This is a genomic window from Mycobacterium shinjukuense (assembly GCF_010730055.1).
Taxonomy (GTDB): Bacteria; Actinomycetota; Actinomycetes; order Mycobacteriales; family Mycobacteriaceae; genus Mycobacterium; species Mycobacterium shinjukuense.
Genome location: NZ_AP022575.1, coordinates 1,497,255 through 1,612,597, shown reverse-complemented (window position 1 = coordinate 1,612,597; position 115,343 = coordinate 1,497,255). Strand labels below are relative to the sequence as shown.

The following is a 115,343-nucleotide window of genomic DNA, read 5'->3' as shown; positions in this document are numbered from 1 at the left end:
GCCGCGACCGCATTCCAACTGCTGACCGGGTCCCCACCATTCCAGCACTCGAACCCGGCCGTGGTAATCAGCCAGCACCTGAGCGCGTTGCCGCCGGCCATCGGCGATCGCCGTCCCGGACTGGCCCAACTCGATCCGGTCTTCGCCAAGGCGCTGGCCAAGGACCCCAAGGATCGCTACCTGCGGTGCATCGACTTCGCACGGGCGCTCGGCCATCATCTGGGCGGTGCTGGCGATCCCGACGACACCAGCCTCTCCCTGCCGGTGGCGGGGGCCCCCGCATCCAGACGGTCCGTGACGCGGCCCGCGGTCGTCGTCCCCGCGGTGCTGGCGATCCTGCTGGTCATTGCGATCGCTGTGGCGCTGCGGGAGTTCCGGCGCGCCGACGACGAGCAGGCCGCGCTGTCCTCGCCAACGCCGACCACCACGGCCGGCACCACCTCGCCGGCCCCTCCCGCCACGTCGCCGGCAACAACAACGCAGACAACCGCGACCACTTCCGCGGCCGCGGCCACCTCGCCAACGACGTCGGCGGCACCGGCCCCCGTCGTCATCGGCGCGGTGTGTACCCCGATCGGCAGCACCGGCGTCACCAAGACCGGCGCGACCGCCTACTGCGCGACGTTGCAGGGCACCAGCACCACCATCTGGTCGCTCACCGCGGGCACCGTTGCCACACCGACCATCACCGTCACCGCCGAGCCGACCGAGACGCCGCTGCCCACCGAACAAGAATCGCCGATACGGATCTGCATGCAGCAGACCGGCCAGACCCGACGGGAATGCCGCGAGGAAATCCGCAGGAGCAACGGTTGGCCGTAGTTTGAGTGCGGGGGCGCCCCGTTCCCACCGCAGACAGGGCGGCGCTTGCCGGTCCCGATACAGTTGGTGCTGATGACCCAAACAGCCGCCCCGCCTGCGCTGACCGTGCGGTACGACGGAGCCGAGCGTACCTTCGCAGCCGGCCACGATGTCGTGATCGGGCGTGACCTGCGGGCGGACGTCCGCGTCGCGCACCCGTTGATCTCCCGGGTACACCTGCTGCTGCGCTTCGACCAGGGCCGATGGATCGCGATCGACAACGGCAGTCTCAACGGGCTGTACGTCAACAACCGCCGGGTGTCGTCCGTGGACATCCAGGACGGCCAGCGGGTCAACATCGGCAACCCCGACGGTCCGGCGCTGGAATTCGCGCTGGGCCGCCACCAGGGCTCGGTCGGGCGTCCGCCACCGACCACGGCGATGGTGCTGCCGCCCCAGCTCAGCGGGCCACGCCCGGCCCAGGGCCCGCCGCCGACCGGCGCGCCGTGGGCCGGCCCGCCCGCACAGCAGCCGCCGCCCACGACGCGGCTGCCGGGGCAACCGCCCAGCGGGCCACAGCCGCGATACCCGGCCGGCGGGCAGCCAGGTCGACCGCCCAGCGGACCGCAGATCTATCGGCCGCCAACCGGGGAACCCCTGCCGTCGGGTCCCGCGGTATCCCCGGCTCCCGCGGTGGCTCCGCGCGGCGGCACCGAGGCGAGCAACATCGGCACGTCGATGCTGAAGATCCTGCGCCCGGGCAGAGGCGTGGGGGAGTTGCCGCCGGGTGCGATCAAGGTCGGTCGGGCCGACGACAACGACATCGTCATTCCCGAGGTACTGGCGTCACGTCACCACGCGACCCTGGTCCCGACCCCGGCCGGCACCGAGATCCGGGACAACCGCAGCATCAACGGCACCTTCGTCAACGGCATCCGGGTCGACTCGGCGCTACTGCACGAGGGCGACGTCGTCACGATCGGCAACATCGACCTGGTCTTCGCCGACGGGACGCTGGTGCGCCGCGAGGAAAGCTTGCTGGAAACCCGCACCGGCGGGCTAGATGTGCGCGGGGTGACGTGGACGATCGAGGGCAACAAGACGCTGCTGGACAACATTTCGATGGCCGCGCGCCCCGGGATGCTGACGGCCGTCATCGGTCCGTCGGGCGCGGGCAAGTCGACTTTCGCCAGGTTGGTGGCCGGTTACACGCAGCCGAGCAGTGGCACGGTGGCGTTCGAGGGACACAACGTGCACGCCGAATATGCCTCGCTGCGCAGCAGGATCGGCATGGTGCCGCAGGACGACGTGGTGCACGGCCAGCTGACGGTGAAACAGGCGCTGATGTATGCCGCCGAGCTGCGGCTGCCGCCGGACACCACCAAGGAAGACCGCGAACAGGTGGTCGCCCGGGTGCTCGAGGAACTCGAGATGTCCAAGCACCTCGACACCCGCGTCGACAAGCTGTCGGGCGGTCAGCGCAAACGTGCGTCGGTGGCGCTGGAGTTGCTGACCGGGCCGTCGCTGCTGATCCTCGACGAGCCGACGTCCGGTCTGGATCCCGCGCTGGACCGGCAGGTCATGACCATGTTGCGGCAGCTGGCCGACGCCGGCCGGGTGGTGCTGGTGGTCACCCACTCGCTGACCTACCTCGACGTTTGTGACCAGGTTCTGCTGCTCGCCCCCGGCGGCAAGACCGCGTTCTGCGGGCCGCCCAGCCAGATCGGCCCGGCCATGGGCACCACGAACTGGGCCGACATCTTCAGCACGGTCGCCGACGACCCGGACGCGGCCCAGGCGCGGTACCTGGCGCACACGGGTCCGCCCCCGCCGGCACCACCGGTTCAGCAACCCACCGAGCTGGGCGATCCGGCGCACACCAGCCTGGCCCGGCAGTTCTCCACGATCGCCCGCCGGCAGCTGCGGTTGATCGTCTCCGACCGGGGCTACTTCGTCTTTCTTGCGCTGTTGCCGTTCATCATGGGGTCGTTGTCGATGTCGGTACCCGGCCACGTCGGCTTCGGTACCCCAAACCCCTTGGGCGATGCGCCCAACGAGCCGGGGCAGATCCTGGTGCTGCTCAATGTGGGCGCGGTGTTCATGGGGACCGCGCTGACCATTCGCGACCTGATCGGTGAGCGGGCGATCTTCCGGCGAGAGCAGGCGGTGGGGCTGTCCACCAGCGCCTACCTATTGGCGAAGGTCTTCGTCTACACCGTGTTCGCCGTCGTTCAGTCCGCGATCGTGACCATCATCGTGCTGATCGGCAAGGGCGGCCCGACACAGGGCGCGGTGGTGTTGGGCAAGCCTGGTCTGGAGCTGTTCACCGACGTCGCTCTCACCTGCGTCGCTTCGGCGATGCTCGGGTTGGCGTTGTCGGCCGTTGCCAAGTCCAACGAGCAGATCATGCCCCTGCTGGTGGTGGCTGTCATGTCGCAGCTGGTGTTCTCCGGCGGCATGATCCCCGTCACCGGGCGCATCGCGCTCGACCAGATGTCCTGGGCCACTCCGGCGCGATGGGGCTTTGCGGCCTCGGCATCCACCATCGACCTGACCAAACTGGTGCCCGGTCCGTTGACCCCCAAGGATTCACACTGGCGTCACGAGCCCGGCGCCTGGTGGTTCGACATGGCGATGCTGGCCGTCATCAGCGTCGTCTACCTGGGCTTCGTGCGCTGGAAGATTCGGCTGAAGGGCGGCTGATCCCTCGGGTTTGTCGACGGCAGGTGAGCCGGTCCCGTCATGATCAACGCTCGTGGCCGGCAGAGTCTCATCCGAGCTGGAGTCGCCGGCCAACCTGGCGGCGGGCATCATCGAAGCGCCGCGGCCGCGGGAATGGATCAAAAGCGTAACAGTGGTTGGTGCCCCTCTGGCCACCATCGGCGCCGGTCACGACTCCCGAGATGTCTGCTACTACAAGGCGATCAGGGGCGCCGGGGTGTTTGCCGATTCAGGAGCCACCGCGCCGCCGCTGATCGGTGCCGGCATCGAGCACAACCGCGGCGAGATCCCCGTGGCTCCGCCGCGCCAGCGGTTGCTGGCGCAGTTCGCGGTGAACGCTCCCGAGGTCGCCTCGCGCCTTGCCGGAGACATCCCGGGCAGGGCCGCCGACGCGGTCGCGGCCGGCCCGGCCGACAACCGCTGAACCGAATGGCCGGGCGCGCTGACACCGGGCTCCACTCGGGGCGCACTGATGGCATCCTGGCCTGGTGGGGCTGCTGTTTCGGGTGATCGAGCTGCTGGTGCTGATCGTGCCGCTCATCGGCGTGCTGTATGCCGGCATCAGGGCGTTCTCCGCATTCACCAAGCGGCTCGCCGAGGCGCCCGGCCGTCCCACACCGGACGGTCTCGCCGAGCCAAGCGGCGCGACCATCGCAAACGACGCGGCACAGTGGCGGGCGATCAAACGCGCGGTCGAGGCGCACGAGCGCACCGATGCGCGCTGGTTGGAGTACGAGCTCGACCCCGCCAAGCTGCTGGACTTCCCGGTGATGACCGATATGCGGGAACCGCTGACGACGGGCTTTCACAGGGCCAAACTGAGGGCCGATTTCCACAAGCCACTTCGTGCCGAGGATCTGCTCGACGACCCGCGGGCCGCTCGCCAGTACCTCGACGCGGTCGAAAGCTATGTGACCGCGTTCAACGCCGCCGAAGCAGAGGCGATGCGCAGGCGCCGAAGCGACTTCTCGCGAGAGGACCGGCAGCGGATTGCGCGAGCCCAGAACCTGCTGCGGGTCGCGTCAGACACCGCCGCGACACCCCAGGAACGCGAGCGCGCGTATGGTCTGGCGCGCAGCGAACTCGACGGCCTCATCGTGCTGCCGGGCACCACCCGAGCGAGCATCGAGCGCGGAATCGCCGGCGAGATCGAGGCCTCCTGACTGGGCCGCTTCTGTGCCGGCGTGTGCCCACCGCGCGCTCTGTCCGCCGACTGGGAATCCTGCTTCGCGACACGCCGATGCGACGTCGTCAGATTCACAGTGGCCGCTCCGCCGAGTCATCTCGCCCGTCATGAGAGCCCCATCGTGCGATGAGCATCAGTTGGACCTCACGCCGTCGCGCGCCACGATCCGGTACATTGTCCCGCGTTCCTCGCGTTCCCACAGGGTTTCGTCCTCGCCGATGTCGGTTGCTTGGGCAATCAGCTGGCGTTTGAGCACCTTGTGGGTGGCGGTGCAGGGCAGGTCGGCCGTGATGCGAACGTATCGTGGCCAGGCCTTGGGGGACAGGTCGGGCTGCGCGTCGAGGAAGGCTTGGAACGAGTCGGGGTCCAACGCCTGACCCTCTTGCGGGACGATCGCCGCCATCACCTGATCACCGACCCGCGCATCGGCCACGGCGTACACCGCCACCCGGTTGATAGCGTCGTGGCGCAACAGGATTCGCTCGATCGGTGCCGCCGCCAGGTTCTCGCCGTCCACCCTCATCCAGTCGGCGGTGCGGCCGGCGAGGTAGATCCAGCCCTCGCAGTCTCGGTAGGCGAGATCGCCCGACCAGTACATGCCGTGGCGCATGCGTGCGGCGTTGGCCTCGGGGTCGTTGTAATAGCCGGTGAAAAAACCCGAGCCCGCCGTGTTGACCAGCTCACCCACGGCTTCGTCGGCATTGGCGAGTGCGCCGTGCTCGTCAAAGCGGGCGACGGCGCACTCGGCGACGGTGTCGCTGTGGTAGACCGCCACCCCCGGCATCCCCCTACCGATCGAGCCGGGCGGGGTGCCCGGTTCGCGTATCACGATCACCGCGTTCTCGGTCGAGCCGAAGCCGTCTTCGACGTGCACGCCGAAGCGACGCGAGAAGGCCTCGATGTCCTTGTCGTTGGCCTCGTTTCCGAAGGCCACCCGCAGCGGGTTGTCGGCGTCGTCGTGGCGTTCCGGGGTGGCCAGGATGTAGGCGAGCGGCTTGCCGACGTAGTTCATATAGGTGGCGTGGTAACGGCGGACGTCCTCGAGGAATTTGGTCGCCGAGAACTTCGCCGGCACGATGGCCGCGCCGGAGACCACCGCCGGCGCCCAGCCCGCGACGACGGCGTTGGAGTGAAACAGCGGCATGGACACATAGCAGGTGTCGTGCGGGGTGAGGGCGAAGCGCTCGGTCAGGCTGCGACCGGCGAAGGCCGGCATGAGGTGTGACACCAGCACCGCCTTGGGATCGCCGCTGGTTCCGGACGTGAAGATCATCATGAACGGGTCCATCATGTCGACCTGCCGGTAGGGGACCAAGGCGCCGGCACCGGCGACCATGTCGGCCCACCGCGGGGTGGAGGTGTCCAGCACCTGCGTATCCGTTAAGTCCAAATCGTCCAGCAGCGGTCGATGTTCGGCGTCGGTCACGAGGATCTGGACGTCCGCGCGCCGGATATCGGCGGCCAGCGACTGACCCCGCCGCGTGGTGTTCAGACCGCACAGCACGTAGCCGCCCAGCCCGGCGGCGGCCAGCTGGGTCAGCATCTCAGGGGTGTTACCCAGCAGGCTGGCGACGTGCATCGGCCGGCCCGGATCGGCCGCCGCGATGAGAACCGCGGCCCGGGCCGCCGACTCCGCCAGATACTCCCGCCAGGTCCATTGCAGGTCAAGGTATTTCACCGCGACTGCGGGATCGGACAGGCGCCGCCGCAGCAGGGCTTGAATCGTTTCGGTCATCGGATCCATCCATTGGCGTCGACACCATGCCGGTCGAGGTAGCCGCTCAGGATCTCTACCAGGACACGCCGGTCGTCGGCCGTGTCGACGGGCCGGGGCATGATCAACTGGGTGGCGATCATTCCCCGTAACGCGGTCAGCAGGTGTCCGCCGATGGCTGCGCTTTGGGTGGGATCGAGGTCGTGGCCGATCGTCTCGCCCAGCGTGGTGAACGTCTTCGCCAGCCGGCTGAGATGCCCCGCCGCGGCCGCTCCACGTGTGGCACGGGTTCCGATCAGGATCTCGTTGGCGGCCCGCGACGTCGGGCTGGACGTCGCCCGCCAGGCCGCGGTCACCACCGCCTCCACTCGGTCCCGCGTCGGCGTGTCCGGTGTCGCCGGCGGCAACGACCCCAGTGCGTCCAGCAGTTCGTCGAACCCCTGGTCGACGACCGCCATGAGCAAGCCGTCGCGGTCCCCGAAATGGTACTGAATCACCCCCCAGGTGACGCCCGCTTTGTCGGCGATGTGCCGACCGCTGGCCGCCGCGATGCCTTCGTTCAGCACGATCTCGACGGTGACGTCGATGGCCAGGGCGCGAGTGCGTTCGGCCCGCGCCTGATTGCCATGGGCGGGCCGGGTCGGAGCGACTCGTCGTGACATCACCATAAGGTCACCACATCCGAGTCATCGCCCGACGGGCAACCCGGCCACCGCGGTTTGACCATAAACATTGCACTTGTTATGTTATATCGAGCGCCGTGAGGGGAAGTCACATGCCATACGACGGACTGACACGGCCCGAGCTCGCCCGACTGGTGCCCGAACTCCTGCTGTGCGGCCACCTGATCGACCGCAGCGGAATGGGACACGTCCTGGCCGAATTCGGGCAATCCGGCATGACCCAGGTCGCCATCGAGGAATGGCTGGGCGCCAGCCCCGTCTACACCCGGCGCATGCGGGCGGCCTTCGGGCTCACCGGGGACACGGTCGCCGACATCTTCAAAATGATGCAGCTCGACATCGGCGCGCCGCCGCAGTTCATGGACTTCCGGTACTCGGTGATCGACGACCGCCACGGCGAGTTCCACCTGGACCACTGCGGAGCGCTGCTGGACGTGGAGCCCCTCGGTGAGGCGGCGGTGAAGCAGATGTGTCACGACGTGGAGGACCCCACCTTCGAGGCGACCGCGATCGCCACCAATCCGCGCGCCCGATTCCGCCCCGTTCATCGCCCGCCCCGGGTTCCGGCCGGTCGCCACCCGCACTGCGCGTGGACGGTCAGCATCGATCCGCACAACCAAGCGCTACCGTTGCCCAGGCAGGCCGAGATCATCGCCGCCACGGCGGCGGCCAACGTGGAGTTGTCCGCGATCGACCCGACGGCGGAGGGCATCGCCGACTACCGCGGACCGCTGACCAACGATGTGCAGTTCCATCAGTGGTCACGGTCGGCGCTTGTCCGGATGGCCGAAGAGGTGGCGCTGCAACATCATCTCTTGTCGTTGTCCTTTGCTTTGGCGTTGCGGGACCGATGCGGCCCCGACCGTGCCACCGATCTGTTGCGCAAGCAGTTCACCGGGATCGCCGGGGTGGCGGCGGCACGGCTGCGTCGTTGCCTGAACGCCGGCACCCGCGCCGCGGATCTGGCCCGCGTGCTGCGGCTGCATCCCGCGTTGAATCCGCCGCAGTACACCACAATTGGGGTCGCGGTGCGCGATACCGGGGCCGTCCAGGTCCGGCTGCCCGCGGATTCGCCCGCGATGCGTGATCGTGGCTGGGTGTCGACGGTCGACGCCGAGCACTGCGAACCGCTGGAGGCGCTCGCCGTCGGCGTCGACCCGCGCTGGAACCGGCTGAGCGCCCACCGCGATGGCGGCGACCTGGTCGTCGAGATCCGCCGGTCGCGGGAGCCGGTGCGGCCACGCGTCGAGGTCGCGATGACCGCGTTCTCCAAGGGCGCCACCTTCGACTTCGCCAACCGGGCAAACCCGTTACGGTTGACGCCTGTACGGCAGCAGGCCTAAGAACCGCAGCGCGACGGCGGTGGGGTGCGCGCTTCTGCGGGCGCGCGCCTCATTCGAACGACATTTGTCCAGATATTTGACACCAGAGGGCGGTGGCTTGCACGGCGTACAGAAATGTCAAATTACTTGACTTCCGTTGTCCAAATAATTGACTTCAGGGCGCGCCCAGTCGAATTCTGAATGGCCATTCCGGCGGGTGCTACGCGGCCCCGTCAGTAACTGCGCAGCCGGGTCTGAAGGCCCGGCTGCGGCTCCACCGTCCGCTCGCCTTCGGCGGACGCTGAAATTCTAATTTGCTTTATTACCAAGGTGATTGCTGGTGGACATCGACGTGGTGAAGCGAGGCTTCGCTTACCCGCCCGACGCTCCGCGGAGGTGGTACCAAAAATGTCGGCTGTTTCTCATTATTGGTCGACGAAAGGGTTGTGCCGATGCTAACATCTGGCCGCATCCATTCTTATGTTGCACCGTCAGTTGAAAGGAGCGGTCGATGAGCGCCAACAGCAGAATTGGTCGAGTGAAAGTCCGCACACTGGTGGTGCTGGGCGCCGTAGTCGCGGCAGTCGGCCTGACCGGCGCTTCATGCGTGTCGGTCCCCGGCGTGCAGCCGGGTGCGGCAGATCTGCCCGGAATGGCGATCGAGGCGCCAACGGGCACCGGCGTCTGACCGAGCGCTCTCGATCGCACGCACTCGCACCCGGCGTGGGCTGTTTCGAGCCAGCCGGCATCGGGGGTGCGTTCGGGGATGCGCGACCGTTCAGGCTTTGTCCCGCTTTCGGTAAGGGCTCGGCTGAGGAAGACGCCTTGTGATGCTTGCGAATTATGCGGTGCTGCCGCCGGAGGTCAATTCGGCGCGGGCGCTCGCCGGCGCGGGATCGGAGCCGATGCTGGCGGCGGCGGCCGGCTGGGATCGGTTGGCCGACGAGTTGCGGGCCGCGGCAACCGCATTCGGCTCGGTGACCTCGGGGTTGACGAGCGACCGGTGGCAAGGGTCGGCGGCGGTGGCGATGGCCGACGCGGCTGCGCCCTATGTCGGCTGGCTCAGCACGTCGGCGGCCCACGCGACGGGAGCGGCCGGTCTGGCTCGGGCGGCGGCATTCGAGTTCGAAGCGGCGCTGGCCGCGACGGTGCACCCGGCGGCGGTGGCGGCCAATCGCACGCAGCTGGCGTCGCTGGTGGCCGCCAACCTGTTCGGGCAGAACGCGCCGGCGATCGCGGCCATCGATGCCCTGTATGAGCAGATGTGGGCCCAAGATGTGTCGGCGATGGCGTCGTATCATGCCGCGGCCGTGATGGTGGCAGCGCGGTTGGCGCCGTGGCAGCAACGGCTGCAGAGCATCCTGGAGGCCGCCACGATGCCGTGGCGCGTCCAGGCCGAGACGGTCGTTGCGGACACGGCCACGTCGAATATCGCGGTGGCCGACGCGATCCGCGAAACCGCCACCACGAACGCCGCTGCGGCACAGACCGTTGCGCAGGTCATGGGAGGCAGCGGCACCCCGCTGCCGTCGCCGGGCTATCTGCAGCGCGCCTACGACCTGTACATCAGTCGCAGCGTCCCGGGCGCCGTCACGCAGGCGCTGTTCACGCCGCAGGCCCTGTACCCCGTGGTGGCTATCAAGAACCTGACGTTCGACGCATCGGTGGCCCAGGGCGTCACAATCCTGCAGGATGCGATCCGCCAGCAGATCGCGGCCGGTAACAACGTCACCGTGTTCGGCTATTCGCAGAGCGCCACGATCTCCTCACTGGCGATGGCCAACCTTGCGGCTTCCGCCAACCCACCGACGCCAGACCAGCTGTCCTTCACGCTGATCGGCAATCCCAACAACCCGAACGGTGGCGTCGCCACCCGGTTCCCCGGGGTGTCATTTCCGAGCCTCGGCGTGACGGCCACCGGTGCTACTCCGGACAACCTGTACCCGACCAAGATCTACACCATCGAATACGACGGCGTGGCCGACTTCCCGCGGTACCCGATCAACGTGGTGTCAACCCTGAACGCCATCTTGGGTGCCTATTATGTGCACTCCAACTACTTCCTACTCACGCCCGAACAGCTCGATTCGGCGGCGCCGTTGACCAACACGGTGGGCCCCACCATGACGGAGTACTACATCATTCCGACCAAGAACCTGCCGCTGCTGGAACCGTTGCGCTCGCTGCCCGTGCTCGGCAGCCCGCTCGCCGACCTGGTCCAACCGAATATGAGGGTGATCGTCAACCTGGGCTACGGCGACCCGGCCTACGGCTATTCGACCTCGGCGCCCAATGTTGCCACCCCGTTCGGTTTGTTCCCGGAGGTCAGCCCGGTCACCGTGGCACACGCGCTGGCCGCCGGGACCCAACAGGGATTGAGCGATTTCGCACACGGCGTGAGCAACCTTGCCTTGCCGCAGACGGACCTGCCGAACCTGCTGACTTCGCCCCTGGGTGCGACACCCAATGCCTCGCCGGGCCCGGGTGCACCGCCCCCGGCCATCTCGATTGACAGCGTCATCGATGACCTGCAAGCGGCCAACACAACCATCGCCAACACGATGACGAAGGTGGCCGCAACGAGCTACGCGACGATGCTGCCAACGGCCGACATCGCGAACGCGGCGGTAACCACCGTGCCGTCCTACAACATCAACCTCTTCCTGGACGGCATCCGGCAAGCCGGGCACGGTGATCCCATGGGGCTCGTCAACGCGGTCGGCTACCCGATCGCCGCCGACGTGGCAATAGTCACCGCGGCGGGCGCTCTGGAAATTCTCATCTTCATCAACGCGGCGAGAGCCATCGGCGGTGAAATCTCGGGGCTGGTCGGGTAACCGTCGAGACAGCCCCGGGTGACAATGCCCACCCTCTATGCTTAGGCGCTAATGGCAGAGACAACCACGTGCGCGATTGTCGGCGGCGGCCCGGCGGGAATGGTCCTTGGGTTGTTGCTGGCTCGAGCGGGCGTGCAGGTCACCCTGTTGGAGAAGCACGGTGACTTCCTGCGCGATTTCCGCGGCGACACCGTCCATCCGAGCACCATGCGGCTGCTGGACGAGCTGGGCCTGTGGGAGCGGTTCGCGGCCTTGCCCTACACCGAGGTCCGCAAGGCGACGTTTGAATCGAACGGCCGCTCGGTCACCTACGTCGACTTCGGGCGACTCAGGCAGCCCCATCCCTACGTCGCGATGGTGCCGCAGTGGGACCTGCTGAACCTGCTCGCCGAGGCCGCCGCAGCGGAGCCGAGCTTCACCCTACGGATGCGCACCGAGGTCACCGGGCTATTGCATGAGGCGGGCAGGGTCACCGGGGTGCGCTACCAAGCACCCGACGGCCCCGGTGAACTGCGGGCAGAGTTGACGGTGGCGTGCGACGGGCGGTGGTCGATCGCCCGGCACGAAGCCGGCCTGAAGACGCGCGAGTACCCGGTGAACTTCGATGTGTGGTGGTTCAAGCTGCCGCGTGAAGCCGGTGTGGAGTTCTCCTTCCTGCCCCGAGTTGGCTCGGGCAAGGCCCTTGGGGTGATCCCGCGCGAGGGCTATTTCCAGATCGCCTACCTCGGACCCAAGGGCAGCGACCCGCAGTTGCGCGCTCGGGGGATCGAGGAGTTTCGCCGCGAGGTGGGCGAACTGCTGCCGGAAGCGATCACCTCGGTGGCGGCGCTGGAGTCCATGGACGACGTCAAGCACCTCGACGTCCGGGTGAACCGGCTGCGTCGCTGGCACATTGACGGGCTGCTGTGCATTGGTGATGCGGCGCACGCGATGTCCCCGGTGGGCGGCGTCGGCATCAACCTGGCGGTCCAGGACGCGGTGGCGGCCGCGACCATCCTGGCCGAGCCGCTGCGGCAGCATCGAGTCACCGATCGCGACTTGGCGGCCATCCGTCGCCGCCGCGCATTTCCCACCGCGGTGACCCAATTGGTGCAACGGATGCTGCAGCGAAGACTGGTCGGCCCACTGCTCCAAGGCAAGGATCCCACCCCTCCGGCGTCCCTGCTCCGCGTGCTGGAACGGCTGCCGTGGTTAGCCATGGTGCCCGCCTATTTCATCGGCGTCGGGGTCCGGCCCGAGCGTGCGCCCGCATTCGCCCGCCGCGGACCCGACCACCCCGATGGCTAGGCCTGGACACGGTGCCCCGCTGCGGATCGGCATTCTGGGTGCAGCCCGGATCGCGCCATTGGCGCTGATCGGTCCCGCGAAGGGAAACGTCGAAGTGATGGTGGCCGCGGTGGCGGCGCGCGACCCGTCGCGTGCCCGGGCGTTCGCCGCCAAACATGGCATCAGCCGGGTGCACGACAGCTACCAGACGCTGATCGCCGACCCCACCCTGGACGCCGTGTACAACCCGCTGCCCAACGGGTTGCATGGCCGCTGGACCCGAGCCGCGCTGGCCGCCGGCAAACACGTGCTGTGCGAAAAGCCGTTCACCGCCAACGCCGCCGAAGCCCGCGAGATCGCCGACCTGGCCGCGACGTCGGATCGGGTGGTGATGGAAGCTTTTCACTACCGCTACCATCCGCTGGCCTTGCGAATTGAGCAGATCATCGCCTCCGGCGAACTGGGCACCCTGGTGCGGGTGGAGACGTCCATGTGCTTCCCGCTGCCGAAGTTCTCCGACATCCGCTACGACTTCTCGCTCGCCGGCGGCGCGTTGATGGATGCTGGCTGCTACGCCGTCCACATGGCCCGTACGTTCGGCGGTGCCACACCGGACGTCGTTTCCGCGCGCGCCAAATTGCGGACTGCGGAGGTCGACCGGGCCATGACGGCCGAGTTGCAGTTCACGGCTGGGCACACCGGCCGGGTCCGCTGCTCGATGTGGTCGTCGACTCTGGTGAACATGAGTGCCCGCGTGATCGGCGAGCGTGGCGAGCTGCGGGTGCTCAATCCCGTTGTGCCGCAGCTGTTTCATCGGCTCACAGTGCGGTCGGCGACAGGCAAACGGGTGGAGCGCTTTCCGCGGCGCCCCTCCTACGCCTACCAGCTGGACGCGTTCGCCGCCGCGGTGCTGCGCGGTGAAGCGGTGAAGACGCCACCGGATGACGCCGTCCAGAACATGACCGTGATCGACGCGATCTACTCGGCCGCCGGTCTCCCACTTCGCCGGCCATGCTGACCAGCATCCCAACGCAAGCCCCAAGACCGGCGGCCCCCGGTGTCAGCGGCGGGTGCGCACCCGGCAGGGGATAATGGGTTTGACATCCCATCCACGGGGTACTCGCCGGGTATCTGCGATCGTGGGGTCGGTCCAAAATCGCACGTCAACCCCGTTCCCGCCGAGGTGGGTGGCGAGGACCGGCCCGAGAGGAGGCCAGGAATGAACGTGAAAATGCTCGCGGGAGCAGTCACCCTCACCGGCGCGCTGGGCGCCGCCGCCTTCGGGTTCGGTGCCGGCGTGGCGTCGGCCGATCCCGGGCCACGCATACCTGGCCCGCCGGGGCCGAATATCGACCATTGGATCAATTGGCGCCCGGTGCCGCCCGGACAGATCAAGAAGGTGTGCCCGTGGCAATCGCCGCCCGGTCATTGGATCGGTGGTCCGCACGGGATACCGTGCACCTGAGCCAGGCGACCGCTGCTCGATAGTGCTGGCACTGAAGGGAAGCTCGGTTCGCTTGCCCGACAACATGTTTGGCCAGCCCGATCGGCCGTTTGCCAGGCGCTAGCAGAGACCGCTGGGAATCCCGCGTGTCGGCGTGGTTTCCTGGCTGGGCATGGTCTGCGGGTAGGGCACCCGGTACGGGATTCCACGATCCACTATCCACAGCGCAGCATTGGGCACACATTGCGGCACCATTGAAAGCGCGTGCAGCCCAGGGTAATCGAGGTTGGGGCGCGATGAGTTCGGCGGGACCGCGAAGTTAAAGGCCGACGTCATGTCGCCGGTCACACCACGACGCCATGCCGTCAGATTGGGAACCGGCACCCCGAATCGGGTTTCGAGCAACCGCAGTTGCGAGGTGTGGTCAAACGTGTCATGGACCATCTGCGGGCCGCGGCTGTAGGGCGAAACGACGATACAGGGGACGCGAAAACCCAAACCGATCGGCCCGCGGATGCCGCCCGAACCCGGCACCTTGTCGATGTCAGGCACCGTGACGTATTCCCCGGGTGTCCCCGGAGGCGCGGTGGGCGGCACCACGTGGTCGAAGAAACCACCGTTTTCGTCGTAGCTGATGATCAGCGCGGTCTTTTCCCAGACCGCGGGATTGGCGAGCAACATTCGCAGCACGTTCGCAATGGCGAAGGCACCTGCCGCCGCTGGGAAGCCGGGATGTTCGGACTCGACGACGTTGGGCACCACCCAAGAAACCTGCGGCAGCCGGCTGGCCAAGATGTCGGCGGCGAAGTCGGCGGGGTAGGTCGGGGTCAGGCCGAAGCGGGCGAGATCCGACCTGGGATCGGCCGATTGCTTGAAGTACTCGATGGCCCCGCCGTAGCTTGCCAGCGACGAGATGTACGGTCCCAGGCTCTTGCTGCGGTAGACCTTCCAGCTGATGCCGGCATCGCTGAGGTTCTGCGGCATGATGCGCCAACTGAACCTCTGAGTCGGTAGGGCATAGGGGCTCTCCAGTTCCGGTCCACCATGCACGCCGTCGGGGTCGAGGGTGGCGCTGAGCCAGTACAGCCGGTTGGGCAGCGTCGGTCCCAACACTGAGCAAAAGTACCGATCGCAGAGCGTGAACGCGTCGGCCAGCAGGTAGTGGATCGGAATATCTGCGCGTGTGTGATAGCCCATCGTCGTCGGCACGATGGCCCCCGAGCGGGTCCGCGCCTGCGCCGGCAGCCAGTTGTCGTTGGCGCCGCCGTTCCAGGAGTCGTGCATCGCGACCCAGCCGTGGTCAGGGGAGTTGACGCACGCACCTTGCAACAGGGGACCCCGGGTGGTGTCGAAGCGGTAGGGCAGCGTCACACCGGCGGGGTCGAGCGCCTGCGTCATCGGGTTCCAACCCTTCTGCGCAAACAGCGGCGACGCGGTGTCGAACCCATCGGTACCCGAGAGCGTGCCGAAGTAGTGGTCGAACGACCGGTTCTCTTGCATCAACAGCACGAAGTGCTCGATGTCGGTCAAATGACCGGAACACGGCCCCGCCCCGTAGGCCTTTTCTATTAACGGACCGAGCAGCGACATTGACGCCCCGGCGGTGCCGACGGCAGCAGCCTTGGCCAGGAATTGCCGCCGCGACATTCCGTCGAATCGGCCGCCGCTCACCGCCATGACTTTCTGCCGCATCTCCGATCGCACATTTCAGCTCAAGGTAAGGGACTACGAGTCACCAACCAACGCGCCAAACGGCGTGTCGCGCGGCGATTTCCAGGCGTGCGCCAACCGGCGGTCAACCCTTGCCGGTCTTCACCGGCCTCGGCGCGTGACTCGATTTGGCGCCTTGGGCGTGAAATGCGCTGCGGTGTCGGAAGATTGAGCCGCCGCCGAGGACTTGGCTGACCAGCCGCGCACCGGCAAGACGCCGGTCACGGGGTGGATAGCAGCAGCATGACGCGGCCTGCGGAAGACGCCTGGGGGAACGCGGCTTCGTCGAAGCCATAGTACTTTCGCTGATCGGCGGTGATGTCGTCGATCACTTTGCCTGTCGCCTTGAGCGCGCCGCCGCGCACACCGGCCATCATCCCCTTGAAGTCGGGCACCGACATCGCTTCGGCGAGCAGCAGCGCCTCACCACCGGACGGCAGCGCCACAAGAACCCCCGCGCCCGCGTGGTTGTTTCCGCCACGACCGGTGCCTCCCGGCGCCCAATACACCGGGTTGGACACCACCGTGCCTTCCACCCGCCGATACTGGCCGGGGTTTGCCGCGTCCGCAACGATCACCACCGGCAGGCCCGCAATGGTGCGCTGGTCGTTCAACCACATGGCAACCAACGGAATGCAGACGATCGCATACATCAACACCACCAGGACCAGCACCGGCTTCCAGGCGATCTCCCAGCCCAGACGACGTTGTGAGATCGACGATTCCCGCAGCTGGTGCTCGAGCTGGCGGCGGCCGAAACGAAAGACATACCAAGCCACTATGCGCGCCAGCGCCATGCAGGCGAGAATGATCAGCCCGACAACGCCGCACACCCGGAAATAGAACGTGCTGTCGCCCTGGTTGTTGGTCGCCGCCAACATCACGGCCGGGATCGGCGCCGTCAGCAACAGCAACAACGCGTAGGACGGGTGGCTGGTCAGGTAGGAGTAGGTTACCTTCCAGGCCCTGTTGCTGCCGTACACGGTTGCCGGTCCGATGTCGGCATGTGTCAGCGGCGTCCAGGAACCCTGCGCCACCCGCGGCTTTACCAGGGAGCGCACGAAGGAGAACCCGAAGATCAGCGCGACCACCAATGCTCCCCAGAAGACCCCGCCGAGCCGTTCGCCGGTGCCGGGCACGCCGAACGCGCCGTGGATGTCGATGACCTTGCCGATGAAGAAGGTCATCGGCATCACGAAGAACAGTTCCGTAAGCCACACTTGGATGAGCTGGGGGATACGTGAGCCGATCCGGTCGAACGCCAGCACTTGCCGCCATAGGAAGCGCAGAACGCCCATGATGGGAGACACTATCGAGTCGGGGACGCAGGTGACCAAGATTTCGACGGTTGCGACCAAGCCGGCCGCAGGGCACACGCAAACCACTGACGAGCAGGTGACCCAAGTGGTTGAATTAGCCGATTCGACCGGTGATTACACCGCGACGTCCAACCAGGCTAAGGTGGTACCCCTGTTGAACGCCACCGCCGTGACGTCCGACCCGCGGCGCGGTTGAGGTTCATGCCGTGATTGCCCGCATTGTCCAGCGCTACTCGCTGTTGATCGTCGGCGTCTGGGCGCTCGCGGCGATTCTCGGCAATAGCTTTGCCCCACCCCTCGAGCAGCTCATCAGCATCGAGGATCAACCCTTCGCGCCGTATCGCACGGCCACTTCCCTTGCCGTGCAACGGTCGGCGGAGGCGTTCGCCCAGGGGCCCGGCGACAACATCGGATATGTGGTGCTGGAACGAAACGGGGCCCTCGATGACCGCGATCGGGCCTTCTACGATCGACTCGTCGCGACTCTGCGCGCTGATTCCCACCATGTCGTCGAGGTCACGGACTGGTGGGGAGTCCCGGCCAACGCGGCCGCGGCTGTGAGCGATGATCATCACGCGGTGATCGCCAGCATGCGTCTGGCGGGCATGGTGGGAACGTCGCGAGCCAGGGAGTCGATCACCGCCGCGCGCGCCATCGTCGCGCAACTGCACCCGCCTGACGGTCTTCAGGTGTTTATCACCGGTCCCGGCGCCACCATCACCGACGAGTTCGCGGCGATCGACAGACACACCCAACTCATCACGGCAGCGACAATCGCGGCCCTGTTGATTCTGTTGTTGATCGTCTACCGTTCCCTGATCACGGCGCTGGTGCCGCTGGTGTCGGTCGTCATGGCGCTAGCCGTGGCCAAGCCGATCGTTTCGGTACTCGTCGACCGCGAGGCCATCGGTGTGTCGCTGTTCGCCCTCGAACTGAGCATCGCGGTGGTTGTCGGAGTTGGGACCGGCTTCGCGATCTTCCTGATCGGGCGTTATCACGAACGGCGAAGGCAAGGGATGGCCGCGGCGGACGCGTTGGCGGAGGCCTACCGCGGTGTGATGCCGGCGATCATCGGCTCGGTACTGATCGTGGTCGCGCCGCTGGGTGCCATGGGATGGCTGGACCTGGCCCGGATCAGCATGTTCGGGACAACCGGAATCCTTTGTTCGATCGGTGTTCTCGTCGTGGGCGTGGCCGCGCTGACGTTGACGCCGGCCCTCATCGCGCTGGCTGGGCGCCTCGACCTGGCCAAGCCGCCGCGACGCAAGCGGACCCTGCGCCGATCGCGGCGCATTGGTACCGCGGTGGCGCGTTGGCCGGCGCCGATTTTGGTGGGTAGTGGCGTATTCGTCCTGGTTCTGATGATCGCCCTGCCCGGAGTCCCCATCGGTTGGGACGAAGCAGCGGCGACCCCGGCGTGGGCCGAATCCAACCGGGGCTACCAGGCCGTCGATCGCCATTTCCCGCCGAACCAACTGCTGCCCGACGTCGTCACCATCGAGACCGACCACGACGTCCGCAATCCCGCAGGTCTGACCGCCATCGAAGGAATAACCGCCGCAGTCATGGCGATTCCCGGCGTGCGCATGGTGCAGTCAGCGAGCCATCCCAGCGGGATGGTCTCCAAGCAAGCTGCCATGACAGCCTCGGGGGGAAATATCGGCGATCGGCTCGACGAATTCTCCGACCAGCTCGCGTCCCGGGGGGCAACTTTCACCAATCTCGGAGCCGCCGCGGATGACATGGTGACAGCGGTCGATTTGCTTCAGAATGGCATCCAACAGGGCAGCTACGGGGTTGGCCAGGCGAGTTTGGCCGTCCGGCTGATGCAGGAAGCGGTAGCCAAACTGCGGGACCGCGCGGCCGACGTGTTCGATATTTTCGACCCGCTGCGAAGTTTCGTCGCGGCCATACCAGACTGCGGGACAAACCCGGTGTGTTCCGCCGCCCAAGAGGTGGTGCAGTGGGCAAACACCGTCATCGACGGCGCCACGAAGCTGGCCGATGCGGCCGGACAGCTCGCGAGGGGGATTGCCGATGCCGCCTCGGGGGCAACCGGTCCATCCGACCTGCCGAACGCCTTGAACAGCGTCGGCGGTCAGCTGGAGGAGATTCGCGCGTCGGCGGCGGGCTTGAAAGCGGCACTCACCAATGTCGGCCCAACGCCACTACGAGAGCTCCCCGGCTACTTACATGAGCTTGCCGCTGTTTCCCATGGGGGACCCGGGGTGGACCTCTACGCCTCCCGGACGATCCTGACCGACCCCAACATGCGCGTGGTCTTGAACCATTTCGTCTCACCGAACGGGCACGCGACGCGTCTGTACGTCTACGGCGACGGGCACGAATGGGGTAGCGATGGTGCCCAACGCGCCCGCGACATCCTGGCTGCCGTGGCGCAATCGACCGAGGCAGGCACGCTCAAACCGACCGCCGTTGAGCTCACGGGGGTGGGGCCGGCCACCCGGGATCTGCAGGACCTTGTGGGTGGTGACCTGACCACCTTAGGGGTCATCACGCTCGCCGTTATCTTCGCGATAGCCGCACTACTGCTGCGGAGTCCGCTTGCCGGGCTGGTCGTTGTCGGCACCGTCTCGACGTCGTACGTCTGCGCGCTGGGCGCCAGCGTCGTGATTTGGCAACGCATGCTCGGCCAGGAGTTGCACTGGTCGGTGCTGCCGATCGCGTTTGTCTTGTTGGTGGCCGTGGGTTCGGCCGGCAACCTACTGCTGGCCCTACGGATCCGCGAGGAACTTCCTGCCGGACCGCACGTCAGCATCATCCGAACATTCGCCGCGACCGGCGCGGTGGTTACTACCGCTGGAATCGTCGTTGGCACAACGATGTTCGCGCTAGCGACGAGTAGTGCGCTGGCGGTGGCGCAGATAGGCGTCACCGTCGGCATCGGGTTGCTGTTGGACGCCCTCGTGGTGCGTGCATTCGTCTTACCGGCCGTGATGGTGGTGCTGAGCCGCTGGCTCTGGTGGCCGCGACGGCCTCGCAGTTCGACCGCCGACGCATAGGGTGGGGCACGCCGGGCGACCGCCCCCACCGCTCGGGACGGCCTAGAATCGGCGAATCGCGCGCTGCAGGGACCTTCATCGAGCGCGCGAACGGCTAGTCCGCCGGGTTCAATGACCTAGCGGCAGCCGACCGGAATCGAGCGTTCCCCGTTTGGGGAAGGTACACAGAGGGCATTATTGACTGGTGAGCGTATTCAACATCATCCGACTCGGCCGTGCCGCGCTGGTCACAAGCTGGGCACTGCCGTTTGCTTTTGTCCCATCCGCATCCGCAACCCCAGCCGCACCCGACGGGTCCTGCTCGGACGTCGAGGTGGTGTTCGCCCGCGGCACCGGCGAGCCACCCGGCGTCGGTGAAATCGGACAGACGTTCATCGACTCACTGCGGTCGAAGATCGGCGGCAAGTCCGTGGGGGTGTACGCGGTCAACTACCCGGCGACCACGGATTTCCCCACCGCGATGTCCGGCATCAGCGACGCCGGCTCGCACATCGAGCAGACGGCGACAAGCTGTCCCAAGACCAAGATGGTGCTCGGCGGATACTCCCAGGGCGCGGCGGTGATGGGCTTTGTGACCTCGGCGGCCATCCCGGACGGGGCACCCGAGGACGCGCCCAGGCCGATGCCCGCCGAGGTTGCCGATCACGTGGCCGCCATCACGCTGTTCGGAACACCGTCGGCTCAATTCATGAACTCACTGGGCGTACCGCCGATCATCATCGGCCCGCTGTATGCCGAAAAGACCATACAGCTGTGCGCAAGCGGCGATCCCGTCTGTGACAGCGGAGGCGATTGGGCAGCCCATAACGGATACGCGGGCGACGGACTGGTCGAACAGGGAGCGAGTTTCGCAGCCAGCCGTCTGTAGCGGCGATCGGCAGCGATCGAAGTCCCATGCGGGCTACACGCTTTGGGCGCTACCTTCAGTGCGGCGACTTCGTGACGGCATGACCGGTCGCCGAAGCGGTGGTGTCGTCTACGGCGCGGCCACCAACAATTAACACGAAAACGCTTCTCCGAGGCTGGCTCTCTTCGTCGCACGTCCCTAGACTTTGATGGGGGTCGGACGTTTCTGCACTGACTAGTCGGGTGGGGCGGCTATGGAACGACTCAGCGGGCTCGACGCATTTTTTCTCTACCTGGAGACGCCGACGCAACCGTTAAACGTGTGTTGCATAGTGGAATTGGACACGTCGACGATGCCGGGCGGCTATACCTATGGCCGGTTCCGCGCCGCCCTGGCCAAGCACGTGAAGGCGGTTCCAGAATTTCGGATGAAGCTCGCCGATACCCAACTGAATCTCGATCATCCGGTGTGGGTGGACGACGAGAGCTTCCGACTGGGACGCCACGTGCGCCGCATCGGTCTGCCCCCACCAGCGGGACGCCGCGAGCTCGCCGAGATCTGCGGCTATCTCGCAGGGCTGCCGCTGGACCGCGACCGTCCCCTGTGGGAGATGTGGGTGATCGAGGGCTGCGCGCGTGCCGACGCGGTGGCGGTGATGCTCAAGGTGCACCACGCGGTGGTCGACGGGGTCGCTGGGGCAAACCTGCTGGCCCACCTGTGCAGCCTGCAGCCCGAAAGGCCGGAACCGTTGCCGGCTGGTGGCCCCGGTGGCGGCAGTGCGCTGCAGATCGCCGCGAGCGGATTGAAAGGATTTGCCCTGCGGCCATTGCGATTGGCGGCGCTGGTGCCGGCGACCATGCTGACGCTGGTGCAGACGGTGCTTCGCGCGCGCGAGGGCCGCACCATGGCGGCACCGTTTGCTGCACCACCGACCCCCTTCAACGGCTCGTTGAGCCGACACCGCACTATCGCGTTCACCCATCTCGACATGCGAGACGTCACCAGGGTCAAGGACCGGTTCGGGGTGACCATCAATGACGTCGTGGTGGCCTTGTGCGCCGGGGTGTTGCGACGGTTCCTGCTTGACCGCGGCGAGCTGCCCGGTACTCCGCTGGTGGCCACCGTGCCCGTGTCGGTGCGCGACAAATCTGACCGGCCCGGGCGAAATCAGACCACCTGGATGTTCTGCCGGGTGGAAAGCCAGATCAGCGACCCCGCTGAGCGAATTCGCACCATCGCCGCCAGCAACGCCGCCGCCAAGGACCACATCGCCGCCATCGGACCCACCTTGCTGCACGACTGGACCCAGTTCGGCGGCCAGACGATGTTCGGCGCGGCCATGCGCGTCCTGCCGCGGATCCTGCTGACCAGCAGCCCGGTCTACAACCTGATCCTGTCGAACGTGCCCGGCCCGCGGGAGCAGTTGTACTTCCTGGGCTGCGGAATCGACTCGATGTATCCGCTTGGCCCGCTGCTGGGCGGCGCGGGACTCAACATCACCGTCATGTCGCTCAACGGGGGACTGGGTATCGGCATCGTCTCCTGCCCCGACCTGCTGCCGGACCTGTGGGGCATCGCCGACGGGTTTGCCGATGCCCTCAAGGAGTTGCTAGAGTGCGGCGATGATCGGCCCGGACGCAGCGGTGAGCAGCCGGAAGACAGTGATCTGTCTGGTGGACAATAACTTTCAGTATCGATAACCGGTGCTGGCTGCCAGCATCTCGACGGCGGCGTCGATGTTGGGGATGACGGTCGCGCCGTATCGTGCCACGATCTGCCCCAGCGCGCGGGCGATGTGTGGGCCGACGGCGTCGGCGGCGAGGATGTCCTCGGCGATGACGACGCCGTTGACCATGTGTCCGGCGAGCAGCCGTCCATCGTGGGCGATCTCATAACGCCAGTCGCCGATCTGGATTCGCTCGGGATGCGATCGGAACAGACCGCGCCGGGCGGGCGTGTGAACCACGCCCGGAAGTCCGGCGAACACGTTCACCACCAGCGCGACTCCGCCCGGGCCTGCGAGCGCGGCCGCGACGGTGCGGCTCACTCGGTCGAGGTCGAAATCCACCATCAGTTGTCCATCGGCAGCACGAACGACGGTGTGATGGTTTCCCCGCTGCCGGTGCGGCGTACCGCGGTTCCCGCCGTGTAGAACTCCACCGTGTGCAGTCCCCACGCGTAGTTCGAGACGGAGAAGTGCACGCCCACCACGCCGGTCGCGCCGTCTCGCTCCGCCTCGCTTTGCATGCGTGACATCGCCAACTCACGGGCTTGGTAATTGCCTTGGGTCCATTGCGGCATCTCCATATTGCGGCCGATCTGGCGAAGCGTTTGCATGAACCCCTGCACGGCGATGTGGAACACGCAATTGCCCATCACGAAGGCCACCGGCGCGAACCCCGAGCGCAACAAGGTCACCATGTCCTGACCGGAGAGGTGGCTGGAGAACGCCTGTCCGTTGGGACGGCGAAATGCCCCGGGTTTGGGGGTGTACCGCACCGCCGTGCCGACCGCCATGAACTCCAGATGCTCGCCGCCCTCGCCGTGATGGCGCCAGGTGAGCCGGACGCCGACGATCCCGTCCGCCTTGAGTGCATCGGCTTCGGCCTGCATGCGTGCCATCGCATTCCAGCGCGCCCGATAGGTCGCCTCGGTCAAAACGCCCAATTCCTGTTGCTGACGCATGCCGCTGAACTGGAAGCCGACGTGATAGACGGAGACACCCATCACCAACTCCATGGGTTCGAACCCGGCCCCGTGCAGCAGCGCGAACTCGTTGATCGACAAGTCCGACGTCCATGACTTCTCCGCGTGCGATAGCCGTTCGCTGGCCACCGGATCGAGCGGGCCTGGTTGCATTGGCGAGGATCCCTTCTGCGCTTTGCGACAGCGTACCTAGCGGGTGGGTGTGATTGCCCGTTCCCGACAGTTTTGCTCACCGGTGACGGGTGCGCGCCCCAATTAGCCGTGCGCGGCGCACGATCGAGCGTGCGGGCACCATCGCGCTCCAGACTCTTCGCGAGGGCCCGGCCGTGCGCGGCGCAGTCTCCGGCGCCGGAGCAGATCGGGTCGTTGGGCGATTGGCGGCCGAGCTTGTCAACTCTCAGGTCGGGCGGTGGGGGGATGGTGCGCGCGAGCGGTCCCGCGATGCCCGCGCACCAGCGAGGTCGCGGCACGCAGGATGCCGCGAAGCGCATACCCTGCGGTCACCACCGACAGCACAATCAGCGCGATGAACGTCGGTAGCCAATTACCGCGGCTGTGGTTGACCTCCCACCAGACGATCGTGAACAACAGCACACAGATCAGCAGCACGACATCGCGCCAATTGCCCCGATAGGACATCGCCGCCTTGCGCATCGCGCGACTCCGATCGGCGGCCTCGACCAGGTCGTCGATGCGGTCATCGATCGTGCGCTGCAGCTCGGCGCGCCTCGTGGTGGCCTCCGGCGGGAGCCGGTCGAGCAGGTCCATGTCCTGCTTGATCAGCGCTCGGTAGTCGGGCCCTCTGAATTGCCCGGCCGCAAGGGCCAGCATTGCACCGCCAAACACCGGCGCACTGTTCAGCGCGATTTGTCCCAGACCCACAACGTTCACTCCTGTGTCGGTTTGTCATACATTGGCCCGTTGAGAATCTCTGAACTCGGGTAACGGATCAACCGCGATGGCGGTGTGCTGCTCGCCGATGTCGGGTGACAGACCCGGACCGGCGCCGCCGGGATGAGCGCCACGCGAGCGGCCGTGGCCGTTGGTCAGGCTCGGGATCTGTTCTGGCGCAGTGAAGTTGGCGGCCACCGCCGGTACTGTCAGGACAACCGATTCGACCGGTCGCTGACCGACCAGTTGGCGCCGGGTGGCTGCTGGCGATCGTTGCGCTCAGCGAAATCGAAGCCACCCCAGCACGGTTCCTGGTGCCACCCGGTGAGCTACCTGCCGCATTAGCCGAATTCGAGCCGCGTGGCATCGGCCAAGGGCACGGCTCTACCTGGTTGCTGGCGCGGACGTGACGGGGCAAATTTGTGACGGCACAAGCGGATATCCCGTCGCTACGGGCGCTGGGCTAGGGGTGCGCGCTTCCGCGCGTGGGCGGCAGCGCAACACCATTGGTAGTCAGGGGCGCGGTGTCCGCAAAGCGGATCCGTTTCCCCATCCCCCTTTCAATCCGTGCGTGCGGTTTTCCCGCACACGGCTTACCGATGATCTTCTGAACATGGTTACGCTGCCTTCGGGTAGCGGATGGTGCCACGCAAGCGGTGCAGGCCGTGCCCGTTGAACCACGCTTCGGTCCACTGATCGGCTTGTCCAGCACACAGATTGCGGCCCCGCTTCTTGACCATCAAGCGGAACAGCCGCCGCACCACGTACCGGTCGATCTGGCCGAATTTCTGGGCGGCGTTGCCGGTGCGAAAGTAGTTACCCCAGCCGCGCAGGATCGGATTCAATTCCGCAATCACGTCACGGATATCCAGCCCAACCCGATTGCGGCCGGTGCGATCACGCACCTTGGCCCGTAATCGGACCATCGCGCGCTGCGAGGCCAGCGCTGCAGGTAGTAGCGCACAATACGGCGCTGCTCCCACAGCCGTCCCGACATGCGAGCCCGGAAGTGACAGCCCAGAAAATCCAGACCGTCGCGACCCTCCCTCAGATCGACCACCTTCGTCTTATCCGGATGCAGCCGCAACCCCAACGACGCCAGGATTTCCCCGACCGCCGCCAAGGCGTGCTCGGCTTGCGCCGCGCTGCGGCACAACACCACCCCGTCATCGGCGTAGCGCACCAACTCACCCACCCCACGGGCGGCCAGTTCGGTGTCGAGCAGATGCAGATAGATGTTGGCCAACAGCGGCGAGATCACCCCCGCCCTGCGGTGTGCCCGCGACCGTCCGCTGGATCACCCCTTCGACCATCACTCCTGCCTGCAGCCACAAGCGCAGCAGTTTGAGCACCCGCCGATCCGAGACCCGCCTACCCACCTCAGCAAGTAGACGCTCATGGTCGATCTCGCCGAAGAAATTAGCGATATCGAACTCGACCACGAACTGGTAACCCTCGATGAACCCGGTCCGCAAGCGTTCCTTGGCCATCGTCGCCGACCTCCTCGGCCGAAACCCATACGAGCACGACAAAAAATCCGCCTCGAAAATCGGTTCCAACACAATCTTGGCCGCCGCCTGGACCACCCGGTCTCGCACCGTGGGAATCCCCAACGGCCGCAAACCACCCTGTGGTTTCGGGATCTCCACCCGACGCGCCGGCGCCGGACGGTAACGACCCGTGCGAAGGTCACAGCGCAACTCACGCAACATGCGGTCCACGCCGTAGTCCTCCACCGCAACCAGGGTGATCCGATCCACCCCGGCCGCGCCTTTGTTGTTGCGCACCCGTTCCCACGCCTCCCACAGGACGTCACCCCTGTAGATACGGTCATATAGGGCATGGAAACGCCGACCCTCAGACTGCTTGGCCGCAGCCCATAGCGCCCGTTGCAGTTGTCGCACTTTCACCGGCGAGACCACCAACGGCTCCTCGTCGGCTACGGCAAGCGATGGCTTGCCGGGGGAATTGGACCGAGCAAACCCGGTCATGCCCTTGCGCTTACCCGCTCCGCGCGCGTGATCAAAGCAGGGGCCCTTCCCTCCCGACGTGTCTCTCACGCCGATCAGCGGTACTACGACCCCCTCGGACTCCCGCTGCTCTCCAAGGGATTTCACCATCGGCTTATACCCCTGGTCTTTGCCCGACGCAGGCTGAGCAGACGGGCCTCTCCTGTTCCCGACTGAACTGTGTGCACGTGCCGCTCCCCGTACCCCGGAAGGACCCGCCGAGCTAACCCCGGACCAGGGCTCGACGAACATAGGCCTTCGCCGTGACATGAGCGGCTCGGCTCCTCCGTTGTAAATCTGACGAGGCTGCAGGACTCGCACCTAACGGCACTACGGCCCGCGCACTTGCTCCCTCCAAAGAGGCTCTTGACACCCCGCTTAGCCCGCCGCCTCTCAACGACGAACCGGGGCCTGCTACCCGGCGCTCCGGTGCCTACCGGGACGGGACTCACACCCGCTAGTTCAGTCCAACTTGCAGGACGCAACATGAGATCATTGTACTGCTATACCGTTGGCGGCCAACGGCATTCGGTCGGCGTCACATGCCCCGTCGGCCAACGCTCGGGCGCGGTGGCAGTCCAGGCTATTGGCCATATCGCAACCAATCCACCAACGTGTGTTGACCGTGCACCTGGGGTCGGTGACATGCGGCACGGCGTCGAACGGAAATGCGCGATGTAGCGCCTTGATCGGGATACTCTTTGCCGAGGGTTCGATGGTGGTCGGCGGTGGCCGGGTCAACGGGTCGCGGGAGGTCCCTCATGTCGTATCTCATTGCGTCGCCGGACTTGCTGGCGGCGGCGGCCACGGATTTGGCACGGCTTGCGTTGTCGATCAGCGCTGCCAACGCGGCGGCCGCGGCGCCGACCACGGCGCTGGTCGCGGCGGGCGCCGACGAGGTGTCGGTGGCCATCGCGGCCGTCTTCGGCGCGCATGCCCAGGCATATCAGTCGCTGAGCGCCCGGGCGGCAATGTTTCATCAACAGTTCGTGCAGGCGCTGACCGCCGGCGCGAGCTGGTACACGCTCGCCGAGGCCACCAGCGCGCAATCGGTGCAACAAGACCTGCTCGACCTGATCAACGCACCCACCCAGGCCCTGCTGGGCCGGCCACTGATCGGCAACGGCGCCGACGGGCTGCCGGGTACCGGACAAAACGGCGGCGACGGCGGGATCTTGTTCGGCAACGGCGGTAACGGCGGGTCCGGCGGTCCCAACCAAAACGGCGGCAACGGCGGCAACGCCGGGCTGTGGGGCAACGGCGGCGCCGGCGGCGCCGGCGGGAACGGCACCACCGCCGGAGTCAACGGTTTCAACGGCGGCGCCGGGGGCATGGGCGGGCTGCTGTGGGGCAACGGCGGGGCCGGCGGCAACGGCGGCAACGGCGGTCCCGCTGCACTCGTGGGCGGCGTGGGCACTACCGGCGGGGCCGGTGGGAACGGCGGCGGCGCCGGGTGGATTTACGGTTTCGGTGGCCCCGGCGGCAACGGCGGGGTCGGCGGGGCGGCGCCGACGACCGGCCCTTCACCGGGCATCTTGCCGGCCGGCGGCGTCGGCGGGCCCGGGGGTGTCGGCGGCGCCAGCGCCCTGGCGTTCGGTTCCGGCGGCGCCGGGGGAATCGGCGGGGCCGGCGGGCTGAGCGATTCCACCGTTCAGAGCATCGGCGGCTACGGCGGGCAGGGCGGCAACGGCGGGCAGGGCGGTCTGCTGTTCGGCAACGCCGGAGCCGGCGGGGCCGGCGGCGTGGGCGGGGCCGGCGCCGGCAGCAAGGCCAGCTTCGGCGGCCACGGTGGCTCCGGCGGCACCGGCGGCGCCATCGGGCTGATCGGTTCCGGCGGGGCCGGTGGCAACGGCGGAACCGGTGGTAGTGGCGGAGACGGTGGCGCCATCGAAGGCGGCGGGGGCGGCGTCGGTGGCCTCGGCGGGGACGGCGGCCCGGGCGGCCTGCTCTACGGCACCGGCGGGGCGGGCGGGAACGGCGGGCTCGGTGGCACGGGGGGCACCGGCACTCCCACCGGCTTTGCCGGTTCCGGCGGTTTCGCCGGCTCCGGCGGCAACGCCCAGCTGATCGGCACCGGCGGCATCGGCGGCAACGGTGGTGGCATCGGCACCGGCAGCACGGCCTTCGTTCCGGCCAGTCAGCAGCCGGTGGGCGGCAACGGCGGCAACGGCGGGCGCGCCGGGCTGCTGTTCGGCACCGGCGGCATGGGCGGCAACGGCGGAGCCACCAGCGTCGGCGGGACGCTGTACGCCAGTGGCGGCAACGGCGGTAACGGCGGTTTGCTGTGGGGCAATGGGGGCACCGGCGGCAGCGGCGGCGCCGGCGGGGCGGGCAGTGTGGCCAACGGTGGCGCCGGTGGCAACGCGGCGTTTCTGTTCGGCAACGGCGGCGCGGGCGGGTCCGGTGGCGCCAACGGCATCGGCTCCGGCGGGTCCGGCGGGCTGGGTGCGTTTCTGTTCGGCAACGGGGGCGCCGGCGGGGGCGGTGCCCCCGCCGGAATGGGCGCCGGCGGCACCGGCGGCAACGCGCAACTGATCGGCAACGGCGGCAACGGCGGGCCCGGCACCGGTGGCGCTGCCGGCGGCGCCGGTGGTTTGGGCGGATTGCTGTTCGGCCAAAACGGCGCGCCCGGCGCGCCGTAACCGACCCATCCACCGTCTGGGATCGTCGAAATTGGGCACCCTGCACAGAGCTTGCTCGATTTGCCGTCAATCCGCACAACCGCGCGCACTGACCCCGATCGGTCGGGCACACGGTCTGTAAGAAGCTGCGCATTGTCGGTTATGGTGACGGCGTGCACGAGGTGACCGGTCGCGAGCAACGTTCCGACGGGTCGGTCAGGCTTGATGTGCAGGGCCGGCTGAGCCGCTACCAAGATGCGTTCGCGGAGCTCGATGCGCCGTTCGCGTTCGTCGACCTCGACGCGATGTGGAGCAATGCCGAGCAAATGCTCGCGCGCGCGGGTGACAAGCCGATCAGGGTGGCGTCGAAGTCGTTGCGCTGCAGGCTGATACAGCGTGAAATCCTCGACGCCAATCAGCGTTTCGACGGGCTGATGACGTTCACGTTGGCGGAGACGCTGTGGCTGGCCGGCCACGGCTTCGAGAACCTGTTGCTCGCCTATCCCACGACCGATCGGGCGGGCCTGCGCCAGCTGGGCGAGCTCACCGCCGAGGATCCTGACGGGGCGCCGATCGTCATGGTCGACAGCGTCGAGCACCTCGATCTGATCGAAAACGCGACCGACAAGCCGGTGCGGCTGTGTCTGGATCTCGACGCCGGCTACTGGCGTGCCGGTGGGCGCGTGAAGATCGGCCCCAAGCGCTCGCCGCTGCACACACCCGAGCAAGCGCGCGCACTGGCCGTGGAGATCGGGCGGCGGCCCGCGCTCAAGCTGGTCGCGTTGATGTCCTACGAGGGCCACATCGCGGGCTTTGGCGACAAGGTCGCCGGTAAGCACGCCCAAAACGCCGTCGTCGGCTGGATGCAGCGCAAGTCGATCGCGGAGTTGCGCGAGCGCCGCGCCCGCGCCGTCGAACTCGTGCGTGAGGTCGCCGACCTCACGATCGTCAACGCCGGCGGCACCGGTGACTTGCAGCTGGTGGCACAGGAGCCGGCGATGACCGAGGCGACCGCCGGTTCGGGGTTCTACGCACCGACGTTGTTCGACTCGTATTCGACGTTCACCTTGCAGCCGGCGGCGATGTTCGCGCTGCCGGTGTGTCGCCGGCCCGACGCGAAAACGGTGACCGCGCTTGGTGGCGGCTACATGGCCAGCGGAGTTGGCGCGAAGGACCGCATGCCAACGCCCTATCTGCCGACCGGGCTCAAGCTGGACGCGATGGAAGGTACGGGCGAGGTGCAGACGCCGCTGCATGGTGACGCGGCCCGGCGGCTGAAGATTGGCGACAAGGTCTACTTCCGCCACACGAAGTCCGGCGAACTGTGCGAGCGGTTCGACCGCCTGCATCTGGTCCGCGGCGCTCGGATCGTGGACACCGTCCCGACCTATCGGGGTGAGGGGCGGACGTTTCTTTGACGCCGACATTGGTGCGGACCGGACGTGAACCCTCCGCTGGGTGTGGGCGTGCCGGCGTGCCGCCAGGGCCTACGATGCTCACCGGGCAGATGTGGCGCGGCTCGCAGACACGGTTTCAGGCGCGCGAAAAGGAGCTGGTATGACCGCGATGACCGCACCGCCAACCGAGCTGGGCACCCTGCGCGAGGTCGTCGAGGCGCTGGCGCCGATCGAGCGGGTCGCCGGTGAGCCGGGCGAGCAGCGGGCGGCGGCGTGGATCGTCGAGCGCCTGACCGCGGCGGGCGCGCAGCACGCGCGCATCGAGGAGGCGCAGTACCTCGACGGCTACCCACGACTGCACGTCAAGCTGGAGGCGATCGGGGTGGCTGCGGGCGTCGCCGGGTTGGTCAGCCGCCGCTTGCGCATCCCCGCCGCGATCGCGGGTTTGGGCGCGGGGCTGGCGGTCGCCGACGACTGCTCCAACGGGCCCCGGTTTGCGCGCAAGAGCACCGAAAAGCCCCGCACGACCTGGAATGTGGTGGCCGAAGCCGGTGATCTGGAGGGAGACCGCACGGTCGTGGTGTGCGCGCATCACGACGCGGCGCACAGCGGCAAGTTCTTCGAGGCTCACATCGAGGAGTTTTTTGGTGAGCGCTTCCCCGGGATCGTCGAGCGCATCGACACCCAGTTGCCGAACTGGTGGGCGCCGATCCTGGCGCCCGTGCTTGCCGGTATCGGCGCCTTGCGCGGCAGCCGCCGGATGATGCTCGCGGGAGCCTTGGGTAGCGCATTAGCGGCCGTGTTGTTCGCCGACATCGCTCGCAGCCCGGTTGTCCCGGGAGCCAACGACAATCTCTCCGCGGTGGCACTGTTGGTCGCGCTGGCCGAGCGGCTGCGCGAGCGACCGGTGCAGGGCGTGCGCGTGCTGCTGGTGTCCCTTGGCGCCGAGGAGGTGCTGCAGGGCGGGATCTACGGTTTCCTCGAGCGCCACACACCCGAACTCCACCGGAACCGCACCTATTTTCTGAACTTTGACACCGTCGGCTCGCCCGAGCTGATCATGCTCGAGGGTGAGGGCACCACCGTCATGGAGGACTACTTCTATCGACCCTTCCGCGATCTGGTGATCCGGGCCGCGGATCGCGCCGATGTGCCGGTGCGTCGGGGCATGCGGTCGCGTAACAGCACCGACGCGGTGCTCATGAGCCGCGCCGGCTACCCGACCGCGTGCTTTACCTCGATCGGCCGCCACAAGTCGCTGCCGAACTACCACCAGATGTCGGACACGCCCGAAAACCTCAACTATGAGACGGTGGCGCGGGCCGTCACCGTAGCCGAATCCGTGATCAGGGAGTTGGTGCGATGACTCAGCGCTGGAGCAACTGGGCCGGCGACCAAATCTGCGCGCCGTCGTCGATCGTGCGGCCCACCTCGGAGGCCGAGCTCGTCGACGTGGTCGCCCAGACGGCGCGGAAAGGCGAGCGGGTGCGCGCGGTTGGCACCGGACACTCGTTCACCGACTGCGCCTGCACCGACGGAGTCATGATCGACATGACGGGCCTGCAGCGGGTCGTCGACGCGGATTCCACGACGGGTTTGGTGACCATCGAAGGCGGCGCAACGCTCCGTGCGCTGGGACCTCAACTGGCTCGGCATGGTCTGGGACTGGCCAACCAGGGTGATGTCGACCCGCAATCGATCACCGGTGCGACCGCGACCGCGACGCACGGAACCGGGGCCCGCTTCCAGAACCTGTCGGCGTGCATCGACTCGCTGCGACTGGTCACCGCCAGCGGGGACATCCTGAGCCTGACGGAGGGCGACGATTATCTGGCGGCGCGCGTGTCGATCGGCGCCCTCGGGGTGATCTCACAAGTCACCCTGAGAGTCGTGCCGCTGTACACGCTGCACCGCGATGACAAGAAACGCTCGCTGGCGGAAACCCTCGCGCGCCTCGACGAGCTCGTCGACGGCAACGATCACTTCGAGTTCTTTCTGTTCCCCTACGCCGACGCGGCGTTGACGCGCACCATGCGCCGCAGCGACGAGGAGCCCATCGCCACGCCGGCGTGGAAACGCACGATCAGTGAAGACTTCGAAAACGCCGGGCTCAGCCTGATCTGCCAGACCGGCCGGCGATTCCCCGGGGCGGCGCCGCGGCTGAACCGGCTGCTGACCAGCCTGGCATCGGACTCCACGGTGTGCGACCGCGCCTACAAGGTCTATGCGACCCAGCGCAAAGTCAGGTTCACCGAGATGGAGTACGCGATCCCGCGTGAGCACGGGCCGGAGGCGGTGCGGCGCGTCGTCGACCTGGTGCGCCGTCGCAAACTGCCGATCATGTTCCCCCTCGAGGTGCGTTTCTCGGCCGCCGACGACTCCTTCCTGTCCACCGCGAACGGCCGTGACACCTGCTACATCGCCGTTCACCAGTACACCGGTATGGAGTTTGAAAGCTACTTCCGGGCCGTCGAGGAAATCATGGACGAGTATGCGGGCCGCCCGCATTGGGGGAAGCGTCACTACCAGAGCGCCGCAACGCTGCGCGATCGTTATCCCGATTGGGACCGCTTCGCCGCCGTCCGCGATCGTCTTGACCCCAACCGTGTCTTCCTCAACGACTACACGCGGCGGGTGCTCGGCGCCTGACGCGGGATGCCGCAACCGGCGGCCACCTCGTCGCACCAGCCGGGTCCAACGCAGGCGCCAACCCAGACGACGAAAGGCCCGAACTTGAGGGACCAAAGTCCTTGGCTGCCAACATCGCGCTGACATTGACCGGCCCACATCGATACCTTTGTGGCCGGCTACGGTGCCGCCGCAAACAAGGGAGCTGGTGCAATGACCGCGAGGTGGAGCAACTGGGCGGGCGATCAAATCTGCGCGCCGTCGTCGATCGTGCGGCCCACCTCGGAGGCCGAACTGGTCGAGGTGGTTACCCGGGCAGCGCACAACGGTGAGCGGGTACGCGCGGTCGGCACCGGGCACTCGTTCACCGACTGCGCCTGCACCGACGGGGTCATGGTCGACATGACCGGCCTGCAGCGGATCGTCGACGTGGACACGGCCACCGCTGTGGCGACGGTCGAGGGCGGCGCCAAGCTGCACCCACTGTTCGCGCAGCTCGCGCAACGCGGGTTCGGGCTGGAGAACCAGGGTGACATCGACAAGCAGTCGATCACCGGCGCGACCGCGACCGCGACGCACGGCACGGGGGCGCGTTTCACCAATGTGTCGGCTCAGATCGTCTCGCTGCGGCTGGTCACCGCCGGCGGTGAGGTGCTGACCCTGTCCGAGGGTGACGACTACCTGGCGGCGCGGGTGTCGATCGGCGCCCTGGGGGTGATCTCGCAGGTCACCCTCAAGGTGGTGCCGCTGTTCACGTTGCATCGCGACGATGAGCTGCGTCCGCTGGCGACGACCCTGCAGCGGCTCGACGAATACGTGGACGGCAACGACCATTTCGAGTTCTTCGTATTTCCCTACGCGGACACGGTGCTGACGCGCACCACCCGGCGCAGCGACGAGCAGCCCAGGCCGGTGCCTGCGTGGAAGCGCACGATCAGCGACGGCTTCGAAAACGCGGGGCTGAACCTGATGTGCCACACCGGCCGGCTCTTCCCCGGAATGGCGCCGAAACTGAACCGGGTCATGACCAGGCTGATGTCGGAGTCGTCCGTGCAGGACCACGGGTGGCGGGTGTACGCGAGCGCGCGCAACGTGAAGTTCACCGAGATGGAGTACGCGATCCCCCGCGAGCATGCGCGCCCGGCCGTGGAGCGCGTCATCGACCTGGTGCGCCGTCGAAACCTGCCGATCATGTTTCCCCTGGAGGTGCGCTTCGGTGCACCCGACGACGCGTTCCTGTCGTGCGCCTACGACCGGGAAACCTGCTACATCGCCGTGCACCAGTTCACCGGCATGGAGTTCGAGTGCTACTTTCGCGCCGTCGAGGAGATCATGGACGAGTACGCGGGCCGGCCGCATTGGGGTAAGCGCCATTACCAGACCGCGGCCACGCTGCGCGATCGTTATCCGGCCTGGGACCGCTTCGCCGCGGTCCGCGACCGCCTTGACCCCAACCGTGTCTTTCTCAACGACTACACGCGGCGGGTGCTCGGCACGTGATGCGGTGTGTCGCACCGGTGGCCGCCGGACACCGTTCGGTTGCGCGTTGACCAATGGCCCGATCTGCAGGGACCAAGGTCATCGGCCCGCACGATCGTGCTGACGTCGGCCGGCGCCGGTCGTACGTTTATGACCGGGAGCGCACAGATGCCCGAATTCATGCGCAACAGCGACGCCTTCACCTGGGCGATGGACAGCGATCCGCGGCTGCGGTCGACCGTCGTCACCCTGGTCCTGCTCGACCGTGCGCCGGACTGGGGCGAGGTACGCCAACGGTTCGACCTGATGAGCCGCAAGCTGCCGATGTTTCGCCAGCGCGTGCTGACCTCCCCGCCGCCGGCTCCACCCCGGTGGGAGTATGACCCAGACTTCGACCTGGACTACCACATGCGGCGAGCGGCCGTCTCCGGATCCGGCACGTTCGCCGATGTGCTCGAGGCGGCCCGACTGGCGGCCATGCAGGATTTCGATCGGGCCCGGGCGCTGTGGGAGACGACGCTGATCGAGGGTCTGCAAAACGGTGGCGCCGCGGTGATCTGCAAGTTCCACCATGCCCTGACGGACGGAATCGGGGGCGTCCAGATCGCGATGAACCTGTTCGGGCAGTCCCGAAGGCCGCACCGCCAGGGCTCGGCACCGCCGGCCGAGCCGGCGGTGCCCAGGGGGCCGCTCGGCCGGTACCGCGACGCCTGGCGCTATGACACCGCATTGCTCGGCAGTGCGGTGACCGGCACGGTCACGTCGGCACCCCGACTGATGTACCACATGGTTCGGCGGCCGATCGCAACGGTTCGCTCGGCGGCGGCCGACGCCGCGTCGGTCTATCGAACGGTTCGGCCCATAGGTCGCACCGGGTCTTCGCTGATGAAGGACCGCGGTCTGATCCGTCGCCTGGGGGTGCACGAGGTGTCGCGGCCACGTTTGCTCGACGCCGCGCATCGTTGCGGCGGCGCACTGAACGATGCGTTTGTCGCGGGGGTGGCCGGCGGGTTGCGTCGCTACCACGAGAAGCATGGTGTCGTGGTGGGCGACCTGCACCTGGCCATGCCGATCAGCCTTCGGACAACGACCGACGAAATGGGCGGCAACCGAATCACATTGATGCGCTTCGATGTTCCCGTGGGGGAGGCCGACCCGGCCCGGCGGATCAGGGCGATCCACGAACGCGTCAGGGCGGTCCGCCACGAAAGATCGCTGCCCCACACCCAATTGATCGCCGGTGTTCTCAACCGGGTGCCGCGGTGGTACGTCGGCTCGATCCTTCGCCACGTCGATTTCCTGGCCAGCGACGTGCCGGGCATCCCGGTGCCGGTCTTCCTGGGCGGGGCCGCGGTGCTCGCGCAATACGCGTTCGGCCCGACGATCGGGTCAGCGGTCAACGTCACGCTGCTGACCTATGTCGATACCTGCGCCCTGGGCATCAACGTGGACGCCGCCGCCATCCCGGACTACGAGGTTTTTCACGACGCCCTGGTGGCCGGCTTCGACGAAGTGCTGGAGCTGGCAAGCTGATTGAGGCTTACCATCGGCCGGGCCGCGCCGAGGCAGGCTGGCTCAGCGCGTCCAGGCTGGTGAGCCGGCCGCGGCGCGCAGGGCTGAGACGATGCGCTGTTCCTTTTCCAGAAAGCGTTCGGTAGGCGTGGGTACCGAGATCGCGACCACGTTGTCGCCCGTGGCTCGCCGCGCAATAGCCGCCGCGGAGACCCCTAGCGTGTGTTCGTCGCGGTCGAACGCGATTCCGGTGCGCCGGATCTCGGCGATCTCGTGGCGCAGCCTATCGGCGACCTCGGCGTCGAACCGAGCGAGGGCCGCCTCGGCGTTGGCGTCGTCGAGCGCGGCCAGTGCGGCTTTCCCGTTGGCCGTGCAGTCCAACGGGAACCGGACGCCGATTGCCGATACCGCCCGGAGCCGGTGTGACGATTCGATCTGGTCGATGAACAACATGCGCCGGCCACGCAATATCGACAGATCGACCGTCTCGCCCTCGGTTGCGCGCGCCACCCGCTCGATCGTCGGCCGAAATATCGCCGCGATGTGGGCGCCGGAGGCGGTGCCGAACCTCAGCAATCGCTCACCCAGCGAAAAGCGGCCGCGCGAGTCCACACCGACCAACCCGACCTCCACCAATCCGACCAGCAACCGCCGGGTGGTGGACTTGGCCAGCCCCAGGCGCTCGCCGAGATCGACCAGGCGTAAGCGTCCCGGCTCGGCGGCGATCTCGTCCAGCACGGCCGCGGCGCGACGCAAAACCTGGATGCCCTCGTCACGATGTGTTGGCGGAGTTCGTTCCGTTCGCGGCACTCTATCCACTATAGTGGGCCGCATATCGGATTTTAAAGAACCGATATTCGGATCAAAGGAGCTAGCGATGAGCGGTCTGCCGGCCGGGCGACATTTCTTTCGTGGTGATGACGGCTACGAGGAGGCCCGCCGCGGGTCTGTCTGGCATCAACGGGTGCCCGAGCGCTACCCCGAGGTGATTGTGCAGGCTGTCGATGCCCTCGAGGTCATCGCGGGTATCCGTTATGCCAAGTCCAACGGCCATCGGGTCAGCATCGTTTCCGGAGGGCACAGCTTCGCGGCCAGCCATCTGCGCGACGGCTCCGTGCTGCTCGACGTCAGCCGCCTCGATCACGCTGACATTGACGTGGACAAGGGCCGCGCGGTCGTCGGTCCGGGGAAGGGCGGCAGCTTGCTCATGGCCGACTTGGAAGCGCAGAACCTGTTCTTCCCCGGCGGCCACTGCAAGGGTGTCTGTCTCGGTGGTTATCTGCTGCAGGGCGGATACGGCTGGAACAGCCGGATCTACGGCCCGGCTTGCGAGAGCGTCGTCGGCCTGGACGTCATCACCGCCGATGGTGAGCAGATCCATTGCGACGCAGACAATCACACCGATCTGTACTGGGCCGCCCGTGGCGCCGGGCCGGGCTTTTTTGGCGTGGTCACCTCGTTTTATTTGAAGCTGTACCCGCGGCCCGCCGTCTGTGGCGCCAGCGTCTATGTCTACCCGGTTGAGCTTGCCGACGAGGTCTTTACCTGGGCACGCGCAGTCAGCGCCGACGTCGATCCTCGGGTCGAGCTGCAGGCCCTCGCCTCCCGCGGTGAACCGAACATGGGCATCGCCGTCCCCGTCATCTCGTTTGCCTCGCCCGTGTTCGCCGACTCCGCCGAGGAGGCCGAACAGGCGCTCGCGCTGTTTGGCACCTGCCCGGTTGCCGACCAGGCACTCGTCAAAGTTCCTTATATGCCAACCGATTTGCCCACCTGGTATGACATCGCGATGAGCCACTATCTGTCGGACCATCACTATGCCGTGGATAACATGTGGACGTCGGCGCCGGCTGAAGATCTGCTGCCGGGTGTCCGGACGATCCTGGACACGCTGCCCCCGCACCCGGCGCACTTCCTGTGGCTGAACTGGGGCCCGTGCCCTCCCCGTCACGACATGGCGTACAGCATGGAAGCCGACATCTACCTGGCGCTCTACGGCGCCTGGAAGGATCCGGCCGATGAGGCGAAGTACGGCGATTGGGCGCGCTCCAACATGGCCGCCATGTCGGATCTGGCCACCGGCATCCAGCTGGCCGACGAGAACCTCGGCGCCCGTCCAGCGCGGTTCGCCAGCGACGAAGCCATGGCCAAGCTCGACCGGGTGCGCGCCGAATACGACCCCGACGGTTTGTTCAACAGCTGGATGGGAAGAATCTGATGGCTAGCGACCTGTACCTCGGCTACCGTAACGACGACGCCAACACGCCGTTTGCCAAGTTCTTCAAACCCGCCATGGCCCGGCTGCCACAGCATGTCGTCGAGGCACTGCAGCATGGTCCGCAGGCCGGGCCGACGTTGTTGGCGTTCGATGACGTCGCGACGATTGCCAACGAGGGTTACCAGCAGACCGAGAACGGTTACGGGATCCTCGAAGACGGCAGCATGCAGGTATCCGTGCGGACCGATATGCCGGGGGTCACTCCGGCAATGTGGTCGTGGTGGTTCGGTTGGCACGGCAGCGACACCCGCCGCTACAAGCTGTGGCACCCGCGGGCCCATCTGTCGGCGTGGTGGAAGGACGGCGATGATGCCGGCCGGCGGGGCGCACAGCGTTACGTCGGCCGCTGGTCGATGATCAGCGAGTACATCGGCTCGTCGATGCTGTCCGCCGCCATCCAATTCGTCACACCGGCGACCATGGGTCTGCCCGACGACAGCGACGACGCGGTGGCGGTGTGCGCACGCCTGGGTTCCGGCGATGCCCCGGTGGACGCCGGGTGGTTCGTCCATCACATCCGCTCCACGGCGGGCGGGTCCGAGATGCGGTCCCGGTTCTGGATGGGGGGACCGCACATCGCGGTGCGCCATGCCCCTGGTGTGGCATCCGCGGCGGTGCGTCCCTTCGCGTCGAAAGTGCTCGGCGTGTCGGAGGGCACCGCGCGAAATCTGCTGGTGCATTGCGCGCAGGAGATGAATCACCTAGCGGGGTTCCTAGCCGCGCTCCATGAGGGCTTCGGCAAGGAGTAAGCGGCTCAATGACTCTGGGCGAATGCGGGCGCGACAAATTTTTCAACTAGCCGCCGTTCGGCGTCGTCGTCCTCGCCTGGCCAGTACATCAGTGATAGCAGGACGCGAACCGCCCATTTTGCGGCTTGAGGATCGCCGCTGAGCCCGGTGAGCTCGGCAGCAAAATCGGTAAGGAGCGGCATCTCTGCGAGCCAGGCCACTTCGCGGGTGCCGCCGCGGATCGAGCGGATCATGAGTCGGCACAGTGGCTCGGACCGGATTTCGTGGAGTGCCAAAAGGATTGCGGCAGTGACGCGCTCCGGCCCGCTTAACATCTCGACCCTCGAGTGCACGGAAGCGGCGATGCGGATCGCAACCCGGGCGACGACGCCGTCTCGGATCTGAGCCTTGCCGCCGACGTAGCGGTAGATGGTTGCACGCGAGCAGTGGACTCGGGCGGCCAACTCGTCGATGTCGATCGCGTTCATCCCGTTGTGTCTCATGAGCTCGATCGCGGCGTCGTAGATACGTTCTACGGCGGCTACCCGGCGATCGCCGCCGACCAGCCAATCATCACCGAGCACCGGTCACGCGTCCTCCCGCTGAAATGCATGGGAATGTCGTATCAATGTGAGACAAAAATAACACATTTTCTCACTGTCGTCGCAGGTCGGACTTCCGCAGTGAGACGCCCATGCCAGATCTGCAAGGCGCCAGATCTCAACTTGTCGACACGCCCTTGACCTGCGGACTTTCGGTGCCCAAAATATCCCATCACTCCACGTGAATGGGGTGGTTGGACTTGCGGATGTCGTTCGCAGGCAGGGCAGATCAGCTCGACGAGAACCAAACAAGATCGCTTCGATTGTGGGGCTGTCGCGACTTGTCATTGGCCTGCTGCGGCCTGAGCAAGCCTGGTGCGGCGTGAGGAAGGGTAGGTTGGCCGATGAGTTTTTTGGCATTGCCACCTGAGATCAATTCAGCGCTGATTTTCGCCGGGGCCGGATCGGAGCCTTTGTTGGCCGCCGCGGCCTCCTGGGGCGAGTTGGCCGACGAATTGGGTTCGGCCGCAGCATCTTTCGGTACGGTGACGGCGGGGCTGATCGGAGGATCGTGGCAGGGCCGGGCGTCAGCGGCGATGGCCGCGGCGGCAGCTTCCTATGCGGGTTGGCTGGCGACTACGGCGGCCCAGGCCCGGCAGACGGCGACGCAGGTCGGCACCATGGCGGCCGAGTTTGAAGCGGTCCGGTCGGCGATGGTGCAGCCGATCATGGTGGCGGCCAACCGTTCTGATCTGGTGTCGCTGGTGATGTCGAACCTGTTTGGTCAAAACGCTCCGGCGATCGCTGCGATCGAAGCGGCGTATGAGGCCATGTGGGCGCAGGACGTCTCCGTGATGGCTGCCTATCACGCGGGGGCTTCGGCCGTGGTTTCGGCGCTAAAGCCGTTTGCCCAGCCGCTGCAGAGTCTGGCGGGGGTGGCGGGTCAGCTGGCCGGTGTGCCCGTGACCCTTGCTGCCAAAACGACTGTCGATGTGGGCAGCGCAAACGTCGGCGTCGGGAACCTGGGCGGTGGAAACCGCGGCAGTTTCAACCTCGGCCTCGGAAATCTCGGCAGCAACAACTTCGGCCTCGGAAACCTGGGTAACTCCAACTTCGGCCCCGGCAATCTGGGTAGCCATAACACGGGTTTCGGGAACGCGGGCAGCTTCAATGTGGGCTTCGGGAACACCGGCAGCAATAATTTCGGGTTCGGGAATACCGGCAGCAACAACATCGGTATCGGGCTCTCGGGCACCGGCCAGGTTGGCTTTGGCTGGCTGAACTCCGGCGCGGCCAACCTCGGTTGGTTCAACTCAGGCGCCGGGAATGTCGGTTTCTTCAACTCCGGCACCGGCAACGTCGGAATCGGAAACTCCGGCAACGGAAACATGGGATTCTTCAATACCGGTCTCGGAAACTTTGGCGGCGCCAACTCCGGCAGCTACAACACGGGCTTCTTCAATCCGGGAGCCTTCAACACGGGCATCGGGAATATCGGCGAAACAAACACGGGTAATTTCAACGTCGGCAACTTCAACTCCGGGAGTTTCAATTCAGGCTCTTCCAACACGGGCAGCTACAACACGGGTGATCTAAACACCGGGTTCTTCAACTCGGGAAATGTCAACACGGGCCTTTTTAACACCGGCGATATGAACAACGGTTTCGCGTTTAGGGGAACCGGCCAGGGCGGCCTTCGTATTAACTTGGCCACGCCAGATCTAACCTTGCCGCCAGTAAACATACCTAGTATTAACATCCCGGCTCTGGATTTACCGACTATCACTACGTCGAACTTGGCTGTGCCCGCCATTGACTTGCCCAAGATCACCACACCCGAGATCACCGTGCCGGGCCTCGATCTACCGGCTGTGACGGTGCCGGGCTTCAAATTGGACAGCGCGCTGGTCGGCGGGTTTACCACCCCGAAGTTGGTCGTTCCATCCCTGACCACACCCACCATCACCGTGCCGGGCCTGGATCTGCCCGAGGTGACCGTGCCGGGCTTCACGCTCGACAGCGCACTGGTCGGCGGGTTTACCACCCCGAAGTTGGTCGTTCCATCCCTGACCACACCCACCATCACCGTGCCGGGCCTGGATTTGCCCGAGGTGACGGTGCCGGGCTTCACGCTCGACAGCGCAGGCGTCGGCGGCTTTAGCACCCCGAAGTTGGTCGTTCCATCCCTGACCACACCCGCCATCACCGTGCCGGGCCTGGATCTGCCCAAGATCACCACACCCGAGATCACCGTGCCGGGCCTGAAACTGCCCGCGGTGACCGTGCCGGGCTTCACGCTCGACAGCGCACTCGTCGGCGCCTTTAGCACCCCCAAGTTGGTCATTCCGCCCCAGACCACACCCGCCATCACCGTGCCGGGCCTGGATCTGCCCACGATCACCACACCCGAGATCACCGTGCCGGGCCTGAAACTGCCCGCGGTGACCGTGCCGGGCTTCACACTCGACAGCGCACTCGTCGGCGCCTTTAGCACCCCCAAGTTGGTCATTCCGCCCCAGACCACACCCGCCATCACCGTGCCGGAGCTGGATCTGCCCAAGATCACCACACCCGAGATCACCGTGCCGGGCCTGAAACTGCCCGCGGTGACCGTGCCGGGCTTCACACTCGACAGCGCAGGCGTCGGCGCCTTTACCACCCCTAAGTTGGTCGTTCCATCCCTGACCACACCCACCATCACCGTGCCGGAGCTGGATCTGCCCACGATCACCACACCCGAGATCACCGTGCCGGGCCTGAAACTGCCCGAGGTGACCGTGCCGGGCTTCAAATTGGACAGCGCAGGCGTCGGCGCCTTTAGCACCCCGAAGCTGACCATTCCATCCCTGACCACACCCGAGATCACCGTGCCGGAGCTGGATCTGCCCACGATCACCACACCCGAGATCACCGTGCCGGGCCTGAAACTGCCCGAGGTGACCGTGCCGGGCTTCAAATTGGACAGCGCAGGCGTCGGCGCCTTTAGCACCCCGAAGTTGGTCGTTCCATCCCTGACCACACCCACCATCACCGTGCCGGAGCTGGATCTGCCCACGATCACCACACCCGAGATCACCGTGCCGGGCCTGAAACTGCCCGAGGTGACCGTGCCGGGCTTCAAATTGGACAGCGCAGGCGTCGGCGCCTTTAGCACCCCGAAGCTGACCATTCCATCCCTGACCACACCCGAGATCACCGTGCCGGAGCTGGATCTGCCCACGATCACCACACCCGAGATCACCGTGCCGGGCCTGAAACTGCCCGAGGTGACCGTGCCGGGCTTCACGCTCAACAGCGCAGGCGTCGGCGCCTTTAGCACCCCGAAGCTGACCATTCCATCCCTGACCACACCCACCATCACCGTGCCGGGTATCACCTTGCCCGAAATCACAATTCCGGGTTTCAGGATCGACAATGTCACGGTGGGCGATTTTACAACGCCCAAGATAAGTACTCCCCAAATAATGTTGCCCTCGGTACACGTGCCCGAATTTGAAATTAAACCCAACCTGAGGATAGAGTGGAATACGAATGTAACTGCCCTCAAGGGGATTAATTTTGTAGGAAATACTGCTATCATAGATCCCTTTAACGGCGAAGCCTTCTTCGTGCTTAAGAAGATTAGCGTCTCCCCTGGCTTCTTTACCCCCAACTTGAGTATAATGGCAATCACTATCGACGGGTTTAAAATCCACGGCTTTGGTCTTCCGTCGATTACCCTGCCGCAAATCGAGATTCCGCCCGTCACTCTTGGCGCCTTCACCATTTCCGGCATCACCACCGGCGAATTCACCATCAACTCCATCGGGGTGGACGGCTTCGGCCTGCCACCGATCACCCTGCCCCAGGTCACCATCCCGGCCATCGAGTTGGGCGACTTCACCGTGCCCGAGCTCACCATCGATCCCGTCCACCTGGGCGGCTTCACCCTTCCCGGCATCACCACCGACGAATTCACCATCGACCCCATCGGGGTGGACGGCTTCGGCCTGCCACCGATCACCCTGCCCCAGGTCACCATCCCGGCCATCGAGTTGGGCGACTTCACCGTGCCCGAGCTCACCATCGATCCCGTCCACCTGGGCGGCTTCACCCTTCCCGGCATCACCACCGACGAATTCACCATCGACCCCATCGGGGTGGACCGATTCGGCCTGCCACCGATCACCCTGCCCCAGGTCACCATCCCGGCCATCGAGTTGGGCGACTTCACCGTGCCCAAGCTCACCATCAATCCCGTCCACCTGGGCGGCTTCACCCTTCCCGGCATCACCACCGACGAATTCACCATCGACCCCATCGGGGTGGACCAATTCGGCTTGCCACCGATCACCCTGCCCGACATCACCATCCCGGCCATCGAGTTGGGCGACTTCGCCGTGCCCAAGCTCACCATCAATCCCGTCCACCTGGGCGGCTTCACCATTCCCGGCATCACCACCGACGAATTCACCATCAAGCCCATCGGGGTGGACCAATTCGGCTTGCCACCGATCACCCTGCCCGACATCACCATCCCGGCCATCGAGTTGGACGACTTCGCCGTGCCCAAGCTCACCATCGATCCCGTCCACCTGGGCGGCTTCACCATTCCCGGGGCCACCACCGGCCAATTCACCATCAACCCCATCGGGGTGGACCAATTCGGCCTGCCACCGATCACCCTGCCCCAGGTCACCATCCCGGCCATCGAGTTGGACGACTTCACCGTGCCCGGGCTCACCATCAATCCCGTCCACCTGGACGGCTTCACCATTCCCGGGGCCACCACCGGCCAATTCACCATCAACCCCATCGGGGTGGACGACTTCGGCCTGCCACCGATCACCCTGCCCCAGGTCACCATCCCGGCCATCGAGTTGGACGACTTCACCGTGCCCGGGCTCACCATCAATCCCGTCCACCTGGACGGCTTCACCATTCCCGGGGCCACCACCGGCCAATTCACCATCGACCCCATCGGGGTGGACGACTTCGGCCTGCCACCGATCACCCTGCCCGACATCACCATCCCGCCCATCAAGTTGGACGGCTTCACCATTCCCGGGGCCACCACCGGCCAATTCACCATCAACCCCATCGGGGTGGACCAATTCGGCCTGCCACCGATCACCCTGCCCGACATCACCATCCCGCCCATCAAGTTGGACGGCTTCACCATTCCGGGGCCACCACCGGCCAATTCACCATCAACCCCATCGGGGTGGACCAATTCGGCCTGCCACCGATCACCCTGCCCGACATCACCATCCCGGCCATCAAGTTGGGCGCCTTCACCGTGCCCGGGCTCACTGTGAACCCCATCAAACTTGATCCCTTCACCATTCCGGGCCTCACGGTCCCGCCCGTTCACCTTTCCGGCTTCACCCTCCCGGGCCTCACGATCCCCAGCGTCACGCTGCCAGCCACCACGATCGCGAGTGTCGAGATCCCGCCGCCACCGGGCTTCGGCAATACCAGCACCGCACCGTCATCGGGATTCTTCAACACCGGGGCCGGGGGCAGCTCCGGCTTTGGCAACCGCGGGTCCGGCCTCTCAGGTCTGTTTAACGTCAACCCACCGGGCCTCTTCGGCGGCTCGGGCTTCCAGAATGTCGGTGCCAACACCTCAGGACTCTTGAATCTGGGTAGTGCCCTGTCGGGCCTCGCAAACACCGGAACCCTTCCGCTGACCGTGCCCAGCCTGCTCTCCGGCATCGCCAGCGCCGGAACCGCAGGCGCGGGCTTCCTCATCAGGTTCTGAGTTATGGCGGGCGAGGCGTAGTCTGTCCCGCGTTGGGTTTGCATGAATTCCAATACGACCAGCTTGGATGGAAACGCTTACGGCCGAACCCACGCCGTAATTCCGCAGACGGTCGCCGAGCCGCTCCATTCGCAACGTGCGGAGTCTCGTATTGGGATGGCTGCGATCGAAATCCCGCCTGGTGAAAGGAAAATGGCGTGTCATACGTGCTCGCGGGGCCGGAATTGGCAGCCGTGGCCGCGAACAACCTGGCCGGCACACGCTCGACGTTGATGGCGGCGAATGCTGCCGCGACGGCCACCACGACACGCGCCGTGGCCCCGGCCGTTGGCGGCCAGCACGGAACGCCCGTAAGGCTGAAGAAATGACACCGGCCATCGATGCCATCACGTTCTTCGGCACCGAATCCCTGCAGAATCCGTACCCGCTCTATGAGCGGATGCGCGCCGCCGGTCCCGTCCAACACATTGCTGACTCTGAGTTCTATGCGGTGTGCGGCTGGGACGCGGTCAACGAGGCCGTCGGCCGTGCCGAGGACTTCTCCTCGAACCTGACGGCCACGATGACCTATACCGCTGAGGGCAGGATCAAGCCGTTCGAGATGGACCCGCTCGGCGGACCGACCCACGTGCTGGCCACCGCCGACGATCCTGCCCACGCGGTGCACCGCAAGCTGCTGGTCCGGCACCTCGCGGCCAAGCGAATCCGCCTCATGGAGCGGTTCGCCGCCGAGACCGCGGATCGGCTATGGGCCGACGGTGCGCGGGCCGGCCGCATCGAGTGGATGGGCGCCATGGCCAACCGTCTGCCGATGATGGTCGTAGCTCGACTCATCGGCGTGCCCGACGCCCCCATCGCACAGCTGGTGAGGTGGGGATACGCGGCCACCCAGCTGCTCGAAGGGCTGGTCGATCAAGACCAGCTCGCCGCCGCGGGCGTCGCCGTGATGGAGCTGAGCGGCTACATCGCCGAGCAGTTCGACCGGGCCGCCGCCGATCCGCAGGACAATCTGCTCGGCGAGCTGGCCACCGCCCGCGCCTCGGGCGAGCTGGACACGCTCACCGCCCACGTCATGATGGTTACCCTGTTCGCCGCCGGTGGGGAATCCACGGCATCGCTATTGGGCAGCGCGGCATGGATACTCGCGACCCGTCCCGACATCCAGCAACGGGTCCGCAACCACCCCCAGCTGCTCGGGCCGTTCATCGAGGAGACGTTGCGTTACGAGGCGCCGTTCCGGGGTCACTACCGCCACGTACGTAATGAGACCACGCTAGGGGGCCTCGACCTGCCCGCCAACTCGCACCTGCTGCTGTTGTGGGGCGCCGCCAACCGGGATCCGGCCCAATTCGACACGCCCGACGAGTTCCGCCTCGATCGCGCGGGAGGCAAGGGCCACATGAGTTTTGGGAAGGGGACCCACTTCTGTGTCGGCGCCGCGCTCGCGCGCTTGGAGGCCCAGATCGTCTTGCGGCTGCTGCTCGAACGGACCTCACTGATCGAGGTCGCCGATGTCGGACGATGGTTGCCAAGCATATTGGTGCGCCGCCTTGAACATCTGGACTTAGCCGTCAGCTGACGCCCTCATAGCTGAAACAACGGCGAACCGGTGAAAAGGATTGCCGCAGCAGCCATTCCGACACTCGCCTCACGATGACATCGGCGGATGGGCGCCGCCGGCCACCACAAACGCTTCCACCGCGGTGGCCAGCTCGAACCCTTCCACCTCCACCCGCCATTCGTAGATTCCCGGTTCTAGAGGGATTCCGGCCGGGATGTTGAGCGTGAACGGCATCCTCACCGCCGTTCCATGGATCGCCCCCGGCAGACGGCCTGCCTCCGCGGCGGCTTCAAACAGAATCCGTTGCGGCCCATGCGGTCCGGGCACGATCACCGGCTGGCCATCGGTGGTGAGCAACTGGCATGTCAGCTTGTGCGGCCTGTTGGTCTCATCCCAGTCGATGTCCAGAAACAGCACCAAAGCAAAAGGGGGCGTGGGTGTTTGGCACTGCCGCCAGCCCAGTCCGAGAGCATGGACCTTGCCCGATTGGGCGTCGGCTTGCGCCGCGTCCGCCAGCAGCAGGCTGACCTTCATATGGTCGACGGCGTCACGGCCGATCCTCCCGATATCACCACGCGATTCACGTCCGGCTCCCAATCCGAATGCAATTACGGGTCAACGATTCCGTCTGTGGGCAGGATAATACGCTGCGACCGGGTCACCCACCGGCGTGGTTGCAGCGCACCGGGCGGCGTGTCATGTCGATCGGAGCCGCCGTGTGGCCCGTTACTTGGCCGGCGGCAGCTGGCGCGGACCCTGCGGTGAGCCCAGCTCACCCGGCCCATCCCGCTCCATCAGCTCCAGCCGGCCGTCCCGATCGGTCGACGGCAGGCCCGCGACGTGTGCCGCGGGCGCCTGCGCTAACGACGGGTGCCCAACGTCGGTACCCAGCCGGCCGTGGCTGCCGGGGTGGCCCTGCCCGCGTGACGATTCGATCCGGCTGGCTTCGACGGGGGAGTCAGCGGTCGCGGATTCGACCGCCCGCTGCCGGCCGCCGTCGGAACTCTCGGAATCGACCGTCACCTTGCGCGTGCGCTTGAGCGAAAACGCGATCTCCTCCACCTCTTCGAATACCTGACGCGCGGTGCGCAGCGGCGCGGTGGTGTTATCGATCACCCGCGCGACGAACGGCGGTACCAGCGGACGAATCCACCGCGCCGCAGCCTTGGTGGCGTCCGGAAGCGACGGGATCAGTGGCCCGCCGTGCTGCCGCTGAGGTTCGTGGGTTTCAACGGGGCCGCGCGGCTCGACCTGCGCGGGCAGGTTGGCCTCAGCGTCGGTGTGCCCTGCTGCACCGGGGGCGAGTGCGCGGCTGGCGGCCTCGGCTTCCGCGGCGATCGGCAAGTACATGTCTTCCTCCACTGGCTCGAAGGTACGCTCGGCCGACGCGCGCACCGGACCCTCCAGCGCTTCGACCACTCGACGGCGCTGCTGCTCGCGATCGATCTCGGCCTGGGCCTCGATGGCGAGCCGAGCCTGGGTGAGTTGATGCTCGGCCCACATGATTTCGGCGGCGCGGCGAACTTCGGCACGCTTGATCGCGATCGCGGTGTCGGCTTCCAGCTCGGCGCGTTCCCGGCGCGCGCGGGCGGCCGCGTGACGATCGTGGGTCGTCTCGCCGCGCCACAGCCGCAGAATCAGCGGCAGCAGGCACAGCAGCGCGAAGCAGGCGATCGTCACCAGCCGCAACGCCAGCGCCGCGCTGCTGGCCACGGTCACTTCGTTCATCGCCACCCAGCGGTCGCCCAGGCCGCGACCCGCGCCGGCGACCACGGCATGGCGTGCCTCGGCAAGGGCCTGCTCGTCGCCTGCGATGCGGGCGTCCAGCGCGGGCGCTTGGCGGTCTCGATTCGCCAACGCGTTGCCCAGCTCGCGCTGGGCGTCGGCGAGAAGTTCGTTTGCCGTGCGTGTTTCGGGCCCGTGCCCGGGAACGCCGGTGATCCGGGTCTGCGGGCATTCCGGTGTGGGGTGGTATTCGCAGCGGGCGACGACCAAGGCGTTGTCCAGTCGGCCGCGGGCCTGGTCGACGGTGGTGTCGAGCGAAACCCGTGCCTCCCGGTCCTGTCGCAGCGCGGCCGACGCCGCCGCGACGGCCGGCACCGAGTCCGCATCGCGCAGGGCGCGTTCGTCGAGACGGTGGTCGATCGAACCGGAAAACATGACCAGCGCGGCCAGCTCACCCACGAAGGTACCGACGGCGATGGCGACGGCGGCGCGCCCCGCGGTGCTGGGCCAACCGCGGGCCGGGCCGCTGGCGGTGCCCCGGATCACCGCGCCCACCAGCAGCCCCACCACCAGGCCTAACGCCGCGACGGCCCAGACGGGCCAGCCTGCGGACGCGCCCACGGCCAAGCCGGCGACCAGCCAGGCCAGCACGGCGCCGAGCGCGATCACCGCGCCGGCGACGGCGTGCGTGGACCGCTCATGACGTTCGCCAAGCTCACGCCAGTGTCCGCCGCCGAGCCAGGTCAACGTCCCCGCGATGCGCGACACCGCCGAGCGTCGCTCAGAAAATTCGTGGGCGTGCATCAGACTCCAACACCTCCAGTTGTCCAAGCCTGGCAGGCCGCCGCCCGACACACCGAATCGAAAAGCCCGCTTGTGGTGTTGTTCACAACGCGCCGGGAGAGGGCGCAGATCACACGTGGCGAGGCCCAGCCGGGACGGCTGGACCAGGTCAGGGGTCAATAATTCGTGCGACGCGACCGGATCAGCGACCGTTTTGGCAGGTGACGTGAGACGGTATAGACCTATGCACATCCACGACTACATCACCTACGAAGAATTCGGCCGCAGATTCTTCGAGGTTGCCGTCACGCCGGACCGGGTCGCCGCCGCGTTCGCCGATATCGCGGGCAGCGAGTTCGCCATGGAACCGATCGCGCAGGGACCCGGCGGGATCGCCAAGGTCAGCGCGAATGTCAAGATCCACGAGCCCCGGGTGACGCGCAAGCTTGGCGACCTCATCACCTTCGTCATCCACATTCCGCTGTCGATCGACCTGCTGCTGGACCTGCGCCTGGACAAACAACGGTTTGTCGTCGCCGGGGACATCGCGTTGCGCGCTACCGCCCGGGCGGCCGAACCACTGCTGCTGATCGTCGACGTCGCGAAACCGCGGCCGTCCGATATCACCGTCAATGTGTCATCCAAGTCCTTCCGCGGTGAGGTGTTGCGCATCCTTGCCGGTGTTGACGGTGAGATCCGGCGATTCATCGCCCAGTACGTCGCCGACGAAATCGACTCACCGCATTCCCAAGCCGCGCAGGTCATCGACGTGGCCCACCAATTGGACGCGACCTGGACCGGCCCCTAGGCCTGCGTCAATCCCGTTGCGCCGCAGGCGGATCCCGCCGGCCGAAGCACGGCGAGGTTCCCTGCGGTGGTCGAGCCGAAGCCAACGGGCGCGCCTCACGCGGACGGGGAGCGATCTCGGCACGCACGGCCTCGGCCAGGGTGGCCGCCCGGCGATCGGCGAACACGTCCTCGAGCATCATCTGCCGGCCGTCGGGCCCGGTCAGCGGAACCCGCCAGTTCGGGTACTCGTCGGAGGTGCCCGGTTGGTTCTGTGTTCGCCGGTCACCGACCGCGTCCGTCAGCGCCACCCCCACCAGTCGCGACGGCGTTCTGCCCAGATACCGGTAGAGGGCCAAGATCACCTGTTCGGGGTCGTCTTCTTCGCCGTCTTGCAGGAGCCCAACCCGGCGCAGCTCGGCCATCCAGGCAGCCCGCTCGGCCCGGCCGGATTCGAGTTCCGCTTCGGCGGGCCGGGTCAGCAGCCCCAGAGCCTCCCGCAGCCGCACGTGATCGCCGGCCAGGTAGCCGGCGGTCGGCGGCAGGTCGTGGGTGGTCACCGAGGACAGGCAATATTCCCGCCACCGCTCGGCGGGCAGCGGTTCGCCACCACCGTCTCGATCGAGCTCGAACCACAGGATCGAGGCGCCCAGCAGACCGCGCAGCAGCAGGTAGTCGCGCACCCATGGCTCGACGGTGCCCAGATCCTCGCCGACGACGAGCGCGCCGGCCCGGTGCGCTTCCAACGCGACGATGCCGATCATCGCCTCATGGTCGTAGCGCACGTATGTGCCCTGGGCTGGTGGCGCGCCCTCGGGGATCCACCACAGCCGGAACAGCCCGATGATGTGGTCGACGCGCACCGCGCCGGCGTGGCGCAGCGCCGCGGCGATCACCGCGCGGAACGGCCGATACTCCTGCTCGTCCAGTCGGTCGGGCCGCCACGGTGGCTGTGACCAGTCCTGGCCGAGCTGGTTGAACTCATCCGGCGGCGCGCCCGCCGTGACCCCCAGCGCCAGCGTGTCCTGCAGGGCCCAGGCATCGGCCCCGTTGGGGTGCACACCGACGGCGAGGTCGGCCATGATGCCCACCGCCATCCCGGCCCGTCGGGCCTGCGATTGCGCCCCGGCCAGCTGCTCGTCGAGTTGCCACTGCAGCCAGCGATGGAAATCGACCGCCTTTTCGTGGTTGTCGACGAACCTGGCCACGCCCGGGGCATCCGGATGCCGCAACGATGCCGGCCACCGGTGCCAGTCACCGCCGTAGCGCTCGGCCAGCGCGCACCAGGTGGCGAAGTCGTCCAGGGCCCGGCCCTCCCGAGCGCGGTAGGCGGCGTAGGCCAACTCCCGCCCCGCCGACCGCGGCACCCGGTGGACCAGCCGCAAAGCCTCGCGCTTGGCCGCCCAGGCGCTGTCGCGGTCGATGGCATCGAGCCGGTCGGCATGGTGTTGCGCGGCTCGTCGCAACCGCCGCACCCGGCCGCGCTTGGGCAGATCGGCGAACTCGGGAATGGCCTCGACCCGCAGATACAGCGGGTTGACGAAACGCCGCGACGTCGGCAAGTAGGGCGACGGCTCGATCGGGGTGAACGGTCCGGGCGGTGCCGCCGCGTGCAGTGGATTGACCAGAAGATAGTCGGCGCCGTGGCGGTAACCCGACCAGAGCGCGAGGTCGGCCAGGTCGGTGAGATCGCCGATGCCCCACGACCGTCGGGATCGCACGCTGTAAAGCTGGGTGGCCAGGCCCCAGGCGCGGCGGGTTGCCAGCCGCTCCGGCAGCCCCAGCCAATCCGGCGTCACGATGAGGGCGGCGCTGGCCTGAAAGTCGCCCGACCGCAGGTGCACGCGGTGGTAGCCGAGCGGCAGATCGGCGGGCAGTACGAAGCTGGCCTCGCCGATCCAGCGGCCGTCCAGGTCGAACGGCGGGGTGAAGTTGTCGACCTGGACAACGTCGTCGCGGACCGTGCCGTCCTCGAGGCACACCCACACCTCGGCGGGAGCGCCGTGGGTCACGTGCGCCCAGAGCCGCGTCTGCGCGCCTGCGCGCCCAACGACGGTCGGCGGCAACGGACGTGCCCAATACGACCGCCGGTGCGCGATCAGGGCCGCGTTGCGTTCCTCCTCGGTCCCGGCGGCAACGCCGAGCGCGGCCAGAACGGCCACCACGGTGGCCTCGGCGACGGGCACGGGCCGGCCGGTCCAATCCTCGTAGTCGGTGGCGACGCCGTATCCGCGGGCGAGTTCGACCAGCGCGGGTGCGAGCTCAGTCATGCCGCCCATCTTGCGTCCAGCACCGTATTCGGAGGGCGCCCGGGTGACTGATGGGCACCCACGGCACGGCAGCTCAGAAACCCGGGCACCGATCGACGAGCCGACCTTGCCATTGGCCGTTACCATGCCTGTGGAGACACGATGACATCCTTGGGGGACCCAGCCCTTCGGGGATCCAGCCCTTGGGGGATCCAGCGCGTCATGCCGCGTGGCAACTTCTGGACGGGTGCCCTACGGTTATTTGACGTGACCGGTGAAATGGTCGATATCCAGGCGTTCTGACAGACCGGATGGTGAATTAACGTGGCCGAACAGAGCCGGGGACAGCGGGGGTCGGGGTATGGCCTCGGGTTGTCGACGCGGACCCAGGTGACTGGGTATCAATTCCTTGCACGCCGAACCGCCATGGCGTTGACCCGGTGGCGTGTCCGCATGGAGATCGAACCCGGCCGGCGGCAGACGCTGTCGGTGATCGCATCGATCTCGGCGGCGCTGGTGATCTGCCTGGGTGCCCTGCTGTGGTCATTCATCAGCCCCTCCGGCCAGCTCAACGAATCGCCGATCATCGCCGACCGCGACTCCGGTGCCCTCTACGTCCGGGTGGGGGATCGGTTGTACCCGGCCCTGAACTTGGCGTCGGCCCGGCTGATCACCGGCCGGGCGATAAACCCGCACCTGGTCCGGGGTAGCCAGATCGCCGCCCTACCGCACGGACCGCTGGTGGGCATTCCGGGGGCTCCGTCGCGGTTCTCGCCAACGAATCCGCCCGCGTCGTCGTGGCTGGTGTGCGACACCGTGGCCACCTCCTCCAGTCTCGGGTCGGCGCAGGGAGTGACGGTGACGGTGATCGACGGCACCCCTGAACTCGGCAACCACCGCAAGGTGCTGAGCGGGTCGGATGCGGTGGTGCTCAGCTATGGCGGGAACACCTGGGTGATCCGGGAGGGCCGCCGGTCACGCATCGACGCCACGAACCGGTCGGTGTTGTTGCCGTTGGGGCTGACGCCCGAGCAGGTCAGCCAAGCGCGGCCAATGAGCCATCCGCTCTTCGACGCGTTGCCGGTTGGGCCCGAACTGGTGGTGCCGGAAGTGCCCAACCTGGGCGCTCCGGCAGCGTTTCCGGGCGCTCCCGGGCCCGTCGGGACGGTGATCGTCACACCGCAAATCAGTGGGCCGCAACAGTATTCGCTGGTTCTGGCCGATGGGGTGCAAACCCTGTCACCGTTGGTGGCGCAGATCATGCAGAACGCGGGCCGCCCGGGCAACTCCAAACCGGTGACCGTGGAACCCTCGGCGTTGGCGAAGATGCCGGTGGTCAACCGGCTGGATTTGTCGGCGTACCCCGACAGCCCGCTGAACGTGCTGGACATCCGCGAGAATCCGTCGACCTGCTGGTGGTGGGAGCGCACCAGCGGTGAGAACCGGGCCCGCGTCCAGGTGGTGTCCGGGCCTACCCTTCCGATCAAGACAAGCGACACGAACAAGGTGGTGACCTTGGTGAAGGCCGACACCACCGGCCGCTCGGCCGACCAGGTGTATTTCGGTCCCAACTATGCCAACTTCGTGGCCGTCACCGGCAACAACCCGGCCGCCCAGACAACGGAATCGCTGTGGTGGATCACCGAGGCCGGCGCGCGATTCGGGGTGGACGACACCAAGGAAGCGCGCGAGGCGTTGGGATTGACGTTGACGCCCAGCCCGGCGCCGTGGGTGGCGTTGCGGCTGCTGCCACAGGGCCCGACGTTGTCGCGAGCGGATGCGTTGGTAGAGCACGACACGCTACCCATGGACATGACCCCTGCAGAGTTGGTGGTACCCAAGTGAAACGTGGTTTTGCACGGCCGACACCGGAAAAGCCGCCGGTAATCAAGCCCGAGAACATCGTCTTACCGACGCCGCTGAGCATCCCCCCGCCGGAGGGGAAGCCCTGGTGGTTGATCGTGGTCGGCGTCGTGGTGGTCGGCCTGCTGGGCGGCATGGTGGCCATGGTCTTCGCCAGCGGTTCACACGTGTTCGGCGGCATCGGCTCCATCTTCCCGCTGTTCATGATGGTCGGGATCATGATGATGATGTTCCGCGGAATGGGCGGCGGAACGCAGCAGATGAGCCGGCCGAAATTGGACGCGATGCGCGCTCAGTTCATGCTGATGCTGGACATGCTGCGCGAGACCGCCCAGGAGTCGGCCGACAGCATGGACGCCAACTACCGGTGGTTCCACCCAGCACCCAACACGCTGGCCGCCGCCGTCGGGTCGTCCCGGATGTGGGAGCGCAAGCCCGATGGCAAGGACCTCAACTTCGGCGTGGTCCGCGTCGGCGTCGGCATGACGCGCCCCGAGGTGACCTGGGGTGAGCCGCAGAACATGCCGACCGACATCGAGCTGGAACCGGTGACCGGCAAAGCGTTGCAGGAATTCGGACGCTACCAAAGCGTCGTCTACAACCTGCCGAAGATGGTTTCGCTACTGGTTGAACCGTGGTATGCGCTGGTCGGAGAGCGTGAGCAGGTGCTGGGGCTGATGCGCTCGATCATCTGCCAGCTGACGTTCTCGCACGGGCCTGACCACATGCAGCTGATCGTGGTCAGTTCCGATTTGGACGAATGGGACTGGGTGAAATGGCTGCCGCACTTCGGTGACTCCCGGCGCCACGACGCGGCCGGCAACGCGCGGATGGTTTACAGCTCGGTGCGCGAGTTCGCCGCCGAGCAAGCCGAACTTTTCGCCGGGCGCGGCTCGTTTACCCCCCGGCACGCCAGTTCTTCGGCGCAGACCCCAACACCCCACCATGTGATCATCGCCGACGTCGACGACCCGCAGTGGGAGTACGTGATCAGCGCCGAGGGTGTCGACGGGGTGACCTTCTTCGACCTGACCGGCTCGTCGCTGTGGACGGCGGTTCCGGAGCGGAAGCTGGAGTTCGACGAGACCGGCATCATCGAGGCGCTGCCCCGCGACCGCGACACCTGGATGGTGATCGACGACAAGGCGTGGTTCTTCGCTCTCACCGACTACCTGAGCAGTGCCGAGGCCGAAGAGTTCGCCCAGAAGCTCGCGCAGTGGCGGCTGGCCGAGGCTTACGAAGAGATCGGTCAACGGGTGGCCCACATTGGTGCCCGAGACATTTTGTCCTACTACGGAATTGACGACCCGGGAAGCATCGACTTCGACGAGTTGTGGGGCAACCGCACCGACACGGTGGGCCGGTCGCGACTGCGGGCCCCGTTCGGTAACCGCTCCGACAACGGCGAGCTGCTGTTCTTGGACATGAAGTCGCTCGACGAAGGTGGCGATGGCCCGCACGGGGTCATGTCCGGGACCACCGGGTCGGGTAAATCGACCCTGGTGCGAACCGTGATCGCATCGTTGATGCTGGGCCACCCGCCGGAGGAATTGCAGTTCGTTCTCGCCGACCTCAAGGGTGGCTCGGCGGTCAAGCCGTTCGCCGGGGTGCCGCACGTGTCGCGGATCATCACCGACCTGGAAGAAGACCAGGCGTTGATGGAACGGTTCCTCGACGCGCTGTGGGGCGAGATCGCGCGCCGCAAGGCGGTGTGCGACAGCGCCGGAGTCGACGACGCCAAGGAGTACAACGCGGTGCGTGCCCGGATGCGGGCGCGCGGCCAGGACATGCCGCCGCTGCCGATGCTCGTGGTGGTCATCGACGAGTTCTACGAGTGGTTCCGCATCATGCCGACGGCGGTCGACGTTCTCGACTCGATCGGCCGCCAGGGCCGCGCCTATTGGATCCACCTGATGATGGCATCCCAGACCATCGAGAGCCGGGCCGAAAAACTCATGGAAAACATGGGTTATCGGCTGGTGCTGAAAGCGCGTACCGCCGGGGCGGCGCAGGCGGCCGGTGTGCCCAACGCGGTGAACCTGCCGGCCCAGGCCGGTCTGGGCTACTTCCGCAAGAGTCTTGAAGACATCATCCGCTTCCAGGCCGAGTTCCTGTGGCGGGACTACTACCAACCGGGCGTCACCGTCGACGGCGAGGAGGCGCCGGCGTTGGTGCACAGCATCGATTACATTCGCCCGCAGCTGTTTACCAACTCATTCACCCCGCTTGAGGTGAGTGTGGGGGGACCGGAAATCGACAAGGTGGTCGCACACGCCAACGGCGAAGTGGTCGACGTGGAGGATGTCGAGGCCGAGGAGGAGGGAGAAGGCCTGCGGACACCGAAGGTCGGCACGGTGATCATCGATCAACTGCGCAAGATCAATTTCGAGCCCTACCGGCTGTGGCAACCTCCGCTGAACGTGCCCGTCGCCATCGACGACCTGGTCAACCGATTCCTTGGTCACCCGTGGCAGCAGGACTATGGTTCCGCGAGGAATTTGGTGTTCCCGATCGGGATCATCGACCGCCCGTTCAAGCATGACCAGCCGCCGTGGACGGTCGACACCTCGGGGCCTGGCGCCAACGTTCTGATCTTGGGCGCCGGGGGCTCGGGCAAGACCACCGCGCTGCAGACCCTGATCTGTGCGGCGGCGTTGACGCACACCCCGGAGCAGGTCCAGTTCTACTGCCTGGCCTATAGCAGCACCGCGTTGACCACGGTGGCCCGATTCCCGCATGTGGGTGAGGTGGTCGGTCCCACCGACCCCTACGGTGTGCGCCGAACGGTAGCCGAGCTGCTGGCGCTGGTGCGCGAGCGCAAGCGTAGCTTCCTGGAATACGGAATCGCGTCCATGGAGATGTTCCGGCGCCGCAAGTTCGGCGGCGAGGACGGCGCCGTGCCCAACGACGGGTTCGGCGACGTTTACCTCGTGATCGACAACTACCGGGCGCTGGCCGAGGAAAACGAGGTGCTCATCGAGCAGGTGAACCAGATCATCAACCAGGGCCCCTCGTTCGGGGTGCACGTGGTGGTCACCGCCGACCGCGAGTCGGAGCTGCGACCGCCGGTGCGCAGCGGTTTCGGATCCCGGGTCGAATTGCGATTGGCCGCGGTGGAGGACGCGAAGCTGGTGCGCTCCCGGTTCGCCAAGGACGTCCCGATCAAGCCGGGGCGCGGCATGGTGGCCGTCAACTACATCCGATTGGACGCCGATCCGCAGGCAGGTCTCCACACATTGGTCGCCCGACCGGCATTGAGCAGCACCCCCGACACCGTCTTCGAATGCGACAGCGTGGTCGCGGCGGTCAGCCAACTCGCGAGGGGTCAGGCCCCGCCGGTGCGGCGCCTGCCGGCCCGGTTTGACCTGGCACAACTGCGAGAGCTGGCCGCCCGGGACACCCGCCAAGGTGTCGGGGCAGGCGGAATCGCTTGGGCGATATCGGAGTTGGATTTGCAGCCGGTGTATCTCAACTTCGCCGAGAACAGCCACCTGATGGTGACCGGCCGCCGCGAATGTGGGCGTACCACGACGTTGGCCACCATCATGGCCGAAATCGGACGGCTGTACGCGCCGGGGGCCAGCACCGCGCCGCCGACGTCGCGCCCGTCTGCACAGGTGTGGCTGATCGACCCGCGCCGTCAGTTGCTGACCGCGCTGGGCGCCGAATATGTGGAGAAGTTCGCCTACAACCTCGACGGCGTGCAGGCGATGATGGGCGAGCTGGCGGCGGTCTTGGCCGGCCGTGAGCCGCCACCTGGCTTGTCCGCCCAAGAGCTGTTGTCCAAGTCGTGGTGGACCGGCCCGGAGATCTTCTTGATCGTCGACGACATCCAGCAGCTGCCACCGGGTTTCGACTCGCCCCTGCATAAGGCGGCGCCCTGGGTGAACCGGGCCTCCGACGTCGGTTTGCATGTGATCGTCACCCGCACGTTCGGTGGTTGGTCGTCGGCCGGCAGCGACCCGATGTTGCGCGCGCTACACCAGGCGAACGCGCCGCTGCTGGTGATGGACGCCGACCCCGACGAGGGCTTCATCCGCGGCAAGATGAAGGGTGGCCCGCTGCCTCGCGGTCGAGGCCTGCTGATGGCCGAGGACACCGGCGTGTTCGTCCAGGTGGCAGCGACGGATGTGCGCAGGTAGGCCACTAGCGCTTGGCCGCATCATCCCAGCGCAGCGGTAATGTCTTGAGCGCAAAGGACTTCGACGGGAAGTGAATTTCGGGTGTGTAGCCCGACGCCAGTTCGAACTCGGGGATCCTCTTCAGCCATTCGTCGACCACCAGCGTCAGCTCCAAACGGGCTAGGTGAGAACCCAGGCAGCGGTGCGGCCCGCCGCCAAATCCCCAGTGGCGGTGCACCTTTCCGTCCATGACCAGTTGATCGGTGGATGTCTCGTCGGTGCCGTCCCGGTTGATCGCGGCCATGCACAACCGCACCGGTGAGCCGGCCGGCAGCGTCATGCCGCCGACGGTGACGACCTCGGTGGTGATCCGCGGTGCCACCGGCGCCGACGGTTCCAGCCGGACAATCTCTTCGATGAATACCCTGATCTGCCGGGGATTGTCACGAAGCATGGCGCGCAGCTGCGGTCTGCGTGCGAGTTCGAGCAGGCAGAAACCCACCGCCGCGGTCACCGTGTCCAGGCCCGCCAGGATCAATAGGTGGCTCAAGCCCAGCGCCTCGATTTCGCTCAGCGGATCCGAGCCGACCAGGACTTGCGACAGGACGTCTGGGCCCGGATGTTGCTTGCGTTCGGCGATCGTCCGCGCGAGGTAATCGAACAGCTCGCGCCCGGCGACCAGATCCGCGTCGGTCGGGTGGGGCCGGTCGGACATGGCGATCACGGCGTCTTTCCAGGCGATCAACCGGTCGCGATCCCCAAGTGGCAGGCCATAGAGGACAAGAAACAGCTGGAATGGCAGCAGATTCGCCAGATGTGCCATTGCTTCGCACTCGCCACGGCTGGCGATGGCCTCGATCATCGCGGCGGTGTGGCTGCGCAGCGACGGCAGCGCCCCGGTCAACGCGGTCGGGCTGAAGTACGGCTGCAGGATCCGGCGATACCGGGTGTGCTCTGGCGGGTCGAACGCCAGCGGCACCAGGGGTAGCGGGTTTCCGGGGGGTTGCAGCGCTGCCCTCGACGAGAACGCCTTGGTGTTGCGCAGCGCCGCCAGCACGTCCTCGCGGCGCGTCAGGTAGTACCAGCCGTTCATGAACACCACCGGCCCCGCGTCGCGCAGGATGCGCCAGCCGAGGCCCCTGTCGGTGGCCATCGGCAACGTTGAATATTCAAGTCGCGGTAGGTAAAACGCGCCCTGGCTGCCCTCGGGAGTGCTCATGCGCCCAAGTCTTCCGTTGGTCCGTTCCGTTGTTCGCCGACAGCCGCCACGCCCAACTACTCTAACTATCTATCGAGCTGTCTGATCCCGGCGCGGTGTGCGCCGGTCGAGAAAGGGAAACCGGTGAAGGTCCACCTCGAACGGTCGCGATGCGCGGGACACGCCCAGTGTTACGCGGTCGATCCGCGGCTGTTCCCGATCGATGAATCGGGCTACTCGATCCTCGGGGAACGGGAGGTGCAACCCGAGGACGCGCAGGTGACCCGTGACGGGGTGGCCGCCTGCCCCGAGATGGCGCTCATCCTCGACGACGAGTGACGAAGTCGGGATTGCCGCCTGCTCGACCTGGTTCCGCCGGAGCAACCGGGCCAGATAGTTAGATTAACTAAAGCTGAACATTGGTGTGCAGCGAATGAATAGTTGGTGTCACGGGCGGTGGATGCCGGTCCCACAAACTAATGTGTTTCCTATGTAACGGTTCCACGATGAACCAGCAATCGATCGGTTAGGCTACAATCCGGCGCTTTCTCAAGGTCGAGAGCGTCTCTCGCCGGTTCCCGGGGCGGTGGGCGCGGTCGGATGGCCCCGGACGATCCGCCAACGAGCAAACCCGGCCACCGGGCTGACATTCGCAGCGGCGCAGCTGCAGCACGGGCGGGTTGTGTCGGCGCGGCCGAGCCGGCCGCCGACAGTGCCGATGCCGCAAGCCGGTTCGCTGACGCGATCGCGGTCGGCCGAGGAGGGACGAGTGTTGGACTTCGGGGCATTACCTCCAGAAGTCAATTCGGGCCGAATGTATAGCGGTCCGGGGTCGGGACCGATGCTGGCCGCGGCCGCGGCGTGGGACCAGTTGGCCGCCGAGTTGGCCTGGGCGGCAAGTGCATACGAGTCGGTGATCGCCGAGCTCACCAGCTCGTGGTGGGTCGGCCCGACCGCGATGTCGATGGTGGCCTCGGCCACGCCCTACATAGCTTGGCTCCGCACCGCCGCAACGCGAGCCGAGCAGGCGGGTGTACAGGCCAGGGCGGCCGCGGCCGCGTACGAGACGGCGTTCGCGATGACGGTGCCACCGCCGGTGATCGCGGCCAACCGGGTCTTGTTGCAGACGCTGTGTGCGACCAACTTCTTCGGTCAGAACACCGCGGCAATCGCGGCCGCTGAGGCGCAGTACGCCGAGATGTGGGCCCAAGACGCGATCGCGATGTATGGCTATGCGGGCTCCTCGGCGGGCGCCGCACAGTTGACTCCGTTCCCGAAGCCCGCACAAACCAGCAACCCGGCCGGAGTGGCCGCGCAGGCGGCAACCGTCGCCAAGGCCGCCGCCACTGCCGCGGGGACTTCGGCACCCACGGTGTCGTCGATGGACGCGGAGCTCTTCGCCACCGCCGCGGTTCCGCAACTGCTGCGGCACCTGTCGACCTCGGCGTTGTCCGCCTGGCCGAATCCCAACGATTGGTGGATCGTCCAGCTGCTGGGCTCACTGACCCCCGCCAATCGGACCACGATAGTTCGCTTCCTGGGGCTTTCGTACTTCGGGATGGGAATCGCACAATTCTTCGCCTCGATTGGGCAGCAATTGACTTTTGGCCCCGGGGGGACGACGGCCGGTTCGGGTGGAGCCTGGTACCCGACCCCGCAATTCGTGGGCCTGGGCCTGGGCCTGGGTGGTGGGAAAATGTCGGCAAGTTTGGCGTCCGCCAACACAATTGGGCGGTTGTCGGTGCCGCCGAGCTGGGCTACTTCGCCGGTCGCGGCAGAACATGCCACGCCCGCGGTGGTGGGCGCCGACGTCGTCACCACTGGGCCGAGTGGGGCAGCGGGCCTGCTCAGGGGGATGCCCCTGGGGTCGGGCCTGGGCCGGCGTAGCGGCGGCTTTGCTCACCGGTACGGGTTTCGCCACAGCGTGCTCGCCCGCCCGCCGTCCGCCGGATAACGCAGAAAGGGCCGAAGTGCAGGTAGCCAACAGATGAATAGTCCTTGTTCCGTGAATGAAAAGCTGGCCGCGGCGGAAGCGCTACCACCGGCCAGCGAATTAGCGTAGTGACAACATATTTCTGGAAGCTCTTGAGCCAGAACGAATTAGGAGGGCGCACATGTCGTATGTGACCACGCAGCCGGAAGCGTTGGCGGCGGCGGCCGGCAGCTTGCAGGGCATCGGTGCGGCGTTGAGCAGTCAAAACGCGGCGGCGGCGGCTCCTACCACGGGGGTGGTTCCGGCGGCGGCCGATGAGGTGTCGGCGCTCACGGCCGCTCAGTTCGTCGCACACGCCCAGATGTATCAGGCCGTCAGCGCTGCGGCCGAAGCCATTCACGAGATGTTCGTCAACGCGTTGAGCATGAGCTCGGGGTCGTATGCGGCTACCGAGGCGGCCAACGCGGCCGCTGCCGGCTAAGGGGTCAACAGCGATGGACTTTGGTGCGTTACCGCCGGAGGTCAACTCCGGGCGAATGTATGCGGGCCCGGGGTCGGCGCCGATGGTGGCCGCCGCGTCGGCCTGGAATGGGTTGGCGGTCGAGCTGAGCTCGGCGGCCATGGGCTATGACAAGGTGATCACCGCGCTCAGCACCGAGGAGTGGCTGGGTCCGGCGTCGGCGGCGATGGCCGAGGCGGTGGCGCCCTATGTGGCGTGGATGAGTGCGGCCGCGGCGGCGGCCGAGCAGGCGGCCGCTTCGGCCAGGGCGGCGGCGGCCGCCTACGAGGCGGCGTTTTCCGCGATGGTGCCACCGCCGTTGATCGCGGCCAACCGTGCTCAGCTGGCACAGTTGATCGCGACGAACGTGTTTGGTCAGAACACGTCGGCAATCGCGGCCACCGAGGCCCAGTACGGGGAGATGTGGGCGCAAGACGCCGCGGCGATGTACAGCTATGCCGGCTCTTCGGCCACCGCCGCGGCGGTCACGCCGTTCACTTCCCCGCCGCAGATCGCCAATCCGGCGGCACGGGCCGTCCAGGGGGCCGCGGTCGCCGCGGCCACCGGCACCTCGGCGGGCACCGCCCAGTCGACGCTGACGCAGATGATTACCGGGCTACCCGCCGTGCTGCACAGCCTCACCTCGCCCCTCACGCAATCGTCCGAGGGGCCGCTGTCGTGGCTGTGGCAGATCCTGTTCGGGCAACCCACGTTCCCCACATCCATTTCGGGCCTGCTGAACGCCCTGCAGCCCTACGCGAGCTTCATGTACAACACCGAGGGGCTTCCCTACTTCAGCGTCGGTATGGCCAACAACTTTGTGCAGTCGGCCAAGACCCTGGGATTGCTCGGCGCGGCAGCACCGGCCGCAGCCGCGGCCGCCGGTGACGCCGCCAAGGGCTTACCTGGGCTCGGTGGTCTGCTGGGCGGGGGACCGGTGTCAGCGGGCCTGGGCAACGCGGCGTCACTCGGAAAGCTGTCGGTGCCACCGGCCTGGAGCGGATCGCTGCCCGGGCCGATGCACCCTGGGGCCGCTCCGCTACCGGTGAGCACGATCAGCGCGGCGCCGGACGCCGGGAGTTCGAACCTGCTGGGTGGGATGCCGCTGGCGGGCGCGAGCGCAGGCGGGGCCGGCGCCGGTCCGCGCTACGGGGTCCGGCCCACCGTGATGGCCCGTCCGCCGTTCGCTGGCTGACATCCGGCCGGAGCCGCCGGCCATGCGGCCCGGCCGCGCATCTGAACCAGCCATGAGGTGGTGCCGAAACCCAGCGGGAAATATCGCTGGTCAGCGAACTCCCGACGGCCAAATCGGACGATCTGTGCACCAGCTTGTCGCCGACTGCCACGACCGGGACACCAACCAGGTCAATCGCTGTTACTGTGTCGTTACAGCAGGTGAATTCGTGGTGCCGCGCAGTGAACAAATGCGAACAGGTGACGTCGAAAGCAACCTGTGGCGAGCCAGTCATCGTACTCTCGTCAAGAGAGCGGTTGCTGGGATGATTGGAGGAGGGTAACAGCATGTCGTTCGTGACAACTCAGCCAGAAGCGTTGGCCGCGGCGGCCGGAAACCTGCAGGGTATCGGCTCGGCACTGAACGCCCAGAATGCAGCCGCGGCGGCCCCGACCACCGGGGTGGTGCCGGCGGCCGCCGACGAGGTCTCGGCGCTGACCGCGGCCCAGTTCGCCGCCCATGCGCAGATGTACCAGGCGGTCAGCGCCCAAGCCGCGGCGATTCACGAGATGTTCGTTAACACGCTGGCAACAAGTTCGGGCTCGTACGCGGCGACCGAGGCCGCCAACGCGGCCGCTGCCGGCTAAGCGGACTGGCGGCGTGCGGCATCGGACGCATCGGCTCCCGACCCGTGACAGCCGGTCGGGGCCGCCGGCTGACGGAAAGGGGGCTCATCCGTAGTTCTGGGGTCGGGCGGTTGCGCCATCGCGTAGCCCATCCGGCCATCGCCCTTCACGACAACAGATGATCTAGCCATCAACGAGCTATCAGTAAGGAGACCTTCAGGTGGCAACGCGTTTTATGACGGATCCGCACGCGATGCGGGACATGGCGGGCCGGTTTGAGGTGCACGCCCAGACGGTCGAGGACGAGGCCCGGCGGATGTGGGCGTCGGCGCAAAACATTTCCGGTGCGGGCTGGAGCGGTCTGGCCGAGGCGACCTCGCTGGACACCATGACCCAGATGAATCAGGCGTTTCGCAACATCGTGAACATGCTGCACGGGGTGCGCGACGGGCTGATCCGCGACGCCAACAACTACGAGCAGCAAGAGCAGGCCTCGCAGCAGATCCTTAGCAGCTAGCACCGGACCGTCGGCTTCGATTCAGGAGGACATCAGCTATGACCATCAACTACCAGTTCGGCGATGTGGACGCCCACGGCGCCACCATTCGCGCGCAGGCGGCGTCGCTGGAGGCCGAGCACCAGGCCATCGTGCGCGATGTGCTGGCCGCCGGGGACTTTTGGGGCGGCGCCGGGTCGGTGGCCTGCCAGGAGTTCATCACCCAGTTGGGGCGCAACTTCCAGGTGATCTACGAGCAGGCCAACGCCCACGGCCAAAAGATCCAGACCGCCGGCAGCAACATGGCGCAAACCGACAGCGCCGTCGGCTCCAGCTGGGCCTAGAACCAAACTTCAGGCGCGGCAGCACACCAACCGGCCGGTGTGCTGCTGTGTCCTGCAGTCGACCGGCACATCAATTGGCACTAGGACCCACGTAAACCTCAGAGGGCTGGGATGGATCAACAAAGTCTCCGCACCGATATCACCGTCAACGTCGACGGATTCTGGATGCTGCAGGCGCTGCTCGATATTCGGCACGTGGCGCCCGAGCTGCGGTGCCGGCCGTATGTATCCACCGACAACAACGACTGGCTGAACGAGCATCCGGGCATGGCCGTCATGCGCGAGCAGGGCATCGTCGTGGGCGACCAGGTCAACGAGCAGGTGGCGGCCCGGATGAAGGTGCTCGCAGCGCCCGACCTCGAGGTCATCGCCCTGCTCTCGCGGGGCAAGTTGCTCTACGGGGTGATCGACGACCCGAATCAGCCGCCGGGATCGCGTGACATCCCGGACAACGAGTTCCGGGTGGTGTTGGCCCGCCGCGGCCAGCACTGGGTGTCGGCGGTGCGGGTGGGCAACGACATCACCGTCGACGACGTGTCGGTGGCCGACAGTTCCTCGATCGCCGCGTTGGTCCTAGACGGGTTGGAGTCGATTCACCACGCCGACCCGGCGGCGATCAACGCGGTGAACGTGCCGCTGGAGGAGATGCTGGAGGCAACGAAGTCGTGGCAGGAATCGGGCTTTAACGTCTTCTCCGGGGGAGATCTTCGGCGGATGGGCATCAGTGCTGCCACCGTGGCGGCGCTGGGGCAGGCGCTGTCGGATCCCGCCGCCGAGGTCGCGCTCTATGCGCGTCAGTACCGAGACGACGCCAAGGGCCCCAGCGCCTCGGTGTTGTCCCTGAAGGACGGTTCGGGCGGGCGCATCGCCCTGTACCAGCAGGCGCGAACCGCCGGCTCCGGCGAGGCGTGGCTAGCGATCTGCCCGGCTACCCCACAGCTGGTGCAAGTGGGGGTGAAGACCGTGCTGGACACGCTGCCGTACGGTGAGTGGAAAACCCATAGCAGAGTTTGACAGCAGGATTCGAAATCGTAAGTGCAACAATATTTTCGAACATAATATGCGGCCAAGACAGGAAGACGGCATACTGCTTTAGAATCGGGCCGCAGAACCGACGAAACAACGTCCACCACAACTAATGGTCGCGAGGCGAGGCAAATGAATTCGGAGTCAGTCGAGCCGCAGCTCTCCGGGGGCAATGGCGCCTCGGCACGGATTGAGTCACGGGACTACACGTTCGCTATGGCAGGGGGTGCAGCACGATGACCGCAGTAGCTGACGCGCCACAGACCGACGTCGAGGGCGTCTCGTCGCCTCGTTCCGTCGTCGTTGGCATCATGGCCGGCGCGGGGGTGCAGATCGGTGTCCTGCTGGATGCCAACGCCCCCGTTTCGGTGATGACCGACCCACTGCTCAAGGTGGTCAACGGTCGGCTCCGGGAACTGGGCGAGACCCCGCTGGAGGCCTCCGGGCGCGGCCGGTGGGCGTTGTGTCTGGTTGACGGCGTGCCGCTGCGCGCCACCCAGTCGCTGACCGAGCAAGACATCTACGACGGTGACCGGCTGTGGATTCGATTCATCCCGGACTCCGAACACCGGTCGCAAGTGATCGAGCACATCTCCACCGCGGTCGCGTCCAATCTCAGCAAGCGATTCGCCGCGATCGACCCGGTCGTTGCCGTGCAGGTCGGTGCGTCGATGGTGGCCACCGGGGTGGCCCTCGCCTCGGGGGTGCTGGCCTGGTGGCGCTGGCATCACAACACGTGGTTGACCACCATCTTCGCCGCGGTGATCGGCGTGCTGGTGTTGTCGGTGGCCGTGCTGCTGTTGATGCGCGCCAAGACCGACGCGGACCGGCGTGTCGGCGACCTCTTGCTGATGAGCGGGCTCCTGCCGGTAACGGTTGCGGCCGCCGCGGCACCGCCCGGTCCAGTGGGGTCCCCGCAGGCGGTGCTGGGCTTTGGGGTGCTCACCGTCGTCGCCGCGCTGGCGCTGCGGTTTACCGGCCGCCGACTGGGCATCTACACCGCCACCATCACGATTACCGCGTTGGTCACGTTGGCGAGCCTGTCCCGCATGGTCGCGGCCACCAGCGCGGTGACGTTGCTGTCGTGCCTGGTGCTGACCTGCGTCATTCTCTACCACGCCGCGCCGGCGCTGTCCCGACGACTGGCCGGCATCCGACTCCCGGTGTTCCCGTCGGCCACCAGCCGGTGGGTGTTCGAGGCTCGACCCGATCTGCCGACGACGGTGGTGGTGTCGGACGGCGGTCGGCCGGTGTTGGAGGGCCCGGCGTCGGTGCGCGACGTAATGCTGCAGGCAGAACGCGCCCGGTCGTTCTTGAGCGGGTTGCTGGTGGGGCTTGGCGTCCTGATGGTGGTGTGCTTGACCGCGTTGTGCGATCCGCACACCGGGCAACGGTGGCTGCCGCTGATACTCGCCGGGTTCACCTCCGGTTTCCTGTTGCTGCGCGGCCGGTCCTACGTCGACCGGTGGCAGGCGATCACCTTGGCCGCGACCGCGGTGATCATTGTCGCCGCGGTGGTCGTGCGCTACGCGGTCGAGTTGTCCTCGCCGTTAGCCGTGTCCATCGCGGCCGCCATCCTGGTGCTGCTGCCGGCCGCGGGCATGGCGGCCGCGGCGCATGTGCCCAACACCATCTACAGCCCGCTGTTCCGCAAGCTCGTGGAATGGATCGAATACCTGTGCCTCATGCCGATCTTCCCGCTGGCACTGTGGCTGATGAACGTCTATGCGGCGATTAGGTACCGGTAGCGCCAGATTGTGGTATGGCCGCGCGTCCACCGCGACCATCGCCGCGATGCTGCTCGCCTCGGGCGCACTCGCCGGCCTGCCCCCGGCGTCGGCAATTTCGCCGCCGACGATCGATCCGGGCGCATTGCCACCCGACACTCCGCCCGGGCCACTGGCGCCCACGAAGCAGAACTCCTACTGCACCGAGGTCGGCGTGCTGCCGGGCACCGATTTCCGGTTGCCGCCCAAATACATGGAGATGCTGAACCTCTCCGAGGCATGGCAATTCGGCCAGGGCGCGGGGGTTAAGGTCGCTGTCATCGACACGGGCGTGACCCCACATCCCAGATTGCCGCGGCTGATCCCGGGCGGCGACTACGTGATGGCGGGCGGTGATGGGTTGTCGGACTGCGACGCCCACGGCACCATCGTGGCGTCGATGATCGCTGCGGCCCCCGCCACCGGCGCGGCACTGCCGCCCGCGGTACCGCGCAGGCCGGTCACCGTTCCCACGACCGAGAAGCCGCCACCGCCGCAGACCGTGACGCTGTCGCCGGTACCACCGCAGACGGTGACGGTGATTCCCGCTCCGCCGCCGTCTCCCGAGGAAGGGGCCCCGCCCGGCGGGCCGCCGCCGGCGCCGCCACCGGCCCCGCAGGCCCCAGCGGCCAACCACGGCGGCGGCACGGTGACGATCCCGGGTCACTCCGGCGGGGGGCGCGTGGTCAGCGTCGACAACCCGCATCCCCGTGCCCCGGCAACGCCCACGCCGGCGCCGCCACCACCGGCGCCGCCCACCACGCCCGGTGCGGCGCCCGACGCCTTCAGCGGCATCGCCCCCGACGTCGAGGTGATCTCGATCCGCCAGTCAAGCCAGGCGTTTGGCCTCAAGGACGCCTACACCGGCGATGAAGACCCGCAGACACAGGCAAAGATCGACAACGTCGAGACGCTGGCGCGAGCGATCGTGCATGCGGCCAACATGGGCGCGTCGGTGATCAACATCTCCGACGTGACGTGCATGAGCTCCCGCAACATCATCGACCAGCGTGTCCTGGGGGCCGCCGTGCACTACGCGGCGGTCGACAAGAATGCGCTCATCGTGGCCGCAGCCGGCGACAGCAGCAAGAAGGACTGCAAGCAGAACCCCGTGTTTGATCCCTTGCAGCCCGATGATCCCCGGAACTGGAACGCCGTGACGACGGTGGTCACACCGTCCTGGTTCAACGAGTTCGTCTTGACCGTCGGGGCGGTGGACGCCAGCGGTCAGCCGCTGAGTCAAATGAGCATCGCGGGGCCATGGGTGTCGCTCTCCGCGCCCGGCACCGACGTCATCGGACTTTCACCCCGCGACGACGGTCTGATCAATGCGATTGACGGCCCAGACAATTCGTTGCTGGTGCCGGCCGGCACCAGCTTCTCGGCCGCGATCGTTTCGGGAGTGGCCGCACTCGTGCGCGCCAAATTCCCCGAGTTGACCGCGTATCAGGTCATGAATCGGTTGATTCACACCGCCAGACCGCCCGCTCGCGGCGTGGACAATCAGGTCGGCTACGGCGTGGTCGACCCGGTGGCGGCGCTGACCTGGGATGTACCGGAAGGCCCGGCGACGCCGCCGAAGCAGCTGTCGGTGCCGCTGTTGCTGCCGAAGGGGCCCGCCGACCGCAATATGGTGCCGGTGTGGGTGGCTGCCGGGGGGTTGGCTGGGGCACTATTGATAGGTGGCGCGGTGTATGGTACGGCGACATTGATGCGGCGGTCGCGGAAGCAACCATGAAGGCACAGAAGAGGTTCGGGTTGTCGTTGTCGTGGCCACGGGTGACGGCCGTCTTTGTGGTTGACGTGGTGATCTTGCTGGTTGCCAGTCATTGCCCGCGGTCCTGGCAGGGCGATGACCATGTGGCGTGGTGGGTTGGCGTTGGCATGGCGGTGTTGGTGACGCTGCTGTCGATCGTCAGCTATCACGGGATCACGGTGATCTCGGGCGTGGCGGCCTGGGTGTGGGATTGGTCCGCCGACCCTGGAACGGCGCTGGCGGCGGGGTGTACGCCCGCGATCGACCACCAGCGCCGGTTCGGGCGCGACGCGGTCGGGGTGCGCGAGTACCGGGGCCAGCTGATCACGGTGATCGAGGTCGACGGGGGCGAGGGAGATCCGTCGGGTCGGCATCGTCACCGCGTGACGCCGCACGCGGCGTTGCCGGTGGCGGCGGTCGCTAACGGGTTGCGCCAGTTCGATATTCGGCTGGAGGGCATCGACGTTGTGTCGGTCCAGCTGCACGGCGGGGCAGACGCCGCCCGGGCATCGGCCTCGCTGCAGGAGTGGGGGCCGGAGGGTTGGGGATCCGCCGAGGGGGTGGGTGAGCAGGCCGCCGCCGACCGACGCCGCACCTGGTTGGTGCTGCGGATGAACCCGCAGCGCAATGTGGCCGCGGTGGCCTGCCGTGACTCGCTGGCCTCGACCTTGGTGGCGGCCACCGAGCGGCTGGCCCAGGATCTGGACGGGCAAAGTTGTGCCGCCCGGCCGTTGACCGCCGACGAGCTGGCCGAGGTCGATGGCGCGGTGTTGGCTGACCTGGAGCCGACGTGGAGTCGCCCCGGTTGGCGCCACCTCAAGCACTTCAACGGGTACGTCACCAGTTTCTGGGTGACCCCGGCCGACATCACCACCGAAACACTGGATCGGTTGTGGCTCTCGGGTGAGCCCGGGGTTGCGGCAACGGTGGTCACGGTGCGGCTGATCACCCGACTGGGACGGCCTCGGGTGTCGGCGTGGGTGCGTTATCACAGTGCTGACCGGCTGCCCAAGGAGCTGACGGCCGGGCTCAACCGGCTCACCGGTCGCCAGCTGGCCGCGGTGCGCGCCAGCCTGCCCGCCCCGGCAGTCCGCCAGCACCTCGTCGTTCCCGGCCGCGCGCTGCACGACCACGATGAGCTCGAGCTGCGCGTCGGCACCGAGCGGAAGCACGCGACGAGTTCAACCGCAGGGCAATGACCCGCACGCAGTCGGCTGCCGAAGATGCCCGCAACGCCATGGTCGCCGGTCTGCTGGCATCGGGAATCTCTGTCAATGGCCTGCAGCCCAGCCACAACCCGCAGGTGGCAGCCCAGATGTTCACCACGGCCACCAAGCTGGATCCCGGCATGTGCGATGCCTGGCTGGCGCGGGTACTGGCCGGCGACCAGAGCATCGAGGTGCTCGCCGGGGCATGGGCGGCGGTCAGGACCTTCGGCTGGGAGACCCGCCGACTCGGCGTCACGGATCTGCAGTTCCGACCCGAGGTGTCCGACGGGTTGTTTCTGCGACTGGCGATCACCAGCGTGGACTCGCTGGCCTGCGCGTACGCCGCCGTCCTCGCCGAGGCCAAGCGCTACAAGGAGGCGGCGGAACTGCTCGACGCCACCGAACCCCGGCATCCGTTCGACGCCGAGCTGGTGAGCTATGTGCGGGGCGTGCTGTACTTCCGCACCAAACGGTGGCCGGATGTGCTCGCCCAGTTCCCCGAGGCGACGCCGTGGCGCCACCCGGAGCTCAAGGCCGCGGGGGCGGCCATGGCCACCACCGCGCTGGCGTCGCTGGGGGTCTTCGAGGAGGCCTTTCGGCGCGCTCAGGAAGCGATCGAAGGGGACCGGGTTCCGGGTGCGGCGAACATCGCCTTGTACACCCAGGGCATGTGCCTGCGGCACGTCGGGCGCGAGGAGGAAGCCGTCGAACTGCTGCGGCGGGTGTACTCGCGGGATGCAAAATTCACCCCGGCCCGCGAGGCACTGGACAATCCTAACTTCCGGCTGGTCCTGACCGACCCGGAAACGATAGAGGCGCGCACCGACCCGTGGGATCCGGACAGCGCGCCGACGAGGGCGCAGACCGAGGCCGCTCGGCACGCTCAGATGGCCGCGAAGTACTTGGCGGAAGGGGATGCCGAGCTCAACGCGATGCTGGGCATGGAGCAGGCCAAGCGGGAGATCAAGCTCATCAAGGCGACCACCAAGGTGAATTTAGCGCGTGCCAAGATGGGCCTTCCGGTGCCGGTGACGTCGCGGCACACCCTGTTGCTGGGGCCCCCGGGCACCGGCAAGACGTCGGTGGCGCGGGCCTTCACCAAGCAGCTGTGCGGGTTGACCGTGCTGCGCAAGCCGCTCGTGGTGGAGACCAGCCGCACCAAGCTGTTGGGCCGGTACATGGCCGACGCGGAGAAGAACACCGAGGAAATGCTCGAGGGCGCCCTGGGCGGCGCGGTTTTCTTCGACGAGATGCACACGCTGCACGAGAAGGGCTACACCCAGGGCGACCCCTACGGCAACGCGATCATCAACACGCTGCTGCTGTACATGGAGAACCATCGCGACGAGCTGGTGGTGTTCGGCGCGGGCTACGCCAAGGCAATGGAAAAGATGCTCGAGGTGAACCAGGGTCTGCGACGGCGCTTTTCGACGGTCATCGAGTTCTTCAGCTACACCCCGGACGAACTGATCGCGCTGACCAAATTGATGGGGAGGGAGAACGAGGACGTCATCACCGATGAGGCCGCCCAGGTGTTGTTGCCGTCTTACACGAAGTTCTACCGCGACGAGACCTACTCCGAAGACGGGGATTTGATCCGCGGTATCGATGTGCTCGGCAACGCCGGTTTCGTGCGCAACGTGGTGGAGAAGGCGCGCGACCACCGCAGTTTCCGGCTCGACGACGAGATCCTCGACGAGGTGTTGGCCAGCGATCGCACCGAATTCAGCGAGGAGCAGCTGCGCCGGTTCAAGGAGTTGACCCGCGACGACCTCGCCGAAGGACTCCGCGCCGCGGTGGCCGAGAAGAAGACAACGTAGCCGTCTCTTCCGGCTCGGCCGCGGCAGCTAACCCCATGGGAACGCTGACGGACCGGGCCGCTGTGGCCCCGCCCGGATCGTGGCGCCGCAGCCGCGCCGGACACACCCGGCCGATGACCTTCCCCGCCGAACGGGCACTGACGTCCAACGACGAGCTACCGCTGGGCAAACGGCCGCACCCCGCCGGCGAGTCCCGGCCAACTTGCCTCCGGCGCTGCGTCGGCCGGATACGCTGTGATGCCTAAGCTCGGACGAGAGGGGGTGCGGTGTCGAGCAAATCTTGCTGGGTGGTCTCGTTCCCCCGATTCACGCAACTACGGCGGCACCTCCCTTGCGTCCCGATCCGCGACAGGAGGTGGGCGAGACTGGTCGTATTGACGCAGGCTGCAGGAATTCGATGACCTTCCGATCCGGTCACGGCGCCTGGTCCGCCGTCTGAACCGGCTGGCGCCGAGTATCCGACACGCGCTGCGCACCGAAGCGCACGTGTTATCGGCAGCACCCCGACACCACCACCACAACGGCGGAGGCCCGTAGCTGGGTCGGACTATCCGAAAAGGAGAAGTCCGATGTCTTTTGTTGGGACACAACCGGAATCGCTGTCGGCAGCGGCCGGGGTTATGCACGCCCGAATGTTGCCCCCATCGGCGCCCACCTTCGAAGTGCTGGCCGGATAAGGGGTGTTGGCAATGGATTTCGGAGCGCTCCCACCTGAAATCAACTCCACACGCATGTATTCGGGGCCAGGCTCGGCGCCCCTGCTGGCCGCCATGACGGCCTGGGACGGGCTTGCCGCGGAGCTGCGTTCGACGGTTGCCGCGTACCAGAAGGTGATCACGGTGCTGACCGGCGACGACTGGCTGGGTCCGGCATCGGAATCGATGGCGGCAGCCGCCGCCCCGTATCTGGCGTGGATGAGCATCACCGGCATGCAGGCGGAGCAGACGGCCGCTCAGGCGGCCGCCGCGGCGGCCGCATTTGAGTCGGCGTTCGCCATGACGGTGCCCCCGGCCGTGGTGGCGGCTAACCGCACTCAGCTGGCGGCGCTGGTGGCCACCAACGTGCTTGGTCAAAACACCCCGGCGATCGCGGCCACCGAGGCCGCCTACGGCGAAATGTGGGCCCAGGACGCGGCGGCAATGTACGGCTATGCCGCCAGCTCCGCGACGGCCGCCGCGCTGTCGCCGTTCACCGAACCGGTGCACACGACCAACCCGGGCGGTCAGGCCAACCAGGCCGCGGCGGTCACCCAGGCCGCTGGCGGTGCCGGGTTCGGTCTCGCGCAGTCCAAGCTGCCGCAACTGATGGCCTTGGTGCCGAATGCCTTGCAGGGGCTCGCGTCACCGGCGGCGGCCGCTGCGGCACCGGCCCAGGCTATCCCTGGCCTGGACGCGCTGAACTCCGCGCTTGCCGGCCCGGCGGGCTGGCTCGCCGCCATCCTGAATTTCCTGGATGGCAACGACGGAAATCCTTATGGAATCTTCATGAATTCTTCGCTGGTCAACGGGTTCACCTCGGCCGGATATGTCAGCCCCGCCATCGTCGGCCCCGCCGTCTGGACCGCCATGGCCGACGTCAACGCGGTAGCGTTGGGCGCCCAAAATGCCCCACTGCCCCCCATGGGCTCCGGCGAAGGGAACCCCACGTGGCTACCCGGGATCTCACCGGCCAGCCCCGAAAGCCTGCCCCCGCTGAGCGAGACGCCCGTGGCCTCGTGGGGTGCGGGAGAGGTGTCGGCCGGTACCAACCAGGCGGCGCTGGTGGGGCGACTGTCTGTTCCGCAGAGCTGGATGGCGGCGACCGCGGTAGCGAACCACGCCGGCGCCGCGGCACCGGGCGGCGGCTGGACCAGCTCCGCGACCGTCCCAGAGGCGGCAGCGGGCATGCCCGGGGTGCCCGGGATGCCCGCGGTGTTTGGGCACAGCTTCGGCAACGCTCCGCGTTACGGATTCCGGCCGACGATCATGGGACGCCCCCCAGCCGCTGGATGACGGCCGGGGGACCACCCGCCACCTGGGCGATCGGTGAGAGGTCGGTTAATCGAGGTGCTGGCAATGGATTTCGGAGCGCTCCCTCCTGAAGTCAACTCCCTGCGCATGTATTCGGGGCCAGGCTCGGCGCCGATGCTGGCCGCCGTGACGGCCTGGGACGCAGTCGCCACCGAAATGCAGGTGACCGCGGCGGCCTACGAGTCGGTGATTTCGGGGTTGATCGGTGAGGGCTGGCTGGGGCGGGCGTCGGCGGCGATGGCGGCCGCGGTCGCCCCGTATGTGACGTGGATGAGCGTCACGGGCCTGCGGGCCGCGCAGACCGCCAGTCAGGCCGCGGCGGCTGCGGCGGCCTTTGAGGCCGCGTTTGCCATGACGGTGCCGCCGGCGGTGGTCGCCGCCAACCGTGCCCGGTTGATCGCGTTGGTGGCCACCAATTTTCTGGGCATCAACACACCCGCGATCGCGGCTACCGAGGCCGAATACGCCGAAATGTGGGCTCAGGATGCGACGGCCATGTACGGGTATGCGGCTAGCTCCGCGCAGGCCTCCGCTCTGACACCGTTTTCCGAACCCGCGGCGACCACCAACCCGTCCGGGCAGGCCGGCCAGGCCGCGGCGGTCGCCCACGCGGCCGGTGCCGCCGTGGGCGGCCGCACGCAGACGGACGTGCCGCTGCTCATGTCCGCGGTGCCGGCGAGCTTGCAAGGACTCGCGTCACCGTCGGCCGTGGCTGCGCCGCTGGACGCCATTCCCGGGGCGGGCCTGCTCGCCGACATGCTGAACTTCCTGGACGGAAACGACGGGAACCCCTACGGGATCTTCCTGAACTCCAACGTGGTGAACGGTGTCATGTCAGCCGGATACGTGGCTCCCGGGCTAATCATGCCCGCCGTCACGGCTGCACTGGCGGACATCAACTCGGTGGCTCTCGACGGGGCGCCGCAGGTCCTCGTCGCACCCATGGACGTCGGTTATCCCGATGCCGCGTCGATGGGGGCGACGGTCGCCCGATCGGGCTTGGGGGCGGTCATCGCCGGCGCGAACAAGGCGGCCATGGTCGGGCGCCTGTCTGTTCCGCCGAACTGGACGACGGCCGTCGAGGCGGCAAATCCCGCCGGAGCCACACCCTCCGGCGCCGGCGCGACCAGCACCGTTGCCGCCCCCCAGGCCGGTGCGGGCATGCCCGGTCTGCCGGGCGTCCCGGCCACCAGCGCCTCGTACAGCTTCGGCAGTGGTCCTCGATACGGATTCCGGCCGACGATCATGGCGCGCCCGCCCGCCGCGGGATAGTGACGTCGCCGACGGAGCGCAAGGCTCAGATCCGGATACCTGTGTGACCCGCCGCGGCAGGACGACGATCCGTCAGACGCGACGACAGCGCTGGCTGGTTTACGGCGAAAGTCCCTGCGCGACGGCCAAATTGTCGGCGGCGGCGGGCAGCGGTGTGCGGGCGTGGTTGCGGATCCCCATCGCTACGTCACGGGCCGGACCAGCCGGCCGTTGCCGCTCCGGGTGGGGCGGCTCACCCACGCGCCCCTGATGAGCCAGCGTGTTTGGGTTGACTCGAACCGTCGGGGGTGCCACGATGGCCTGTGCATGCACCTCGCTAGGTGAGGCGTCTGCACGGATATAGGCCACTGACCTCGAACGTCGAAAGACGCCCAGGGTCAGGACAGCTCTTCCCGGCTTAAGGGTTGAGCCCAAGTGGCTTCCGGGCCAGCCCGGATACGCCGTGTGGTGCCAAAGCTCTGACGAGAGGGGTGCCGCGCCCTATGTTTCAATTGGGCCCCCACCCCTGATGTGCAAGCCACCGGCACCCCCGCGTGCCCTGGCCCCGAGGAGGTGAGAGCGAAATGAGTTCCGGCGATAGTTCCTATTCGAGATCGACGATCATTTCGTTCCGATCCGACCTGGGCGCCGTTCACGCAATCTGAACTGGCTCAACGCCATTCTCCGATCCGCACCCCTGCGCTAGGGGGGTGTGCAGCGGGCGCGCGGAATTTGCCAGCGAAATCGCCACATCGGCCCCTGGTTCGGGTCTTCCGGCAGGAGAAGCCCGATGTCATTGGTCACCACCCAGCCAGCTGCCCTGGCAACGGCCCCGGGTCAGTTGCCCCGTGTCGGAGCGGCCACGGCCGCCCAAAATGCCGCCGCACCCGCGACCACAGGTCTGGCTGCTGCTGCCACCGATGACGTATCGGTCTTGACCGCAACGCAATTCGGCACCCAGGGCGCCCGGTACCAGACGGTGGGTGCTCAGGCGATGGCAATCCACGAGCCGTTCGTCGCGATCTTGGGTGCCGGTGCCGGTTCCTATGCGGCTACCGAAGCCGCCAACGCCGTCAGCTAAACGAGGAGGCCGACGATGACCGCCGCCCTGGATTTTGCAACATTGCCGCCCGAAATCAATTCCACGCGCATGTATTCGGGCGCCGGCTCGGGCCCGATGCTGGCCGCCGCATCGGCCTGGCACGGCCTGGCCGCGGAGCTACGTGCCACCGCGTTGTCCTGTGGCGCGGTGCTCTGCGCGCTGACCGGCGAAGAATGGTACGGCCCGGCATCGGCATCGATGGCCGCCGCGGTCGCACCGTATACGGCATGGCTGAGCAGCACAGCCGTCCAAGCCGAGCAAACGGCCCTACAAGCCGAGGCGGCCGTGGCCGCCTACGAAGCCGCCTTTGCGGCAACGGTGCCTCCACCGGTGGTGGCGGCCAACCGTGCCCAGCTGATGGCGCTGGTCGCCACCAACATATTCGGGCAAAACACCCCGGCGATCGCCGCCACCGAGGCTCAGTACGCCGAAATGTGGGCCCAAGACGGCATGGCCATGTACGGCTACGCCGGTTCCTCGGCCGCGGCCACGCGGTTGAGCCCGTTTGTCGAGCCCCCGCGGATAACCAACCCCAGCGGCCTGGCCGCCCAGGCGGCCGCGGTCGCCCAAGCCAGCGGCGCGGCGGCGGGCACCCAGCAGTCGACGCTGTCCCAGCTGATCTCCGCGGTGCCGACCGTCCTGCAAGGACTCGCGTCGTCGACCGGACCGGCGTCGTCCGGGCCGGCGGGCATCCTGGGCACGCTGGGCACCGGATCGATCTGGCATGAAATCTGGGCCGTGTTGCAACCCAATTCGAACTTCTGGAACACCGTGACGTCGTCCGGGCTCGGCATGGCGCCGGCCACCATACTCGCCCCGCTGCTGGGTCTGATCGGCGGTGGGACGGCGGCAAGCATGGCCGGGGAAGCCCTCGGCGAGGCTGCCACCGGCGCGCTGGCAGGCCCGCTCGCGGGCATCGCCGGACCGAGCGGACTCGGCGGCGCCGTGTCGGCCGGCGTAGGCAACGCGGCCGCCGTCGGCACGCTGTCGGTGCCGCCAAGCTGGACCGCCGCCGCGCCGCTGCACGGTCCCCTGGGCTCGACGTTGGGTGGCACACCCATGGTGGCACCCCCTCCCGCGGGGCCGGCCGGCATGCCCGGGGTGCCCTTCGGCAACGCGGCCGGCCAGCACTTCGGCCGCGCCGTCCCCCAGTACGGTTTCCGTCCGACCTTCGTCGCACGACCGCCCGCCGCCGGATAGGGCGGCCTGCCGGAAAGTTCTCAGCAACTGGGCAGTCAGTTCGCAGGCGTACTCGCGTACCCAGGGTCGCCGTCGTGCGTAGGCTGCCTCACGTTAGGAGAGCACGGTATGACGGTCAGCTACCACGTCGGCGACGTCGGCACCCACGGAGCCATCTTTCGGTGCCAGCCTTCAGATCGGCAGTCGCCACCCAATCGGCGCCGCGGACACGATAGCCATCGAGCGTGGTGTCGCCAGGTATTGGTGTTTCCGCGAGATGGTGATCACTCGTCAAACCTATTGGCGCACTCGAAATGTCGTTATATTTTTGGCATCGAATCGTCACGGGCCGCGAAAAGAGCGCGTCGCATAATTCAGAATTGGACGAGAGCAGAATAGTGGCGATAGCGATAGTGAATGCGGCTGGTCGCTACTGCTGCGACCTGGCCTTATAAGCGTCCAGTGACGATTGTTTAAAGAAGCTCTCACAGCTAGTCGGCAAGGGGTGACACGTACTGTTTACGCTGCTCTTACCTGGGCGGAACGCGATGCAAATAAACGTTGTACAGCATGTTTGCATATCGGGTCGGGGAAATCTGCGCAGGGGAGGAAAACAAGTCGTGACGGGCTCATCGGATAACGGGTGCACGGGTGCGCGGTCATTAAATATTTGGGATCAGCACCTAGATGATGATTTGGACATCGGGTGAGTTCCATGAGATCCGGCTCAAATTGTGTGCAGAACTACCAGGCCGTGATTACCATGGCGGCCATATAGGGACCGGAGGTAACAGATATGGACTTCGGGGCGCTACCGCCGGAAATCAACTCGGGCCGGATGTATATGGGTCCGGGCTCGGGACCGATGTTGGCCGCGGCCGCGGCTTGGGACGAGTTGGCAGCGGGCCTGCACTCCACCGCGGCATCGTATGGCTCCACCGTCGAGGGCCTGACCGTCGGATCGTGGACCGGTCCGTCCGCGATCGCCATGGCGGCCGCGGCCGCTCCATACGTGGCGTGGCTCAGCGCCACCGCCGCCCAGGCCGAGCAGGCCGCCACCCAGGCCAAGCTCGCCGCGGGTGCCTATGAAACGGCGTTTGCCGCCACGGTTCCTCCCCCGGTGATCGAGGCCAACCGTGCGTTGCTCATGTCGTTGATCGCCACCAACATATTCGGGCAAAACACCCCGGCAATCGCGGCGACCGAAGCCCAATACCTGGAAATGTGGGCCCAGGATGCTGCCGCCATGTATGGCTATGCGGGCTCCTCGGCGGCGGCCGCGCAGTTGGCCCCGTTCAGCGAGCCACCACAGACGACCAACCCAGCCAGCGCGGCCGGCCAGGCGGCGGCGGTGGCACAAACGCTCGCCGCCTCGACCGCTGCCGACATCCAGTCGCAGCTCTCCCAATTCATCAGCCTGCTGCCGACCACCCTGCAAGGCCTGGCGACGACGTCTTCCGGCGCGGGTTGGGACACCGTGCTGCAGAGCATCAGCACCCTATTGGCGAACCTCACCGGGCCATACAGCATCATCGGGCTGGGCGCCATACCCGGCGGCTGGTGGCTGACGTTCGGTCAGATCCTCGGCTTGGCGCAAAACGCCCCGGGTGTGGCCGCCTTACTCAGCCCGAAAGCCGCCGCCGGGGTGTTTTCCCCGTTGGCGCCGCTGCGTGGCGGATACATCGCCGATATCAAGCCCCTTGGCGGCGGGGCGAGCGGAGGCATCGCCCGAGCAATCTATGTCGGATCGCTGTCGGTACCGCCGAGCTGGACTGCGGCCGCACCGGTGGCCAGGGCGATGGCGTCGGTATTGCCGGGCGCCAGCGCCGGCGCCGGTCCCGCGGCCGCCGAAGCCCCGGGAGTCTTGTTCGGCGAGATGGCCCTGTCGAGTCTGGCCGGACGCGCGCTGGCCGGAACGGCGGCGCGCTCCGCCGGCGCCGGCGGTGCCCGCATCGCGGGTGGCTCGGTCGCCGACGACGTTGCCAGCACAGCCACCATCATCGTCATACCGGCCGACTGAGGTGCGCGAGCCGACCGGGCGTTTGCCCCGACAAGGAGAAGGACACATGCCTTTGCTGACGACACACCAGCAGACGGCTGCGAGCGCGCCCGGTGCGGCGAACGGCGCGGCTCCGACAACCCGCGTGGTTCCGGTCGCCGCCGATAAGGTGTCGGCACTCCCGGCCGCACAGTGCGCCGGGACCGCCCGGATTCATCCGACACCCGGCCCCCGGGCCGCGGCGACGCGCGAGTGGTTTGGGAGTGCTCTGGCGATGGCCGACGTGACCGCGGCTAGTTAGGAAGGTAAAGGCAATGGATTTCGGGTTGCAGCCACCGGAGATCACCTCCGGCGAGATGTATTCAGGTCCAGGCGCCGGCCCGATGCTGGCCGCTGCCGCTGCCTGGGATGGCCTGGCGGCCGAATTGCAGTCCACGGCGGCCTCCTACGGCTCGATCGTCGAGGGCCTGGTCGCGGAGTCATGGACGGGCACCTCGTCAGCCGCGATGGCGGCCGCGGCCGCACCGTTTGTGAGCTGGCTGTCGACCACCTCGGCGCAGGCCAAGGCAGCCGCCAACCAGGCCAGGGCCGCGGTGAGCGCCTACGAGGCCGCGTACGCCGCGGTGGTGCCACCGCCGCTGATCGCGGCCAACCGCAGCCAGCTCATGTCGCTGGTGGCGACCAACATTTTCGGGCAGAACACCGCGGCGATTGCGGCCACCGAAGCCGAATACGGCGAAATGTGGGCGCAGGACACCGCCGCCATGTTGGGCTATGCGGGCTCCTCGGCGACCGCCGCCCGGCTGACACCGTTCACGGCGCCGCCGCCCACCACCAACGCCGCCGGACTCGCCGGCCAGGCGGCGGCCGTGGGCCAGGCGACCGGGCTGGAGAGCAGCACCGCCGCGGTGGCCAGCGCGCTGTCGAGCGCCGCAGCGCAGTTTCCGTTCGACATCATCCCGACGATCCTGCAGGACCTGGCCAACCTCAGCACCGCATACACCCAACTCATGAGCCAACTCATCAACTCCGTCTTCGGGCCATCGGGCGCAACGACATACCAGAGCTTGTTCGGCCTCGCAGCCAACGTCACCAAGTTCAGCACGTGGGCCAACGACACGATGAGCGCTCCCAACCTGGGCATGACGGAGTTCAAGGTGTTCTGGCAACCCCCCGTTCCTCCCGAGGTTCCCAAGTCGTCGTTGGGGGCCGGGCTGGGGCTGCGGCCGGGGCTCAGCGCGGGCCTGGCCCATGCCCCATCCGCGGGTCTGGGTCAAGCGAACCTGGTGGGCGACCTCTCGGTGCCGCCCAGCTGGGCCTCGGCGACCCCGGCGGTCAGGCTGGTGGCCAACACGTTGCCGGCCACCAACCTGACCGCCGCCCCCGCGGCGGAGATCCCGGCGGGCCTGATCGGCCAGATGGCCCTGGGGAGCATGACCGGAGGTGCCCTGGGCGCCGCGGCTCCCACCATCTACACCGGCAGCGGCGCCCGGGCCCGCGCCCACGGGAACAAGCCCAACGCCGAGCCGGTCAAGCTGGACGCCGTCATCGAACGGCTGCAGAAACAACCCGACGCGGTCCAGCACTGGAACGTTGACAAGGCCGGCCTCGATGGGCTGCTGGAACGGTTGTCGAAAAAGCCCGGCATCCACGCGGTGCACGTGTCCAACGGAGATGCCAAGGTCACGTTGCCCGATGCTCGGTTGGGTTGACAGAGTCGAAAGGGGTGATCGCTGACGTGGAGCACAGCACCGGGTGCGGAAGCTGCTACCGCATCAGCGGCCAGATGGGCACGCTGATGCGTCGAAACGCCATGCTGGGAGTGGGTGTCCGATGAGAACGCTAGTGGCGCTGCTGAGCGCTGCCGCCATGATCTTTCTCGCCGTGCCCGCACACGCCGAGCCAGAAGGCGATGATGCCGCCTTTCTGGCTGCTTTGAACAGGGCGGGCATCACGTACGCCGATCCAGCCCAAGCCATCGCGTCCGCCCAAGCGCTGTGCGCCCTGTGCGCACGCGGCGAAACGGGCCTGCAGCTGGTCAGCGACCTCAGGACCTACAATCCCGGGCTGTCGATGGACGCCGCGGCCCAGTTCGCCGCCATCGCATCGGCCGCCTACTGCCCCCAACACATCGAGCACCACCCGAAATAGCGGGTGCGCGGTGGTTGGGACGACCCAACCGGTTCGCTTGGACTCCAACTGCTGTTAACCCGCATGTGGTTGGCTGCCGTCGCCGCCCGTGCCCGACGTCGCGCTTGCCCACGTCGGTAGCGCACGGTCGGCGCTGCGATCGGGAAGGAACTGCGCCCAGATGCACACGCTGACCATCGCGGATTTCGCGATCCGACTGGCCGTCGGGCTGGGCTGCGGCGCCCTGATCGGCCTGGAGCGGCAGTGGCGGGCACGCATGGCGGGGCTGCGTACCAACGCCCTGGTCGCCGCCGGTGCAACGTTGTTCGTGCTGTACGCCGCCGTCACCGAGGACAACAGCCCCACCCGGGTCGCGTCCTACGTGGTGTCCGGAATCGGCTTTCTGGGTGGCGGCGTCATCCTGCGCGAGGGGTTCAATGTCCGCGGCCTCAACACCGCCGCGACCTTGTGGTGCTCGGCGGCGGTAGGTGTGCTGGCCGCCTCGGGACACCTCGTGTTCACCGTGATCGCCACCGGCACCGTGATCGCGATCCATGTGGTGGGGCGCCCGCTTGGCCGGCTGATCGACCACGACAACAACGTCGAGGCGGACGAAGGCCTGCAGGCATACCAGGTCCAGGTGATCTGTCGCCCCAGGTCCGCGAACTACGCCCGCGCTCAGATCGTCCAACACACCAGCAACAACGACATCACTCTGTGGGGCATGCACACCGGCCGGGCCGATGGCGGCCAGGTCACGGTGACCGCGCATCTGCTGTTGGACGGCCACACACCGGCCAAGCTCGAGCGGCTGGTGGCCGAGTTGTCTTCGCAGCCAGGCATTTACGCGGTTCACTGGTATGCCGGTGAACCGGCGCAGACCGACTCGTTCACGGGCGGTCCTGCAGATCCGGCGCGGCCGCGGCCAGTAGATCCGTCCGACTTCGGTTCAGCGGAGGGTAGATCCGGTGGGTGTTGATGGTCCGTTTGGTGACTTTGGCAGGCGCGCCTTGGGACACGACCACCCGGTCCCAACCCTCGGTGTACACCGCACCGGCCGGACCGAGATCGAGAACCGTGACATACCAAGGAATCCGAAGGGACAGCAGCGGTTCACCGAACAGGTCGCTGATGACGTTGTATCCGGCGTAGCGGCCCATCGGGCGACCGTGCTGACACGACATCACCGACATGTGTTCGTCATCCATCCGGGCAGCGGCCACATCACCGGCGGCGAACATCGAAGGCACCCCGATCACCCGCAGATGGTCGTCGACCGCAACCCTGCCCAGCCGGTCGCGGGCCACCGGCAATTGCTCGGTCAACGAGCTGGCCCGCATGCCCGCGCACCACACCACCGTGGCCGCTGCCAGCCGCTCGCCCGACGACAGCAACACGCCGTCTGGGTTGACCACGAGCACGCTCACCCCCGTCCTGGTCTCAATGCCGTTGTCCGCCAACGCCCGTTCGATGACCGGCCGTGCCGATGCACCCATATCCGAGCCGACCAGCGGATTATGGTCGACCAGCACCACACGGGGCCGCACACCCAGCGCCCGCAGCCTGGTCGGCAGCTCGCAGGCCGCCTCGATCCCCGTCAGCCCGGCACCGACCACCACGACGGTGCCCGCCGAGGGCGACGGTGGGCCGACGGCCAGCCCCTGCAGGTGGTGCTGCAGCCGCACCGCGCCGTCATAGGTGTCGACATCGAACCCGAACTCACGCAGACCCGGTAGCCCGGGTTTGACGAGGTGGCTGCCCGATGCGAGCACCAGCCGGTCGTAGCCGTAGGTCACACCGCATGAGGTCGTGACGCAACGGGTGTCGGTGTCGATCGCGGTCACCTCGGCGGTGACGTGCGCGACGCCGGCGGGGTCGAGTAGGTCGGCCAGCGGGATGCGGCAGGCGCTCAGGTCGGCCTCGTAGTTGCGAACACGAATGTCGTGAAACGGTTTAGCGCTCAACACGGTGATGTCGACGGTTCCCGCCGGTACGGCCAGCTCTTCGAGTCGCCGGGCAGCGCCCAGTGCCGCCCACAGTCCCGCGAAGCCGGAGCCGATCACCAGCACCCGGGTCAACTGCTGACGACCTGACGGATCTGGGCCAGCGCCGCGGCAGCGCGGCGACCGGGCAGCAACAACCACATGTGGAAAACTCCCTCGAGCTCAGCCCATCCCATAAGACCTTCAGCCGTCCAACGCTTCATGGTAGGCGTGGGCATCGGGAGTAAGTACATCACGCGTACCGGTGGATACCGTCCGCCACACAGCCCGGCCCGCCATCACGCCCCGGATCGGGCGACCCTGTCACGGGGGAGAGCAGCGGCGTGCGCTGACCAATTCGGCTTGGGCTCGGCGGCCGGTGATTGTTAGTTGCACGCCCAGTTGACGATCCACCCGTTGCCGAGGCGGTTGATGGCGTCGTCTTCCGCCGCGCGGCGCGTGAGGCCGGCTCCCCCTTGGTATTTCGAGCCGTTGTAGGCGACCGCACCGCATCTGGTGAAGCTACTGATCACTTTGCAAGTCTTGTCACCGCACTTTTCCAGTGCGACTTGCGCCGCGCGTGCCGGGGTGCGCTGGTGCCACGCCTTGCCGGACGCGCCGCTGGGGGCGTAGGCGATCGCCCCGTAGTGGATAATCGGTGGGATTGGCAACTCAGCGATTCCCGCCATCATCGCTTCCGACATCGAACCGTTGGTGAGATGAGCGTCCACCGTTGGAACCAGCAGGATGCCCAGCCCGAGAGCGGCGCCGAGCCCAGCGGCCACCATCGCGGTTCGGCGACGCAGTCTTGTGATCATCGCCCGACCCCGTTCTGCGTCGGATTGTGGTCCCGGTGTCATGTGCCCAAGTGTGCGATGAACATACCCGACGCAGGTAGGGCATAAAGTCCCCCAAGAGCGCCCACGGGGTGACGAACAACTGCCCGAGCGCGAGCGGCGCCGTTGTCAAGTCCTCACCCGTCGCGCCTTCGAGTCGTAGTCTGTCTGGTGTGGATGCCGTCACCGGGTTCTTCTCAGCGGTGCCCGAGGAAATGCGGGACCCAGTGCTGCTCGCCATTCCGTTTTTCTTATTGCTGTTGATTCTCGAATGGGCGGCGGCCCGCAAGCTGGAAAGCATCGAGACCGCTGCCACCGGGAAGCCACGGCCTGCCTTGGGCGCATACCTCACCCGCGATTCCCTGGCCAGCATCTCGATGGGGCTGGTTTCGATATCCACCACCGCGGGCTGGAAGGCCCTGGCCCTGTTGGGCTACACCGCAATCTATGCCTACGTGGCGCCCTGGCACCTCCCCGCCAGCCAGTGGTACACCTGGGTGATCGCGATCCTGGGTGTCGACCTGCTCTATTACAGCTATCACCGGATCGCCCACCGGGTGCGGCTCATCTGGGCGACCCACCAGGCGCACCACTCCAGCGAATACTTCAACTTCGCCACCGCGCTGCGTCAGAAGTGGAACAACAGCGGAGAGATCCTGATGTGGGTCCCGTTGCCGCTGCTCGGGCTTCCGCCCTGGATGGTGTTTTTCAGTTGGTCGCTGAACTTGATCTACCAGTTCTGGGTGCACACCGAGCGGATCGGCAAGCTGCCGCGATGGTTCGAATTCGTCTTCAACACGCCGTCGCATCACCGAGTGCATCACGGGATGGACCAGATCTACCTGGACAAGAACTATGGCGGGATCTTCATCATCTGGGACCGCCTGTTCGGCAGCTTCCAGGCTGAGCTCTTCCGACCGCATTACGGGCTGACCAAGCCGGTCGACACGTTCAACATCTGGAAGCTGCAGACCCGCGAATACGTGTCGATAGCCCGCGACTGGCGGTCGGCGACGCGGCTGCGGGATCGGCTGGGCTACGTCTTCGGGCCACCGGGTTGGGAACCGCGGGTACCGGGCACAGCCCGGGGCGAGGTCACGTTGGCCTCGTCTCGGTAACGCGGTCGCCCGGCAGCGCGAAAGGAATACCGTCGGGGTCAACGACCTCGCAACCTCAAACCTGTGGCTGGCCTACGCCGGCCTCGACGGATCGGAGTCCACGGTGCGCCGCTTGGCACTGTCCGCATTCACCGCATCGATAGCCGCCGCCGTGCTCCCCTCGGGGATTGCATCGGCGACCGTGAGCGCCGGTCCGATCTTGGTGTTCCCCGGCATGGAAATCCGCCAGGACAACCACGTCTGTACGTTGGCGTATGTCGACACCTCGCTGCGAATGGCGTTCACCGCCGGGCACTGTCGCGGCGGCGGCACGGTTACCGACCGCGACAACAACGTCATCGGCCATCTGGCGGCCTTCCGGAACAACACGCCGAGCGGCGCGACGGTGGCCACCCACGAGTCGATCGACGACTACGAGGCGATTGCGCTGGCCGACAACGTCACGATGAACACCATCCTGCCCGGCGGACGCCCGCTGACCTCCAACCCGGCTGCGGTGGTTGCGCCCGGCCAAGCGGTCTGCCATTTCGGCATCAGCACCGGGGAAACCTGCGGAACCGTCGACAGCGTCAACAACGGGTGGTTCACCATGTCCGGCGGCGTCACCAGTCAGCGGGGCGATTCGGGTGGTCCGGTCTACCTGGCCCCGGAGGGGGGTCCCGGGCAGATCGTGGGGATCTTCAACAGCGTCTGGGGGGAATCGCCCGCGGCGGTGTCCTGGCGGACAGCGTGCGACGAGGTGCGCCAGGATCTTGGGATAACCGTGCGCGGCTGGCAGCCCTGACCCCTACAGCAAGAGCGGTGATCTCGGTTGTGCCAGACTTGACCACGTGGGCAAACGCCGGGACTCACGGGAACACATCGAGGCGAAAATCCTCGACATCGGCCGCCGGCACCTGGCCGATCAGGGCGCGGTCGGGTTGTCGCTTCGTGGGATCGCCCGCGAACTGGGCATGGTGTCGTCGGCCCTCTACCGGTACGTGTCCGGCCGCGATGAGCTTCTGACGTTGCTGCTCGTCGACGCCCATTCCGACTTGGCCGACACCGTGGACCGGGCCCGCGAAACCGTGGCCGAGGTGTGGAGTGACGACGTCATCGCTATCGCGCACGCGGTGCGCGGTTGGGCCGTCGCGCACCCGGCCGGCTGGGCGCTGCTGTACGGCACCCCGGTGCCCGGATATCACGCGCCGGTGTCACGAACCGTCGGCACCCGCGTGGTCGGAGCGCTCTACGACGCGATCGCCGCGGGGATCGCCACCGGAGACATCCTGCTGACCAACGACCCCGCGCCACAACCGATGTCATCGGACTTCGAACATATTCGGCACCAGTTCGGCTTTCCCGGCGATGACCGGGTCATCGCCAAGTGCCTCTTGCTCTGGGCGGGCATCGTGGGAGCGATCAGCCTCGAGGTCTTCGGGCAATACGGCGTTGACATGCTGCACGACCCGAAGGCGGTGTTCGACACCCAGGTGCGGCTGCTGGCGGGCGTCCTGAGTCAGCAATGATGTCACCGCACCGGCCCAGAATGAGAACGTGTTCACCCGGGGCTGGGCTATCCTGCGAGACGATGAGCCTTCCGTTCACGCCACGAAAACAGCCCTCACCTGCCGGTTGGCGCGCGGAAGTGGGTGCGGATACCTCGGAGACTTGCAACTGGAGGTGATCACAGCGGTGGTGGCGCGCTGCGCGACCACGCCCCCCGGGCGGGCGTGCCGTTCATCGAGATCGCGTATCTCGCCGGAGATCAAGGCGTTCTGTGACCGCATCGAGCGGGAGCAGCGGTGAGCCGCGCCGGTGACGACGCAGTGGGGGCACCGCCCGCTTGTGCGGGGGAGGGGCGCCAATGAGCACCGACATCCCCGCGACGGTGAATGCGGACACGGTGACGTCCTGGTCGGATGAGGTCGACGCGGTGGTCATCGGTTTCGGCATCGCCGGCGGCTGCGCGGCGGTCAGCGCGGCCGCCGCCGGTGCGCGCGTGCTCGTGCTCGAACGTGCCGCCGCGGCGGGCGGCACCACCGCGCTCGCCGGGGGACACTTCTACCTGGGTGGCGGCACCGCGGTCCAACAGGCGACCGGCCACCCCGACTCGCCCGAGGAGATGTACAAGTACCTGGTCGCGGTGTCCCGGCAGCCTGATCACGCCAAGATTCGCGCCTACTGCGATGGCAGCGTCGAGCATTTCAACTGGTTGGAGGGCCTGGGTTTTCAGTTCGAGCGCAGTTACTTTCCCGGCAAGGCGGTGATTCAACCCAACACCGAGGGGTTGATGTTCACCGGCAACGAGAAGGTGTGGCCCTTCCTGGAGATGGCGCTGCCGGCGCCGCGCGGCCACAAGGTGCCGGTACCCGGTGACACCGGTGGCGCCAGCATGGTGATCGACCTGCTGCTCAAGCGGGCAGCGAGTCTGGGGGTGCAGATCCGGTACGAGACGGGTGCCACCCAGCTGGTTGTGGACCGCTCGGGTGCGGTAATCGGGGTGCGGTGGAAGCGGTTCGCTCACACCGGTGCGATCAAAGCGAAGTCGGTGATCATCGCGGCCGGCGGATTCGTGATGAACCCGGAGATGGTGGCCAAATACACCCCGAAGCTGGCGGAGAAGCCGTTCGTGCTCGGCAACACCTACGACGATGGGCTGGGCATCCGGCTGGGTGTGTCGGCCGGCGGCGCCACCCAGCACATGGACCAGATCTTCATCACCGCGCCGCCGTACCCGCCGTCGATCCTGCTCACCGGGATCATCGTCAACAAGCTCGGGCGGCGGTTCGTCGCCGAGGACTCCTATCATGCCAGGACCGCCGGGTTCATCATGGAACAGCCGGACAGCGCGGCCTATTTGATCGTCGACGAAGCGCACCTGCAACAGCCCAAGATGCCGCTGGTCCCGCTGATCGACGGCTGGGAAACCGTCGCCGACATGGAAGCCGCACTTGGCATCCCGGAGGGCAACCTAGCCGCGACGCTGGATCGCTACAACGGCTACGCCGCGCGCGGCCAGGATCCCGACTTCCACAAACAGCCGGAATTCCTTGCCCCGCAAGACAACGGACCGTGGGGTGCGTTCGACATGTCACTGGGCAAGGCGATGTATGCCGGGTTCACCCTCGGCGGGCTGGCCACCTCGGTGGATGGCCAGGTGCTGCGCGACGACGGCAGCGTGGTGGCAGGTCTTTACGCGGCCGGTGCGTGCGCGTCCAATATCGCCCAGGACGGCAAGGGATATGCCAGCGGGACGCAACTAGGTGAGGGGTCCTTTTTTGGGCGCCGCGCCGGGGCGCACGCGGCAGCCCGAGCGCAGGGCATGTAAGCCTCCTCGCGCCGCGACTGGGAATCCTGCGACGCGACACGCCGACAAGGCGTCGTGAGATTCACAGTCGCAGCGCGGCTTCAGGTAAGACGCCGGGCGCACGCCACCGTCCCGCCGGCTACGGCAACCCGTTCATCCCGTTCTGACCCAACAGCCCGCCGGCACCCCCGGTGCCCGCGCTGCCGTTAGGTGTGCCACTCCCGGCGTTGCCGCCGTTGCCGCCGTTGCCGACCAGGATGGCACCGCCGCCAGCGCCGCCGTCACCGCCCTTGGCACCGGTGCCGTTTCCTCCGGCGCCGCCGTCACCGCCGTCGCCGATCAGCCCGGCTTTGCCGCCGAGCCCACCGGCGCCCCCGGCACCGCCCAAGCCGAATCCGCCGGCGCCGCCGGCGCCGCCGGCACCAAACAGCAGGCCCGCAGTGCCGCCGTTTCCGCCGGCGCCGCCCACCCCGGTAGCGCCACCGCCGAGTGCGCCGGCGCCGCCGGCCCCGCCGGCGCCTACCAGCAGGCCGGCGTTGCCGCCCGCCCCGCCGGCACCGCCGGTAGTGGACCCGACCCCACCCGCGCCGCCGGCACCGCCGTCGCCCCAGAGCAGGGCGGACCCGCCGGACCCCCCGGCACCGCCGTTCCCGACCAATCCGATTCCGCCGGCGCCGCCGGCCCCACCGACGCCGAACAGCCCACCGGCCCCGCCGGCACCACCGGGCCCGCCGGGGGCGGTGCCCAGGAATGCCACACCGTCACCGCCGACACCGCCCACCCCGCCGGCGCCGAACAGGAGCCCGCCATTGCCGCCGGCCCCGCCGGCACCGCCGGTGACATTAGTGCCGGTGCCGCCGGCCCCGCCGACACCGCCCACGCCGAAGAACAACCCGCCGTCTCCGCCGGCCCCGCCGTCACCGGCGTCGGCCGCGAGTCCGCCGACGCCGCCGGCCCCGCCGGCGCCGAACAGCAGCCCGCCATTGCCGCCGGCCCCGCCGGCCCCACCAATACCGCCTACCCCACCACCGGCGCGTCCGCCGGCGCCGCCGGCCCCGCCGGCGCCGTAGAGCAGCCCGCCGGCCCCGCCGGCCCCGCCGAACCCTGCGGTGCCGGACGCTACGTTCCCCCCGGCGCCCCCGGCCCCGCCGTTGCCGAACAGGCCAGCGGCTCCGCCGTTGCCCCCGGGCATGCCGGCCGCGCCGGAGCCGCCCGCCCCGCCGTTGCCGATCAAGATTCCGCCGTCGCCGCCGTTTGCCCCGGTCCCCGGGGCCCCGTTGGCGCCGTTACCGATCAGCGGGCGCCCCAACAGCGCCAGGGTGGGGGCGTTGATCACGTCGAGCACACCCTCTAGCGGGGCGGCGCTGGCGGCCTCGGCGGCCGCATACGAGCCCGCCCCCGCGGTGAGCGCCCGCACGAACTGCTCGTGAAACGCCGCCGCCTGGGCGCTCAGCGCCTGATAGGCCTGGGCGTGTCCGGAGAACAATGCCGCCATCGCCGCCGACACCTCATCGGCGGCGGCGGCCAACACCGTCGTGGTCGGGACCGCTGCGGCCGCATTGGCGGTGCTGATCGTCGACCCGATACCCGCCAAATCGGTCGCCGCCGCCGCCAGCGCCTCCGGGATCGTGACCACAAATGACATCTGGCACCTCGTCAACACCCTGTGGCCCCGACGCGGGGCCGCTACCGATCGCCTGGTCACTCCCCAGAGATCGACGGATTTAGCGTATCGCGATCACGGAAGCGGCCGCGCCGATTTGGGAAGCTCGTCCCGGCTTACACTTCGGCGGGTGCCGCCTCGGTTCGGGCCAGCCGCCACTCGCCGTCACCAAGCAGTTCGAGCTGGTGGTCGTGCAGCCGCTCGAGGGCGGGGCGATGACTGACGCTGACCACGATGCAGTCCGGCAGCTCGCTGCGCAGCAATTGGTAGAGCGCAAATTCCAGCCCGGTGTCCAGCGCCGAGGTGCTTTCGTCGAGGAAGACCGCCTTGGGTTTGGTGAGCAGGATGCGGGCAAACGCGACGCGTTGCTGCTCACCGGGGGAGAGCACCTTGGCCCAGTCTCGTTCTTCATCGAGCCGGTCGCACAGCGGGGCCAGGGCCACCTTCGTCAGCGTGTCGCGCAACGTGGCCTCGGCCACGTCGGCCGCCGAGTTCGGGTAGCACACCACATCCCGCAGGGTGCCCAGCGGCACATACGGCAACTGCGACAAGAACATTGTTTCGTTCTCACCGTCTGGACGGCGCAGCGTCCCGGAGGCATACGGCCACAATTCCGCCAGGCTGCGCAGCAGCGAGGTCTTGCCGGACCCGGAACGCCCGGTGATCACCAGCGAGTCGCCGCGCTCCAGCCGCACGTCGAGCGGGTCGATCAACTGATCACCGGCGGGCGTACGCACCTCGATGTCGTTGAGCTCCACGGACTCGTCGTCGCTCGGCCGGGTCAGTATCGCGGGCAGGGCGCGGCCCTTTTCGTTGGCGTCAACCAGTCCGTACAAGCGGATGATCGCCGCGCGGAAGGACGCGAACGCGTCGTAGTTATTGCGGAAGAACGACAACGAATCGTGAATATTGCCAAACGAAGTCGCCGTCTGACCCACGTCCCCGAAGTTGATCTGCCCGGCGAACAATCGAGGCGCCTGAATCACCCACGGCAGCGGAACAATCGTCTGACTCACCGACAGGTTCCATCCGTTGAACCCGATGCTGCGGCGCACATACCGCCGGTAGTTGTCGATGACCGGGGTGAACCGTCGCCGCAACTGGGTGCGTTCCACCCGCTCGCCGCGGTAGAAACCCACCGCCTCGGCGGCGTCGCGCAGCCGCACCAGCGCGTACCGGAAAGCGGCGTTGAGCTTTTCGTTGCGGAAGCTGAGCCAAATCAGCGGCCGCCCGATGATGAACGAGATGATGGTGGCCACCAACACATAGATCAGCACCGTCCAGAACATCGCGCGCGGGAAGGACACCCCCACGATGGTCAGGGTGCCGGACAGGTTCCACAGGATCGCGGTGAAGGAAATCACCGAGATAATCGATTGCACGGCCCCGAACAGCAGCGTGCTGCCCGTTCCGTTGGAGGGGGCATTCGGGGTGCCACCGGCGCCGGCGGTGAAGATGTCGATGTCCTGCTGGATGCGTTGGTCGGGGTTGTCGATCGTTTCGTCGATGAACAGGTCGCGGTAGTACGCCCTGCCGTCGAGCCAATCCCGGGTGAGGTGGTCGGTCAGCCACACCCGCCAGGCGATGATGAAACGTTGCGTCAAGTAGATGTCGGCCATCACCCGGGCCACATGTATCACGGCCATGATGCTGAAAACCTGAATCGACATCCAAAACCCGTGCACGCCTGAGCGTTTCACCGCGTCATCGCCGGCGGCGGTGCCTTGGAATGCCTTCTGCAGGGCGGTGTACATGTCGTTGCCCTGGTAGCTGAACAACACGTTGAGACGCACCGCCAGCACCACCGACAGCAGCAGCACTCCGAGCATCAGCCACACCCCGACGCTGCGGGGGCCAACGAAGTACTCGCGGGTGATCCGCCAGAACTGCCGGCCCCACGGTGTGGCGAACCTGCACAGCACCAGCGCGACCAGCACGCAGACGGCACTGATCGTCCAGGCTTTGCCGATCCAATACAGCGAATCCACCAATGCCTTAGACCAGTCGATGGACGGCGTAAACGGTGTCGGGCCCAAGGTCGATGTCTCCTCACGGTCGAGGTGGTCCGGCGGCTCTGCAACACAATTCCTTCGGCGAAGGTACCCGACGGTGGTGGCTAGGCTGCCGGTATGAGCACCGACGCCGCCCCCGCCCAGACCTTTCACGCCGGCCGGCTGATCGCCCGTCGGCTCAAGGCCAGCGGCATCGACACCGTTTTCACGCTCTCGGGTGGCCACCTGTTTTCCCTCTACGACGGCTGCCGCGCCGAAGGCATCCGGCTGATCGACACCCGCCACGAGCAGACCGCCGCCTTCGCCGCCGAGGGCTGGTCGAAGGTCACCAGGGTGCCGGGCGTGGCCGCGCTGACCGCGGGACCGGGCGTGACCAACGGGATGAGCGCCATGGCGGCCGCCCAGCAAAACCAATCGCCGCTGGTCGTGCTCGGCGGCCGGGCGCCGGCGCTGCGCTGGGGCATGGGCTCCCTGCAGGAGATCGACCACGTGCCGTTTGTGGCACCGCTGGCTCGCTTCGCCGCCACCGCACAGTCGGCCCAGCACGCGGGCCTACTCGTCGACCACGCGCTGCGGACGGCGGTGGGCGCCCCGTCGGGTGTGGCGTTCGTCGACTTCCCGATGGACCACGTGTTTTCCCTGTCCCACGACGAGGGCCGCCCCGGCGCGCTGACGCACCCGCCGGCGGTCACCGGCCCCGACGGTGGCGCCCTGGACCGCGCCGCGGACCTGCTGGCGGCGGCCCAGCGGCCGGTGATCATGGCCGGAACCAACGTGTGGTGGGGGCACGCGGAGGTGGCGCTGCTGCGGCTGGCCGAGCAGCTGCGGATCCCGGTGCTGATGAACGGGATGGCCCGCGGAGTGGTGCCCGCCGACCACCCGCTGGCCTTCTCCCGGGCACGGGCCACAGCCTTGGGTGCGGCCGATGTCGCGCTGATCGTCGGCGTGCCGATGGATTTCCGCCTGGGCTTCGGCGGGGTGTTCGGGCCGCAAACGCAACTCGTGGTGGCCGACCGCGCCGTGCCGGAGCGTGATCATCCGCGGCCGGTTGCGGTGGGGCTCTACGGGGAGCTGAGCGCGATGCTGTCGACGCTGGCCGGATCCGGCGGCCGGGCCGACCACCGGGAGTGGATCGCCGAGCTGCGGACGGCCGAAACCGCGGCACGCGACCGGGAAAGGGCCGAGCTCGCCGATGACCGGGTCCCGCTGCACCCGATGCGGGTGTACGCCGAGCTGACGGCGGTGCTTGACCGGGACGCCATCGTCGTCATCGATGCCGGCGATTTCGGGTCCTATGCCGGCCGGGTGATCGACAGCTATCTACCCGGGTGCTGGCTGGACAGCGGTCCCTTCGGCTGTCTTGGTTCGGGCCCGGGCTACGCGTTGGCCGCCAAACTGGCCCGGCCGGAGCGCCAGGTGGTGCTCCTGCAAGGCGATGGTGCGTTTGGGTTCAGCGGAATGGAATGGGACACCTTGGTGCGCCACCACGTGCCAGTCGTGTCGGTGATCGGCAACAACGGCATCTGGGGTTTGGAGAAACACCCGATGGAGGCGCTGTACGGCTATTCGGTGGTGGCCGAGCTGCGCCCGGGGACCCGCTACGACCAGGTGGTGCGCGCCCTGGGCGGACACGGCGAGCTGGTGTCGGCGCCCGCCGAGCTGCGCCCGGCGCTGGAACGCGCAATCGCCAGCGGTCTGCCGGCCGTCGTCAACGTCCTCACCGACCCGGGCGTCGCCTATCCGCGCCGATCCAACCTGGCATGAGCGGCCATTCCCGAGCGCGCGCGGGTGCGCTCGCGTCGGTTGGCGGTCGCGTACCGTTGGTCTGTGTCCAAGAACACTCACGCGCTACCGGGCCGGCTGAGCGGCCGATTCTGGCGGCTGCTGGGCGCCAGCACGGAAAAGAACCGAAACCGTTCGCTCGCCCTGGTGACCGCCTCAGCGGAGTACGACACGGAAGCCGCCGAGCTCACCGACGAGAAACTCCGCAAGGCGGCAGGGCTGCTCAACCTGGACGATCTCGCGGAATCCGCCGACATCCCGCAGTTCCTCGCGATCGCCCGGGAAGCGTCCGAGCGCACCACCGGGTTACGTCCGTTCGACGTGCAGTTGCTCGGCGCCCTGCGCATGCTTGCCGGTGACGTGATCGAGATGGCCACCGGTGAGGGCAAGACCCTGGCCGGGGCGATCGCCGCCGCCGGCTATGCGCTGGCGGGCCGGCACGTGCACGTCGTCACCATCAACGACTACCTGGCCCGCCGCGACGCGCAGTGGATGGGTCCGTTGCTGGAGGCGTTGGGCCTGACGGTCGGGTGGATCACCGCGGACTCGACGGCCGAAGACCGCCGGGCGGCGTATGACCGCGACATCACCTACGCCTCGGTCAACGAAATCGGTTTCGACGTGCTGCGCGACCAGCTGGTGACCGATGTCGAGGACCTCGTTTCGCCCAACCCGGATGTCGCGCTGGTCGACGAAGCCGACTCCGTGCTGGTCGACGAGGCGCTGGTACCGCTGGTGCTGGCCGGCACCACGCACCGGGAGACGCCGCGGCTGGAGATCATCAAGCTGGTCGGTGACCTGGTCGCCGACCAGAACGCCGAGGAGTACTTTGCCACCGACGCCGACAACCGCAACGTCCACCTGACCGAGGCGGGTGCGCGCCAGGTCGAAAAGGCGCTCGGCGGCATCGACCTGTACTCCGAGGAGCACGTCGGCACCACCCTGACCGAGGTCAACGTCGCGCTGCACGCGCACGTGTTGTTGCAGCGCGACGTGCACTACATCGTCCGCGACGACGCGGTGCACCTGATCAACGCCTCGCGCGGCCGCATCGCCCAGCTGCAGCGCTGGCCGGACGGCCTGCAAGCCGCCGTCGAGGCCAAGGAAGGCATCGAGACCACGGAGACCGGTGAAGTGCTCGACACCATCACGGTGCAGGCGCTGATCAACCGCTACGCAACGGTGTGCGGCATGACGGGCACCGCGCTGGCCGCCGGTGAGCAGCTGCGCCAGTTCTACCAACTTGGTGTCTCACCGATACCGCCGAACACCCCGAATATCCGCGAGGACGAGTCCGACCGGGTCTACATCACGGCCGCGGCCAAGAACGACGCGATCGTCGCGCATATCGCCGAGGTACACCAGACCGGGCAACCGGTGCTGGTCGGCACCCGCGACGTCGCCGAATCCGAGGAGCTGCACGAGCGGCTGCTGCGTCGCGGCATCCCCGCCGTCGTGCTCAATGCGAAAAACGATGCCGAGGAAGCCCGGGTGATCGCCGAGGCCGGCAAGTTCGGTGCGGTGACGGTGTCGACCCAGATGGCCGGCCGCGGCACCGACATCCGGCTGGGCGGATCCGACGAGGCCGACCACGACCGGGTCGCCGAATTGGGCGGGCTGCATGTGGTCGGCACCGGTCGGCATTACACCGAGCGGCTGGACAACCAGTTGCGCGGCCGAGCCGGGCGCCAGGGCGATCCGGGGTCGTCGGTGTTTTTCTCCAGTTGGGAAGACGACGTGGTCACCGCCAACCTGGATTCCAACAAACTGCCGATGCAGACCGACGAGGACGGCCGCATCGTCAGTCCCAAGGCGGCCGGACTGCTCGACCATGCGCAGCGGGTCGCCGAGGGCCGGATGTTGGACGTGCACGCCAACACCTGGCGGTACAACCAGCTGATCGCGCAGCAGCGCGCCATCATCGTCGAGAGGCGAAACACGTTGCTGCGCACCGCAACCGCGCGTGAGGAGCTCGCCGAGCTGGCCCCCGAGCGGTACGCACAGCTGTCCGCGGAGCTGTCGGAGCGGCGGCTCGAAAGGATCTGCCGGTTGATCATGCTGTATCACCTGGACCGCGGCTGGGCCGATCATCTGGCGTACCTAGCCGACATCCGCGAGAGCATCCACCTGCGGGCGCTGGGTCGGCAGAATCCGCTCGACGAGTTCCACCGGTTGGCCGTGGACGCGTTCGCGTCGCTGGCCGCGGACGCGATCGAGGCGGCTCAACAGACGTTCGAAACGGCCGACGTCGATGAGCAGGAGCCGGGGCTGGACCTGTCCAAGCTGGCCCGGCCGACGTCGACGTGGACCTACATGGTCAACGACAACCCGTTGTCCGACGACACGTTGTTGACGCTGAGCCTGCCCGGCGTGTTCCGCTGAGGCGCGCCGCGGCCAACCGAGGCGTCGGAAAATCGTCATGGCGTTACAGTTGCGACAACGTCGGCGGCTAAGGTCACCGCTCATGGGGCCGGTGCTCATACAGAATCGCGTGCTGACGGTACCCAACGTGCTGAGCGTCGTCCGCCTCGCGCTCATCCCCGTGTTCGTCTACCTCATGCTGGTGGCACACCTCAACGGTTGGGCGGTGACGATCTTGGTGTTCAGCGGCGTCTCCGATTGGGCGGACGGCAAGATCGCCCGGCTGCTGAACCAGTCGTCGCGGTTGGGTGTGCTGCTGGATCCGGCCGTCGATCGGCTCTACATGATCACCGTTCCCATCGTGTTGGGGCTGAGCGGGATCGTGCCGTGGTGGTTCGTCGTCATGCTGCTGGCACGCGATGCGGCATTGGCGGTGACGCTGCCGTTGCTGTGGAGCCGCGGAATATCGGCGCTGCCGGTGACCTACCTCGGCAAGGCCGCGACTTTCGCGCTGATGGCCGGCTTTCCCGTGCTGCTGCTGGGACAGTGGGACACGGTGTGGAGCCGAGTGCTCAAGGCCTGTGGTTGGGCGTTTCTGGTCTGGGGCATGTATGCCTACCTGTGGGCGTTCGCGCTGTACGTGGTGCAGATGACGATGGTGGTTCGCCGACTGCCAAGGATCAAAAGCTGGGTCCATCACCTGGTCGCCCGAAATGCCCGAGGTGACGGTGAGCATGGCTGACTCCGACCGACTGCTCGGCGGCTATGACCCAAACGCCGGCTACAGCGCCCATGCGTCCCGGCCGCCACGCATTCCGGTGCCGTCCCTGCTACGCGCGCTGTTGTCCGAGCATCTGGATCCCGGTTACGCCGCGGCGGCCGCCGAACGTGTCCGCTCGGGCGCACCGCGGTCCCGCCGAGCCCGCCTGGTCGACGGGCTGTGGCAGGCGTTGGCGGCGTTGTTGGTCGCCGCGGTGTTTGCCGCCGCGGTCGCACAAGCCCGCTCGGTGGCCCCCGGCGTGCGCGCCGCACAGCAGCTGCTGGCGACGAGCGTGCGTGCCACCCAATCCGCCGCCGCCACGTTGGCCCAACGGCGCGCCGTGCTCGCGGCACGAGTCGACGAGGTGCAGCGACTCGCGCTCGCCGACGACGCCGAGGGACGGCGGCTGCTGGCCCGTCTGGACGCGCTGAGCCTCGCGGCGGCCAGCACACCGGTCATCGGTCCCGGTGTGACGGTCACCGTGACCGAGCCCGGCTCCGGCCCCAACCTTTCCGACGCGTCCAAACAGCGGGTACGCGGCAGCCAGCAAATCATCTTGGACCGCGACCTGCAGCTCGTCGTCAATTCGTTGTGGGCCAGCGGGGCAGAGGCGATCTCCGTCGACGGCGCCCGCATCGGGCCCAACGTGACCATCCGGCAAGCCGGCGGTGCGATCCTGGTGGACAACAATCCCACCAGCAGCCCGTACACGATTCTTGCGGTGGGCCCCCCGCACACCGTGCACGATGTCTTCGAACGCAGTCCCGGCCTGCGCCGCCTGAGGTTGCTCGAGCTCTCCTACGGTGTGGGCGTCAGCGTCAACGTCAGCGACCGCCTGGCGCTGCCTGCCGGCGCCAGCCGGGATGTCAAGTTCGCCAAGCAGATTGGGTCCTAGTGAGCGACGTCCGAACGGGAATCCGAGCAGCATGATCGGCATCGCGGCGCTGGCCGTTGGCATCGTGCTGGGGCTGGTGTTGCACCCCGGTGTGCCCGAGGTGATCCAGCCCTATCTGCCCATCGCGGTGGTCGCCGCGCTGGACGCGGTGTTCGGCGGGCTGCGCGCCTACCTGGAGCGGATCTTTGACCCGAAGGTCTTCGTGGTTTCGTTCGTCTTCAATGTCCTGGTGGCCGCCCTGATCGTTTACGTCGGCGACCAACTGGGCGTGGGCACCCAGTTATCCACCGCGATCATCGTGGTGTTGGGCATCCGAATCTTCGGCAACACCGCCGCGCTGCGGCGTCGGCTGTTCGGCGCATGACCCCGCCGGCGACGATGCAGTGGGGGCACCACCCGCGTGCGGGGGAGAGCGGCGCCATGAGCGCGATGAGGGCCACATGAGCCAGGATCCCGCGGCAACGCAGCACCAGCGCGCCGCAGCCGAACCCGACGCCCAGGCCGCACGGCGCGGCCGGCACGAACTGCCCGCCCACCAACCGCGTCCGCGGATCGGGCGCCTGCGCCGCACCGGGGCGTCGGCAATGCTGTGGGGTGGTCGCACGCGCCTGGTGTTCGGGGCGCTGGCGATCCTGCTGTGCCTGGTGTTGGGGGTCGCGATTGCCACCCAGGTGCGCCAGACCGAATCCGGTGACTCTCTCGAAACGGCCCGCCCCGCAGACCTGTTGGTGCTGTTGGATTCGTTGCGGCAGCGCGAGGCCACGTTGAGCACCGAAGTGGCCGAACTGCAAAACACCCTGAACGCGTTGCAGGCCTCGGGCAACACCGACCAAGCCGCCATCGAAAGCGCGCAGACAAAGTTGGCCGCGCTGGCCATCCTCGCGGGCGTGGTGGGTGCCACCGGGCCCGGTGTCACCGTCAAGATCGACGACCCCGGGCCGGGTGTGGCACCCGAAGCGCTGCTCGACGTGATCAACGAGTTGCGCGCCGCCGGCGCCGAGGCGATCGAGATCAGCGATGGGCGTCAGTCGGTACGGGTCGGCGTCGACACCTGGGTGGTCGGCACCCCGGGCTCGCTGACCATCGACACCAAAGTCCTGTCCCCGCCGTATTCGATTCTGGCCATTGGCGATCCGCCGACGCTGGCCGCGGCCATGAACATCCCCGGCGGCGCCGAAGACAGTGTGAAACGCGTCGGGGCGCGGATATCGGTGCAGCAGGTCGACCGCGTGGACGTGACCACCTTGCGGCAACCAAAACCACACCAATACGCTCAGCCCGTCAAGTGAGCACCAGCGACCAGAACAGGATCACCGTGAGCGATATCCCGACCGATCTGCACTACACCGCCGAACACGAGTGGATTCGCCGCAGTGCGCAGGACACCGTGCGGGTCGGGATCACTGACTACGCGCAGTCGGCGCTGGGCGACGTCGTCTTCGTCCAGTTGCCGGCCGTGGGCACCGAGGTGACCGCGGGCGAAGCCTTCGGCGAGGTGGAATCGACCAAGTCGGTGTCGGATCTGTATGCGCCGGTTTCGGGCACGGTGTCCGCGGTCAACGGCGATCTGGAAGGCAGTCCGCAACTGGTGAATTCCGACCCGTACGGTGCCGGCTGGCTGCTCGATATCCAGGTCGAAAGCTCCGCTGTCGGCGGCCTGGAATCCGCGCTTGCGCTGCTGCTCGACGCCGAGGCCTACCGTGCCAGGCTGACCGAATGACCATTGCTAAGGTCCGACATGCGCGCGCCACCAGCGCGGGCCAGTCAATGACCTAGGAGAAGCCGGGGCATCAGGCTTACGATCCTGCAGTGGCAGGCACATTGTCGATCCACGCGGGGTACGGTCGAGACATCAGCATCGGTAACGCACGTTGAACGGACAGGACCAAAAGATCCGAGTGGGAGACCGGCCGAGCAAACCGGTCAGACAGCGCCACAGCGGCCAGTGAGGAGCAGCGGGTGACGGACATGGACGCGGACAGAGACAGGGACCAGACTTCGGACGAAGTCACCGTGGAGACGACCTCCGTCTTCCGCGCCGACTTCCTCAGCGAACTGGACGCCCCAGCACAGGCGGGTGTCGAGAGCGCGGTATCCGGGGTCGAAGGACTCCCGGCAGGCTCGGCGTTGCTGGTGGTCAAACGGGGGCCCAACGCGGGGTCTCGGTTCCTGCTCGACCAGCCCGTGACGTCTGCCGGACGGCATCCCGACAGCGACATCTTCCTCGACGACGTGACCGTGAGCCGACGCCACGCCGAATTCCGGCTGGAAAACAACGAGTTCAGCGTGGTCGACGTCGGAAGCCTCAACGGCACCTACGTCAACCGCGAGCCGGTGGACTCGGCCGTGTTGGCAAACGGCGACGAGGTCCAGATCGGCAAGTTCCGCTTGGTCTTCCTGACCGGGCCCCGACAGGGTGGCAACGACGGGGGCACCGGACGCCAGTGAGCGCACCCGATAGCCCCACGCTGGCCGGGATGTCGATCGGGGCGGTCCTGGAACTGCTGCGGCCGGATTTTCCCGATGTCACCATCTCCAAGATTCGTTTCCTGGAGGCCGAGGGGCTGGTGACGCCGCAGCGCACCGCATCGGGATACCGCAGGTTCACCGCGTACGACTGCGCCCGCCTGCGCTTCATCCTCACCGCTCAGCGGGACCATTACCTGCCGCTGAAGGTGATCAGGGCGCAGCTGGACGCCCAGCCCGACGGTGAGTTGCCGCCGTTCGGATCTCCTTACGGCGTACCGCGATTGGTGTCGGTAGCAGGCACCGGGACCGGCCGTGGCGCAGAGGACGCGGCGGTGTCGGCCACCCGTCTGCGGCTCGGCAGGGAAGACCTGCTGGAACGCTCCGGAGTGGACGACGATCTGCTGACGGCCCTGCTCAAAGGGGGAGTGATCACCACCGGGCCGGGCGGGTTCTTCGACGAGCACGCGGTCGTGATCCTGCGATGCGCCCGGGCGCTGTCCGAATACGGGGTGGAACCGAGGCACCTGCGCGCCTTCCGCTCCGCCGCCGATCGCCAGTCTGACTTGATCGCGCAAATCGCCGGCCCAGTGGTCAAGGCCGACAAGGCCGGCGCCCGTGACCGCGCCGACGATCTGGCCCGCGAGGTCGCCGCGCTGGCCATCACATTGCACACTTCGTTGCTCAAGTCGGCCGTTCGCGACCTTCTGCACCGCTGAGGACTAGACTTCGTTCGACGGCTTGGTTTTCGGCGGCATGGTGACCGCTACGGCGTTCACCGCGTCGTCGCGCCGAGCGGGAGCTGGACACGCGCCACATGCGGAGGGCAGACACAAATGGGCGAAGTTCGTGTTGTCGGCATTCGCGTCGAGCAGCCGCACAACCAGCCGGTGCTGCTCTTGCGCGAGGCCAACGGTGACCGTTACCTGCCGATCTGGATCGGCCAGTCGGAGGCGGCCGCCATCGCGCTGGAGCAGCAGGGCGTCGAACCACCGCGTCCGCTGACGCACGATCTGATCAGGGATGTCATTGCTGCACTTGGGCATTCGCTCAAGGAAGTGCGCATCGTCGACTTGCAGGAAGGCACGTTCTACGCGGATTTGATCTTCGACCGCAATATCAAGGTGTCGGCCCGGCCCTCCGACTCGGTGGCGATCGCGCTCAGGGTCGGCGTTCCCATCTACGTCGAGGAGGCCGTGCTCGCCCAGGCCGGTCTGTTGATCCCCGACGAAAGCGACGAGGAGGCCGGCGGCGGTGTTCGCGAGGACGAGGTGGAGAAGTTCAAGGAGTTTCTCGACAGCGTGTCACCCGACGACTTCAAAGCCACCTAGCTCGTAGCTCGTCGACGATGCGCGCCGGCACGGCGGGCTGTGAGGGCGCTCGTCAACGTCACGGGTGCGTCTCATCTCACACATTGCGATCTCGACACGCCTCACGGATAGCGCCCACGAGGGCTGGGAACCCTCATACTCTAGTGATGACTTGGTAAGTACCGGGGGTACGGTCGGTGTGAAACGGCGTATGCTCCATAGCACTCGGACCTGAGCAAACGCGGCTGTTGAGCAGCCAGTGACGCACGCTAGTGCAGCAGCTAGTGACAAGAGCGCGATCGGCGAGAGGAAGCACCGTGGGCGAGCGGCCACGTCAAGAACAGCTAGACCTTGCCGACCACGCGGCCGCCACGACCGCCGATGGCAGCGTCGGCGGCAGCGTTACCGGCGGCCCCGCACCCGGCGAACACGTGCAGCCGGGACTGTTTCCCGACGATTCCGTGCCCGACGAGCTGGTCGGCTACCGCGGGCCGAGTGCGTGCCAAATCGCCGGCATCACCTACCGCCAGTTGGACTACTGGGCACGCACGTCGCTGGTGGTCCCGTCGATCCGCAGCGCGGCCGGCTCTGGCAGCCAGCGGCTGTACTCGTTCAAGGACATCCTGGTTCTCAAGATCGTCAAGCGGCTGCTGGACACCGGCATCTCGCTGCACAACATCCGGGTTGCCGTCGACCATCTGCGCCAGCGCGGCGTCCAGGATCTGGCCAACATCACCCTGTTCTCCGACGGCACCACGGTATACGAGTGCACGTCGGCCGAGGAAGTCGTCGACCTCTTGCAGGGTGGGCAGGGGGTGTTCGGCATCGCCGTGTCTGGCGCGATGCGCGAGCTGACCGGTGTCATCGCCGAGTTCCGCGGGGAGCGCGCCGACGGCGGCGAGTCGATTGCCGCCCCGGAAGACGAACTGGCGAGCCGGCGCAAGCAGCGTGACCGCAAGATCGGTTAGCCGGCCGAGTAAACTGGGGCACGCATCGCACCTCACGCGGGAGAGTTCTGTGGCCGCCAGCTACGGACGCCGAAGGAGCAACACCTCTCCGTCAACCTCTCAGGCACCCGGACCGCGCGAGACCATGATGCCTCTGGAAAGCGGTGGCGACCGGTGGCGGTCCCCACCCGCCGATGGGGAAAGGCGACCCGGTGGAACAGGTCGCCGAATCTCTCAGGCGCCTGGCGACAGGTGAAGACAGAGGGAGAGGGCCGCCAGACCTCTGCTTCTGTCAGGAGTTCACCGTGTCCCCTTCGACGTTCGCAGACCGGCACATCGGCCTGGACGCTCAGGCCGTCGCAACCATGCTCGCGGTGATCGGGGTGAACTCGCTCGACGAGCTGGCAGCGAAGGCGGTCCCGACGGGCATCCTCGATACCCTCACCGACGCCGGTGTCGCCCCGGGTCTGGACCGGCTGCCGCCGCCGGCCACCGAAGCCGAGGTGCTCGCCGAGCTGCGGGAGCTGGCCGACAGCAACACCGTCGCGGTGTCGATGATCGGGCAGGGCTACTACGACACGTTCACGCCGCCGGTGCTGGTGCGCAACATCCTGGAGAACCCCGCCTGGTACACCGCCTACACGCCGTATCAGCCCGAGATCAGCCAGGGCCGGCTGGAAGCCTTGCTGAACTTCCAGACCCTGGTCACCGATCTCACCGGCCTGGAGATCGCCAACGCGTCGATGCTCGACGAGGGCACCGCGGCCGCCGAAGCCATGGCACTGATGCACCGCGCGGCCCGCGGCCCGGCCCACCGGCTGGCCGTCGACGTCGACGTGTTCACCCAGACCGCCGCGGTGCTGGCCACCCGCGCCAAGCCGCTCGGCATCGAGATCGTCACCGCCGACCTGCGGGATGGCCTGCCCGACGGCGATTTCTTCGGCGTCATCACCCAGCTGCCCGGGGCCAGCGGCCGGATCACCGACTGGACCGCTGTGGTGGAGCAGGCCCACCAGCGCGGCGCGTTGGTCGCCATCGGCGCCGACCTGTTGGCGCTGACGCTGATCACACCGCCCGGTGAAATCGGGGCCGACGTCGCGTTCGGGACGACCCAACGATTTGGTGTGCCAATGGGATTCGGCGGCCCGCACGCCGGCTACCTGGCGGTGCGCGCCAACCATGCCCGGCAGTTGCCGGGACGGCTGGTCGGGGTGTCCGTGGACAGCGACGGCACCCCGGCGTACCGGCTGGCGTTGCAGACCCGCGAGCAGCACATCCGCCGCGACAAGGCGACCAGCAACATCTGCACCGCGCAGGTGCTATTGGCGGTGATGGCCGCGATGTATGCCAGTTATCACGGCGCCGACGGGTTGATCGCCATCGCGCGTCGGGTGCATTCCCACGCCGATACCATTGCCGCCGCGCTGGGCGATGCGTTGGTGCACGACACGTACTTCGACACGGTGTTGGCCCGGGTGCCCGGTCGTGCCGACGAGGTGCTGGCCGCCGCTAAGGCCCACGGCGTCAACCTGTGGCGGGTCGACGCCGACCACGTGTCGGTGGCCTGCGACGAGGCCACCACCGACGCCCACGTGGCGATCGTTCTGCAAGCATTCGGTGTGGCGGCCACCGGGCGGGCCGGCAAGGCTGTTGGCACCGATATCGAGACGCGCACATCGGAGTTCCTGACGCATCCCGCGTTCACCCGGTACCGCACCGAGACGTCGATGATGCGCTACCTGCGGGCGCTGGCCGACAAGGATATCGCCTTGGACCGCAGCATGATTCCGCTTGGCTCATGCACCATGAAACTCAACGCCGCCGCCGAGATGGCGTCCATCACCTGGCCGGAATTCGGGCGTCAGCATCCGTTTGCGCCGGCGGCCGACACCCCGGGGCTGCGCAAGCTGATCGCCGACCTGGAGAGCTGGCTGGTGCACATCACCGGCTACGAGGCGGTCTCGCTGCAGCCCAACGCGGGCTCGCAGGGGGAGTACGCCGGCCTGCTGGCGATCCACGAGTACCACGCCAGCCGGGGAGAGCCGCACCGCGACGTCTGTCTGATCCCGTCCAGCGCGCACGGCACCAACGCCGCGTCGGCGGCGTTGGCCGGGATGCGGGTGGTGGTGGTCCGTTGCCACGACGAGCCTAGTCGGGCTGGCGACGTCGACCTCGACGATCTGCGCGCCAAGGTCGCCGAACACGCCGACCGGCTGGCGGTGTTGATGATCACCTACCCGTCCACCCACGGCGTGTACGAGCACGACATCGCCGATATGTGCGCGGCGGTGCACGACGCCGGCGGACAGGTCTACGTCGACGGCGCCAACCTCAACGCTCTGGTGGGCCTGGCCCGGCCGGGCAAGTTCGGCGGCGACGTCAGCCACCTGAACCTGCACAAGACGTTCTGCATCCCGCACGGTGGCGGCGGCCCGGGGGTCGGACCGGTGGCGGTGCGCTCGCATCTGGCCCCGTTTCTGCCCGGTCACCCGTTCGCCCCGGAGTCGCCCGCAACCCGGGGGTGCCCCCGGCCGCAGGGGCATCCGGTGTCCTCGGCGCCCTACGGGTCGGCGTCGATCCTGCCGATCACCTGGGCGTACATCCGGATGATGGGCGCCGAGGGGCTGAGAGCGGCATCACTGGCCGCGATCGCCTCCGCCAACTACATCGCCCGCCGTCTCGACGAGTACTACCCGGTGCTGTACACCGGCGAGAACGGCATGGTCGCCCACGAGTGCATCCTGGACCTGCGCGGCATCACCAAATCCACCGGCGTCACCGTCGACGATGTCGCGAAACGGTTGGCGGACTACGGATTCCACGCACCCACCATGAGCTTTCCGGTGGCCGGCACGCTGATGGTGGAACCCACCGAGAGTGAGAGCCTGGCCGAGGTCGACGCCTTCTGTGAGGCGATGATCGGGATCCGCGCCGAGATCGACAAGGTGGGTGCCGGCATCTGGCCTGTTGACGACAATCCGCTGCGCGGCGCACCACACACCGCCGAGTGCCTGCTGGTGTCGGACTGGAATCACCCGTACACCCGGGAGGAGGCCGCCTTCCCGCTGGGCACCGCGTTTCGCCCCAAGGTCTGGCCCGCGGTGCGTCGCATCGACGGAGCCTACGGGGACCGTAACCTGGTCTGCTCGTGTCCGCCGGTGGAGGCGTTCGCCTGAGCGGGTCAACGTCAGCCGAAGCGCTCGATGATCGCCGCCGCAATCGCGTCCGGCGCGTCCTCCTGGATGAAGTGTTTGGCCCGGGGTAACTCGACGAGGACGTGATCGGGAAAGGTCTCGCGCATCCGCGGAAGCGTCGGGCCCGGCCTAAACGCGAGATCCTTCATGCCCCACACCAGCAGGGTGGGCTTGGCGCCCAGCTTCGCCGGAACGTCGCGGGCGAGCCGCTCCAGCAGGGGGCGAGCGGCCAGGATCTGCTTGGGCATCTGGGCTACCCCCAGCCGTGCCTTGGCGTCCGGCTGCACCGCCCGGTAGTGCGCCATCACCGCCTCGCTCGGCCGTCGCTCGGTTCCCGCCGGAATCAACCGCTCCACAAAGAAATTGCGGTGCACAATCGCGTGCTGCAGCGGTGGGCTGGACATGATCCTGCTGAAGGCCTTCATCGCCAGCGTGTCCGCCGGCCAGAACCAGGTGTTGCCCAACACGATGCCGCGCACCCGATCGGCCCGCTCGACCGCGACCGCCATGCCGATCGGCCCGCCCCAGTCCTGACCCATCGTCAGGTAGCCGTCCAGGCCGAGGTGGTCGACGAACTCGCCGACCACGCGCGCGTGCTCGTCGATCGTGTACCCGAAACCGTCGGGACGCTCCGACAGCCCGAAGCCGAGATAGTCGGGGGCGATGCAGCGGAACCGGTCCCGCAGCGCGACGATGATGTCGCGATACAGGAAGCTCCACGTCGGATTGCCGTGGCACAACAGGATCGGCGGACCCTCTCCCTCGTCGACGTAATGCATGCGGCCGCGTGAGCCGCCGAACCAGCGTGACGCGAACGGATACAGCGCCGGATCCGGTGTGAAATCGATGCTCATTACCCTCCTTTGAGAACGCTCACGATGGTATGCCCGAGGTGTGACAACACCGAATGTCCGAGAGTGGCGTGACGGCGGCCGCTGGTTGCAGACGGCGGCCGGACAGGTGTTCGTCCGCTCGGGGCGTGGCGACACGCCGACCGTCCTGCTGCTGCATGGCTATCCGTCCAGCTCGTTCGATTTCCGGGCGGTGGTTCCGCACCTGGCCGGCCAGGCCTGGCTGACGATGGACTTCCTGGGCTTCGGCTTGTCGGACAAGCCGCGCCCGCACCGCTACAGCCTGCTGGAGCAGGCAGATCTGGTGGAGACGGTGGTCGCCGAAACCGTGACCGGCCCGGTCGTCGTGCTCGCGCACGACATGGGCACGTCGGTGACCACCGAGCTGCTCGCCCGTGACCTGGACGGCCGCCTGCCGTTCGAGCTGCGACGAGCGGTGCTGAGCAACGGCAGCGTGATCCTGGAGCGGGCCAGCCTGCGGCCGATCCAGCGGGTGCTGCGCGGCCCGCTGGGCCCGGTCGCGGCCCGGCTGGTCAGCCGTGGGGGCTTCACCCGAGGTTTTGGCCGGCTTTTTTCACCGGAGCACCCGCTGTCGGCGCAGGAGGCCCAAGCCCAGTGGGAGCTGTTGTGCCACAACGACGGCCACCGCATACCGCACCTGCTCATCAGCTACCTCGACGAGCGGGTGCGGTATGCGCACCGCTGGCACGGCGCCGTGCGCGATTGGCCCAAACCGCTGGGCTTCGTGTGGGGCCTGCGCGATCCGGTGGCCACCACGACCGTGCTCGCCGGGCTTCGGGAACTGCGTCCCTCCGCACACGTCATTGAGCTACCCGGGTTGGGGCACTACCCGCAGGTCGAGGATCCGAAGGCCTACGCCGACGCCGCGCTGTCCCTGCTGATCGGATAGCCCAGCTCGGCCACCGTGGGGCGCTCAACGCCGCCGATTACCGCGGTGGCGTGGACGTCGACGTTAGCCCAGCATCTCCTCGATGTAGCGCTTCAACTCCGCCGCCTAGGTAAGGCGATCCGGCGAACCCGCGTCGCCTCCTCGATCCTGTCCAAGACTTGCGGAGTCACCGTCCGTGCTCCGCTTTCGTAGGCCGACGGGTGCGGTTGCGCAATGCCGGTGGCGTGGGCGAGTTGCGCCGGGGTCCATGCGGCCCGTTCACGAAGGGCTCGAATGCGGTCGGCGCTCACGCCCGCCCGCTGCCGCGGGGTGCCGCCGGGTCCGGCTGACCCGCAGGGCCGCCGCTCCCGGCTAAGGCCGCGCGACGGGCAGGTCGACGCGGGACGCATGCGGCCGGCTGCGGTGGACGCGCACGGTCGGTGGTCCGCCGGGGAGGATCGTGAAGTGGCTCGCGTCGGCGCCGGCGACGGCGACACGGATGCGGTGCCCCGGCTGGAAGCCGAATGCGCATACCCGACGTCGAACCAGCCGCTGTAGCTGTAGATGGCCGCCCCCGAGGCCGCGATGTCGCGCCAATAGTTGTGCGGGCTGATCACGTTGATGCTGCCCACGTCGATGGGCGCACCGATCGGCTCGAGGCGGGGGTTCCGACGGTCCGCGTCGTCACGGAACGTCAGCGACACCGCCTGCTTGTGAACGTCGTAGTCGTCGCGATGCGCGGCGACGGCCCCGTCCCGCAGCGAGCGGTCATGGTCGTCTTGCACCGACTTTGCCGTTGCACCACGGTTGGCGCACATCCAGTCGACGATCTCGGCGCCGTCACGGATCTCGTCCGGCGACCATTCGCACACCCGGGCACCGTACGACGCGCCCGACCCGCGCACATCCGCATCGACCCAGGCGTAGCCGCTGGCAACGAAACGTCTCCGGCGCCGCTTATCTGCGGCGATGTGCTGGAAGGGCTTGCCCCCGAAGAGCATCCGCACGGGCCTGCGCAACTCCATCGACCGGTGATAGCGGGTCTGATACCGCATGCCGCGAAATCTCGGGTAGGGGGCTGCGGGCCGTGGATGGTGTACCAGGCCGCATCCGAACCGCAGCGTCTGATCATCGGGCCGTCGGGCGATCAGCTCAAGAAGATGTTGATCGCGGTAGCCAGGTCGGGGGAGGCCGACGTCGTCAGGTTCTGGTAGCTGCCGCCGCTGAGCCGGGCGACTGCTTCCCAGGTTGGCCGGTCGGGGTCGTCGCCGAAGTCGATGACGTTGACCGCGACCGGTTTGGCGGGGTCGGCGCTGGTGCGAATGAACTCCTCCAGCCCGGCACCGTCGAGGGTCCGGTCGGTGTGCGGACCACTGGTGATGACCAGCACCGAATTCTGTTGACCGGCACGGAAATTGGCCAATGCCTCCTGGTAGATCATGCGCAGCGTGGTGAACGACACCGCGCCGCCGCCGGAGGAATATTGTTTGTCCAGCGCGGCCAGCAGAGCCGCCGCGCGGGGCTGGCCGTTGACCTGGTCGGCCAGCGGCCCGGCGGGGACCTCGGTTCGGCCCTCGTGACCGTCGAACGTCCACAGCCCGATCACCGAGGTGGGCGGCAGCGCCTTGATGCGGTTGCCGAGCGCCGTGATCACGTTGGCCAGCCGGCTTTTACCGCCGTCATCGGTGGGCATGGATTGATCCAGCATGATGGTCGCCGCCACGCCGCTCGACGGTATGGCCATGGTGTCGGCCAGCGTGGCGCGCATTCCGTCGTCACCGACCGACAACGCCGCGGGCAGCGCCGCAAAGCTGGTGACCGGGCTGCTCGGCGGCTTGACGCCGTTGACCCGGAATCCCGCTTTGGCCAGCTTGGCGAGTTGCTCGGGCTTGCGCAGGTATCTGGCGAACGCGCTGGCCGCCGTGGTCTGCTCGGACGACAGCCAAGAACCGCTGAGCAGCACCGTGGGATAGTCGGCCACCGCCACCGGCCCGGGTGGCAGCCAGGATCCCAACTCGCTCTTGGCGTCTGGCAACGTTTGGCCGCGCTGGAACAGCTGCTGCTCGGTGGTGATCACCGCGTGCACCGGCGCTGCCGCCACATCGCCCGGTGTGAGCAGCGCGTTCATCGCCTCGGTGAGCGAGTCGTCGGCGAGCTTGGGTTGCCCGCCCATCAAGGTGCGCACCGCGCCGCTGCCCGCGGTTGGTGGCGCACCAGCGGGCGCCGACGCGGCCGCCACCGCCTCGCCGGCCAAGAACGAGGCGTCGCCATTGCCGGTGATCGGCAGCGACAACCGCAGCGACCCCCACGCCGGCAGGCCCAACCCGGCCAACGAATTAGGATTCGTCTGCAGGCCGGGTAACGCCGCCCAGTTCTGGTTGGACAGGGCCCGCTGGAGTTCCGGCCGGACGGCCAGCAGCACCGGCGAGGCCACCCACGAACGGCTGTCGCTGATGGTTTGCTGACCCGCGGCGCCGGCGAGTCGGGCCACCGAAATCGAGCTGCCGGGAATCCACACTCCCGGCTGGCCGCCCAGTTCTGCGGGCCATTTGCCGATGAATCCACTGATGACGGCGTCCGAGCTTGCGGGTTTGACGGCCACCGCGACACATCGGTCACCGATCGGACCGGCGGATGCGTTGTAGCCCTCGGCCAGATCCGTCACCTGGTCGGCGATCGACGGGTCGGCGATGACGGCAACCGTATCCTTGCCTCCCACGCAGCGTGCGGCCGAAAGGTGGGAGCGGTGGGACAACGCGTCGCCGAAGAACCGCCACAGGATCACCCCGGCCACCACCACAACGACCGTGACGAGGGCCACGATGACGCCGATGCTGACTCCCCGCCGCCCCCCGGTGCTGCGGTGGCCACCCTGCCACCCGTCGGACCCGCGATGACCGGCGTCGCGGAACAGCGGCGGCGAACCCTGGCCTTCCGGCCGAAACTCTGGGTGCTCGCCGATGCTGCCGCCCTCACCGAAATAGCGGTCGTCGCCCGAGAAGTGGCCGGCCCGTTCATCGGTGGACGGCGTTTCGTCAGTCGCACGGTCCGCGCCCTGGTAGCCGGCTGGAGCGTTGGCAGCGGCCCACGGCGCGGCCCAATCCCCGTCGTGGCCGACACCCTCCTGGTCACCCTCGCGCGGCCGGTCTTCGGCCCGGTAGCCCGGCACCCACCGCTGGTCGATAAGGGGTTCACCCGACGCGTCGTCGGCGGAGTCCTCCGGGTCGGGCTTGCTATGCCTACCCATTGCGCGGTCCTCTCAGTCGCGGGTGCTCGCTTGTCGACAAACAACGCACCGGCGCAGTCCGATGGGCCCGGCTCTCCCCCGCAAGGGGGAGGTGCCCCCACAGCGGGCCGCTAACGGCCCGCATCGTCACCGGCGCAGTCCAATGGGCCCGGCTCTCCCCCGCAAGCGGGAGGTGCCCCCACAGCGGGCCGCTAACGGCCCGCATCGTCACCGGCGCAGTCCAATGGGCCCGGCTCTCCCCCGCAAGCGGGAGGTGCCCCCACAGCGGGCCGCTAACGGCCCGCATCGTCACCGGTCCGGGCCTTAAACTCGCGCCGACGGCGGTGCAGGATCGGTTCGGTGTATCCGCTGGGCTGCTGCCCGCCGCACAGGATCAGGTCCTGCGCGGCCAGGAAGGCGATGCTGTTGTCGAAGTTGGGCGCCATCGGGCGATAGGCCGGGTCGCCGGCGTTTTGCCGGTCCACCAGCGGCGCCATCCGTTCCAGGCTGGCGCGGATGTCCTCGCTCGTGATCACGCCGTGCCGCAGCCAGTTGGCCAGCAACTGGCTGGAGATCCGCAGGGTGGCGCGATCCTCCATGAGCGCCACATTGTGAATATCGGGCACCTTCGAGCAGCCGACGCCCTGCTCGACCCAGCGCACCACGTAGCCGAGGATGGACTGGCAGTTGTTGTCCACCTCCTCGCGGATCTCCTCGGGCGCCCAGGCCAGTTCCTTGGCCAGCGGAATGGTCAACAGCTGTTCGACGGTGGCACGCCTCTTGCCCATCAGCTCCCGTTGCACGGCGGCCACGTCGACCTGGTGGTAGTGCATCGCGTGCAACGTGGCGGCGGTGGGCGAGGGCACCCAGGCGGTGGTGGCGCCGGCGCGGGGATGGGCGATCTTCTGCTCGACCATGTCGGCCATCAGCTCGGTCATGGTCCACATACCCTTGCCGATTTGGGCACGGCCGATGAACCCAGCGGCCAGGCCGGCGTCGACGTTGTTGTCCTCGTAGGCCAAGATCCACGGCTGGCTCTTCATGGTGCCCTTACGCACCATCGGGCCGGCCTCCATCGAGGTGTGGATCTCGTCGCCGGTGCGGTCCAGGAAGCCGGTGTTGATGAAGACCACCCGGTCGGCGGCGGCCTTGATACACGACCTCAGGTTGAGGGTGGTGCGCCGCTCCTCGTCCATGATGCCGACCTTCAGGGTGCCCTGCGGCAGACCCAGCACGTCTTCCACCCGGCTGAACAGCTCGCAGGTGAACGCCACCTCTGCGGGCCCGTGCATCTTGGGCTTGACGATGTAGATCGAACCGGTGCGGCTGTTTACCAGCGGCCCGTTGGCATCACTGGCTTTCAGGCCGTGGATCGCGATCAGGCCGGTGAACAGGGCATCCATGATGCCTTCGAACACCTCGTTGCCGTCGGCGTCGACGATGGCGTCGTTGGTCATCAGGTGACCGACGTTGCGAACGAACAACAGGCTGCGCCCGGGCAGCATGAACTGGCTGCCGTCGGGCGCGGTGTACCCGCGGTCCTGGTTGAGCACCCGGATGAACGAGGAGCCGTCCTTGTCCACTTCCGCGGCCAGATTGCCCTTGTTGAGGCCGAGCCAGTTGCGGTAGCCGAGCACCTTGTCATCGGCGTCGACCGCGGCCACCGAGTCCTCGAAGTCCATGATCGTGGTGATCGCCGATTCCAGGATCACGTCCTTGACTCCGGCGCGGTCGGTGGCACCGACCTGCGACCGCGGGTCGATCAGGATCTCGATGTGCAAGCCGTGGTTGACCAGGAGCACCGAACTCGGTGATTCGGCCGCACCGGTGTAGCCGGCGAACTGACCGGGGTTGGCCAGCCCGGTGGACCCGTCCGCCAGCGCCACGACCAGCGCCCCGTCGTGCACCGTGAAACCGGTGGCCTCGGCGTAGGAGCCCGACGCCAGCGGCACGCTGTTGTCGAGGAATCCACGCACGTAGGCGATGACCTTGTCGCCGCGAACCTTGTTGTAGCCGCGGCCTTTTTCGGCGCCGTCGCTTTCCGGGATGACATCGGTGCCGTACAGGGCGTCGTAGAGGGATCCCCACCGCGCGTTGGCCGCGTTCAGCGCGAATCGCGCGTTGAGGATCGGCACCACCAGCTGCGGGCCGGCGGTTGTGGTGATCTCGTCGTCGACCCCCGAGGTGGTGATGGTGAAGTCGTCCGGTTCCGGCAGCAGATAGCCGATGTCGGTGAGGAACTGCCGATATGCCTGCATGTCGAGTGGCTCGATCACCCGATGCCGGTGCCACTTGTCGATCTGGGCCTGCAACTCGTCGCGGGTGTTCAGCAGGGCCCGGTTCTGCGGGGTGAGGTCGGTGACGACCTTGTCGACGCCCGCCCAGAAGCTGTCCGGCTCGATCCCGGTGCCAGGCAGGGCCTCGTTGTTCACGAAGTCGTAGAGCACCCGTGCGACGCGCAAGTTGCCCACCGACACGCGATCTGTCATCACTTCCTCCCTCACTGGCAATTAGCTCAGACTACCGGCCCACGGCACGACCACCGCATCCGGCGACCCGCAACAGCAGGTCACAATAGGCCAACAAGGTGGCCCGCCGCCGCATGGCGCCGTGCCCGAACGCGCGCTGGCAACGCTGGCGCGGTGTTCAACAGCGATCGCTGAGGCCGGTCAGATCATAGGCGCCGGGCGATCGGCGGACTACGCCCCGCTGGCCCCGTTCTGACCGAACAGCGACCCGCCGGTGCCCCCGATGCCGCCGGGTCCCGCGGAGTCACCCGGCCCGCCGTCCCCGCCGTCGCCGATCAACCGGGCATTGCCGCCGTTACCGCCGGTCCCGGGCAAGCCGGCCACGCTGACACCGGCGGTGCCGCCGTCACCGCCGTCGCCGATCAGCGCGGCCGTGCCGCCGTTACCGCCGGTACCGCCGGAATCGGTCTCGCTGGGCCCGCCGGACCCACCAGCCCCGCCGTGGCCGAACCACTGGGCGCCGTTGCCGCCATGACCACCACAAACAGGGCAGGGCCAGTCTATGGGCCGCGGGCCACCAGATCCGGCGTTTGCCCCAACATGCTCGACGCGACGGTCAGCGGCGGCCCTCATGCCGCGACTGCGATCAACACCGAGGTCAGCGACGGCGGTCACGGATGCGTGCCGTCCCGCATGGTGCCAACCAGGTCTGCCACCAGGTCTTCCAGCGCCACCATGGCGACCACGGCACCGTCATCGGCGGTCACCAACGCCAGATGGCTGTTGCTGCGCCGCATCCGCGACAGCGCTTCGGGCAGCGGTAACGACTTGGGCACCCGCGGCAACGGGCGCACAACGCCCAGGTCGATCACGGTTTGCGGATCATCACCCAGCGCCAGCACGTCTTTGATGTGCAGGTACCCGAGGAAAACACCGCCGCGATCCACCACCGGAAACCGCGAGTAGCCCGTCCGGGCCAAGGCCCGCTCGACCGCGCCGACCGTCGGCCCCGAGCCGGCCGCGGCCACCGACACCGCCCGAACGTTGGCCAGGGGCACCGCGACATCGGCAACCACCCGGGTGCGAATGCGCAGCGCCCGGGTCAACCGGGTGTGCTCTTCGCGATCCAGCAGGCCTTCGGAGAGCGATTCGGCGATCATCTCGCCCAGTTGCACCGTGGAGACCGTGATGTCGAGTTCGTCTTTGGGCTGCACCCCGAGTGACCGCAGGATCGCGGTGGCACACGTGTTGTACAACACGATGAACGGCCGGGCGGCCCGCAC

Annotated in this window: 90 protein-coding genes, 3 pseudogenes and 3 riboswitches (2 of these 96 cut by a window edge); of the genes and pseudogenes, 66 read left to right on the top strand and 27 right to left on the bottom strand. The window is 67.4% G+C overall.

Features of this window, described 5'->3' with window-relative positions:
- The 4 genes from G6N20_RS07170 to G6N20_RS07155 form a co-directional block, all read left to right on the top strand.
- On the top strand, positions 1-822 hold the 3' portion of the coding sequence (locus G6N20_RS07170) for a serine/threonine-protein kinase (protein ID WP_083046460.1). The gene continues 612 nt to the left of window position 1, outside the view; 822 of the gene's 1,434 nt are visible here — the last part of the coding sequence; the start codon falls outside the window, past its left edge; the stop codon is at positions 820-822.
- Positions 823-894: 72 nt separating this feature from the next.
- Positions 895-3,504: an FHA domain-containing protein gene (locus G6N20_RS07165; RefSeq protein ID WP_276004263.1), complete on the top strand. Its 2,610-nt coding sequence runs from the start codon at positions 895-897 to the stop codon at positions 3,502-3,504.
- Positions 3,505-3,556: 52 nt separating this feature from the next.
- Positions 3,557-3,946, top strand: coding sequence for a hypothetical protein (locus tag G6N20_RS21085; RefSeq protein ID WP_232065453.1), 390 nt, complete (start codon positions 3,557-3,559; stop codon positions 3,944-3,946).
- A gap of 64 nt (positions 3,947-4,010) precedes the next feature.
- Positions 4,011-4,685: a hypothetical protein gene (locus tag G6N20_RS07155; protein ID WP_083046370.1), complete on the top strand. Its 675-nt coding sequence runs from the start codon at positions 4,011-4,013 to the stop codon at positions 4,683-4,685.
- A gap of 156 nt (positions 4,686-4,841) precedes the next feature.
- On the opposite strand, the gene fadD1 is transcribed toward G6N20_RS07155, so the two are convergent.
- Together fadD1 and G6N20_RS07145 are read right to left on the bottom strand one after the other, a co-directional pair.
- Complete coding sequence (gene fadD1, locus G6N20_RS07150) at positions 4,842-6,443, bottom strand: fatty-acid--CoA ligase FadD1 (protein ID WP_083046458.1); 1,602 nt, start codon at positions 6,441-6,443, stop codon at positions 4,842-4,844.
- Positions 6,440-7,084 carry a TetR/AcrR family transcriptional regulator gene (locus G6N20_RS07145; RefSeq protein WP_083046457.1) on the bottom strand — a complete coding sequence of 215 codons (645 nt, stop codon included), beginning with the start codon at positions 7,082-7,084 and terminating at the stop codon, positions 6,440-6,442. Before G6N20_RS07145 ends, fadD1 begins: the two co-directional genes overlap by 4 nt.
- A gap of 113 nt (positions 7,085-7,197) precedes the next feature.
- On the opposite strand from G6N20_RS07145, the gene G6N20_RS07140 reads away from it, so the two are divergent.
- The 6 genes from G6N20_RS07140 to G6N20_RS07115 all read left to right on the top strand — a co-directional run bounded on the left by G6N20_RS07140 (position 7,198) and on the right by G6N20_RS07115 (position 13,995).
- The gene (locus G6N20_RS07140; RefSeq protein ID WP_083046369.1) at positions 7,198-8,448 is read left to right on the top strand and encodes a hypothetical protein; all 1,251 of its coding nucleotides are present in this window, start codon (positions 7,198-7,200) and stop codon (positions 8,446-8,448) included.
- Positions 8,449-8,938: 490 nt separating this feature from the next.
- On the top strand, positions 8,939-9,115 hold the full coding sequence (locus tag G6N20_RS07135; protein WP_158084740.1) for a hypothetical protein: 177 nt from the start codon (positions 8,939-8,941) through the stop codon (positions 9,113-9,115).
- A 142-nt stretch (positions 9,116-9,257) separates the two neighbouring features.
- Positions 9,258-11,264, top strand: a complete 2,007-nt coding sequence (locus tag G6N20_RS07130; RefSeq protein WP_083046368.1) for a PPE family protein — start codon at positions 9,258-9,260, stop codon at positions 11,262-11,264.
- A gap of 51 nt (positions 11,265-11,315) precedes the next feature.
- The gene (locus G6N20_RS07125) at positions 11,316-12,551 is read left to right on the top strand and encodes an FAD-dependent oxidoreductase (RefSeq protein ID WP_083046367.1); all 1,236 of its coding nucleotides are present in this window, start codon (positions 11,316-11,318) and stop codon (positions 12,549-12,551) included.
- Positions 12,544-13,548: a Gfo/Idh/MocA family protein gene (locus tag G6N20_RS07120; RefSeq protein WP_083046456.1), complete on the top strand. Its 1,005-nt coding sequence runs from the start codon at positions 12,544-12,546 to the stop codon at positions 13,546-13,548. The genes G6N20_RS07125 and G6N20_RS07120 overlap by 8 nt, the downstream gene beginning before the upstream one ends.
- Positions 13,549-13,749: 201 nt before the next feature.
- Positions 13,750-13,995 carry a hypothetical protein gene (locus G6N20_RS07115; RefSeq protein ID WP_083046366.1) on the top strand — a complete coding sequence of 82 codons (246 nt, stop codon included), beginning with the start codon at positions 13,750-13,752 and terminating at the stop codon, positions 13,993-13,995.
- 99 nt (positions 13,996-14,094) lie between these two features.
- On the opposite strand, the gene G6N20_RS07110 is transcribed toward G6N20_RS07115, so the two are convergent.
- A complete protein-coding gene (locus G6N20_RS07110; RefSeq protein WP_142271873.1) occupies positions 14,095-15,651 on the bottom strand; it encodes a phospholipase C in 1,557 nt (518 codons plus the stop codon).
- Between the two features lie 254 nt (positions 15,652-15,905).
- Positions 15,906-16,982, bottom strand: coding sequence for a hypothetical protein (locus G6N20_RS07105; RefSeq protein ID WP_083046365.1), 1,077 nt, complete (start codon positions 16,980-16,982; stop codon positions 15,906-15,908).
- Positions 16,983-17,209: 227 nt separating this feature from the next.
- On the opposite strand from G6N20_RS07105, the gene G6N20_RS07100 reads away from it, so the two are divergent.
- From G6N20_RS07100 to G6N20_RS07090, 3 genes are all read left to right on the top strand, one after another.
- The gene (locus tag G6N20_RS07100; protein ID WP_083046363.1) at positions 17,210-20,026 is read left to right on the top strand and encodes an MMPL/RND family transporter; all 2,817 of its coding nucleotides are present in this window, start codon (positions 17,210-17,212) and stop codon (positions 20,024-20,026) included.
- Between the two features lie 184 nt (positions 20,027-20,210).
- Positions 20,211-20,894 carry a cutinase family protein gene (locus tag G6N20_RS07095; protein WP_372516397.1) on the top strand — a complete coding sequence of 228 codons (684 nt, stop codon included), beginning with the start codon at positions 20,211-20,213 and terminating at the stop codon, positions 20,892-20,894.
- Between the two features lie 232 nt (positions 20,895-21,126).
- On the top strand, positions 21,127-22,557 hold the full coding sequence (locus G6N20_RS07090) for a WS/DGAT/MGAT family O-acyltransferase (protein ID WP_083046362.1): 1,431 nt from the start codon (positions 21,127-21,129) through the stop codon (positions 22,555-22,557).
- 3 nt (positions 22,558-22,560) lie between these two features.
- Here G6N20_RS07090 and G6N20_RS07085 read toward each other — a convergent pair whose 3' ends face one another.
- From G6N20_RS07085 to G6N20_RS21750, 6 genes are all read right to left on the bottom strand, one after another.
- Positions 22,561-22,944 carry a DUF5073 family protein gene (locus G6N20_RS07085; RefSeq protein ID WP_083046361.1) on the bottom strand — a complete coding sequence of 128 codons (384 nt, stop codon included), beginning with the start codon at positions 22,942-22,944 and terminating at the stop codon, positions 22,561-22,563.
- Positions 22,944-23,732 (bottom strand): heavy metal-binding domain-containing protein, encoded by a 789-nt coding sequence (locus tag G6N20_RS07080; protein ID WP_083046360.1) that lies wholly within the window; start codon positions 23,730-23,732, stop codon positions 22,944-22,946. Before G6N20_RS07080 ends, G6N20_RS07085 begins: the two co-directional genes overlap by 1 nt.
- Positions 23,733-23,969: 237 nt before the next feature.
- A complete protein-coding gene (locus G6N20_RS07075; RefSeq protein WP_179961521.1) occupies positions 23,970-24,470 on the bottom strand; it encodes a hypothetical protein in 501 nt (166 codons plus the stop codon).
- Between the two features lie 617 nt (positions 24,471-25,087).
- A complete protein-coding gene (locus G6N20_RS20775) occupies positions 25,088-25,396 on the bottom strand; it encodes a group II intron maturase-specific domain-containing protein (RefSeq protein ID WP_232065451.1) in 309 nt (102 codons plus the stop codon).
- Positions 25,324-25,716, bottom strand: coding sequence for a reverse transcriptase domain-containing protein (locus G6N20_RS21755; protein WP_197745497.1), 393 nt, complete (start codon positions 25,714-25,716; stop codon positions 25,324-25,326). Before G6N20_RS21755 ends, G6N20_RS20775 begins: the two co-directional genes overlap by 73 nt.
- Positions 25,658-26,461 carry a reverse transcriptase domain-containing protein gene (locus G6N20_RS21750; RefSeq protein WP_197745496.1) on the bottom strand — a complete coding sequence of 268 codons (804 nt, stop codon included), beginning with the start codon at positions 26,459-26,461 and terminating at the stop codon, positions 25,658-25,660. Before G6N20_RS21750 ends, G6N20_RS21755 begins: the two co-directional genes overlap by 59 nt.
- Positions 26,462-27,240: 779 nt before the next feature.
- Here G6N20_RS21750 and G6N20_RS07065 point away from each other — a divergent pair.
- The 6 genes from G6N20_RS07065 to G6N20_RS07040 all read left to right on the top strand — a co-directional run bounded on the left by G6N20_RS07065 (position 27,241) and on the right by G6N20_RS07040 (position 36,137).
- Positions 27,241-29,121 (top strand): PE family protein, encoded by a 1,881-nt coding sequence (locus tag G6N20_RS07065; RefSeq protein ID WP_163662864.1) that lies wholly within the window; start codon positions 27,241-27,243, stop codon positions 29,119-29,121.
- A gap of 152 nt (positions 29,122-29,273) precedes the next feature.
- A complete protein-coding gene (locus G6N20_RS07060; RefSeq protein ID WP_083052241.1) occupies positions 29,274-30,518 on the top strand; it encodes an amino acid deaminase/aldolase in 1,245 nt (414 codons plus the stop codon).
- 139 nt (positions 30,519-30,657) lie between these two features.
- Complete coding sequence (locus G6N20_RS07055) at positions 30,658-31,863, top strand: M28 family metallopeptidase (RefSeq protein ID WP_083052244.1); 1,206 nt, start codon at positions 30,658-30,660, stop codon at positions 31,861-31,863.
- A complete protein-coding gene (locus G6N20_RS07050; RefSeq protein ID WP_083052247.1) occupies positions 31,860-33,146 on the top strand; it encodes a D-arabinono-1,4-lactone oxidase in 1,287 nt (428 codons plus the stop codon). Before G6N20_RS07055 ends, G6N20_RS07050 begins: the two co-directional genes overlap by 4 nt.
- 192 nt (positions 33,147-33,338) lie before the next feature.
- Positions 33,339-34,625, top strand: a complete 1,287-nt coding sequence (locus tag G6N20_RS07045; protein ID WP_083052266.1) for a D-arabinono-1,4-lactone oxidase — start codon at positions 33,339-33,341, stop codon at positions 34,623-34,625.
- Between the two features lie 147 nt (positions 34,626-34,772).
- Positions 34,773-36,137: a wax ester/triacylglycerol synthase domain-containing protein gene (locus G6N20_RS07040; RefSeq protein WP_142272217.1), complete on the top strand. Its 1,365-nt coding sequence runs from the start codon at positions 34,773-34,775 to the stop codon at positions 36,135-36,137.
- A 42-nt stretch (positions 36,138-36,179) separates the two neighbouring features.
- On the opposite strand, the gene G6N20_RS07035 is transcribed toward G6N20_RS07040, so the two are convergent.
- The gene (locus G6N20_RS07035; protein ID WP_142272218.1) at positions 36,180-36,950 is read right to left on the bottom strand and encodes an IclR family transcriptional regulator domain-containing protein; all 771 of its coding nucleotides are present in this window, start codon (positions 36,948-36,950) and stop codon (positions 36,180-36,182) included.
- Between the two features lie 43 nt (positions 36,951-36,993).
- On the opposite strand from G6N20_RS07035, the gene G6N20_RS07030 reads away from it, so the two are divergent.
- Together G6N20_RS07030 and G6N20_RS07025 are read left to right on the top strand one after the other, a co-directional pair.
- Positions 36,994-38,334 (top strand): FAD-binding oxidoreductase, encoded by a 1,341-nt coding sequence (locus tag G6N20_RS07030; RefSeq protein WP_083052254.1) that lies wholly within the window; start codon positions 36,994-36,996, stop codon positions 38,332-38,334.
- The gene (locus G6N20_RS07025) at positions 38,334-39,143 is read left to right on the top strand and encodes a DAPG hydrolase family protein (RefSeq protein ID WP_083052257.1); all 810 of its coding nucleotides are present in this window, start codon (positions 38,334-38,336) and stop codon (positions 39,141-39,143) included. Before G6N20_RS07030 ends, G6N20_RS07025 begins: the two co-directional genes overlap by 1 nt.
- A gap of 5 nt (positions 39,144-39,148) precedes the next feature.
- Here G6N20_RS07025 and G6N20_RS07020 read toward each other — a convergent pair whose 3' ends face one another.
- Positions 39,149-39,706, bottom strand: a complete 558-nt coding sequence (locus tag G6N20_RS07020; RefSeq protein WP_083052260.1) for a TetR/AcrR family transcriptional regulator — start codon at positions 39,704-39,706, stop codon at positions 39,149-39,151.
- A 362-nt stretch (positions 39,707-40,068) separates the two neighbouring features.
- On the opposite strand from G6N20_RS07020, the gene G6N20_RS07015 reads away from it, so the two are divergent.
- The 4 genes from G6N20_RS07015 to G6N20_RS07000 all read left to right on the top strand — a co-directional run bounded on the left by G6N20_RS07015 (position 40,069) and on the right by G6N20_RS07000 (position 46,986).
- Positions 40,069-44,961, top strand: a complete 4,893-nt coding sequence (locus G6N20_RS07015) for a PPE domain-containing protein (protein ID WP_163662861.1) — start codon at positions 40,069-40,071, stop codon at positions 44,959-44,961.
- The gene (locus G6N20_RS07010; RefSeq protein WP_163662858.1) at positions 44,868-45,407 is read left to right on the top strand and encodes a hypothetical protein; all 540 of its coding nucleotides are present in this window, start codon (positions 44,868-44,870) and stop codon (positions 45,405-45,407) included. Before G6N20_RS07015 ends, G6N20_RS07010 begins: the two co-directional genes overlap by 94 nt.
- Before the next feature lie 197 nt (positions 45,408-45,604).
- A complete protein-coding gene (locus tag G6N20_RS07005; protein ID WP_083051922.1) occupies positions 45,605-45,775 on the top strand; it encodes a PE domain-containing protein in 171 nt (56 codons plus the stop codon).
- The gene (locus G6N20_RS07000) at positions 45,772-46,986 is read left to right on the top strand and encodes a cytochrome P450 (protein ID WP_083051920.1); all 1,215 of its coding nucleotides are present in this window, start codon (positions 45,772-45,774) and stop codon (positions 46,984-46,986) included. The genes G6N20_RS07005 and G6N20_RS07000 overlap by 4 nt, the downstream gene beginning before the upstream one ends.
- 69 nt (positions 46,987-47,055) lie before the next feature.
- On the opposite strand, the gene G6N20_RS06995 is transcribed toward G6N20_RS07000, so the two are convergent.
- Together G6N20_RS06995 and G6N20_RS06990 are read right to left on the bottom strand one after the other, a co-directional pair.
- On the bottom strand, positions 47,056-47,502 hold the full coding sequence (locus tag G6N20_RS06995) for a DUF6941 family protein (protein ID WP_083051918.1): 447 nt from the start codon (positions 47,500-47,502) through the stop codon (positions 47,056-47,058).
- Between the two features lie 192 nt (positions 47,503-47,694).
- Entirely contained in the window at positions 47,695-49,497 is a 1,803-nt protein-coding gene (locus G6N20_RS06990; protein WP_083051915.1) for a DUF4407 domain-containing protein, read from the bottom strand.
- 223 nt (positions 49,498-49,720) lie between these two features.
- Between G6N20_RS06990 and G6N20_RS06985 the strand changes: the two genes are divergently transcribed.
- On the top strand, positions 49,721-50,284 hold the full coding sequence (locus G6N20_RS06985) for a hypothetical protein (protein WP_083051913.1): 564 nt from the start codon (positions 49,721-49,723) through the stop codon (positions 50,282-50,284).
- A gap of 7 nt (positions 50,285-50,291) precedes the next feature.
- Here G6N20_RS06985 and malQ read toward each other — a convergent pair whose 3' ends face one another.
- Entirely contained in the window at positions 50,292-52,532 is a 2,241-nt protein-coding gene (gene malQ / locus G6N20_RS06980) for a 4-alpha-glucanotransferase (protein WP_083051928.1), read from the bottom strand.
- A gap of 303 nt (positions 52,533-52,835) precedes the next feature.
- Between malQ and eccB the strand changes: the two genes are divergently transcribed.
- Positions 52,836-54,356 carry a type VII secretion protein EccB gene (eccB, locus tag G6N20_RS06975; RefSeq protein WP_083051910.1) on the top strand — a complete coding sequence of 507 codons (1,521 nt, stop codon included), beginning with the start codon at positions 52,836-52,838 and terminating at the stop codon, positions 54,354-54,356.
- Positions 54,353-58,516 carry a type VII secretion protein EccCa gene (eccCa, locus tag G6N20_RS06970; RefSeq protein ID WP_083051907.1) on the top strand — a complete coding sequence of 1,388 codons (4,164 nt, stop codon included), beginning with the start codon at positions 54,353-54,355 and terminating at the stop codon, positions 58,514-58,516. The genes eccB and eccCa overlap by 4 nt, the downstream gene beginning before the upstream one ends.
- A 4-nt stretch (positions 58,517-58,520) precedes the next feature.
- Here eccCa and G6N20_RS06965 read toward each other — a convergent pair whose 3' ends face one another.
- On the bottom strand, positions 58,521-59,714 hold the full coding sequence (locus G6N20_RS06965) for a cytochrome P450 (RefSeq protein ID WP_083051904.1): 1,194 nt from the start codon (positions 59,712-59,714) through the stop codon (positions 58,521-58,523).
- A 123-nt stretch (positions 59,715-59,837) separates the two neighbouring features.
- Here G6N20_RS06965 and G6N20_RS06960 point away from each other — a divergent pair, with 123 nt between their 5' ends.
- The 21 genes from G6N20_RS06960 (at position 59,838) to G6N20_RS06860 (ending at position 82,990) form a co-directional block, all read left to right on the top strand.
- A complete protein-coding gene (locus tag G6N20_RS06960; protein WP_083051901.1) occupies positions 59,838-60,032 on the top strand; it encodes a ferredoxin in 195 nt (64 codons plus the stop codon).
- A gap of 430 nt (positions 60,033-60,462) precedes the next feature.
- Positions 60,463-61,647 carry a PPE family protein gene (locus tag G6N20_RS06955; protein WP_269474172.1) on the top strand — a complete coding sequence of 395 codons (1,185 nt, stop codon included), beginning with the start codon at positions 60,463-60,465 and terminating at the stop codon, positions 61,645-61,647.
- Positions 61,648-61,807: 160 nt separating this feature from the next.
- Positions 61,808-62,107 carry a PE family protein gene (locus G6N20_RS06950; protein ID WP_083051898.1) on the top strand — a complete coding sequence of 100 codons (300 nt, stop codon included), beginning with the start codon at positions 61,808-61,810 and terminating at the stop codon, positions 62,105-62,107.
- A gap of 13 nt (positions 62,108-62,120) precedes the next feature.
- Complete coding sequence (locus G6N20_RS06945) at positions 62,121-63,320, top strand: PPE family protein (RefSeq protein ID WP_083051895.1); 1,200 nt, start codon at positions 62,121-62,123, stop codon at positions 63,318-63,320.
- A 326-nt stretch (positions 63,321-63,646) separates the two neighbouring features.
- Positions 63,647-63,946 (top strand): type VII secretion system ESX-5 target PE18, encoded by a 300-nt coding sequence (locus tag G6N20_RS06940; RefSeq protein ID WP_083051892.1) that lies wholly within the window; start codon positions 63,647-63,649, stop codon positions 63,944-63,946.
- A 199-nt stretch (positions 63,947-64,145) separates the two neighbouring features.
- Complete coding sequence (gene esxJ, locus G6N20_RS06935; RefSeq protein WP_163662691.1) at positions 64,146-64,442, top strand: type VII secretion system ESX-5 protein EsxJ; 297 nt, start codon at positions 64,146-64,148, stop codon at positions 64,440-64,442.
- Positions 64,443-64,480: 38 nt separating this feature from the next.
- Positions 64,481-64,765 (top strand): WXG100 family type VII secretion target, encoded by a 285-nt coding sequence (locus G6N20_RS06930; protein WP_083052703.1) that lies wholly within the window; start codon positions 64,481-64,483, stop codon positions 64,763-64,765.
- Positions 64,766-64,876: 111 nt separating this feature from the next.
- Positions 64,877-65,779, top strand: coding sequence for an ESX secretion-associated protein EspG (locus G6N20_RS06925; RefSeq protein WP_083051476.1), 903 nt, complete (start codon positions 64,877-64,879; stop codon positions 65,777-65,779).
- A 248-nt stretch (positions 65,780-66,027) separates the two neighbouring features.
- Positions 66,028-67,539: a type VII secretion integral membrane protein EccD gene (gene eccD / locus G6N20_RS06920; protein WP_083051473.1), complete on the top strand. Its 1,512-nt coding sequence runs from the start codon at positions 66,028-66,030 to the stop codon at positions 67,537-67,539.
- Complete coding sequence (locus G6N20_RS06915) at positions 67,517-69,295, top strand: S8 family serine peptidase (RefSeq protein ID WP_083051470.1); 1,779 nt, start codon at positions 67,517-67,519, stop codon at positions 69,293-69,295. Before eccD ends, G6N20_RS06915 begins: the two co-directional genes overlap by 23 nt.
- Complete coding sequence (gene eccE / locus G6N20_RS06910; RefSeq protein ID WP_083051467.1) at positions 69,292-70,512, top strand: type VII secretion protein EccE; 1,221 nt, start codon at positions 69,292-69,294, stop codon at positions 70,510-70,512. Before G6N20_RS06915 ends, eccE begins: the two co-directional genes overlap by 4 nt.
- Entirely contained in the window at positions 70,509-72,341 is a 1,833-nt protein-coding gene (eccA5, locus tag G6N20_RS06905) for a type VII secretion system ESX-5 AAA family ATPase EccA5 (RefSeq protein ID WP_083051464.1), read from the top strand. Before eccE ends, eccA5 begins: the two co-directional genes overlap by 4 nt.
- Before the next feature lie 689 nt (positions 72,342-73,030).
- On the top strand, positions 73,031-74,332 hold the full coding sequence (locus tag G6N20_RS06900; RefSeq protein WP_083051461.1) for a PPE family protein: 1,302 nt from the start codon (positions 73,031-73,033) through the stop codon (positions 74,330-74,332).
- A 63-nt stretch (positions 74,333-74,395) separates the two neighbouring features.
- Positions 74,396-75,622: a PPE family protein gene (locus G6N20_RS06895; RefSeq protein ID WP_083051457.1), complete on the top strand. Its 1,227-nt coding sequence runs from the start codon at positions 74,396-74,398 to the stop codon at positions 75,620-75,622.
- A 305-nt stretch (positions 75,623-75,927) separates the two neighbouring features.
- Positions 75,928-76,099: riboswitch (M-box (ykoK) riboswitch) on the top strand.
- A gap of 292 nt (positions 76,100-76,391) precedes the next feature.
- Positions 76,392-76,682, top strand: a complete 291-nt coding sequence (locus G6N20_RS06890; protein ID WP_083051452.1) for a PE family protein — start codon at positions 76,392-76,394, stop codon at positions 76,680-76,682.
- Between the two features lie 15 nt (positions 76,683-76,697).
- Positions 76,698-77,903, top strand: a complete 1,206-nt coding sequence (locus G6N20_RS06885; RefSeq protein ID WP_083051449.1) for a PPE family protein — start codon at positions 76,698-76,700, stop codon at positions 77,901-77,903.
- 775 nt (positions 77,904-78,678) lie between these two features.
- On the top strand, positions 78,679-79,902 hold the full coding sequence (locus G6N20_RS06880; RefSeq protein ID WP_083051446.1) for a PPE family protein: 1,224 nt from the start codon (positions 78,679-78,681) through the stop codon (positions 79,900-79,902).
- Between the two features lie 293 nt (positions 79,903-80,195).
- On the top strand, positions 80,196-81,593 hold the full coding sequence (locus G6N20_RS06870; protein WP_083051443.1) for a PPE family protein: 1,398 nt from the start codon (positions 80,196-80,198) through the stop codon (positions 81,591-81,593).
- Positions 81,590-81,718, top strand: coding sequence for a hypothetical protein (locus G6N20_RS21745; RefSeq protein ID WP_263992181.1), 129 nt, complete (start codon positions 81,590-81,592; stop codon positions 81,716-81,718). The genes G6N20_RS06870 and G6N20_RS21745 overlap by 4 nt, the downstream gene beginning before the upstream one ends.
- Positions 81,715-82,032, top strand: coding sequence for a DUF732 domain-containing protein (locus G6N20_RS06865; protein ID WP_083051440.1), 318 nt, complete (start codon positions 81,715-81,717; stop codon positions 82,030-82,032). The genes G6N20_RS21745 and G6N20_RS06865 overlap by 4 nt, the downstream gene beginning before the upstream one ends.
- Before the next feature lie 160 nt (positions 82,033-82,192).
- Entirely contained in the window at positions 82,193-82,990 is a 798-nt protein-coding gene (locus G6N20_RS06860) for an MgtC/SapB family protein (RefSeq protein ID WP_083051438.1), read from the top strand.
- On the opposite strand, the gene G6N20_RS06855 is transcribed toward G6N20_RS06860, so the two are convergent.
- Together G6N20_RS06855 and G6N20_RS06850 are read right to left on the bottom strand one after the other, a co-directional pair.
- Positions 82,902-84,089, bottom strand: a complete 1,188-nt coding sequence (locus G6N20_RS06855; RefSeq protein ID WP_083051435.1) for an NAD(P)/FAD-dependent oxidoreductase — start codon at positions 84,087-84,089, stop codon at positions 82,902-82,904. The two genes, G6N20_RS06860 and G6N20_RS06855, sit on opposite strands and share 89 nt — an antisense overlap.
- 290 nt (positions 84,090-84,379) lie before the next feature.
- On the bottom strand, positions 84,380-84,811 hold the full coding sequence (locus G6N20_RS06850; RefSeq protein WP_083051432.1) for a DUF4189 domain-containing protein: 432 nt from the start codon (positions 84,809-84,811) through the stop codon (positions 84,380-84,382).
- A 191-nt stretch (positions 84,812-85,002) separates the two neighbouring features.
- Here G6N20_RS06850 and G6N20_RS06845 point away from each other — a divergent pair, with 191 nt between their 5' ends.
- The 4 genes from G6N20_RS06845 (at position 85,003) to G6N20_RS06830 (ending at position 89,257) form a co-directional block, all read left to right on the top strand.
- Positions 85,003-85,947: a sterol desaturase family protein gene (locus tag G6N20_RS06845; protein ID WP_083051429.1), complete on the top strand. Its 945-nt coding sequence runs from the start codon at positions 85,003-85,005 to the stop codon at positions 85,945-85,947.
- Positions 85,948-86,050: 103 nt separating this feature from the next.
- On the top strand, positions 86,051-86,731 hold the full coding sequence (locus G6N20_RS06840; protein WP_083051426.1) for an Rv1815 family serine proteinase: 681 nt from the start codon (positions 86,051-86,053) through the stop codon (positions 86,729-86,731).
- Positions 86,732-86,777: 46 nt separating this feature from the next.
- Positions 86,778-87,455 (top strand): TetR/AcrR family transcriptional regulator, encoded by a 678-nt coding sequence (locus tag G6N20_RS06835; protein WP_083051423.1) that lies wholly within the window; start codon positions 86,778-86,780, stop codon positions 87,453-87,455.
- Positions 87,456-87,793: 338 nt separating this feature from the next.
- The gene (locus tag G6N20_RS06830) at positions 87,794-89,257 is read left to right on the top strand and encodes an FAD-binding protein (RefSeq protein ID WP_083051421.1); all 1,464 of its coding nucleotides are present in this window, start codon (positions 87,794-87,796) and stop codon (positions 89,255-89,257) included.
- Positions 89,258-90,359: 1,102 nt separating this feature from the next.
- On the opposite strand, the pseudogene G6N20_RS21075 reads toward G6N20_RS06830, so the two are convergent.
- A pseudogene (locus tag G6N20_RS21075) lies at positions 90,360-90,881 on the bottom strand (PE family protein); the annotation flags it as partial.
- Positions 90,882-91,015: 134 nt separating this feature from the next.
- Positions 91,016-92,935 carry an ABC transporter ATP-binding protein/permease gene (locus tag G6N20_RS06820; protein WP_083050997.1) on the bottom strand — a complete coding sequence of 640 codons (1,920 nt, stop codon included), beginning with the start codon at positions 92,933-92,935 and terminating at the stop codon, positions 91,016-91,018.
- Between the two features lie 93 nt (positions 92,936-93,028).
- On the opposite strand from G6N20_RS06820, the gene G6N20_RS06815 reads away from it, so the two are divergent.
- The 12 genes from G6N20_RS06815 (at position 93,029) to gcvP (ending at position 106,608) form a co-directional block, all read left to right on the top strand.
- On the top strand, positions 93,029-94,675 hold the full coding sequence (locus G6N20_RS06815) for an acetolactate synthase (protein WP_083050999.1): 1,647 nt from the start codon (positions 93,029-93,031) through the stop codon (positions 94,673-94,675).
- Between the two features lie 63 nt (positions 94,676-94,738).
- On the top strand, positions 94,739-97,075 hold the full coding sequence (secA2, locus tag G6N20_RS06810) for an accessory Sec system translocase SecA2 (protein WP_083051002.1): 2,337 nt from the start codon (positions 94,739-94,741) through the stop codon (positions 97,073-97,075).
- An 82-nt stretch (positions 97,076-97,157) separates the two neighbouring features.
- Entirely contained in the window at positions 97,158-97,796 is a 639-nt protein-coding gene (locus G6N20_RS06805; protein ID WP_083051005.1) for a CDP-alcohol phosphatidyltransferase family protein, read from the top strand.
- Positions 97,789-98,709: a DUF881 domain-containing protein gene (locus G6N20_RS06800; RefSeq protein ID WP_083051007.1), complete on the top strand. Its 921-nt coding sequence runs from the start codon at positions 97,789-97,791 to the stop codon at positions 98,707-98,709. Before G6N20_RS06805 ends, G6N20_RS06800 begins: the two co-directional genes overlap by 8 nt.
- A gap of 31 nt (positions 98,710-98,740) precedes the next feature.
- On the top strand, positions 98,741-99,073 hold the full coding sequence (locus tag G6N20_RS06795) for a small basic family protein (RefSeq protein ID WP_083051010.1): 333 nt from the start codon (positions 98,741-98,743) through the stop codon (positions 99,071-99,073).
- 76 nt (positions 99,074-99,149) lie between these two features.
- Positions 99,150-99,998, top strand: coding sequence for a DUF881 domain-containing protein (locus G6N20_RS06790; RefSeq protein WP_083051013.1), 849 nt, complete (start codon positions 99,150-99,152; stop codon positions 99,996-99,998).
- Positions 99,999-100,024: 26 nt separating this feature from the next.
- Positions 100,025-100,429, top strand: coding sequence for a glycine cleavage system protein GcvH (gene gcvH, locus G6N20_RS06785; protein WP_083051052.1), 405 nt, complete (start codon positions 100,025-100,027; stop codon positions 100,427-100,429).
- Positions 100,430-100,677: 248 nt separating this feature from the next.
- Positions 100,678-101,157, top strand: a complete 480-nt coding sequence (garA, locus tag G6N20_RS06780) for a glycogen accumulation regulator GarA (protein WP_276003721.1) — start codon at positions 100,678-100,680, stop codon at positions 101,155-101,157.
- A complete protein-coding gene (gene ftsR / locus G6N20_RS06775; RefSeq protein WP_083051019.1) occupies positions 101,154-101,894 on the top strand; it encodes a transcriptional regulator FtsR in 741 nt (246 codons plus the stop codon). Before garA ends, ftsR begins: the two co-directional genes overlap by 4 nt.
- A 117-nt stretch (positions 101,895-102,011) precedes the next feature.
- Positions 102,012-102,506: a bifunctional nuclease family protein gene (locus G6N20_RS06770; RefSeq protein WP_083051021.1), complete on the top strand. Its 495-nt coding sequence runs from the start codon at positions 102,012-102,014 to the stop codon at positions 102,504-102,506.
- Between the two features lie 296 nt (positions 102,507-102,802).
- Positions 102,803-103,453, top strand: coding sequence for a MerR family transcriptional regulator (locus G6N20_RS06765; protein WP_083051024.1), 651 nt, complete (start codon positions 102,803-102,805; stop codon positions 103,451-103,453).
- 27 nt (positions 103,454-103,480) lie between these two features.
- Positions 103,481-103,578, top strand: a riboswitch (glycine riboswitch).
- A riboswitch (glycine riboswitch) is annotated at positions 103,579-103,704 on the top strand. It abuts the riboswitch before it with no gap.
- 33 nt (positions 103,705-103,737) lie between these two features.
- On the top strand, positions 103,738-106,608 hold the full coding sequence (gcvP, locus tag G6N20_RS06760) for an aminomethyl-transferring glycine dehydrogenase (protein ID WP_083051026.1): 2,871 nt from the start codon (positions 103,738-103,740) through the stop codon (positions 106,606-106,608).
- A gap of 11 nt (positions 106,609-106,619) precedes the next feature.
- Here gcvP and G6N20_RS06755 read toward each other — a convergent pair whose 3' ends face one another.
- A complete protein-coding gene (locus G6N20_RS06755) occupies positions 106,620-107,480 on the bottom strand; it encodes a haloalkane dehalogenase (RefSeq protein ID WP_083051029.1) in 861 nt (286 codons plus the stop codon).
- 40 nt (positions 107,481-107,520) lie between these two features.
- Here G6N20_RS06755 and G6N20_RS06750 point away from each other — a divergent pair, with 40 nt between their 5' ends.
- A complete protein-coding gene (locus tag G6N20_RS06750; protein WP_142272159.1) occupies positions 107,521-108,387 on the top strand; it encodes an alpha/beta fold hydrolase in 867 nt (288 codons plus the stop codon).
- A 92-nt stretch (positions 108,388-108,479) separates the two neighbouring features.
- On the opposite strand, the gene G6N20_RS06745 is transcribed toward G6N20_RS06750, so the two are convergent.
- The 6 genes and pseudogenes from G6N20_RS06745 to G6N20_RS06720 form a co-directional block, all read right to left on the bottom strand.
- Positions 108,480-108,776: a helix-turn-helix domain-containing protein gene (locus G6N20_RS06745; RefSeq protein WP_083051058.1), complete on the bottom strand. Its 297-nt coding sequence runs from the start codon at positions 108,774-108,776 to the stop codon at positions 108,480-108,482.
- 99 nt (positions 108,777-108,875) lie between these two features.
- Positions 108,876-109,498: pseudogene (locus G6N20_RS06740) on the bottom strand (CocE/NonD family hydrolase); the annotation flags it as partial.
- A 15-nt stretch (positions 109,499-109,513) separates the two neighbouring features.
- Positions 109,514-111,613, bottom strand: coding sequence for a substrate-binding domain-containing protein (locus tag G6N20_RS06735; RefSeq protein ID WP_083051031.1), 2,100 nt, complete (start codon positions 111,611-111,613; stop codon positions 109,514-109,516).
- A 272-nt stretch (positions 111,614-111,885) separates the two neighbouring features.
- Positions 111,886-114,081, bottom strand: coding sequence for a malate synthase G (locus tag G6N20_RS06730; RefSeq protein WP_083051034.1), 2,196 nt, complete (start codon positions 114,079-114,081; stop codon positions 111,886-111,888).
- Positions 114,082-114,291: 210 nt separating this feature from the next.
- Positions 114,292-114,651: pseudogene (locus tag G6N20_RS06725) on the bottom strand (PE family protein); the annotation flags it as partial.
- Positions 114,652-114,731: 80 nt separating this feature from the next.
- A protein-coding gene (locus G6N20_RS06720; protein WP_083051037.1) for a hemolysin family protein crosses the window boundary here: on the bottom strand, positions 114,732-115,343 show its 3' portion. The gene runs 438 nt beyond the window's last position; the window shows 612 of its 1,050 coding nt (coding positions 439-1,050); its start codon lies beyond the right edge, outside the window — the gene reads right to left on this strand; its stop codon occupies positions 114,732-114,734.

What these genes read in the sequence shown, in the direction of transcription:
- G6N20_RS06995 (WP_083051918.1), bottom strand. Translation starts at nt 47,502, where the DNA reads ATGAAGGTCAGCCTGCTGCTGGCGGACGCGGCGCAAGCCGACGCCCAA.
- G6N20_RS06990 (WP_083051915.1), bottom strand. Translation starts at nt 49,497, where the DNA reads ATGCACGCCCACGAATTTTCTGAGCGACGCTCGGCGGTGTCGCGCATC.
- G6N20_RS07035 (WP_142272218.1), bottom strand. Translation starts at nt 36,950, where the DNA reads ATGCGGCCCACTATAGTGGATAGAGTGCCGCGAACGGAACGAACTCCG.
- G6N20_RS07105 (WP_083046365.1), bottom strand. Translation starts at nt 16,982, where the DNA reads ATGGGCGTTCTGCGCTTCCTATGGCGGCAAGTGCTGGCGTTCGACCGG.
- G6N20_RS06895 (WP_083051457.1), top strand. Translation starts at nt 74,396, where the DNA reads ATGGATTTCGGAGCGCTCCCTCCTGAAGTCAACTCCCTGCGCATGTAT.
- G6N20_RS07080 (WP_083046360.1), bottom strand. Translation starts at nt 23,732, where the DNA reads ATGCAACCAGGCCCGCTCGATCCGGTGGCCAGCGAACGGCTATCGCAC.
- eccA5 (WP_083051464.1), top strand. Translation starts at nt 70,509, where the DNA reads ATGACCCGCACGCAGTCGGCTGCCGAAGATGCCCGCAACGCCATGGTC.
- G6N20_RS06730 (WP_083051034.1), bottom strand. Translation starts at nt 114,081, where the DNA reads ATGACAGATCGCGTGTCGGTGGGCAACTTGCGCGTCGCACGGGTGCTC.
- G6N20_RS07040 (WP_142272217.1), top strand. Translation starts at nt 34,773, where the DNA reads ATGCCCGAATTCATGCGCAACAGCGACGCCTTCACCTGGGCGATGGAC.
- G6N20_RS06925 (WP_083051476.1), top strand. Translation starts at nt 64,877, where the DNA reads ATGGATCAACAAAGTCTCCGCACCGATATCACCGTCAACGTCGACGGA.
- eccE (WP_083051467.1), top strand. Translation starts at nt 69,292, where the DNA reads ATGAAGGCACAGAAGAGGTTCGGGTTGTCGTTGTCGTGGCCACGGGTG.
- G6N20_RS07130 (WP_083046368.1), top strand. Translation starts at nt 9,258, where the DNA reads ATGCTTGCGAATTATGCGGTGCTGCCGCCGGAGGTCAATTCGGCGCGG.
- G6N20_RS06885 (WP_083051449.1), top strand. Translation starts at nt 76,698, where the DNA reads ATGACCGCCGCCCTGGATTTTGCAACATTGCCGCCCGAAATCAATTCC.
- G6N20_RS07025 (WP_083052257.1), top strand. Translation starts at nt 38,334, where the DNA reads ATGGCTAGCGACCTGTACCTCGGCTACCGTAACGACGACGCCAACACG.
- G6N20_RS06735 (WP_083051031.1), bottom strand. Translation starts at nt 111,613, where the DNA reads ATGGGTAGGCATAGCAAGCCCGACCCGGAGGACTCCGCCGACGACGCG.
- G6N20_RS06945 (WP_083051895.1), top strand. Translation starts at nt 62,121, where the DNA reads ATGGACTTTGGTGCGTTACCGCCGGAGGTCAACTCCGGGCGAATGTAT.
- G6N20_RS06880 (WP_083051446.1), top strand. Translation starts at nt 78,679, where the DNA reads ATGGACTTCGGGGCGCTACCGCCGGAAATCAACTCGGGCCGGATGTAT.
- G6N20_RS06950 (WP_083051898.1), top strand. Translation starts at nt 61,808, where the DNA reads ATGTCGTATGTGACCACGCAGCCGGAAGCGTTGGCGGCGGCGGCCGGC.
- G6N20_RS06985 (WP_083051913.1), top strand. Translation starts at nt 49,721, where the DNA reads ATGCACATCCACGACTACATCACCTACGAAGAATTCGGCCGCAGATTC.
- G6N20_RS07030 (WP_083052254.1), top strand. Translation starts at nt 36,994, where the DNA reads ATGAGCGGTCTGCCGGCCGGGCGACATTTCTTTCGTGGTGATGACGGC.
- G6N20_RS07000 (WP_083051920.1), top strand. Translation starts at nt 45,772, where the DNA reads ATGACACCGGCCATCGATGCCATCACGTTCTTCGGCACCGAATCCCTG.
- G6N20_RS21750 (WP_197745496.1), bottom strand. Translation starts at nt 26,461, where the DNA reads ATGACCGGGTTTGCTCGGTCCAATTCCCCCGGCAAGCCATCGCTTGCC.
- G6N20_RS06930 (WP_083052703.1), top strand. Translation starts at nt 64,481, where the DNA reads ATGACCATCAACTACCAGTTCGGCGATGTGGACGCCCACGGCGCCACC.
- G6N20_RS07120 (WP_083046456.1), top strand. Translation starts at nt 12,544, where the DNA reads ATGGCTAGGCCTGGACACGGTGCCCCGCTGCGGATCGGCATTCTGGGT.
- G6N20_RS06940 (WP_083051892.1), top strand. Translation starts at nt 63,647, where the DNA reads ATGTCGTTCGTGACAACTCAGCCAGAAGCGTTGGCCGCGGCGGCCGGA.
- G6N20_RS06915 (WP_083051470.1), top strand. Translation starts at nt 67,517, where the DNA reads ATGCGGCGATTAGGTACCGGTAGCGCCAGATTGTGGTATGGCCGCGCG.
- G6N20_RS07165 (WP_276004263.1), top strand. Translation starts at nt 895, where the DNA reads ATGACCCAAACAGCCGCCCCGCCTGCGCTGACCGTGCGGTACGACGGA.
- G6N20_RS07065 (WP_163662864.1), top strand. Translation starts at nt 27,241, where the DNA reads ATGTCGTATCTCATTGCGTCGCCGGACTTGCTGGCGGCGGCGGCCACG.
- malQ (WP_083051928.1), bottom strand. Translation starts at nt 52,532, where the DNA reads ATGACTGAGCTCGCACCCGCGCTGGTCGAACTCGCCCGCGGATACGGC.
- G6N20_RS06745 (WP_083051058.1), bottom strand. Translation starts at nt 108,776, where the DNA reads ATGCGTCCCGCGTCGACCTGCCCGTCGCGCGGCCTTAGCCGGGAGCGG.
- G6N20_RS07135 (WP_158084740.1), top strand. Translation starts at nt 8,939, where the DNA reads ATGAGCGCCAACAGCAGAATTGGTCGAGTGAAAGTCCGCACACTGGTG.
- G6N20_RS06770 (WP_083051021.1), top strand. Translation starts at nt 102,012, where the DNA reads ATGGGCGAAGTTCGTGTTGTCGGCATTCGCGTCGAGCAGCCGCACAAC.
- G6N20_RS06865 (WP_083051440.1), top strand. Translation starts at nt 81,715, where the DNA reads ATGAGAACGCTAGTGGCGCTGCTGAGCGCTGCCGCCATGATCTTTCTC.
- G6N20_RS06890 (WP_083051452.1), top strand. Translation starts at nt 76,392, where the DNA reads ATGTCATTGGTCACCACCCAGCCAGCTGCCCTGGCAACGGCCCCGGGT.
- G6N20_RS07125 (WP_083046367.1), top strand. Translation starts at nt 11,316, where the DNA reads ATGGCAGAGACAACCACGTGCGCGATTGTCGGCGGCGGCCCGGCGGGA.
- G6N20_RS06830 (WP_083051421.1), top strand. Translation starts at nt 87,794, where the DNA reads ATGAGCACCGACATCCCCGCGACGGTGAATGCGGACACGGTGACGTCC.
- G6N20_RS06790 (WP_083051013.1), top strand. Translation starts at nt 99,150, where the DNA reads ATGAGCCAGGATCCCGCGGCAACGCAGCACCAGCGCGCCGCAGCCGAA.
- G6N20_RS07115 (WP_083046366.1), top strand. Translation starts at nt 13,750, where the DNA reads ATGAACGTGAAAATGCTCGCGGGAGCAGTCACCCTCACCGGCGCGCTG.
- G6N20_RS06870 (WP_083051443.1), top strand. Translation starts at nt 80,196, where the DNA reads ATGGATTTCGGGTTGCAGCCACCGGAGATCACCTCCGGCGAGATGTAT.
- G6N20_RS07050 (WP_083052247.1), top strand. Translation starts at nt 31,860, where the DNA reads ATGACTCAGCGCTGGAGCAACTGGGCCGGCGACCAAATCTGCGCGCCG.
- G6N20_RS07145 (WP_083046457.1), bottom strand. Translation starts at nt 7,084, where the DNA reads ATGTCACGACGAGTCGCTCCGACCCGGCCCGCCCATGGCAATCAGGCG.
- G6N20_RS06755 (WP_083051029.1), bottom strand. Translation starts at nt 107,480, where the DNA reads ATGAGCATCGATTTCACACCGGATCCGGCGCTGTATCCGTTCGCGTCA.
- G6N20_RS20775 (WP_232065451.1), bottom strand. Translation starts at nt 25,396, where the DNA reads ATGGTCCGATTACGGGCCAAGGTGCGTGATCGCACCGGCCGCAATCGG.
- G6N20_RS06860 (WP_083051438.1), top strand. Translation starts at nt 82,193, where the DNA reads ATGCACACGCTGACCATCGCGGATTTCGCGATCCGACTGGCCGTCGGG.
- eccD (WP_083051473.1), top strand. Translation starts at nt 66,028, where the DNA reads ATGACCGCAGTAGCTGACGCGCCACAGACCGACGTCGAGGGCGTCTCG.
- fadD1 (WP_083046458.1), bottom strand. Translation starts at nt 6,443, where the DNA reads ATGACCGAAACGATTCAAGCCCTGCTGCGGCGGCGCCTGTCCGATCCC.
- garA (WP_276003721.1), top strand. Translation starts at nt 100,678, where the DNA reads ATGGACGCGGACAGAGACAGGGACCAGACTTCGGACGAAGTCACCGTG.
- G6N20_RS07045 (WP_083052266.1), top strand. Translation starts at nt 33,339, where the DNA reads ATGACCGCGAGGTGGAGCAACTGGGCGGGCGATCAAATCTGCGCGCCG.
- G6N20_RS07055 (WP_083052244.1), top strand. Translation starts at nt 30,658, where the DNA reads ATGACCGCGATGACCGCACCGCCAACCGAGCTGGGCACCCTGCGCGAG.
- G6N20_RS06805 (WP_083051005.1), top strand. Translation starts at nt 97,158, where the DNA reads ATGGGGCCGGTGCTCATACAGAATCGCGTGCTGACGGTACCCAACGTG.
- G6N20_RS06800 (WP_083051007.1), top strand. Translation starts at nt 97,789, where the DNA reads ATGGCTGACTCCGACCGACTGCTCGGCGGCTATGACCCAAACGCCGGC.
- G6N20_RS07140 (WP_083046369.1), top strand. Translation starts at nt 7,198, where the DNA reads ATGCCATACGACGGACTGACACGGCCCGAGCTCGCCCGACTGGTGCCC.
- G6N20_RS07090 (WP_083046362.1), top strand. Translation starts at nt 21,127, where the DNA reads ATGGAACGACTCAGCGGGCTCGACGCATTTTTTCTCTACCTGGAGACG.
- G6N20_RS07110 (WP_142271873.1), bottom strand. Translation starts at nt 15,651, where the DNA reads ATGGCGGTGAGCGGCGGCCGATTCGACGGAATGTCGCGGCGGCAATTC.
- G6N20_RS06795 (WP_083051010.1), top strand. Translation starts at nt 98,741, where the DNA reads ATGATCGGCATCGCGGCGCTGGCCGTTGGCATCGTGCTGGGGCTGGTG.
- G6N20_RS06850 (WP_083051432.1), bottom strand. Translation starts at nt 84,811, where the DNA reads ATGATCACAAGACTGCGTCGCCGAACCGCGATGGTGGCCGCTGGGCTC.
- G6N20_RS06815 (WP_083050999.1), top strand. Translation starts at nt 93,029, where the DNA reads ATGAGCACCGACGCCGCCCCCGCCCAGACCTTTCACGCCGGCCGGCTG.
- G6N20_RS06900 (WP_083051461.1), top strand. Translation starts at nt 73,031, where the DNA reads ATGGATTTCGGAGCGCTCCCACCTGAAATCAACTCCACACGCATGTAT.
- G6N20_RS07085 (WP_083046361.1), bottom strand. Translation starts at nt 22,944, where the DNA reads ATGGTGGATTTCGACCTCGACCGAGTGAGCCGCACCGTCGCGGCCGCG.
- G6N20_RS07015 (WP_163662861.1), top strand. Translation starts at nt 40,069, where the DNA reads ATGAGTTTTTTGGCATTGCCACCTGAGATCAATTCAGCGCTGATTTTC.
- G6N20_RS06965 (WP_083051904.1), bottom strand. Translation starts at nt 59,714, where the DNA reads ATGAGCACTCCCGAGGGCAGCCAGGGCGCGTTTTACCTACCGCGACTT.